The sequence below is a fragment of the Streptomyces sp. NPDC005706 genome (genome assembly GCF_040631045.1).
Lineage (GTDB): Bacteria > Actinomycetota > Actinomycetes > Streptomycetales > Streptomycetaceae > Streptomyces.
In genome coordinates, this window is the sequence record NZ_JBEXYS010000004.1 from 1 (window position 1) to 113,902 (window position 113,902).

97 protein-coding genes and 1 riboswitch (1 of these 98 cut by a window edge) are annotated in these 113,902 nt (G+C 72.7%); of the genes, 30 read left to right on the forward strand and 67 right to left on the reverse strand.

Features of this window, described 5'->3' with window-relative positions; genetic code table 11:
- Positions 1-431 precede the first annotated feature (431 nt).
- Entirely contained in the window at positions 432-881 is a 450-nt protein-coding gene (locus ABZ478_RS09065) for a PTS glucose transporter subunit IIA (RefSeq protein ID WP_359546768.1), read from the forward strand.
- A 76-nt stretch (positions 882-957) separates the two neighbouring features.
- Positions 958-2,628 (forward strand): phosphoenolpyruvate--protein phosphotransferase, encoded by a 1,671-nt coding sequence (gene ptsP, locus ABZ478_RS09070; protein WP_359546770.1) that lies wholly within the window; start codon positions 958-960, stop codon positions 2,626-2,628.
- Positions 2,629-2,698: 70 nt separating this feature from the next.
- Here ptsP and ABZ478_RS09075 read toward each other — a convergent pair whose 3' ends face one another.
- Both ABZ478_RS09075 and ABZ478_RS09080 read right to left on the reverse strand, forming a co-directional pair.
- The gene (locus ABZ478_RS09075) at positions 2,699-3,592 is read right to left on the reverse strand and encodes a hypothetical protein (RefSeq protein WP_359546772.1); all 894 of its coding nucleotides are present in this window, start codon (positions 3,590-3,592) and stop codon (positions 2,699-2,701) included.
- A 155-nt stretch (positions 3,593-3,747) separates the two neighbouring features.
- On the reverse strand, positions 3,748-5,715 hold the full coding sequence (locus ABZ478_RS09080; protein WP_359546774.1) for an acetoacetate--CoA ligase: 1,968 nt from the start codon (positions 5,713-5,715) through the stop codon (positions 3,748-3,750).
- Positions 5,716-5,929: 214 nt separating this feature from the next.
- On the opposite strand from ABZ478_RS09080, the gene ABZ478_RS09085 reads away from it, so the two are divergent.
- On the forward strand, positions 5,930-8,290 hold the full coding sequence (locus ABZ478_RS09085) for a glycoside hydrolase family 31 protein (protein WP_359546776.1): 2,361 nt from the start codon (positions 5,930-5,932) through the stop codon (positions 8,288-8,290).
- Positions 8,291-8,299: 9 nt separating this feature from the next.
- Here the strand turns inward: ABZ478_RS09085 and ABZ478_RS09090 are convergent, their stop codons facing one another.
- Positions 8,300-8,836, reverse strand: coding sequence for an NUDIX domain-containing protein (locus ABZ478_RS09090; protein ID WP_359546778.1), 537 nt, complete (start codon positions 8,834-8,836; stop codon positions 8,300-8,302).
- Between the two features lie 201 nt (positions 8,837-9,037).
- Between ABZ478_RS09090 and ABZ478_RS09095 the strand changes: the two genes are divergently transcribed.
- The 3 genes from ABZ478_RS09095 to glpK all read left to right on the forward strand — a co-directional run bounded on the left by ABZ478_RS09095 (position 9,038) and on the right by glpK (position 13,403).
- Positions 9,038-10,687, forward strand: a complete 1,650-nt coding sequence (locus ABZ478_RS09095) for a GGDEF domain-containing protein (RefSeq protein ID WP_359546780.1) — start codon at positions 9,038-9,040, stop codon at positions 10,685-10,687.
- A 364-nt stretch (positions 10,688-11,051) separates the two neighbouring features.
- Entirely contained in the window at positions 11,052-11,801 is a 750-nt protein-coding gene (locus ABZ478_RS09100; RefSeq protein WP_359546781.1) for an MIP/aquaporin family protein, read from the forward strand.
- An 81-nt stretch (positions 11,802-11,882) separates the two neighbouring features.
- Positions 11,883-13,403, forward strand: a complete 1,521-nt coding sequence (gene glpK / locus ABZ478_RS09105) for a glycerol kinase GlpK (RefSeq protein ID WP_358937385.1) — start codon at positions 11,883-11,885, stop codon at positions 13,401-13,403.
- Between the two features lie 128 nt (positions 13,404-13,531).
- Here glpK and ABZ478_RS09110 read toward each other — a convergent pair whose 3' ends face one another.
- Genes ABZ478_RS09110 through ABZ478_RS09130 form a run of 5 tightly spaced genes read right to left on the reverse strand, consistent with a single transcriptional unit; the run spans position 13,532 to position 21,451 of the window.
- Positions 13,532-14,137 carry an ATP/GTP-binding protein gene (locus ABZ478_RS09110; protein ID WP_358937387.1) on the reverse strand — a complete coding sequence of 202 codons (606 nt, stop codon included), beginning with the start codon at positions 14,135-14,137 and terminating at the stop codon, positions 13,532-13,534.
- Positions 14,118-17,756 (reverse strand): hydantoinase B/oxoprolinase family protein, encoded by a 3,639-nt coding sequence (locus ABZ478_RS09115; protein ID WP_359546783.1) that lies wholly within the window; start codon positions 17,754-17,756, stop codon positions 14,118-14,120. The genes ABZ478_RS09110 and ABZ478_RS09115 overlap by 20 nt, the downstream gene beginning before the upstream one ends.
- Before the next feature lie 24 nt (positions 17,757-17,780).
- Positions 17,781-18,176: a DUF742 domain-containing protein gene (locus ABZ478_RS09120; protein ID WP_358937391.1), complete on the reverse strand. Its 396-nt coding sequence runs from the start codon at positions 18,174-18,176 to the stop codon at positions 17,781-17,783.
- A 9-nt stretch (positions 18,177-18,185) separates the two neighbouring features.
- Complete coding sequence (locus ABZ478_RS09125) at positions 18,186-18,620, reverse strand: roadblock/LC7 domain-containing protein (protein ID WP_359546785.1); 435 nt, start codon at positions 18,618-18,620, stop codon at positions 18,186-18,188.
- Positions 18,617-21,451, reverse strand: a complete 2,835-nt coding sequence (locus ABZ478_RS09130) for a nitrate- and nitrite sensing domain-containing protein (protein WP_359546786.1) — start codon at positions 21,449-21,451, stop codon at positions 18,617-18,619. Before ABZ478_RS09130 ends, ABZ478_RS09125 begins: the two co-directional genes overlap by 4 nt.
- A gap of 400 nt (positions 21,452-21,851) precedes the next feature.
- Between ABZ478_RS09130 and ABZ478_RS09135 the strand changes: the two genes are divergently transcribed.
- Complete coding sequence (locus tag ABZ478_RS09135) at positions 21,852-22,400, forward strand: hypothetical protein (protein WP_359546788.1); 549 nt, start codon at positions 21,852-21,854, stop codon at positions 22,398-22,400.
- A gap of 61 nt (positions 22,401-22,461) precedes the next feature.
- Here the strand turns inward: ABZ478_RS09135 and ABZ478_RS09140 are convergent, their stop codons facing one another.
- The 4 genes from ABZ478_RS09140 to ABZ478_RS09155 form a co-directional block, all read right to left on the reverse strand.
- On the reverse strand, positions 22,462-27,123 hold the full coding sequence (locus ABZ478_RS09140) for a hypothetical protein (protein WP_359546790.1): 4,662 nt from the start codon (positions 27,121-27,123) through the stop codon (positions 22,462-22,464).
- Positions 27,124-27,160: 37 nt separating this feature from the next.
- Entirely contained in the window at positions 27,161-28,039 is an 879-nt protein-coding gene (locus tag ABZ478_RS09145; protein WP_359546791.1) for a hypothetical protein, read from the reverse strand.
- Between the two features lie 31 nt (positions 28,040-28,070).
- On the reverse strand, positions 28,071-29,597 hold the full coding sequence (locus tag ABZ478_RS09150) for a hypothetical protein (RefSeq protein WP_359546793.1): 1,527 nt from the start codon (positions 29,595-29,597) through the stop codon (positions 28,071-28,073).
- Between the two features lie 157 nt (positions 29,598-29,754).
- The gene (locus ABZ478_RS09155) at positions 29,755-30,456 is read right to left on the reverse strand and encodes a GntR family transcriptional regulator (RefSeq protein ID WP_359546794.1); all 702 of its coding nucleotides are present in this window, start codon (positions 30,454-30,456) and stop codon (positions 29,755-29,757) included.
- Positions 30,457-30,604: 148 nt separating this feature from the next.
- On the opposite strand from ABZ478_RS09155, the gene ABZ478_RS09160 reads away from it, so the two are divergent.
- The 5 genes from ABZ478_RS09160 to ABZ478_RS09180 all read left to right on the forward strand — a co-directional run bounded on the left by ABZ478_RS09160 (position 30,605) and on the right by ABZ478_RS09180 (position 35,126).
- Complete coding sequence (locus ABZ478_RS09160) at positions 30,605-31,924, forward strand: MFS transporter (RefSeq protein ID WP_359546796.1); 1,320 nt, start codon at positions 30,605-30,607, stop codon at positions 31,922-31,924.
- Positions 31,921-32,760 (forward strand): putative hydro-lyase, encoded by an 840-nt coding sequence (locus ABZ478_RS09165; protein ID WP_359546798.1) that lies wholly within the window; start codon positions 31,921-31,923, stop codon positions 32,758-32,760. Before ABZ478_RS09160 ends, ABZ478_RS09165 begins: the two co-directional genes overlap by 4 nt.
- Positions 32,761-32,834: 74 nt before the next feature.
- Positions 32,835-33,593, forward strand: a complete 759-nt coding sequence (locus tag ABZ478_RS09170; RefSeq protein ID WP_359546799.1) for a 5-oxoprolinase subunit PxpA — start codon at positions 32,835-32,837, stop codon at positions 33,591-33,593.
- Positions 33,594-33,598: 5 nt separating this feature from the next.
- Positions 33,599-34,216 (forward strand): allophanate hydrolase subunit 1, encoded by a 618-nt coding sequence (locus ABZ478_RS09175; RefSeq protein WP_359547494.1) that lies wholly within the window; start codon positions 33,599-33,601, stop codon positions 34,214-34,216.
- Between the two features lie 40 nt (positions 34,217-34,256).
- Positions 34,257-35,126 (forward strand): biotin-dependent carboxyltransferase family protein, encoded by an 870-nt coding sequence (locus ABZ478_RS09180; RefSeq protein ID WP_359546801.1) that lies wholly within the window; start codon positions 34,257-34,259, stop codon positions 35,124-35,126.
- On the opposite strand, the gene ABZ478_RS09185 is transcribed toward ABZ478_RS09180, so the two are convergent.
- The 5 genes from ABZ478_RS09185 to ABZ478_RS09205 form a co-directional block, all read right to left on the reverse strand.
- Entirely contained in the window at positions 35,027-35,995 is a 969-nt protein-coding gene (locus ABZ478_RS09185) for an SGNH/GDSL hydrolase family protein (RefSeq protein WP_359546803.1), read from the reverse strand. The genes ABZ478_RS09180 and ABZ478_RS09185 overlap by 100 nt on opposite strands.
- Positions 35,992-37,173, reverse strand: a complete 1,182-nt coding sequence (locus ABZ478_RS09190) for a glycosyltransferase (protein ID WP_359546805.1) — start codon at positions 37,171-37,173, stop codon at positions 35,992-35,994. The genes ABZ478_RS09185 and ABZ478_RS09190 overlap by 4 nt, the downstream gene beginning before the upstream one ends.
- The gene (locus ABZ478_RS09195; protein ID WP_359546806.1) at positions 37,170-38,300 is read right to left on the reverse strand and encodes a glycosyltransferase family 1 protein; all 1,131 of its coding nucleotides are present in this window, start codon (positions 38,298-38,300) and stop codon (positions 37,170-37,172) included. Before ABZ478_RS09195 ends, ABZ478_RS09190 begins: the two co-directional genes overlap by 4 nt.
- A 278-nt stretch (positions 38,301-38,578) precedes the next feature.
- Positions 38,579-39,997: a HEAT repeat domain-containing protein gene (locus ABZ478_RS09200; protein WP_359546808.1), complete on the reverse strand. Its 1,419-nt coding sequence runs from the start codon at positions 39,995-39,997 to the stop codon at positions 38,579-38,581.
- 301 nt (positions 39,998-40,298) lie between these two features.
- Entirely contained in the window at positions 40,299-40,691 is a 393-nt protein-coding gene (locus tag ABZ478_RS09205) for an ankyrin repeat domain-containing protein (protein ID WP_359546810.1), read from the reverse strand.
- Positions 40,692-40,955: 264 nt separating this feature from the next.
- On the opposite strand from ABZ478_RS09205, the gene ABZ478_RS09210 reads away from it, so the two are divergent.
- Positions 40,956-41,150: a hypothetical protein gene (locus tag ABZ478_RS09210; RefSeq protein WP_199209749.1), complete on the forward strand. Its 195-nt coding sequence runs from the start codon at positions 40,956-40,958 to the stop codon at positions 41,148-41,150.
- A gap of 41 nt (positions 41,151-41,191) precedes the next feature.
- Positions 41,192-42,775 carry a hypothetical protein gene (locus tag ABZ478_RS09215; RefSeq protein WP_359546812.1) on the forward strand — a complete coding sequence of 528 codons (1,584 nt, stop codon included), beginning with the start codon at positions 41,192-41,194 and terminating at the stop codon, positions 42,773-42,775.
- Positions 42,776-42,869: 94 nt separating this feature from the next.
- On the opposite strand, the gene ABZ478_RS09220 is transcribed toward ABZ478_RS09215, so the two are convergent.
- The gene (locus ABZ478_RS09220) at positions 42,870-44,375 is read right to left on the reverse strand and encodes a PLP-dependent aminotransferase family protein (RefSeq protein ID WP_359546813.1); all 1,506 of its coding nucleotides are present in this window, start codon (positions 44,373-44,375) and stop codon (positions 42,870-42,872) included.
- A gap of 102 nt (positions 44,376-44,477) precedes the next feature.
- Here ABZ478_RS09220 and ABZ478_RS09225 point away from each other — a divergent pair, with 102 nt between their 5' ends.
- The 4 genes from ABZ478_RS09225 to ABZ478_RS09240 all read left to right on the forward strand — a co-directional run bounded on the left by ABZ478_RS09225 (position 44,478) and on the right by ABZ478_RS09240 (position 47,939).
- The gene (locus tag ABZ478_RS09225; RefSeq protein ID WP_359546815.1) at positions 44,478-45,131 is read left to right on the forward strand and encodes a hypothetical protein; all 654 of its coding nucleotides are present in this window, start codon (positions 44,478-44,480) and stop codon (positions 45,129-45,131) included.
- A complete protein-coding gene (locus tag ABZ478_RS09230; RefSeq protein ID WP_359546817.1) occupies positions 45,128-45,904 on the forward strand; it encodes a glycerophosphodiester phosphodiesterase in 777 nt (258 codons plus the stop codon). The genes ABZ478_RS09225 and ABZ478_RS09230 overlap by 4 nt, the downstream gene beginning before the upstream one ends.
- Positions 45,905-45,962: 58 nt before the next feature.
- On the forward strand, positions 45,963-47,309 hold the full coding sequence (locus ABZ478_RS09235) for an MFS transporter (protein ID WP_359546819.1): 1,347 nt from the start codon (positions 45,963-45,965) through the stop codon (positions 47,307-47,309).
- 255 nt (positions 47,310-47,564) lie between these two features.
- Positions 47,565-47,939 carry an RNA polymerase-binding protein RbpA gene (locus tag ABZ478_RS09240; RefSeq protein WP_010046329.1) on the forward strand — a complete coding sequence of 125 codons (375 nt, stop codon included), beginning with the start codon at positions 47,565-47,567 and terminating at the stop codon, positions 47,937-47,939.
- Between the two features lie 110 nt (positions 47,940-48,049).
- Here the strand turns inward: ABZ478_RS09240 and fxsA are convergent, their stop codons facing one another.
- From fxsA to ABZ478_RS09260, 4 genes are all read right to left on the reverse strand, one after another.
- A complete protein-coding gene (gene fxsA, locus ABZ478_RS09245; RefSeq protein ID WP_359546821.1) occupies positions 48,050-48,601 on the reverse strand; it encodes an FxsA family membrane protein in 552 nt (183 codons plus the stop codon).
- 55 nt (positions 48,602-48,656) lie between these two features.
- Positions 48,657-49,475 (reverse strand): polyprenol monophosphomannose synthase, encoded by an 819-nt coding sequence (locus tag ABZ478_RS09250; RefSeq protein ID WP_359546823.1) that lies wholly within the window; start codon positions 49,473-49,475, stop codon positions 48,657-48,659.
- 534 nt (positions 49,476-50,009) lie between these two features.
- On the reverse strand, positions 50,010-51,614 hold the full coding sequence (locus tag ABZ478_RS09255) for an amidohydrolase (protein WP_359546825.1): 1,605 nt from the start codon (positions 51,612-51,614) through the stop codon (positions 50,010-50,012).
- A 52-nt stretch (positions 51,615-51,666) separates the two neighbouring features.
- A complete protein-coding gene (locus tag ABZ478_RS09260) occupies positions 51,667-52,107 on the reverse strand; it encodes an Lrp/AsnC family transcriptional regulator (protein WP_358937440.1) in 441 nt (146 codons plus the stop codon).
- A 290-nt stretch (positions 52,108-52,397) separates the two neighbouring features.
- On the opposite strand from ABZ478_RS09260, the gene ABZ478_RS09265 reads away from it, so the two are divergent.
- Both ABZ478_RS09265 and ABZ478_RS09270 read left to right on the forward strand, forming a co-directional pair.
- Positions 52,398-52,835, forward strand: a complete 438-nt coding sequence (locus ABZ478_RS09265; protein WP_359546827.1) for a hypothetical protein — start codon at positions 52,398-52,400, stop codon at positions 52,833-52,835.
- Positions 52,836-53,073: 238 nt separating this feature from the next.
- Complete coding sequence (locus tag ABZ478_RS09270) at positions 53,074-53,316, forward strand: hypothetical protein (RefSeq protein ID WP_358937444.1); 243 nt, start codon at positions 53,074-53,076, stop codon at positions 53,314-53,316.
- Here the strand turns inward: ABZ478_RS09270 and ABZ478_RS09275 are convergent.
- A complete protein-coding gene (locus ABZ478_RS09275; RefSeq protein WP_359546828.1) occupies positions 53,279-54,451 on the reverse strand; it encodes an acyl-CoA dehydrogenase in 1,173 nt (390 codons plus the stop codon). The two genes, ABZ478_RS09270 and ABZ478_RS09275, sit on opposite strands and share 38 nt — an antisense overlap.
- A 337-nt stretch (positions 54,452-54,788) precedes the next feature.
- Between ABZ478_RS09275 and ABZ478_RS09280 the strand changes: the two genes are divergently transcribed.
- A complete protein-coding gene (locus ABZ478_RS09280; protein ID WP_359546830.1) occupies positions 54,789-56,036 on the forward strand; it encodes a glycoside hydrolase family 18 protein in 1,248 nt (415 codons plus the stop codon).
- Positions 56,037-56,097: 61 nt separating this feature from the next.
- Here ABZ478_RS09280 and ABZ478_RS09285 read toward each other — a convergent pair whose 3' ends face one another.
- The 5 genes from ABZ478_RS09285 to ABZ478_RS09305 form a co-directional block, all read right to left on the reverse strand.
- Positions 56,098-56,757, reverse strand: coding sequence for a helix-turn-helix domain-containing protein (locus tag ABZ478_RS09285; RefSeq protein WP_358937450.1), 660 nt, complete (start codon positions 56,755-56,757; stop codon positions 56,098-56,100).
- 80 nt (positions 56,758-56,837) lie between these two features.
- Positions 56,838-56,978 (reverse strand): SCO1431 family membrane protein, encoded by a 141-nt coding sequence (locus ABZ478_RS09290; RefSeq protein WP_358937452.1) that lies wholly within the window; start codon positions 56,976-56,978, stop codon positions 56,838-56,840.
- 108 nt (positions 56,979-57,086) lie between these two features.
- A complete protein-coding gene (locus ABZ478_RS09295; protein WP_359546832.1) occupies positions 57,087-58,454 on the reverse strand; it encodes a peptidase C39 family protein in 1,368 nt (455 codons plus the stop codon).
- Positions 58,455-58,670: 216 nt separating this feature from the next.
- Positions 58,671-60,212 carry an amino acid permease gene (locus tag ABZ478_RS09300; protein WP_359546833.1) on the reverse strand — a complete coding sequence of 514 codons (1,542 nt, stop codon included), beginning with the start codon at positions 60,210-60,212 and terminating at the stop codon, positions 58,671-58,673.
- A 41-nt stretch (positions 60,213-60,253) separates the two neighbouring features.
- Positions 60,254-61,210 (reverse strand): hypothetical protein, encoded by a 957-nt coding sequence (locus ABZ478_RS09305; protein ID WP_359546834.1) that lies wholly within the window; start codon positions 61,208-61,210, stop codon positions 60,254-60,256.
- A 210-nt stretch (positions 61,211-61,420) separates the two neighbouring features.
- Here ABZ478_RS09305 and ABZ478_RS09310 point away from each other — a divergent pair, with 210 nt between their 5' ends.
- Complete coding sequence (locus ABZ478_RS09310) at positions 61,421-62,104, forward strand: hypothetical protein (protein ID WP_359546835.1); 684 nt, start codon at positions 61,421-61,423, stop codon at positions 62,102-62,104.
- A 431-nt stretch (positions 62,105-62,535) separates the two neighbouring features.
- The gene (locus tag ABZ478_RS09315; RefSeq protein WP_359546836.1) at positions 62,536-64,398 is read left to right on the forward strand and encodes an AAA family ATPase; all 1,863 of its coding nucleotides are present in this window, start codon (positions 62,536-62,538) and stop codon (positions 64,396-64,398) included.
- A gap of 98 nt (positions 64,399-64,496) precedes the next feature.
- Here the strand turns inward: ABZ478_RS09315 and ABZ478_RS09320 are convergent, their stop codons facing one another.
- The 10 genes from ABZ478_RS09320 to ABZ478_RS09365 all read right to left on the reverse strand — a co-directional run bounded on the left by ABZ478_RS09320 (position 64,497) and on the right by ABZ478_RS09365 (position 73,627).
- A complete protein-coding gene (locus ABZ478_RS09320; RefSeq protein WP_359546838.1) occupies positions 64,497-65,582 on the reverse strand; it encodes a hemolysin family protein in 1,086 nt (361 codons plus the stop codon).
- Complete coding sequence (locus ABZ478_RS09325; RefSeq protein ID WP_359546840.1) at positions 65,579-66,913, reverse strand: hemolysin family protein; 1,335 nt, start codon at positions 66,911-66,913, stop codon at positions 65,579-65,581. The genes ABZ478_RS09320 and ABZ478_RS09325 overlap by 4 nt, the downstream gene beginning before the upstream one ends.
- 204 nt (positions 66,914-67,117) lie before the next feature.
- Positions 67,118-67,570, reverse strand: coding sequence for a PH domain-containing protein (locus tag ABZ478_RS09330; protein WP_359546842.1), 453 nt, complete (start codon positions 67,568-67,570; stop codon positions 67,118-67,120).
- Positions 67,571-67,585: 15 nt separating this feature from the next.
- Entirely contained in the window at positions 67,586-68,434 is an 849-nt protein-coding gene (gene hisG / locus ABZ478_RS09335; protein ID WP_199209761.1) for an ATP phosphoribosyltransferase, read from the reverse strand.
- A gap of 54 nt (positions 68,435-68,488) precedes the next feature.
- Positions 68,489-68,761 (reverse strand): phosphoribosyl-ATP diphosphatase, encoded by a 273-nt coding sequence (locus ABZ478_RS09340; protein WP_019983911.1) that lies wholly within the window; start codon positions 68,759-68,761, stop codon positions 68,489-68,491.
- A gap of 34 nt (positions 68,762-68,795) precedes the next feature.
- Positions 68,796-69,281 (reverse strand): 6,7-dimethyl-8-ribityllumazine synthase, encoded by a 486-nt coding sequence (gene ribH, locus ABZ478_RS09345; RefSeq protein ID WP_359546844.1) that lies wholly within the window; start codon positions 69,279-69,281, stop codon positions 68,796-68,798.
- Positions 69,282-69,303: 22 nt separating this feature from the next.
- Entirely contained in the window at positions 69,304-70,617 is a 1,314-nt protein-coding gene (locus tag ABZ478_RS09350) for a bifunctional 3,4-dihydroxy-2-butanone-4-phosphate synthase/GTP cyclohydrolase II (protein WP_358937473.1), read from the reverse strand.
- Positions 70,614-71,255 (reverse strand): nicotinamide mononucleotide transporter family protein, encoded by a 642-nt coding sequence (locus tag ABZ478_RS09355; RefSeq protein ID WP_358937475.1) that lies wholly within the window; start codon positions 71,253-71,255, stop codon positions 70,614-70,616. The genes ABZ478_RS09350 and ABZ478_RS09355 overlap by 4 nt, the downstream gene beginning before the upstream one ends.
- The gene (locus ABZ478_RS09360; RefSeq protein ID WP_359546846.1) at positions 71,252-71,857 is read right to left on the reverse strand and encodes a riboflavin synthase; all 606 of its coding nucleotides are present in this window, start codon (positions 71,855-71,857) and stop codon (positions 71,252-71,254) included. The genes ABZ478_RS09355 and ABZ478_RS09360 overlap by 4 nt, the downstream gene beginning before the upstream one ends.
- A 156-nt stretch (positions 71,858-72,013) precedes the next feature.
- Positions 72,014-72,144, reverse strand: a riboswitch (FMN riboswitch).
- Between the two features lie 250 nt (positions 72,145-72,394).
- A complete protein-coding gene (locus ABZ478_RS09365) occupies positions 72,395-73,627 on the reverse strand; it encodes an ROK family transcriptional regulator (protein WP_359546848.1) in 1,233 nt (410 codons plus the stop codon).
- Between the two features lie 119 nt (positions 73,628-73,746).
- Between ABZ478_RS09365 and ABZ478_RS09370 the strand changes: the two genes are divergently transcribed.
- A complete protein-coding gene (locus ABZ478_RS09370) occupies positions 73,747-74,961 on the forward strand; it encodes an MFS transporter (RefSeq protein ID WP_359546850.1) in 1,215 nt (404 codons plus the stop codon).
- Here the strand turns inward: ABZ478_RS09370 and ABZ478_RS09375 are convergent.
- A complete protein-coding gene (locus ABZ478_RS09375; protein ID WP_359546852.1) occupies positions 74,921-75,379 on the reverse strand; it encodes a thioesterase family protein in 459 nt (152 codons plus the stop codon). The two genes, ABZ478_RS09370 and ABZ478_RS09375, sit on opposite strands and share 41 nt — an antisense overlap.
- 225 nt (positions 75,380-75,604) lie before the next feature.
- Between ABZ478_RS09375 and ABZ478_RS09380 the strand changes: the two genes are divergently transcribed.
- The 3 genes from ABZ478_RS09380 to ABZ478_RS09390 all read left to right on the forward strand — a co-directional run bounded on the left by ABZ478_RS09380 (position 75,605) and on the right by ABZ478_RS09390 (position 78,802).
- Positions 75,605-76,996, forward strand: coding sequence for a solute carrier family 23 protein (locus ABZ478_RS09380; protein ID WP_359546854.1), 1,392 nt, complete (start codon positions 75,605-75,607; stop codon positions 76,994-76,996).
- A gap of 91 nt (positions 76,997-77,087) precedes the next feature.
- Complete coding sequence (locus ABZ478_RS09385) at positions 77,088-77,834, forward strand: DUF5995 family protein (RefSeq protein WP_359546856.1); 747 nt, start codon at positions 77,088-77,090, stop codon at positions 77,832-77,834.
- Positions 77,835-77,872: 38 nt separating this feature from the next.
- The gene (locus tag ABZ478_RS09390; protein ID WP_359546858.1) at positions 77,873-78,802 is read left to right on the forward strand and encodes an LLM class F420-dependent oxidoreductase; all 930 of its coding nucleotides are present in this window, start codon (positions 77,873-77,875) and stop codon (positions 78,800-78,802) included.
- A 40-nt stretch (positions 78,803-78,842) separates the two neighbouring features.
- Here the strand turns inward: ABZ478_RS09390 and ABZ478_RS09395 are convergent, their stop codons facing one another.
- Together ABZ478_RS09395 and ABZ478_RS09400 are read right to left on the reverse strand one after the other, a co-directional pair.
- Complete coding sequence (locus tag ABZ478_RS09395) at positions 78,843-80,555, reverse strand: NAD(P)/FAD-dependent oxidoreductase (RefSeq protein WP_359546860.1); 1,713 nt, start codon at positions 80,553-80,555, stop codon at positions 78,843-78,845.
- 48 nt (positions 80,556-80,603) lie between these two features.
- A complete protein-coding gene (locus ABZ478_RS09400) occupies positions 80,604-81,392 on the reverse strand; it encodes a carbon-nitrogen hydrolase family protein (protein ID WP_359546862.1) in 789 nt (262 codons plus the stop codon).
- A 304-nt stretch (positions 81,393-81,696) separates the two neighbouring features.
- On the opposite strand from ABZ478_RS09400, the gene ABZ478_RS09405 reads away from it, so the two are divergent.
- The gene (locus ABZ478_RS09405) at positions 81,697-82,242 is read left to right on the forward strand and encodes a Repetin (protein WP_359546864.1); all 546 of its coding nucleotides are present in this window, start codon (positions 81,697-81,699) and stop codon (positions 82,240-82,242) included.
- On the opposite strand, the gene ABZ478_RS09410 is transcribed toward ABZ478_RS09405, so the two are convergent.
- The 12 genes from ABZ478_RS09410 to fmt all read right to left on the reverse strand — a co-directional run bounded on the left by ABZ478_RS09410 (position 82,239) and on the right by fmt (position 95,811).
- Positions 82,239-82,622, reverse strand: a complete 384-nt coding sequence (locus tag ABZ478_RS09410) for a DUF742 domain-containing protein (RefSeq protein ID WP_358937498.1) — start codon at positions 82,620-82,622, stop codon at positions 82,239-82,241. The genes ABZ478_RS09405 and ABZ478_RS09410 overlap by 4 nt on opposite strands.
- Before the next feature lie 7 nt (positions 82,623-82,629).
- On the reverse strand, positions 82,630-83,067 hold the full coding sequence (locus ABZ478_RS09415) for a roadblock/LC7 domain-containing protein (RefSeq protein ID WP_359546866.1): 438 nt from the start codon (positions 83,065-83,067) through the stop codon (positions 82,630-82,632).
- Complete coding sequence (locus ABZ478_RS09420) at positions 83,057-86,041, reverse strand: nitrate- and nitrite sensing domain-containing protein (RefSeq protein WP_359546867.1); 2,985 nt, start codon at positions 86,039-86,041, stop codon at positions 83,057-83,059. Before ABZ478_RS09420 ends, ABZ478_RS09415 begins: the two co-directional genes overlap by 11 nt.
- Positions 86,042-86,181: 140 nt before the next feature.
- The gene (locus tag ABZ478_RS09425) at positions 86,182-86,634 is read right to left on the reverse strand and encodes an Lrp/AsnC family transcriptional regulator (RefSeq protein ID WP_132894522.1); all 453 of its coding nucleotides are present in this window, start codon (positions 86,632-86,634) and stop codon (positions 86,182-86,184) included.
- Between the two features lie 27 nt (positions 86,635-86,661).
- Entirely contained in the window at positions 86,662-88,149 is a 1,488-nt protein-coding gene (locus ABZ478_RS09430) for an amino acid permease (protein WP_359546869.1), read from the reverse strand.
- A 417-nt stretch (positions 88,150-88,566) separates the two neighbouring features.
- On the reverse strand, positions 88,567-90,009 hold the full coding sequence (locus tag ABZ478_RS09435) for a GuaB1 family IMP dehydrogenase-related protein (RefSeq protein WP_359546871.1): 1,443 nt from the start codon (positions 90,007-90,009) through the stop codon (positions 88,567-88,569).
- A gap of 94 nt (positions 90,010-90,103) precedes the next feature.
- Positions 90,104-90,472, reverse strand: a complete 369-nt coding sequence (locus ABZ478_RS09440) for a barstar family protein (protein WP_359546873.1) — start codon at positions 90,470-90,472, stop codon at positions 90,104-90,106.
- A complete protein-coding gene (locus ABZ478_RS09445; protein ID WP_359546875.1) occupies positions 90,469-90,930 on the reverse strand; it encodes a ribonuclease domain-containing protein in 462 nt (153 codons plus the stop codon). Before ABZ478_RS09445 ends, ABZ478_RS09440 begins: the two co-directional genes overlap by 4 nt.
- A 499-nt stretch (positions 90,931-91,429) precedes the next feature.
- A complete protein-coding gene (locus tag ABZ478_RS09450; protein ID WP_359546877.1) occupies positions 91,430-92,473 on the reverse strand; it encodes a sugar-binding domain-containing protein in 1,044 nt (347 codons plus the stop codon).
- Positions 92,474-92,563: 90 nt separating this feature from the next.
- On the reverse strand, positions 92,564-93,250 hold the full coding sequence (rpe, locus tag ABZ478_RS09455) for a ribulose-phosphate 3-epimerase (RefSeq protein ID WP_359546879.1): 687 nt from the start codon (positions 93,248-93,250) through the stop codon (positions 92,564-92,566).
- Between the two features lie 129 nt (positions 93,251-93,379).
- Entirely contained in the window at positions 93,380-94,798 is a 1,419-nt protein-coding gene (locus tag ABZ478_RS09460; protein ID WP_359546881.1) for a transcription antitermination factor NusB, read from the reverse strand.
- A gap of 80 nt (positions 94,799-94,878) precedes the next feature.
- Complete coding sequence (gene fmt, locus ABZ478_RS09465) at positions 94,879-95,811, reverse strand: methionyl-tRNA formyltransferase (protein WP_359546882.1); 933 nt, start codon at positions 95,809-95,811, stop codon at positions 94,879-94,881.
- 272 nt (positions 95,812-96,083) lie between these two features.
- Between fmt and ABZ478_RS09470 the strand changes: the two genes are divergently transcribed.
- The gene (locus tag ABZ478_RS09470) at positions 96,084-96,626 is read left to right on the forward strand and encodes a hypothetical protein (RefSeq protein WP_359546884.1); all 543 of its coding nucleotides are present in this window, start codon (positions 96,084-96,086) and stop codon (positions 96,624-96,626) included.
- 96 nt (positions 96,627-96,722) lie between these two features.
- Here the strand turns inward: ABZ478_RS09470 and ABZ478_RS09475 are convergent, their stop codons facing one another.
- The 14 genes from ABZ478_RS09475 to pyrR all read right to left on the reverse strand — a co-directional run bounded on the left by ABZ478_RS09475 (position 96,723) and on the right by pyrR (position 113,405).
- Positions 96,723-98,870 carry a primosomal protein N' gene (locus ABZ478_RS09475; RefSeq protein WP_359546886.1) on the reverse strand — a complete coding sequence of 716 codons (2,148 nt, stop codon included), beginning with the start codon at positions 98,868-98,870 and terminating at the stop codon, positions 96,723-96,725.
- 156 nt (positions 98,871-99,026) lie between these two features.
- Positions 99,027-100,235, reverse strand: coding sequence for a methionine adenosyltransferase (gene metK, locus ABZ478_RS09480; protein WP_359546888.1), 1,209 nt, complete (start codon positions 100,233-100,235; stop codon positions 99,027-99,029).
- 295 nt (positions 100,236-100,530) lie between these two features.
- Positions 100,531-101,733: a bifunctional phosphopantothenoylcysteine decarboxylase/phosphopantothenate--cysteine ligase CoaBC gene (gene coaBC, locus ABZ478_RS09485; RefSeq protein ID WP_359547496.1), complete on the reverse strand. Its 1,203-nt coding sequence runs from the start codon at positions 101,731-101,733 to the stop codon at positions 100,531-100,533.
- 113 nt (positions 101,734-101,846) lie between these two features.
- Positions 101,847-102,119, reverse strand: a complete 273-nt coding sequence (gene rpoZ / locus ABZ478_RS09490) for a DNA-directed RNA polymerase subunit omega (RefSeq protein WP_005319902.1) — start codon at positions 102,117-102,119, stop codon at positions 101,847-101,849.
- Positions 102,120-102,193: 74 nt separating this feature from the next.
- Positions 102,194-102,787 carry a guanylate kinase gene (gene gmk, locus ABZ478_RS09495; RefSeq protein ID WP_359546890.1) on the reverse strand — a complete coding sequence of 198 codons (594 nt, stop codon included), beginning with the start codon at positions 102,785-102,787 and terminating at the stop codon, positions 102,194-102,196.
- Between the two features lie 60 nt (positions 102,788-102,847).
- On the reverse strand, positions 102,848-103,171 hold the full coding sequence (locus ABZ478_RS09500) for an integration host factor (protein WP_003977346.1): 324 nt from the start codon (positions 103,169-103,171) through the stop codon (positions 102,848-102,850).
- Between the two features lie 300 nt (positions 103,172-103,471).
- The gene (gene pyrF / locus ABZ478_RS09505; RefSeq protein ID WP_359546892.1) at positions 103,472-104,317 is read right to left on the reverse strand and encodes an orotidine-5'-phosphate decarboxylase; all 846 of its coding nucleotides are present in this window, start codon (positions 104,315-104,317) and stop codon (positions 103,472-103,474) included.
- A complete protein-coding gene (locus ABZ478_RS09510; protein WP_359546893.1) occupies positions 104,314-105,420 on the reverse strand; it encodes a quinone-dependent dihydroorotate dehydrogenase in 1,107 nt (368 codons plus the stop codon). The genes pyrF and ABZ478_RS09510 overlap by 4 nt, the downstream gene beginning before the upstream one ends.
- A gap of 51 nt (positions 105,421-105,471) precedes the next feature.
- The gene (gene carB, locus ABZ478_RS09515; RefSeq protein WP_359546895.1) at positions 105,472-108,780 is read right to left on the reverse strand and encodes a carbamoyl-phosphate synthase large subunit; all 3,309 of its coding nucleotides are present in this window, start codon (positions 108,778-108,780) and stop codon (positions 105,472-105,474) included.
- A complete protein-coding gene (carA, locus tag ABZ478_RS09520) occupies positions 108,773-109,915 on the reverse strand; it encodes a glutamine-hydrolyzing carbamoyl-phosphate synthase small subunit (RefSeq protein ID WP_359546897.1) in 1,143 nt (380 codons plus the stop codon). Before carA ends, carB begins: the two co-directional genes overlap by 8 nt.
- Entirely contained in the window at positions 109,912-110,472 is a 561-nt protein-coding gene (locus ABZ478_RS09525; protein WP_358938245.1) for a hypothetical protein, read from the reverse strand. The genes carA and ABZ478_RS09525 overlap by 4 nt, the downstream gene beginning before the upstream one ends.
- The gene (locus ABZ478_RS09530; protein WP_359546898.1) at positions 110,469-111,755 is read right to left on the reverse strand and encodes a dihydroorotase; all 1,287 of its coding nucleotides are present in this window, start codon (positions 111,753-111,755) and stop codon (positions 110,469-110,471) included. Before ABZ478_RS09530 ends, ABZ478_RS09525 begins: the two co-directional genes overlap by 4 nt.
- 5 nt (positions 111,756-111,760) lie before the next feature.
- Positions 111,761-112,741 (reverse strand): aspartate carbamoyltransferase catalytic subunit, encoded by a 981-nt coding sequence (locus ABZ478_RS09535; RefSeq protein WP_359546900.1) that lies wholly within the window; start codon positions 112,739-112,741, stop codon positions 111,761-111,763.
- Between the two features lie 91 nt (positions 112,742-112,832).
- A complete protein-coding gene (gene pyrR, locus ABZ478_RS09540; RefSeq protein ID WP_358938239.1) occupies positions 112,833-113,405 on the reverse strand; it encodes a bifunctional pyr operon transcriptional regulator/uracil phosphoribosyltransferase PyrR in 573 nt (190 codons plus the stop codon).
- 251 nt (positions 113,406-113,656) lie between these two features.
- On the opposite strand from pyrR, the gene bldD reads away from it, so the two are divergent.
- Positions 113,657-113,902 carry the 5' end (the start) of a transcriptional regulator BldD gene (gene bldD / locus ABZ478_RS09545; RefSeq protein ID WP_358938237.1) on the forward strand. It continues 258 nt past the right edge of the window, so the window shows 246 of its 504 coding nt (coding positions 1-246); it begins with the start codon at positions 113,657-113,659; its stop codon lies off the right edge, out of view.

The window sequence follows — 113,902 nt, forward strand, 5'->3', positions numbered from 1 at the left end:
CGGGGTATCAACTAATCTGGCGTTGATTTTTGGCACGCTGTTGAGTTCTCAAGGAACGGTCGCTTCCTTTGTACTCACCCTCTCGGGCTTTCCTCTGGGCGCTTCCCTTCGGTGTTCCAAACTCTATCAGTGTTTTTCCGACTCTCTGACCACCCTCCGCGGACATGCGGAAGGGATCCCGAGAGAGGATCTGACCAGTTTGGTTGCTGCCGGGCCGCGACACTTACGCGCCGCACCGCCCCAAGCAGGAGTACGAGGGTACACGGGGCCTCGAAGGCCATGCAAATCGACGGTGTTGGTGGTCTAGACCACTAGCTGGTAAGTTCCATACGGAACCGTCACTTCCTTTGGCATACGCTGCTGCTCAGCGCGCCGTTTACGGGACAGGCAGTGACGGCCCCACCTGCAGCTCCACTTCTGGGAGGCTTCCCATGACCACCGTGACGTCCCCTCTCGCCGGTCGGGCCATCGGACTGGCCGAAGTGCCGGATCCGGTCTTCTCCGGGGCCATGGTCGGCCCGGGTACCGCGATCGACCCCGTGCGTGAACCCTCCGAGGCCGTGGCGCCGGTGGACGGCGTCATCGTTTCCCTGCACCCGCACGCCTTCGTCGTGGTCGACGGAACCGGGCACGGTGTGCTGACCCACCTCGGCATCGACACCGTTCAGCTCAACGGCGAGGGCTTCGAACTGCTCGTCGGCAAGGGGGACACCGTGACGCGTGGACAGAGCATCGTGCGCTGGGACCCGGCCGCGGTCGAGGCGGCCGGCAAGTCCCCCGTGTGCCCCGTCGTAGCCCTCGAGGCCACCGCCGAGTCCCTCTCCGATCTGCGGGACAGTGGTGACGTGAAGGCCGGCGACAGCCTCTTCTCCTGGAACTGACGGCACGGCCGCCGTCCGGCGGCGTACAGGACGACCACCGCGGCGGCGGTCCCGCCGCACTATCGGAGACGGTGAGATGGAGACAACGCTGCGAGGCGTCGGCGTGAGCCACGGTGTGGCGATCGGCGAGGTTCGGCACATGGGGACGGCGGTGCTCGAGCCGCCTGCCAAGCAGATACCCGCGGACGAGGCGGGACGTGAGCAGGGACGGGCCCGCCAGGCGGTGGACGCCGTGGCGGCCGATCTGATGGCGCGCGGCAATCTGGCCGGCGGCGAGGCCCAGGCGGTGCTCGAGGCGCAGGCCATGATGGCCCAGGACCCCGAGCTGATGGCGGACGTCGAGCGACGGATCGCCGTCGGCAGTACGGCCGAGCGTGCCGTCTACGACGCGTTCGCCGCGTACCGCGAGCTGCTGGCAGGTGCCGGCGAGTACCTCGCCGGGCGCGTGGCCGACCTGGACGACGTGCGGAACCGGATCGTCGCCCGGCTCCTGGGTGTGCCGATGCCGGGTGTTCCGGACAGTGACAAGCCCTATGTGCTGGTGGCGCGCGATCTGGCGCCCGCGGACACGGCGCTGCTCGACCCCACTCTCGTCCTCGGTTTCGTGACCGAGGAGGGCGGGCCGACCAGTCACAGCGCCATCCTCGCCCGCGCCCTGGGTGTTCCGGCCGTCGTGGCGCTCCCGGGCGCCAAAGAACTGGCCGAGGGGACGGTGGTCGCCGTCGACGGCAGCACCGGTGACATCTTCGTGAATCCGAGCGCCGGGAAGAGGGCGGAGCTGGAGTCGGCGGCCGCCGAGCGCAAGGCCGCGCTGGCGGCTTCCACCGGCCCGGGTGCGACGGCCGACGGGCACAAGATGCCGCTGCTGGCCAACGTCGGCGGGCCCGCGGACGTGCCGGCCGCCGTGGAGGCCGGGGCCGAGGGTGTCGGTCTGTTCCGCACGGAGTTCCTGTTCCTGGACGACAGCGAGAACGCTCCGTCCGAGGACAAGCAGGTGGAGGCCTACCGGCAGGTGCTGGAGGCGTTCCCCGAGGGCCGTGTGGTGGTGCGGGTGCTGGACGCGGGCGCGGACAAGCCGCTCGAGTTCCTCACCCCGGCGGACGAGCCGAACCCGGCGCTTGGCGTGCGTGGTCTGCGGACCCTGCTCGACCACCCCGACGTCCTGCGCACCCAGCTCACCGCGCTGGCCAGGGCGGCGGAAGGGCTGCCGGTCTACCTCGAGGTCATGGCGCCCATGGTGGCGGACCGCGCGGATGCCAAGGCGTTCGCGGACGCCTGCCGCGAGGCGGGGCTGCGGGCGAAGTTCGGCGCCATGGTGGAGATCCCGTCCGCCGCGCTGCGGGCGCGTTCGATCCTTCAGGAGGTCGAGTTCCTCTCGCTGGGGACCAATGACCTCGCGCAGTACACCTTTGCCGCGGATCGCCAGGTCGGTGCGGTCTCCCGGCTCCAGGACCCGTGGCAGCCGGCGCTGCTCGACCTGGTGGCGCTGTCCGCCGAGGCGGCCAAGGCCGAGGGCAAGAGCTGCGGGGTGTGCGGCGAGGCCGCCTCCGATCCGCTGCTGGCCTGTGTGCTGACCGGTCTGGGTGTCACCTCCCTGTCCATGGGCGCGGCGTCGCTTCCCTACGTCCGGGCGACGCTGGCGAAGTACACGCTGGCCCAGTGTGAGCGGGCCGCCGCCGCCGCGCGGGCGGCGGACAGCGCCGCTGAGGCACGCGGCGCCGCGCAGGCGGTGCTGTCCGGGGAGTAGTCGGTCCCGGCTCGCACCGGATGGCCGGTTCAGGGGCGTCCCACCGTCGGGTGGGGCGCCCCTGGCGCGTTCAGTGGCGGTGCTCCGGTGGCGTGTCCTCCTGTCCGAGGTCGGGCGGTGCGCAGTAGTCGACGTCCGGTTCGGGGCTGATGATGTCGCCGGATTCGGCGTCCGTGCAGTAGGCGTCGAAGACCTCGGCGGCGCTGAGGGGTACGAGGTCGCCGCCGCGCAGTCGCCAGCCGTGCACGCGGTCGGCCGTGCCGGGAGAGCTGACACGCATGACCAGGCCGCCGTGGCTCTTGGTGGCGAGGCCGAGGGCGAGGACGCTGGTGAATTCGAGGGCTTCCGCCTCGTCGAGTTCGGTGGTGCCCGTGGTGCCCTGGTCGGCGTGGAGGACGGCCACGAGGGTTTCCGCCGGCGCCGAGACGCTGCAGACGAGGTGGCGGTCGCCGGGCGGGGCGGTGTCGAGGATGCGGACGACGAGGTCGGACGCACGGGTGAAGGCGGCGCGGCCGATGTCCTCGCCGCAGGTGGCGCAGGGGCCGAGGCGGGTCAGGAGGACGGTGGCGTACTCCCAGGTGGCCTGGCGTACGGCTTCGTCGACGAGGTCGGGCAGGAGTGTGGTGAGGGGACGGCCGTCGTAGGGGACGGTGGGGCCGGTGGCCGCCAGTTGTGCGGTGAACCGGGCACGGCTGGCGGACGCTTCCGGGTCGAGGCCGGTTTCCGCGCAGAACGCGGCGTAGTCCTCGGGATCGAACAGGGCCAGTGTCGTGTGTCCGCCCTGGGCCGCCCGGGTTTTCAGCAGGGCCTCCACCTGTTGCAGGTAGGTGGTGTGGTCGTCGAAGACGAAGCTGCGGTAGCGCCGCATGGCGCTGAAGTCGTGTTCGTCGGTGAGCAGGCCGATGGTGCCGGCGATCTCGCGGCGCAGGACGCGTCGCATCGTCTGCTGGTCGGTGAGCGCCATGTTTCCCCCAAGTGCGCGGTCGATCAATGCTCACTCACAGTAACCGGGGGCACTGACAACGGGCCGTGGCGGAGGCGTTCGGCCAGGGGGGTCGCGCGTCCGGCCCCGGACTCCGGCGCCGTGGCGGGCGGGTCCGAGGCCTTTCGCGGAGGCGGTCAGGCGCGCTTGCGGGCCAGTTCCTCGTAGAAGTCCAGCAGCGTGAGGTCGTCGATGGAGCCGGGGTTGACGGCCTTCTCCAGAGGGGTGCCCTGGAGGAGGCGCTTGACCGGGACCTCGATGCGCTTGCCGGTGAGGGTGTGCGGGATGCCGGGGACGGCGATGACCTCGTCGGGGACGTGGCGCGGCGAGAGCTGTTCGCGGATGGCCTGCTTGATGCGGTTCAGGAGCGCCTCGTCGAGGACGGCGCCCGGTGCCAGGTGCACGAAGAGCGGCATCCAGTAGCCCCCGTCGGGCTGCTCGATGCCGATGACGAGGGACTCCTTGATTTCGGGCAGCCGTTCGACCACTTCGTAGATGTCGGCCGAGCCCATGCGTACGCCCTGCCGGTTGAGGGTGGAGTCGGAGCGGCCGTGGATGATCACTGATCCGCGCGAGGTGAGGGTGATCCAGTCGCCGTGCCGCCAGACGCCCGGGTACGTGTCGAAGTAGCTGTCGTGGTAGCGGTTGCCGTCGGGGTCGTTCCAGAAGTGGATCGGCATGGACGGCATGGGGTTGGTGACGACCAGCTCGCCCACCTCGTCGACGAGGGGTTTGCCGCTCGGGTCCCAGGACCGCAGGTCGGTGCCCAGGCCGGGCGCCTGGAGTTCGCCGGTGTACACGGGCAGGGTCGGTACGGCTCCGGCGAAGCAGGAGCAGACGTCCGTGCCACCGCTGACGGAGGCGATCCACAGGTCGTCGCGGACTTCGTCGTGCAGCCAGCGGAACCCGTCCGGCGGCAGCGGCGAGCCGGTGGTGGCGACGCACTGGACGCGGGAGAGGTCGAAGTCGCGGGACGGGTGCACGCCCGCTTTGCGGCAGGCCATGACGTAGGCGGCGGAGGTGCCGTAGAGGGTGGCTCCGGTGCGCTCCGCGACGCGCCACTGGGCGCCGGTGTCCGGATAGCCGGGGCTGCCGTCGTACAGGACGATCGTCGTGCCCGTGAGCAGGCCGGAGACGAGGAAGTTCCACATCATCCAGCCGGTCGAGGTGTACCAGAAGAAGCGGTCCTCGGGGCCGAGGTCGCAGTGCAGGCCGAGCTGTTTGAGGTGCTCCACCAGGATGCCGCCCTGGGACTGCACGATGGCCTTGGGCAGGCCGGTGGTCCCGGAGGAGTACAGGACCCACAGCGGATGGCCGAACGGCACCTGTTCGAAGACCGGCTCGGTGTCGGCGGCCGTCAGTGCCGACCACTCCAGGGCGCCCTCGGGTGCTTCGGTGCCGAGGAGCGGGATGTGGACGACGGCGCGCAGGGTGGGCAGCTCCCGGCGCAGTTCGGCGACGGTCTCGCGGCGGTCGTGCTCCTTGCCGCCGTAGCGGTAGCCGTCGACGGTGAACAGGACGACGGGTTCGACCTGCTGGAAGCGGTCGAGGACGCTGCGGGCGCCGAAGTCGGGGGCGCAGGAGGTCCACACGGCGCCCACGGCGGCCGTGGCCAGGAGGGCGACCACGGCCTCGGGGATGTTCGGGAGGTATCCGCTGACCCGGTCACCGGGGCGGACGCCGAGGGCGCGGAGTTCGGCGGCGAGGGAGCCGACCTGGCGGCGCAGCTCGGCCCAGGTCACCGGGAGCGGTTCATGGGTCTCGTCGACGTACAGGAGCGCCGGCTCGTCGGGGCGTGCGGCCGCGGCGCGCAGGGCGTGCTCGGCGTAGTTGAGGGTGGCTCCGGGGAACCACTCGGCGCCGGGCATCGAGCGGTCGCCGAGCACGCGTGTGCAGGGGGTCGAGAATCTGACGTCGAACCAGTCGGTGACGGCTTTCCAGAACGTGTCCAGCCGCTCCACGGACCACTGGTGCAGTGCGGGATAGCCGCCTTCGGCCGGGGCGCCGTGGTGTTCGGCGGCCCATGCCTGGAACTCGGTGATGCGTGCCTGGGCGATCCGCTCGGGATCGGGCTGCCAGAGCGGCTGGGGGTTCGCTGTCGACATGGGGCGGCTCCCGGGCTGTGCGCGTCGTGTGCGTCGGTCCGCGCACGGGCTGGGGTGTGCGCGTGACGCGGCTGACAGGGACGATGCCATGTGATCGACTTCTGCACCAGGGTGGGCCCCACATAGTCCGTGTCGTGAAGATGTGGCCCGGGCACGGGTGAACGGCAGTTGAACGACACGCGCGCGTGGGGCCGTCAGTGGCAGGGTGAGCAGCATGGACGGTCGTGACCTGGTGCGTTCGATGAGTGTTGGCGGTTCGGGGCGGGCGGCTCAGGGGTTGCGTACGGTGCGGGCGGCGTGGCGCAGACGGCGGATCGACGCCGCCGGCCTGCCCGCGCGAGGGGCCGAGCGGGCGCGGGTCCCGGGGCGGGTGCGGGACGCGGAGCCGGGGCCTGGGGGCGGTCTGATCCGGTTCAGCCGGTCCGAACTGCGGATCACCGTGGCGGTGAGCGGGGCCGTGTTCTGGGGCTGGGATGGGGCGGGGCCGGAGCCGTCGTACGCGCTCGCCGGGGCGTGTCCGGATCCTGATCCGCGAGCCGTGCTGGAGCCGGACAAGGACGGCGGCTGGCGGGTGGTGGCCGAGCGGGTGACGGTCGTCGTCTCACGGCACGGGGCGCTGCAGGTGTGCACGCCGGGTGGAGTGGTGCTGCGGCGGGAGATGCCGCCGCGGTGGTGGGAGCCGGCCGGAGGGGGCGCGGCGCGGTGGATGCAGCGGTCCGAGGTGGCGGCGGACGCCCGGTTCTTCGGTCTGGGCGGGCGCGCGGGCGGCCCGCGGCTGCGCGACGGCACCTACCGGCTGTGGAACACCGATCCGGGCCGTGCGTTCGGCCCGGGGGACGATCCGCTGTACGTGACCATGCCGGTGCAGTTGGTGGTCGCGGACGCCGCGACCCATCTGATGTTCCACGACACCTCGTGGGACGGCACGGTGAGCCTGCGGGAGGGCGAGGAGGGTGCCGGGTCCGGACACGACCGGCCGGGTCGCTGTGAGCTGCGCATGGACGGGGGGCCGCTGCGCTGCTGGGTGATGGTGGGCACGCCCGCGCGCGTGCTGCTCACCTGGGCGTCGCTGACCGGGGCGCCCGCGCTGCCGCCCGCGTGGGCGCTCGGCCACCAGCACGCGCGGTGGGGCTTCGGCGGTGAGCAGGAGGTGCGCCGGATCGTCGCGGGATACCAGGAGCGCGATCTGCCGCTGGACGCCGTGCACCTGGACATCGACCACTACGACGGCCACCAGGTGTTCACCGTCGACCAGGAGCGCTTCCCGAAGCTGCCGGTGCTCGCGGAGGAGCTGCGCCGGGACGGTGTCAGGCTGGTGTCGATCGTCGACCCCGCGGTGAAGGCCGTGCCGGGCGATGCCGTGTACGACAGCGGTTCGGCCCTGGACGCGTTCGTGCGGGACGGTGCGGGGCGGACGGTCCGGGGCGAGGTGTGGGCCGGCGAGTCGGTCTTCCCTGACTTCACGCACGCGGGGGTGCGCAAGTGGTGGGGCGGGCTGTACGAGGAGCGGCTGGGGCAGGGCTTCGCGGGGTTCTGGCACGACATGAACGAGCCGACGTCGTTCAGCGCCTTCGGCGAGACGACGCTGCCGCGTTCGGCGCGGCACGCCGTCGAGGGACGCGGTGGCGACCATCGCGAGGCGCACAACGTGTACGCCCTCTGCATGGCCAGGGCGGCCTACGAGGGGCTGCGCGAGCTGTCGCCCAAGGAGCGCCCGTTCCTGTTCTCCCGGTCGGGCTGGGCCGGCATGCAGCGCTACGGCGGTACCTGGTCCGGGGACGTGGCGACGGGCTGGCCGGGGCTGCGGGCCTCGCTGTCGCTGGTGCTGGGGCTGGGTCTGTGCGGGGTGCCCTACTCGGGGCCGGACGTGGGCGGCTTCGACGGCAGTCCGTCGCCTGAGCTGTATCTGCGCTGGTTCCAGCTCGGCGCGTACCTGCCACTGTTCCGGACGCACGCCGGTCTGCGCGCGGGGCGCAGGGAGCCGTGGGAGTTCGGTGCCGAGGTGCTGGCGCACGCGCGCGTGGCACTGCTCGAACGCCGGCGTCTGCTGCCGTACTTCGTGACGCTGGCGCACCTGGCGCGGCGCACCGGCGCGCCCTATGTGCGGCCGCTGTGGTGGGGGGCGCCCGAGGACCGCGCGCTGCGCGGCTGTGAGGACGCGTTCCTGCTCGGGGACCAGTTGCTGGTGGCGCCGGTTCTCGATCCCGGTACCGGGCGGCGTGCGGTGCTGCTGCCGCGGGGCCGCTGGTACGACACGGTGACGGAGGAGGCGTACGAGGGGCCGGGGCGGGTCTTTCTGGACGCGCCGCTGTCGCGGATCCCGGTGCTCGCGCGCGCGGGAGCGGTCGTTCCCGTCCGGGGCGAGGACGGCGGACTGGAACTGGAGGTGTGGGCGCCCGCCCGGGGGCGGGCCGGGGGCGGGCTGGTCGTCCAGGACGCGGGCGACGGCTGGGACGAACCGGAGATCGAGCGGTATGCGGCCCGCCGGCAGGGTCGGCGGGTGGTGGTGACGTGGGAGCGGGAGGACGGCGCGGCGGAGCCGCCCCACCCGGTGCGGGTACGGGGACTGGGCTGAGCGGGCGGCTCAGATGTAGCGGCCCTCGAACCAGCCCCGTACGGCGAGGGTGTGCAGCGGGAAGGCGAGTTCCTCGGGTCGGCGCAGCAGGTGCCAGCCCTCGGTCTCGTTCGTGGCGCCGGACGGCGGGAGTCCTTCGGCGGGACGTTCGGGCAGGAGTCCGAACAGCAGCAGGTGCCCGTCGGGTGAGCTCATGGCGTCCACGAGGCGGACGTCACGGGCGGCGGCGTCGATGCCCGTCTCCTCCTTGAGCTCGCGCACGACGGCCTGTTTCCAGTCCTCCCGGTCGTCGATGTAGCCACCGGGCAGAGCCGTGCCTCCGCGCGCCGGGGCGACGGTCCGGGTGATGACGACCAGGGCCGTGCCGCTGGTGTCGTAGACGGGCTGGAGCGCGACGGCGACCGGGAGCGGGTTGCGGTAGGCGACGGTGCCGCAGGAGGGGCAGGTGCGCGGCCAGCCCGTCATGCCCTCTCCGTAGGGCGCTCCGCAGCTGGAACAGTGGGATCCAGGCGCGGAGTTGGCGGTTGAATGCTGATTTTCGGACACGCGCGGACTGTATCCGATCAGAGGAAGGACTTCTTCCGGCACTGACGAACAGGGTGCCGACGTGGGGCGAGGGAGCCCGGCCGGCACGTTCGGGTGTGCTCCCACCGGGCGCCCCTCCACGCTCCGTGATCACCCGGGAATGCTGCGTGAACGTCTCATGAACTGGGCCTGGGCGGATTCCGGCGGCGCCATCATGCTCCCGTGCACTCCTGGACGGATACTCTCCGCTTCGCCTTCCAGCCGGTGGTCAATCTGAGGACAGGCGCGGTCACCGCACTGGAGGTACTCGCCCGCCCGGAGACCGGCGACGTCCTGGCCGAGGCCCGCCGGGACCCCGAACTCGACGGCAGGCTGGCCGTGCTGGCGCTCCGCGCGGCGTCCCGCAAGGAGACGCTGCTGCCGCTGCACCTCAACGTGTTCGCCGCGACCCTGGCCGACCTCGGCGGTCTCGCCCGCCTGCACGACGCCGTCCGCGCGGTGGGGCGGATGCCCTGGGAGGTGACTCTCGACATCGTGCCACCCTGCACCCATGTGCCGCAGCGGGCGCTGCTGGAAGCGGTGGGCGCGCTGCGTGAGCAGGGGTTCCGGATCAGCGCGGACGGTATCGGAGACGGGGACGTGCCTCTGCGGCTGCTCACCGACCTCTCCCCCGACCTGGTCAAGCTGGACGCCTCGCTGCTGGCCCGGCCGGCCGCCGTGCGGGCGATGCGGACACTGTGCGAGCAACTGGGCGCCCTGGTGGCGGTCGAGGGCGTGGAGACCGAACTGCAGTGCGCGGCCGCGCTGTCGGCCGGTGCACAGCTCGCCCAGGGCGAGCTGTTCGCACCGCCGGCCCGCATTCCGGTGGCGGACGTGTACGTTCCGCCCCACTCCCCCACGGCCCTCACCCAGCCCCGGCCGGGCCCGCCGGTACGGGAGTTCGTGCGTCCCGCCGCCGTTCTGCCGGTGACCGCTTCGGCAGGGCAGGTCCGGGCACTGCTGACCGGTTCACCGGAGGTTTCCGGGGTGCTGCTCGTGGACCAGGCCGGGGTACCCGTCCGTTCGGTGCACCGGTCGCGCTTCCTGCTGTCGATGTCCGGCCGGTACGGGCACGCCCTGTACGCGGACCGGCCCGCGCACAAGCTGAGCGACGCGCCGCGCGCGGTCGGTGTGGACGCCACCGCCTGGGAGGTGCTGGACGTCGTGGCGATCGGCGGCAGCGACCGCACCTCGGACGATGTGGCCGTCGTCGACCACCGGGGCCGGTGCGTGGGCGTGGTACGGCTCGCGGACCTCGTTCGGGCGCTGGCCGAGACGCGGGTGGAGGAGGCGGCGGGCCTGAACCCGCTGACCCGGCTGCCCGGTTCGGACGCGATCACGGGTGAGGTGGACCGGCGTATCGCCGAGGGACGGGCGTTCGCGCTCAGCTGGCTGGACATCGACCACTTCAAGCAGGTCAACGACGGTGCCGGTTTCGCGGCGGGCGACGAGCTGATCCGCTCGGTGGGCCGGGCACTGCAGGAGGCCGCGGCGGGGCACGCGCGCGTGGGCCACATCGGCGGGGACGACTTCCTGGTGCTGTCCGAGGAGGAGGCGCTCGAGCCACTGGCCACCGCCGTGCTCGACGCTCTCTGGTCGGCGGGCGGCCGCCTGGTCACGCTGTCCCTCTCGACCGTGGTGTGCTCGCCCGGGAGCGTGTTCGACCACCGGCAGGCCGCCGCGCATCTCGCCCCGCTGAAGAAGGCCGCGAAGGCCCTCCCCGGTACGAGTTGGGTGCTCGCGCGGGCGGGACTGCCCGGACAGGAGATCCGGCGCGGCCGTGGGGCGGCATCGGCCCGGGCGGGCTGCGCGTCGGCCGAGCCGCTCGGGTGAATTACCCGGCCGTACACGGCGGTTCGAGCCCCCACCTGCGGGAAGGGCGCGGTGGGAGTCCCCGCCCGGGCAACCGCTGTCATCGTTGCCGTCGGCGACCTTGACGGCCTCCCGGTGCCGGTGAACACTTCCCGGTGTCAGCCGACATCGCCATACATTCATGGCGTATTCAGGCACTGCGCCACGGGTCTTTTCCCTGCCCACCGGCCTGCCTCTGAGGGCGATACGGCTGCGACGGCACGCTCGTCACGGACGCCGGGCGGGGCGCGGGGCCCTCCCTGCCTTCGGCTGAAGTCGCCAAAGGAACCGTTCCTGCACGGAAGGCCGGGGCTGTTCGCCCCAGGCCGGCGTCAAGGGAGCCGCCATGAGCAACGGAGACATATTCGTCGGCGAAGTCATCGGTACCGCGATCCTGATCCTGTTCGGTGCGGGTGTCTGCGCCGCCGTCACCCTCAGATACTCCAAGGCCCGCGCCGCCGGTTGGGTGGTCATCGCGTTCGGCTGGGGATTCGGCGTGCTCGCGGGCGCCTACACCGCCGCGCCCCTGTCGGGCGGGCACCTCAATCCCGCGGTCACCATCGGCATCGCCGTGGACACCGGCGAGTGGGACAAGGTCTGGGTCTATCTGCTGGGCCAGATCGTCGGCGCGATGCTCGGTGCCGTCCTCGCCTACCTGGTGTATCTAGCGCAGTTCCAGGCCAATGTCCGCAAGGAGGGCACGACGGAGGGAACCGCCGACGAACCGGTGCCGACACTGGGCATCTTCTCGACCATCCCGGAGATCAGGAATCCGGTCGCCAACCTCGTCACCGAGATCATCGCGACGATGTCGCTCGTGCTGCCCGTCCTCGCCTTCGGGCTCACCAAGGGACTCGGCGAGTCCGGCACGACGGTGCTGATCGTCTCACTGCTCGTCGTCGGTATCGGGCTGTCCCTCGGCGGCCCCACCGGCTACGCCATCAACCCGGCCCGCGACCTCGGCCCGCGCATCGTGCACACGTTCCTGCCGATCCCGAACAAGGGCACGTCCGACTGGGGTTACTCCTGGATCCCGGTCGTCGGCCCGCTGATCGGCGGCGCGCTCGCGGGCCTCGTCTACAACATCGCCTTCTGACCGGGCGACCCGAGCGCCTACCGCGCGGACCCGGCCACGAAGCCCGATCCAGCGACCCGACCCAGCGACCCAGGGACAGCCATGACGGACACCGCCGAGAAGTACGTCGCCGCCATCGACCAGGGCACCACGTCCAGCCGCTGCATCATCTTCGACCACGGTGGCGCGATCGTCGCCGTGGACCAGCGCGAGCACCGCCAGATCTTCCCCAAACCGGGCTGGGTGGAGCACGACGCCACCGAGATCTGGTCCAAGGTGCAGGCCGTGGTGGCCGGGGCGCTGGCCAAGGCCGGGCTGCGCGCCGACCGGCTCAGCGCGCTCGGCATCACCAACCAGCGGGAGACCACGGTCCTGTGGGACCGCGCCACGGGCAAGCCCGTGCACAACGCGATCGTCTGGCAGGACACCCGTACCGCCGCCCTCTGCCGTGAACTGGGCGGCACCGACGGGCAGGACCGCTTCCGGGAGCCGACTGGGCTCCCGCTGGCCAGCTACTTCTCCGGCCCGAAGGCGGCCTGGCTGCTGGACAACGTGCCCGGCCTCAGGGAGCGCGCCGAGCGCGGTGAGATCGCCTTCGGCACCATCGACTCATGGCTGATCTGGAACCTCACCGGCGGCCCGGACGGCGGCCGGCACGTCACCGACGTCACGAACGCCGGCCGCACCATGCTGATGAACCTGAACACGCTCCAGTGGGACCCGGCCATCCTCTCCGCGATGAACGTGCCCGAGGCGGTCCTGCCGGAGATCAGGTCGTCCGCCGAGGTGTACGGCACCGCCGTCGGACCGCTCGCCGGAGTCCCCGTGGCCTCGGCGCTCGGCGACCAGCAGGCGGCCGTGTTCGGGCAGGCCTGCTACGACGTCGGCACCGCGAAGAACACCTACGGCACCGGCAGCTTCCTGCTCCTCAACACCGGTGACCGGCCGGTGGCGTCCAAGAGCGGCCTGCTGACGACGATGGGCTACAAGATCGGCGGGGAGGCGCCGGTGTACTGCCTGGAGGGGTCCATAGCGATAACGGGCGCGCTGGTCCAGTGGTTCCGCGACCAGCTCGGCATCATCCGCGACGCCGACGAGATCGAGACCCTGGCGGCGAGCGTGGCGGACAACGGCGGCGCCTACATCGTGCCCGCGTTCTCCGGACTGTTCGCGCCCTACTGGCGCTCCGACGCGCGCGGCGTCGTCACCGGCCTGACCCGGTACGTCACCAAGGCGCACCTCGCGCGCGCGGTGCTGGAGGCGACGAGCTGGCAGACGCGGGAGGTCGTGGACGCCATGTACCAGGACTCCGGGGTACGGATCACGACCCTGAAGGTCGACGGCGGCATGACGAAGAACAACCTGCTCATGCAGCACCAGGCCGATGTGCTCGGCGTTCCGGTGATCCGGCCGCGGGTGTCCGAGACCACCTGCCTGGGAGCCGCCTACGCTGCCGGTCTGGCGACGGGCGTGTGGAACGACCTCGACGAGCTGAAGTCGCACTGGCAACGGGACGCCGAGTGGACTCCCGCGATGGAGGCACCGGTACGCGACCGTGAGTACCGCAACTGGCGCAGGGCGGTGGAGAAGAGCTTCGGCTGGCTCGAGGAGGACGACGTGTAGGGGCGAGGGTATCCGGCACGCGCGCGTGCGAGATGCGTGAATCCCTCACGCGCGCGGCGGGTGTCCGCGGGGACCGCGGCCCGTACCCCTGTCGGTGGGGGTACGGGCCGTGCCGCGGGCCGAGGGGATCAGGTGGTAAGGGCCCGGCGACGGTCGGCCGCGTACTCCATGGCGTGCTGGACGACGCCGATGAGCACCTCCTTCACGGACTCACGGTCACGTGCGTCGCACAGCACGACCGGCACCCCCTCGTCCAGGTCGAGGGCCTGCCGTACGGATTCCGCGGGGTAACGGTCCGCCCCTTCGAAGCAGTTGACGCCGACGACGAAGGGGATCGAGCGCCGTTCGAAGTAGTCGACGGCGGCGAAGCAGTCCTCCAGGCGGCGCGTGTCCGCAAGGACCACGGCACCGAGCGCGCCCTCGGACAGCTCGTCCCACATGAACCAGAAGCGTTCCTGCCCGGGTGTCCCGAACAGGTAGAGCACGAGGTCCTCGCGCAGGGTGATGCGGCCGAAGTCCATGGCCACGGTGGTCGTGTGCTTCCCCTCCACGCCGCTGGTGTCGTCGACCGGACGCCCGGCCTCGGTGAGCAGTTCCTCGGTACGCAGCGGCCTGATCTCGCTGACCGCGCCGACGAGTGTCGTCTTGCCCACGCCGAAGCCGCCGGCCACCAGGATCTTGAGGGTGACGGGCTCGACCGGGGGCTTGCCGCGTTCAGAACGCCCGAAGATCATCCGTCTCTTCTCCTGCTTGATCGTGTTCGGGTGACGGTCGGCCGTAGCCGCCGCCACCGGGGGTTTCGATGACGAGAACGTCGCCGGGACCCACGTCCGCCGAGCCGCTCCCGCCGAGATCGGTGACCGTGCCGTCGGCCCGTTCCACCCGGTTGGCGCCGAGCGCGCCGGGTTCCCCGCCGGCCATGCCGTACGGGGGCACGCGGCGGTGCTGCGAGAGCGTGGAGACGGTCATGGGCTCCAGGAAGCGGATCCGGCGTACGGCACCGTCGCCGCCGCGCCGGCGCCCCGGGCCGCCGCTGCCCCGCCGGACGGTGAACTCCTCGAGCCGGACGGGGAGCCGCCACTCCAGCACTTCGGGGTCGGTGAGCCGCGAGTTGGTCATGTGGGTCTGCACGACGTCGGCGCCGGGGAAGCCGTCGCCGGCGCCGGATCCGGAGGCGACGGTCTCGTAGTACTGGTGGCGTTCGTTGCCGAAGGTGACGTTGTTCATGGTCCCGGAGCCCTCGGCCTGCACACCGAGCGCGGCGTAGAGGGCACCGGTGACGGCCTGGGATGTCTCCACGTTGCCCGCGACGACGGCGGCGGGCGGCTCGGGGGCGAGCATCGAGCCGGGCGGTACGACGATGTCCAGCGGGCGCAGACAGCCGTCGTTGAGCGGGATCTCGTCGGCGACCAGGGTGCGGAAGACGTACAGGACGGCCGCGTCGACCACTGAGGAGGGGGCGTTGAAGTTGGTGGCGAGCTGGGCGGAGGTGCCGGTGAAATCGATGGTCGCGCGCCGCTCGGCGCGGTCGACGCGCACACGGACGCGGATGACGGCGCCGGAGTCCGTCTCGTAGGCGTACTCCCCGTCCTCCAGGACGTCGATGACCCGGCGGACCGCCTCCTCCGCGTTGTCCTGGACGTGCCGCATGTAGACCTGGACGACGTCGAGGCCGAACTCCTCGATCATGCGCCGGACCTCGTCGACGCCCTTGCGGTTGGCGGCGATCTGCGCGCGGAGATCGGCGAGGTTGGTGCGGACGTTGCGGGAGGGATGGGGAGCCTCGGTGAGGAGACGGCGGGTCTCCTCCTCGCGGAAGCGGCCGTCCTGGGCGAGCAGCCAGTTGTCGAAGAGGACGCCCTCCTCGTCGATGGTCCGGCTGTGCGCGGGCATGGAGCCCGGGGCGATGCCGCCGATCTCGGCGTGGTGGCCGCGGGAGGCGACGTAGAAGAGGATCTCCGGCTCACTCCGCGTGACCGTGGTGCCCTCGGTGTCGAAGACCGGGGTGATCACGGTGACGTCGGGCAGGTGGGTGCCGCCGTGGTAGGGGTCGTTGACGGCGTAGGTGTCGCCGGGGCGCATCGAGGTGCGGCGGCGGCGGATGACCTCCTTGACGCTGGTGCCCATGGAGCCCAGGTGGACGGGGATGTGGGGCGCGTTGGCCACCAGGTTCCCGAGGGGGTCGAACAGGGCGCAGGAGAAGTCCAGCCGCTCTTTGATGTTGACGGACTGGGCCGTGGACTCCAGTCGGGCGCCCATCTGTTCGGCGATCGACATGAAGAGGTTGTTGAAGACCTCGAGCAGAACGGGGTCGACTTTCGTGTCGAGTTCGGAACTCTCCGTAATCGCCGTGCGTTCCATGACCAGATGCCCGTCGTGTCCGGCCGCGGCCCGCCAGCCGTCGTCGACGACGGTCGTCGCGCCGGACTCGGTGATGATCGCGGGTCCGGTGACGGTCTCGCCGGGAGGAAGTGCCTCCCGGCGGTGGAGGGGTACGTCGTGCCAGGCGCCGCCGGTGTGCAGCCGGACGGTCCGCGGTGCGGCGCGGTGGCCCTCGTAAGGGGCGAGGGCGGAGAGATCCGGGGGTGCGGTGATGCCGGTGGCTTCGACGGAGAGCGCTTCGACGACGATCGGGCGGTCCAGGGTGAAGGAGTACGTGGCGCGATGACGTTCTTCGAAGGCGTGCGTCATGGTGCCGGGTTCGGTCAGCTCGACGGTGAGGGCGGTGTCGGTGCCGTCGTAGCGGAGCTGGGCGCGGCGGGTGACCTCGATGCGGTCCTCCGGGACGTCCTCGGCGCGCAGTTCGGCGCGGGCGGCGCCCTCCAGGGCGTCGGCCGTCTCGCGGACGCCTGGCATCGAGGCCGCTTCCAGGGGTGCCTCGACGGACTGTTCGCGCATGGCCGTGGTGTCGGCGAGGCCGATGCCGAGCGCGGAGAGCACACCGGCCAGGGGGGGTACGAGGACGGTGCGGATGCCCAGGGAGTCGGCCACCCGGCACGCGTGCTGGCCGCCCGCTCCCCCGAAGGTGGTCAGGGCGTAGCGGGTGACGTCGTGTCCCTTCTGCACGGAGATCCGTTTCACGGCGTTGGCGATGTTGGCGACGGCGATCCGCAGGTAGCCCTCGGCGACCTGCTCGGGCGTGCGGTCGTCGCCGGTCCGCTCGCGGATCTCGTGTGCGAGGGCGGTGAAGCGGTCGTGGACGACGGCGGCGTCCAGGGGCTGGTCGCCGTCCGGGCCGAACACGGCGGGGAAGTGGGCGGGAGGGATGCGGCCGAGCATCACGTTGGCGTCGGTGACGGTGAGCGGGCCGCCGGCGCGGTAGCAGGCGGGCCCGGGGGCGGCGCCGGCCGAGTCGGGGCCGACCCGGTAGCGGGAGCCGTCGAAGTGGAGCACGGAGCCGCCGCCTGCGGCGACGGTGTGGATGTCGAGCATGGGGGCGCGCAGCCGGACGCCGGCGATCTGGCTGGTGAAGACGCGTTCGTACGCGCCGGCGAAGTGCGAGACGTCGGTGGAGGTGCCGCCCATGTCGAAGCCGATGACGCGGTCGAAGCCGGCCCGCTGCGACAAGCGGGCCATGCCCACGATGCCGCCGGCCGGTCCGGAGAGGACGGCGTCCTTGCCGCGGAACTGTCCGGCCTCGGTGAGCCCGCCGTTGGACTGCATGAACATCAGCCGCACACCGTGCAGTTCGTCGGCGACGTGCCGTACGTAGCGGCGCAGCACCGGGGACAGGTAGGCGTCGACGACGGCGGTGTCACCGCGCGGGACGAGCTTCATCAGCGGGCTGGTCTCACTGGACAGCGAGATCTGCGGGAATCCGGTGCGCGCGGCGAGGTCTCCGATGGCGCGTTCGTGGGCCGGGTGCAGATGGCTGTGCAGGCAGACGACGGCCACCGCGCGGATTCCGTCGGCGTAGGCCTGCCGCAGGGGCCCCGCGAGCGCGTCGAGGTCGGGCGCGCGCAGCACGGTTCCGTCGGCGGCGATGCGTTCGTCGGCCTCGACGACCCGCTCGTACAGCAGCCCGGGCAGCCGGATGTGGCGGGCGAAGATGGCGGGGCGGTTCTGGTAGGCGATCCGAAGGGCGTCGCGGAAACCGCGGGTGATCACCAGCAGGGTGCGCTCGCCCTTGCGTTCCAGCAGTGCGTTGGTGGCGACGGTGGTGCCCATGCGCACGGCGTCGACGGGCTCCGGGGAGTCGCGCAGCAGTTCCCGGACGCCCGCGACCGCCGCGTCGGCGTACCGTTCGGGGTTGTCGGACAGCAGCTTGTGCGTGAGCAGCCGGCCGTCCGGACGGCGCGCGACGATGTCGGTGAAGGTGCCGCCTCGGTCGACCCAGAACTGCCAGCCAGTCACGTCGTCACTCCGCTTCCGCGCCCGTCACAGCGCCCGGAGGCCGTTGATCACGTCGCGCAGAATACTCTCGTCCGGCAGCTCGGCCGGGGGCACCGGACGCGTCACATGGATGAGTTCCGCCTGCACGAGGTCCCCGATCAGGACGCGCACCACGCCGATGGGCAGGTTCAGTTCCGCGGCGATCTCGGCGACGGACTGCGGTGCCTCGGCGCAGAGCCCGACGATCTCCACGTGCTCGGGAGCGAGCGTCGGGTCCGTCTCCGGGTCCTGCGCGCCCGGCTCGGTGACGACCACCGCGATCAGGTCGAGGCGGTGCTGGCCCGCACTCGTGGTGCGGCCGCGCGTCATGGCGTACGGGCGGACGACCGGTCCGGCCTCGTCGTCGAACCAGTGGCTGCTTCCCTGACCGTCTCCGCTCATGTCATCCCACTACCCGTCTGCGGGCAGATCGGTGCGCGGTGCGGTGATCAGATGCACGCCGACCCGCTTGACCAGCAGTGTCATCTCGTAGGCGACCTGCCCGACGTCGGAGTCGGCGTCGGAGAGGACGGCGAGGCAGCTGCCGTCCCCGGCGGCGGTGACGAACAGGAAGGCGTCGTCGAGTTCGACCACGGTCTGGCGGACGCTGCCCGCCTCGAAGTGGCGGCCTACGCCCTTTGCGAGGCTGTGGAAGCCGGAGGCGACCGCGGCCAGGTGTTCGCTGTCCTCCCGGGTCAGGTCCTTGGACACCCCCGTGGGCAGGCCGTCGCCGGAGAGCACGACGGCCTTGCGGATGCTGGCGACCCGGTCGACGAGGTCGTCGAGGAGCCAGTTCAGCTCGCCCTTGTTCGGCTCCGTGTGGCCGGTGGCCTTCGGTGCGGTCATCGACCGTCCCCCTTAGTCGTTCCTTGTGCTGTGCCGTTGCGTGTGTCGTCGCCCGAGGCGTTCTCCTCACGGCCGCGCTGCCAGCCGCGCTGCAGCGAGGCCATCCGGTCGCGGACCTCGTCGGCGTCGCGGTCGGCCTGCTCCGCGGCGCGCTCGGGGCGCCGTGCGGGTTCCTGCTTCAGCTGCGGGGCGAGACTGGCCTGCCGTACGCGCCGGGGCAGCGGCCCGGCACCGGACGCGGGCTCGGGGGCCGGACCGTCCGCGGCCGGGGTGCCCTCGCCGGGGCCACGGCCGGAAGCGGCCAGCGGAGACCGGGCCCGCCGGGGCAGCGCCGGGATCTCGGGGGTCTGTTCCGCGCCGTCGCCCGGGGGAACCGTGGGCTCGTCCGCGCGCCCGGGCGCAGCGGGCGTCCACCGGGCCGCCGTGCCGCGCCGGCGGGCGGGCAGCGGGGCCGGTCCCACGGTGTCGGTGCGGCGCGGGCCGGGCGCGGGCTGGTCGTCGGGGTCGCCGCGCCGGGCGCGCTGTTCGACGACCGGCCGGCCGTGCGAGCTGACCAGCTTGGGCGTCTGGCGCCGCGGCAGCGGTACGGGGCCACCGGTGCGGCCGGTGTCCGGGCTGCCGGCGATCCGCGGAGGGACCGGCTGATGCGGCTCGTCGGACAGTGCGATCCGCCGCTCGTCGGGCTGGTCGCGGGTGCGGCGGGAGCGGAACAGGCCGCCGCGCTCGCTCTCCTCGTCCGTCAGCGCACCCGGGAAGTCACCGATGGCGTCCAGGTCCACCGGCGCCTCCAGCTCGACCGGCCCGTCCAGCAGGGAGGTCGGCAGGCCGGGGAGCTGTGCGGGAGCCTTGGGCCAGGCGGGGCCGAGGCCCACGGCCCGTCCGGTCTCCTTCGCCGGCCGGTCGCGGTCGAGGCGGAAGCCGATGCCGTTGGTGTCCGGGACGTCGTCGGACAGCAGCAGGTCGGGGATGAAGACGACGGCGGTGGTGCCGCCGTAGGGGGACGGTTGCAGGGAGACCCGCACGTTCTGGCGCTGGGCCAGGCGGCTGACCACGAACAGGCCGAGCCGGTCGGTGTCCGAGAGCTCGAACTCGGGTGTCTCGGCGAGCCGGAGGTTGGCGTCCAGCAGGGCCTCGGCGGTCATGCCGAGACCCCGGTCGTGGATCTCCAGGGTGAAGCCGTTGGCGACCCGTTCGCCGAGGACCTGGACGGCGGTGTGCGGCGGCGAGAAGACCGTGGCGTTCTCGAGGAGTTCGGCCACCAGGTGCGTGACGTCGGCGACGGCCGGCCCGGTGACGGCGACCCGCGGCAGGCGCCGGACCTCGATGCGCTCGTAGTCCTCCACCTCGGCGACCGCGGCCCGGACGATGTCCATGAGCTGGACGGGGCGGCGCCACTGCCGCGAGGGTGCCGCGCCGGAGAGGATCACCAGGCCCTCGGCGTGCCGGCGCATGCGGGTGGTGAGGTGGTCCAGCCGGAAGAGGTCGGCGAGTTCGTCGGTGTCCTCGGTCCTGCGCTCCATGGTGTCGAGCAGGGTGAGCTGCTTGTGCAGCAGGACCTGGCTGCGGCGGGCGAGGTTGACGAACACCTCGGAGACGCCGGACCGCAGTTCGGACTGTTTCACCGCGGCCTCGACGGCGGCGCGCTGGAGGGTGTTGAGGGCCTGGCCGACCTCACCGATCTCGTTCTTGTCGTACTCCAGCCGTGGCACCTCGGTCTCCACGTCGACCCGCTCACCGGCGGAGAGGCGGCGCATCACGCTGGGCAGCCGCACGCCGGACGCCTCGTGCGCCTCCAGGCGCAGCTTGCGCAGGTCCCGCACGAGGCTGCGGCCGACGCGCACGGACAGGACGACGGACAGGAGGAGGGCGACCAGGCCGAGGACGCCCGCGACGGCCGCCTGCACGATGACGCCGACCGCGACGGGCCGCATCCGGTCCTGATAACGGTCGCCGGCCTGGTCGTCGAGGGTGCCGAGTTCGTCGAGGACGCTCGCCGCGGTGGAGTCCCAGCTCCGGGCGGTGACGCCGTGCGGGGTTGCCGGACCGGTGCCTGTGACGGACTGCTCGGCCGCCAGCAGCGGGGCGGTGATGGCGTTCTCCCAGAAGCGCTCGTACCGGTCGCGTTCCGCGGCGGGGAGCAGCGGCAGGCTGATGTCGTAGAGCAGGTCGCGCTGGGCGACGAGGTCGGAGATGTCGCGGGTCTCGTCGCGGGAGACCTTGCCCACCACCAGCGCGGAGCCGAGCAGCGCGTCCTCGCGGGAGAGGAGTTCGCGGGCGCGGGTGAGGTTGACGAGGGCTCGGGCCTGCTCGTTCATCTCGACGCTGTCGATGCCGTCGAGGGAGGCCAGCAGGGTGTAGCAGGGGTCGATGAGACGGTTGTAGCGGTCGAAGGCCTGGGCGCGGCTGACCGTGCGCGCCTCGACGCCGCGGCGCAGGGAGTCGAGGCCGTCGAAGGCGTCCAGGACCGTGGTCAGACGCTCGCTGTCGTCCCCGTCCATGCCGTCGAGGACGTCACGGTTTTGGGCGTGCTCGCGGATCTCGGTGAGGTAGCGGTCGGTCGCGGTGCGGGTGCGGTGAAGCGCCGAGAGTGCGTCGGCCGCGCGCGGGTCGGCGAGGTAGACGAGGGTCTGGCGGCGTTCCTGCTGCAGGCCGCGGGCGGCATCCTCGGTGGGATAGCCGATGTCCTGCACGATGTCGGACACGCTGAACAGCCGGGCGACCTCACGACCCGTGAGTACCGTGGCGAAGCCCCAGACGGCGGTCAGGGACACCAGCGGCACGAGAAGCAGCGCCACGATCTTCCGGCGGATCGACTTCCCGCGAAAGCGCATGGCCTCCCCCAGCTCGACCCCCGCCGGTCGGGGGTACACATGTGCGTCAACAAACGGCGCGAGCCTACTACCGCCGCACAGATAACTCGAAGACGCGTGTGGCGTGCGAACTTCCGCACCGACGGCGAGAGATGGCGAGTTGTCAGGGCATTGCGGGACTTTGCGCCCGGGGTACGGGGGCGCGCGACTCGAGCGGCCGGAGCAGTACGGACAATTGGTTGGCTGGATTTTTTCGCCGATGGGAATCTTCGCGGCTCGTCACTCGTCTTTCCTCATGGGAAATGGGGGCGGAATCGGACGCAGGAGCCGCATCCCGCATCCCGGCGGCGTAAAAGTGCGCAAGCCGGGCAGCCACTGGGAGTCGGCGTCTTCGGACATCGGGGCAAGGGGCCTGCCGGCGGTGGGGAGTGACACGGTGATGGGCACGGCGGAGCGGGGCGGAGCGACCGTGGAGAGCGTGGCGGAGCGCTCGTCGGTGCGGCGGCACCTGGAAGCACCGGATCGCGACATTCCGGCGCATGAGCGCGCCGGGGAGTCCATTGGCGAATTCCGGCAGCGGGAGCGGCAGTTGTGGGTCGAGGAGCCCGCGCGGCGGCGCCGGATGCCCGACCCGGTGCGTACGGCGGCGGTGCGGGCGGTCCTGATCGCCTCCGTGACGCTGATCCAGGCCATGGTGGCGTTCCTGTGCACGATGGCCGGGTCCTGGCTGGCCTTCCCGATGGTGATCAGCAGTGTGGTCAGCACGATCGTCGCCACCTGGGGCGTGGCCGACGTCTGGGTGACCCGTCAGGTGTGGAACCAGCGGTACGGCGTCGTCTCCGAGCCGAGCAGCACGGCCCGGGCGCTGCGCCGTGAGCGTCGGGGCCGTCGGCGTCAGGACCGGGCCACCCTTCGGGAGCAGGCGCGGATACGCCGGCGGGGCGGCACCGGGCAACTGTCGCACTCCTGACGGAGCAGGCCGGACGGGAGGGCCGGCGGGGCCGGCCCTCGGCCGGGCCCCGCACGCGCGATCAGGGGTTCGCGGAGGCCGGTCGTTTGAACATGCGGGTCGCCGTGATCTCGCTGTGCACCGCCTCTCCGGCCTGCGGCTGCTGCGGCAGACCGGGCCGGAGGTGCTCCTCGACGCTAATGTACTTCAGGCCCGCCCTGAGGTCGGCGTCGTTGCGGAGCCGGATGACGAGTGGGAACTCGGCCAGTGCGGTCGTGTCGAACAGGCCGGTGGTGTACAGCAGTTGCACACCCAGCGCGTCGGACACCGCCCGCTGGAGTTCGAGCAGGTAGGTGGCGTTCGCGCGGCCGATCGGGTTGTCGAGGAACAGCGTTCCCGCGTGCCGGTGCTTGTCACGGCCCCGGTCGTTGGAGCGCAGGGCGGCCATCGTGCAGTACAGGGCGATGGCGGCGGTGAGCAGCTGTCCGCCGGAGAACACGTCGCCCATCTGGCCGACGGGAACGCGTTCGGCGCGCAGCACGGCGTCCGGCTTGAGGATCTCCACGGCCACGCCCTTCGGCTGCAGCGCGGCCGCGACTCCGCGCAGCAGCAGCGACATGCCGTCGCGCCGCAGGTCGGAGTTCTTCTTCACGGCCGCGCGCGTGGCCTCGTCGATGACCTCGCCGAGCCGTTCGGTGAGCGTCGCCTGGTCGGGCTCCTCGAAACGGATACGCAGGAACTCCTGCCCGGACCACTCACCGAGCCCTTCCGGGAGACGGGAGAGCCGCTGGGCGGAACGCAGGGTGGCGAGGGCGGACTCGACCAGCCCCCGGAGCCGGTCGACGATCGAGTCCCGGTTGCGCTCCAACTGGGCCAGTTCGTCGGTGAGGACACGCAGGCGGGGCGCGAAGGCGGCCGCCCACTTCTGGGCGTGCTCGGGCAGCGCGGAGGCGGGCAGCTCACGGATCTGCTGCCGGGCGGGGGTGCGTACCTGCTCGTACCGCGTGGAGTTGGCGTGCCGCACGAGCACGTCGCTCGCCTCGCGCACGGCCGCCTCGGCGGCGGACAGGTCGGCGGCGCAGCCGCGCAGGGAGCGGCGGGCCTCGGCGGCCGAGTGCCGGGCCTCCTCCAGAATGCCTGCGTAGGGCTCCGGCTCCTCCTGCTCCTCGTCGGCGGTGTGCTCACGCAGCAGGTCGCGCAGCATGGCGGCGATCTCGTCGAAGCCGCTGGCGGCGTCCTCGGCGGCCCGGTGGGTCTCCAGCAGCTCGGCGTGCGCGTCCCGGGCCTCGGCCAGCGCCTCGGTGCGGGCGGCGAGTTCGGCCATGGCGGTGCGCAGCAAGGCCTGAGCATGCTCGGCGTCGCGCGGGGTGAGTTCCCCGGACAGCTCGGTGTGCGCCTCGCCGTCCTCGGGGGCGTGTCGTTCGGTCTCGCCGCGCAGCCGGCCGAGCTGCTCGCTCGCGGTGGACATACGGGTCTCCAGGAGCTGCACCAGCTCCTCCGCGCGCGCGGCGGCCGCCTGCCGGGAGGGGCCGTCGGAGCCGTCCGGTGACTGGAGCAGCTGCTCGGCGCGGGTGCGGACCTTGTTGCTGAGGCGGTCGAGTTCGGCCCGGGCGGCGCTCTCGTCGCTCTCCGCGCGGGCCTGCTCGGCCCGGAGGTCGGCACCGACGCCGACCTTCTCGTACACCTGGGAGGCGGCTCGGTAGGCCTCGCGCAGGGCGGGCAGGGAGGTCTTCGGCGCGTCGGCGTCCGCCGCCGGCAGGTCGTCGGGGGCGCCCGCGATCTCGGAGCGCTCGGCGCGCAGCGCACGCGCGGTGCGGCGGGCGTCGTCGGCGGCCCGCTGGGCGGCGCGGCGGTCCTCGTCGGCGGCGCGGGCGCGTTCCAGGCAGGCCTGGGCGCGGGCCTCCGACTCGGCGGCCTCGTCGGCGAGTTCGCGGAGCCTGACCTGCCAGCCGGCGCGCTCGCGCAGCCGGAAGGCGAGTCCGGCGAGGGCGTCGGCGGCGCGCCTGGCCCGCTGCGCGGCCTCCTGCCTTTCGTCGCGGACTTGCGTGGCCTCGGCGGCGGTCTCGTCGGCCTCCGCGCGCACGGTGCGCGCCTCGGCGAGCTCGGCCTCGCTCTCCTCGGCGAACGCGCGCGCCTCCTGGGCCGCCTCGCCCAGCTCGGTGAGCCGTCCGGCCGGACAGCCGGTGCGCCAGGAGGCGAGGCGGGCCGCCAGCTCGCGGTCCCGGCCGAGCCGGGCGGCGAGCGCGCGGATCTCGTCGTCGCGCTCGGCGGCACGCGCGCGCAGGGCCTGCCGCTCCTCGTCCGCCGCGTGCTCGTCGTGCATGGCGGGGTTGGGCGGCACCAGGAAGACGTCGCCGGGGGCGGTGCCGGGCGCCGGGGCATGAGCCAGCAGGGCCGCTGCCGTGCCGACCGCCACGGCGGAGCGGGGCAGCAGGGCGGCGTCGCCGAGCGCCTCGCGGGCACGCGCGTGCGTGTCGGGGTCGGTGATGATCACACCGTCGACCAGTTCGGGGCGGGCGGCGAGCACGCGCGTGTGGTCGGCGGGGTCGACGGCCTGCGCGAGGTAGCGCCATCCGGGCAGCGCGGGGATGCCGTGCTCGCCGAGGAACTCGACGGTGGCCAGCACGTCGGGTCCGGGCGGCAGCAACCCGCCGTCGCCCAGGGCACCGAGGATGCGGGCGTCGTCGGCGGCGGCCGTGCGCAGGTCGAACAGGTGCCGTTCGGCGGTCGCCACGGCGTCGTCGAGGAGTTCGCGCAACTCGTCGGCGAAACGGTCGAGTTCCTCGGGACCCAACGGGCCCTCGGCGCGCGAACGGGTGGCTGCCGCGGGGTCGCCCGCCCGCATCGACGGGTCGGCAACCCCGCTCCTGGGCGCCGGCACCCCGGGCCGGGCCGCCCCGGCCGGCAGGCTCAGCAGCTCTGCGAGCCGGTCCTCGGCGGCAAGGGTCTCGGCGAGGCGCCGCTCGGCGTCGTGGGCGCGTTCGGCCGCGGTCGCGGCGTCCGCCGCGCGGGCCGCCGTCAGCTCGGCGCGCGCCTCGGCGGAGGCCGCCTCGCGGGCGTGCTCGGTGGCCTTGCGGGCGGCCTCACGGGCCGCGTCCCAGGCGGCGACGGCGGTCTTCTCGGCGTCGCTCGCGGCGAGCGCGGCGCGGGCCGGGTCGGCGTCCGGCGCGCTGTCGTCGAGCCAGCCCGCGCGCACCGCCTCGGCCGTCTCCTGCTCGACCTCGGTGAGGCGCTGGCGCAGGTGCCCGGCCTCGCTGCGGGCGCGCTGGCTTTCGGTGGCGGCGGCGGTGGAGTCGCGGTAGCCGCTCTCACCGGCCTCCTGGAGGGCCGCCGAGCGCTCCTCCCCCTCGTTGGCGAGGGTTTCGGCGCTCTCGGCGGCCGCGTGCAGGGCCCTGACGAGATCCACGGCGGCCTTGGCGCGGGCGGCGAGCGCGGGGGCCGCGTCCCGCTCGGCCTCCTGGATGGCGGCGGACACGCGCGTGACCCGGTCGGCGGCGGCGCGGTGCCGCAGCACGACCTCGGCGGCCTGCCAGGCGGAGTGAAGGGTGCGTGCGTCGGCCAGCTCGCGCTTCTGCGCGGCGGCGGCCTTCTCGGCGGCGGCGAGCGCCAGGGACGCGTGCCGGTAGGCGAGTTCGGCGGCGATGAGCGAGCTGCGCTCGCGCGCCCCCTCGGAGTGCGTGACGGCGTAGGCGGCGGCGGTGACGCGCTGCGCCAGGTCGGCGGCGCGCACCCGCTCCCGCACGGCCCGCGCGGACAGCCGCCGGGCCAGGGTGCGGGTGCGGCGTTCGGCGCCGGAGTGGACGTCACGTGCGCGGGAGCGCGTCTCGGCGGCCTCGACGATCCGCCCGAGCAGGTCGACGGAGCCCGCGGTGAAGTCCCGCTCCGCGATCAGTTCGGCCCGGCGGCCGAGCTTGTTGCCGAAGCCGCTGACCAGGTCGGCGAGGCCGTCGGTGTCGCGGGTGTCGGTGACCGCGCGCAGCAGCAGGTCGGTGAAGTCGGAGTCCTTCTTGACCGCGAAGAGACCCGCCGCCTCGCCCTCGTCGGCGTTCATCTCCCGCTGGTAGCGGAAGAGTTCGGGGTCGAGGCTGAGGTCGCCGAGGTGCTCGATCCAGCGGTCGTGGATCTCCTCCCAGTGAACCTCCAGGTGGGGGTAGGCCTTGCCGGCCTCGGTGAGGGCGTCGCGGAAGCCCTTCATGGTGCGGCGGCGGCCCTGGGCGCCCGAGCTGCCCTCGACGCGCGGCCGTACCGCGGTGGACTCGGCGACGGGCAGGTTGTCCAGGCTGAGGCCGGGGCCGGGCCGGAAGGAGTACCAGGCCTCGGCGAACTTCCGGGGGTCGGTGGAGACCTGGCGGCCGCGCCACTCGCTGACCTTGCCGACGACGACGCACTCGCCGGTCTGCACGTGCTGCCACTCCAGCGCCACGTGCCCGCAGTCGTCGGCGAGCAGGAACTTGCGCAGCACGCCGGAGCTGGCGCCGCCGAGGGTGTTGCGGTGTCCGGGCAGCATCACCGAGAAGATCAGCTTGAGCAGGACGGACTTGCCGCCGCCGTTCTCCAGGAAGAGCACGCCCGCGGGCGCGGGCCGGCGCGGCGGGCCGGACGGCTCCTCCGCGAAGAACTCCGCCTGCCTGGGCGCGGGGTCGGGCACGGGCCCGCCCACTCCCCGCAGGTCGAGCACGGTGTCGGCGTAGCGCGCACCGGCCGGCCCGATGGAGTAGAGGCGGACCCGGGACAGCTCGTACATGGCGGACTCTCGTAAGTCTGGTCAGGAATGCGGTGGATCAGGAGTGGAACGGCAGCCCGGCGTCGGCCACCAGGTCCAGGTCGTCGGTGTCCTCTGCGGCGAGCAGGCTGGCCGAGCCGTCGGTGACCGGGACGACGCCCAGCTCCAGCAGCTCGGCCATCGCGGCGGCGCCGGCCAGGTCGCGGACCTGGAGCTGGTAGCGCGCGGTGGTGCGGTAGGTGCCGCCGTGGTCGTCCCCGGTGCGCTGCAGGAAGCCGGAGTCGGTGAGGAAGGCCGCGGCCTTGGCGACGATGCCCGTGGTCGAGGCGGCCGGCCGGCGCGCGTCCTTGGTAGCACCGGTCGCGCTGCGCCGGGCCCAGATCCGCCAGGCCGCCTCGAGGCCGGGCGCGTCGGTGGCCGGGTCGGTGTTCTCGCCGCGTTCCTCGGCCCGTTCCTCCAGCCGGCGGCATGCCTGCCGTACGAAGGCGTCGACGCCGTTGACGGTGATCCGGCCGATGTAGGAGTCGTCGGCCAGGTCCTCCGGGCGCGGGAACGCCAGCGCGGCGACGGCCAGGTGGGCCAGCCCGTGCAGGAAGCGGTCCCCGGAGTCGGCGGCGGTGCGACGCGCGTAGTCGCCCATGCGGACGGCGAACACCGAGTCCTCGGCGGCCGTCACGGCCATCCCCGCGCGCGGGGACACCTCGAGCACGATCAGGCCGAGGCCGGCGGCGACGGCGTCCGCGAGCCGCGCGAACGCCGGTTCCTCGCGGTAGCGGCGCAGCAGATCGGTGTACTCCTGGTCGCGTGCGGGCTGCAGTTTGGGCTGCAGCCCGAAGGCGACGAGCCGCGCCGCGTCGGCGGCGTCGGCGGGGGTGACGGCGGCAGACGCCGACGGGGCCGGGGCCTCCGTGTCACTCCACTCGACGTGCTCGGTCACGGTCTGGGCTCCTTGTCGCGGTCTCGCTCACTCATGCTGCTTCCGTCCGGTCGGCGGCCATTCCCGCCGCGTCCAGCAGCGCCGTTCCGACGATCAGGTCGGCCCCGCCGAACTCGGGGTCGTCCAGCTCGGTCCCGTCGTCGACGGCGAACAGCAGCTTCTGCTCGCCCTGCCGGTAGGCGGTGCCGACCGCGGGGCTGGCCGCGTGCACGGCCAGCAGCGCGACCAGGTAGGGCAGTTCGGGGTCCTGTCCGCGTGCCTCGGCGAGCAGTCCGGACAGCCTGCGCGGGGCGTCCGCCGGCAGATCCAGCAGTTCCATGGCGGCGGCGAGCTGTTCCTCGCTGAACCGGCTGTCGTCCGGGGTCGCGATCAGGTCGGGCTCGGGCATCTCCGCGCCCAGGTGCTCCCGTTCCACCGGCGGCGTCAGCAGGATGTCCACGAGGTCGCCGACCCGCACCGCCACCGGGGTGCGCAGCCCGGTGGCGCTGGCGAAGAAGGCGTCCGTGACGCGGACCGCCCGCTCCAGCGGCAGCACAAGCGCGGGCGCGAGGAGGTGGCCGTACAGGTCGGTCCCGGAGGTGGACGCCGCCGGGGCGAACGCCTGTCTGTCCTGTTCGGCGCGGAACAGCGGGCCCGCCTCCAGCAGCCGGGACTGCAGCTGGGTGTGCCGGCGGATGCAGTCCTTGACGATGTCCACCAGCTCGGCCGCGCGGCGCTTGTTCCCGGGGTCCTCGGTCTCGTCGCGGGCCTTGCGGATGTTGGTGAGGATCGCGTTCTCGTGCCGGTAGCGGTCGGCCACGTGGTCGAGTGCCTCGGCGATCATGTCGGGCACGGCGTTGAGCCAGTCGACCGCGCGGACGTTGCGCCGGGTGGCCTCCAGGGCGCGGCGCAGGGTCTCCGAGTACTGCACGGTGCGGTAGCGGGCCTGCTCGGCGGCGAGCTGGGCGTCGGCGAGACGGCCCCGGTTGATCAGTACCTCGAGCTTTACCTCGGCGGCGATCTGCGCGCTGGTGACGTCGGTGTCCAGGGCGCCGACGAGAACGTTGACCGCTTCGTCGGTCGTGCGCAGGTAGACCGTGCCGCCGGGGCCGGGGACCTCTTCGATCAGCTTGAAGTCGTAGTCACGGCGGACGTAGGTGCCGTCGGGCGCGAACGTGCCGTACACCGCGCGGAAGCCGCGGTCCACGCTGCCGACGTTGATCAGGTTCTCCAGGACCCAGCGGGCCACGCGCTCGTGCTCGGCGGGGGGCCGGTGCGGGGCCTGGGCGGCGATGCGCGGGACGAGCCGGGCCACGATCTGCTCGTGGTCGGCGCCCGTGTCGAAGTCCATGTTCAGTGTGACCAGGTCGATGGCGGCCAGGGCCACCTCGGCCATGCCGTACACGGAGTACTCACCGGCCAGGCTGGACTTGCGCGCGTCGAGGTCGTGCAGCGGTGCCGTGCAGGCGAGCGCGCGCAGCCGCCGCGCCAGCCCCTCGTCGGCGGCCGGGCCCGGTGCCGGGCGCGGCCCCGCGCTGAGCTGGGGCGGAACGCTGTCCGTCGATGCAGGCGAAGTCACGGTGCACAGACTAGGTCCTCGGTCTGACAACGACCCAAACGACGCAGAAGCGACGGCCGTCACAGACGCTCGACAGGCGCCGGGAGCCGGCCCCGCGGGCACGGTGAGTGATCTCGGCCGGCGCCCGGCACGAGAAGGACTCGACGCGCACCGGGTGTCAGGAGGAGGTGTCCTCGCCGACCCGGCGCCGGTACACCTCCACGACCCGTTCCAGCGAGTCGGCGAGGTAGGTGCTCAGCAGCCGCTCGGCCTCGCGCCGGTCCCCGGCCTGCAGGGCCTGCAGGATCTGTCGGTTGCGGGCGAGGTACGGCTCGTGCAGCCGGCGCGGGTGGTCGACGACGTGGAAGGCGAGCCTCAGCTCGGCGAAGACGCTGCGCATCAGCTCGTCGGTGCGTTCGCTGCCGGCCAGCGCCACCAGTTCGCGGTGGAAGTGGATGTTGGCCGTGCCCAGCGCTTTCCAGTCGTTCTCGTGGGTGGCGACCTGCCCCTCGGTGACGGCCGCGGCCAGTCCGTCGAGCGCGTACGGCGGCTCACCGAGGCCGCGGACGACGGCGCACTCGACCAGGGCGCGGATGCGGTAGATGTCCTGGACGTCCTCCACGGTCAGGACCCGGACGAAGACACCGCGGTTGAGTTCGTGGACGAGCAGACGCTCATGGGTGAGCAGCCGGAACGCCTCGCGCAGGGTGTTGCGGGAGACCCCGAGCGCGCCGCCGATGGCGTCCTCGGACAGGCGGGTGCCCGGCGGGAAATAGCCCTCGGCGACCCGGCTGCGGAGGATGTCGGAGACCCGTTCGGCGGTGCTGGTGCGCCCGAGGAGGGCACGGTCGTCGGCCAGTCCCGTCAGCTGCTCTGCCATGCCCGGAATTCAATCGCAGTCGGGGGAACGGGACAACAGGGGTATTGAAGGATCGTTGAACGATCCTCTACGGTGCTCGGCACGGCACAACTTCCGCACGGCATCGCCCAGTTCACCGCACCCTCCGTCCCCTCTCTGCGAGGTGCCCATGAGCGCGACCCCTCCGCCCCGGTCCGCGACACCGGACCAGCGACCGGCAACAGGTGAACGCACCGCCGACGACGGCGCGTTCGGCTGGCTGCGGGCTCTCGGCCCGCGCGGCCGCCAGGCGTTCGCCGGAGCTTTCGGCGGATATGCCCTGGATTCCTACGACTACTTCACGCTGCCGCTGAGCATGGTGGCGCTCGCGGCGTACTTCGGCCTGGACAGCGGCCAGACCGGCCTGTTCACCACCGTCACTCTGGTGGTCTCCGCGGTCGGCGGTGCCGTGGCGGGGGTGGTCGCGGACCGGGTGGGCCGGGTCCGGGCGCTGATGATCACGGTGATCACGTACGCCGTCTTCACCGTGGCCTGCGGCTTCGCGCCCAACTACGAGACGCTGCTGGTCTTCCGCGCCCTGCAAGGTCTCGGTTTCGGCGGCGAGTGGGCGGTCGGCGCCATCCTGGTCGCCGAGTACGCGAGCGCCAGGCACCGGGGCCGTACCCTCGGCGCCGTCCAGAGCTCCTGGGCGGTCGGCTGGGCGCTGGCGGCGGTCGCCTACACGCTGGTCTTCTCCTTCGCCGGTGACGACCTGGCCTGGCGGATCATGTTCTGGACCGGCGCGCTGCCCGCGCTGCTCGTGGTGTGGCTGCGGCGCCGGGTGCACGACGCGCCCGAGGCGACCGTGGCCCGCGAACAGAGCCCGCGGCGCGGCTCGTTCACGGCGATCTTCCGGCCGGCCACGGACGGCGATCCGGGTCTGCTGCGCACGACGGTCTTCGCGAGCCTGCTGTCCACGGGCGTGCAGGGCGGCTACTACACGCTGGCGACCTGGGTGCCGACGTACCTCAAGAGCGAGCGCGGCCTGTCCGTGGTGGGCACCGGCGGTTATCTGACCTTCCTGATCTCGGGGGCCTTCCTCGGCTACCTGGCCGGCGGCTACCTCACCGACCGGCTCGGCCGGCGACGCAACATCTGGCTGTTCGCGCTGCTCTCGGCGGTCTGCGTGCTGGCCTACGCCAACATCCCGCACGGCGCCGACACGCTGCTGCTGGTGCTCGGTTTCCCGCTCGGCTTCTGCATGTCGGCCATCTTCAGCGGCTTCGGTTCCTACCTGAGCGAGCTGTACCCGACGGCGGTGCGCGGCACCGGTCAGGGCTTCACGTACAACACCGGCCGCGCGGTGGGCGCGGTCTTCCCGACCCTGGTGGGCTTCCTGGCCGACAGCTGGGGCGTGGGCGGCGCGCTGGTCTTCGGCGCGGTCGGCTACGGCCTGGCGGCGCTCGCCCTGCTCGGACTGCCTGAGACGCGCGGGAAGGAGCTGGCATGACGCGGGTGGACCGTACCTCCGACCGGCCCGTGGCCCTCGTCGACGAGCACGCGCACGCGTGGAGCCCGCAGACCGCGCGGACCCGTTTCCGGGAGGGTCTCTCCGGACCGACGGCGGGCGTGGCGGCCGGGCACGCCCAGGCCAACCTGATCGCGGTGCCGGCCGACTGGGCCTACGACATGCTGCTGTTCTGCCAGCGCAACCCAAAGCCCTGTCCCGTGCTGGACGTCACGGACGCGGGTTCCGCCACGACCGTGCTCGCCCCGGGCGCGGATCTGCGCACCGACCTGCCGCGCTACCGGGTGTGGCGGGACGGCGAACTGGCCGAGGAGCCGACGGACGCGCGCGCGTACTGGCGGGACGACCTGGTGTCGTTCCTGCTGGGCTGCAGCTTCACCTTCGAGTGGGCGCTGGCCGGGGCGGGCGTCCCGATCCGGCACGTGGAACAGGGCCGCAACGTGCCGATGTACGTGACCGGCAGGCAGTGCCGCCCGGCGGGCCGGCTGCGCGGGCCGATGGTGGTGTCCATGCGCCCGGTGCCGCCGCGGCACCTGCGCACCGCGATCCGGGAGAGCGGCCTGCTGCCGGCCGTGCACGGCGGACCGGTGCACTGCGGCGATCCCGCGGCCCTCGGCATCGAGGACCTCGGCCGGCCCGACTTCGGTGACCCGGTGGACGCCGCGCCCGACGACATCCCGGTGTTCTGGGCGTGCGGGGTGACCCCACAGGCGGCGGTGATGGCGTCCCGGCCGCCGTTCGCCATCACCCACGCACCGGGCCAGATGTTCCTGACCGACGTGCGGGATGAGCAGTACCGCGTGGCCGGCGTCGACTGACACGAGCGAGCGGCACACCCGGCACGACAGCCCGGACGACACCCGACACGAGGACCGGAAAGACACGAGGGACCATGACCGCGATCGATCTGAACGCCGACCTGGGCGAGGGCTTCGGCCGCTGGCGGCTGACCGACGACGAGCGACTGCTGTCCGTCGTCACCAGCGCCAACGTGGCCTGCGGTTTCCACGCCGGCGACGCGGCCACCATGCGCCGGGTGTGCGAGCTGGCCGCCGCGCGCGGGGTGACGATCGGCGCGCAGGTCTCCTACCGGGACCTCGCCGGGTTCGGGCGGCGCGCGATGGACGTGCCGCCCGCCGAGCTGGCGGCCGAAGTGGCCTACCAGATCGGTGCCCTGGAGGTGTTCGCCCGGGCGGCGGGCGCGCGCGTGGCGTACGTCAAGCCGCACGGCGCGCTCTACAACCGGGTGGTGCACGACGAGGACCAGGCCGCGGCGGTCGTCGACGGCGTGCTGCTGGCCGATGCCTCGCTGCCGGTTCTGGGCCTGCCCGGCTCGCGGTTGCTGGAGCTGGCCGGGAAGGCGGGCCTGCCCGCCGTCACGGAGGCGTTCGCCGACCGCGCCTACACCGACGCGGGCACGCTGCTGCCGCGCGACCGGGACGGCGCCGTGGTGAGCGATCCGGAGACCGTCGTGGAACGCTCGGTGGATCTCGCGCTCTCCGGCTCGGTGGTCGCGCACTCCGGCGCGCGAATCCAGGTGCGCGCCCGCTCGCTGTGCCTGCACGGTGACACGGCCGGCGCGGTGGATCTGGCCCGCCGGGTGCGCGAGCGGCTGGAGGCTGCGGGCGTCCGGGTGGAGGCCTTCGCATGAGCCGCGTGACGGCACTCCCCGTCGGTGACGACGCCCTGCTGGTGGAGGTCGCCTCCGGCGCGCAGGCGCGGGCCCTGCACGCGGAGTTGCTGCTGCGCCGCGCGGAGGGTTCGCTGACCGTCCGCGAGATCGTCCCGGCGGCCCGTACGGTCCTGCTCGACGGCCTCGCCGACCCGGCCCGCCTGGCATCCGAACTGGCCTCCTCCGAAGCGCCCGCCTCTCCCCCGCACACGGGCGAGCCGGTCCGACTCCCCGTGCGCTACGACGGCCCGGACCTCGCCGAGGTCGCCGCCCACTGGCGGGTGCCCGTGAGCGAGGTCGCCCGGATCCACGCGGACACCGAGTTCACGGTGGCCTTCTGCGGGTTCGCGCCCGGTTTCGGCTACCTCACCGGGCTGCCCGCCCGCTACGACGTCCCGCGCCGGGCCACTCCGCGCACGGCGGTACCGGCCGGTGCCGTGGCGCTGGCGGGGCCGTACACGGGTGTCTACCCGCGCTCCTCGCCGGGCGGCTGGCAGCTGATCGGCACCACGGAGGCGGTGCTGTGGGACCACGCGCGCGTACCGGCCGCGTTGCTCTCACCGGGCACACGGGTGCGCTTCATACCGGTGGGGGACGCGTGAGGGCGTACGCACGCGTGTGCGCGGTGACCGGGGAGGGCACGTGAGCGACCGTGCGCTCGTCGTGGTGCGGGCCGGGGCCCTGACCACGGTGCAGGACCGCGGACGCCCCGGTCACGCCCACCTCGGCGTGCCCCGCTCCGGAGCGCTCGATCCGCGCGCGGCGGCTCTCGTCAACCGGCTGGCCGGCAATCCGGTGGACGCGGCGGTCCTGGAGACGACGGTCAACGGCTGTGCGCTGCGCCCGCGTTCGACGGTGACCGTCGCGGTCGGGGGCGCCCCGTGCCCGGTCACGGTGAGCGGCCGGCCGGCCGCCTGGGGTGCCCCGGTCGCCGTGCCCGCCGGTGAGCTGCTGGAGGTGGGCACGGCCGTGGCCGGTCTGCGCGCCTATGTGGCCGTGGCCGGCGGCATCGCCGTGGAGCCGGTCCTCGGCAGCCGCTCCCGCGACCTGCTGTCCGGCCTCGGTCCCGCGCCCCTCACGGACGGCGCGGTGCTGCCGCTGGGCGCCCCGGCCGGCCCTCCCGCGCGCGTGGACGCCGCCCCCCAGCCGGGGCCGCCGGCCGAACTGGTGCTCCGGGTGACGACGGGCCCGCGCGACGGCTGGTTCACCGCGGGCGCGCTGCGGACGCTGACCACGCGCTCATACCGGGTCTCCCCGGCGAGCAACCGCATCGGCCTGCGCACCGAGGGACCCGCCCTGGAGCGGGCCCTCGGCGGGGAACTCCCCAGCGAGGGCATGGTGCTCGGCGCGGTCCAGGTCCCGCCGGACGGCCGCCCGGTGGTGTTCCTGGCCGACCATCCGACCACCGGGGGCTATCCGGTGATCGCCGTGGTGCGCGCGGCCGACCTCCCGGCGGCCGCGCAGGCCGTCCCGGGCACCCCGGTGCGCTTCGTGGCGGTACGGCGCCGCTGATCCACGGCGCCGGTCCGGCCGTCCTCGCCACGCCGGGCCGCGGGCAGGGCGGCCAGTGCCTGTGACACCGCGGCGGACGCGCGCAGGTCGAGGCGGTCGGCGGTGCCTCGCGCGCGGTGCCGCGCCTCGTCCGCCGCCAGCCGCAGCAGTTGGGGCAGCAGGTCGGTGCAGCGCCGGGCCACCCAGCCGGTCCCGGCGGTGGCGAGCCACCGCAGGCTCGCCGCACGGGTCGGAGCGGGGAACTCCGGTTCGGTGGACGGCGGTGTGCCGGTGGCGAGGCCCGCCGCCGCCAGCACGGCGTGGAAACGGACGGCGAGCTGCCGGTGGCCGCGCTCGCCCGGGTGCAGCCGGTCCGCGCTCCACAGGGCGCGGTCGGTGAGCCAGGCACCCTCCGAGGCGTGCAGGTGGACCGCCCCGTACCGGTCGGAGAGCGCGTGCACGATGGTGTTGACCGCCCGCTGCCTGCGGGCCAGTGGGCGGGCCAGTGCGCCCGGGAGCCCCAGCATCGCACCGGGATCGGGCAGGCAGGCGGTGAGCAGCGTGGCACCTTGGCCGGTGAACGCCGCGTACACCTGGTCGAGCCGGACGGCCACGGCGTCGACGTCGAAGGTGTGGCGCAGCGTGTCGTTGACGCCGACGACCACGGAGACCAGGTCCGGACGCAGCGCGAGCCCCGCCGGGGTCTGCGACTCGCGCACGTCCCGCGTCCGCGCTCCGCCGACGGCCAGGTTGGTGAACTCCGTCCGGCCGGGGTCCTGCGTGAGGGCGGGGGCCAGCAGGGCGGCCCAGCCCCGCCAGGCCTCCCCGAGCGGGTCGCCCACGCCCTCCGTCAGCGAGTCGCCCAGCGCCACGAAGCGGACAGCTCTCATGCCGCGCCCTCCCGGGTGGCGGGACGGGCCGGAGCGTCCGCACTCCCGATCACCTCCGCGTCGTGCGCGGCGAGGAACGCCTCCACCGCCGCGCCCCAGCCGAAGCACTCGGCACGCGCGCGTGCCGCCTCCCTCCGCTCGGGCTCGGAGCGCGACAGCAGCAGTTCCACGGCGTCCGCGAAGGCGTCACCCCGGTCGGCCGCCGCCACTCCCGCGGACCCGAGCACTTCGGGCAGCGCCGAGGACGCGCTCGCCACCACGGGCGTCCCGCACGCCATGGCCTCCAGCGCCGCCAGCCCGAAGGTCTCGGCGGGTCCGGGCGCGAGGCACACGTCGGCGGACGCCTGGAGCGTGCCGAGGTCCGCCCGGTCCGCGACGTGGCCCAGGAAGGCCACCGGCAGTCCGCGTTCGCGCGCGCGATGCTCCAGCCGCCCCCTCAGCGGTCCGTCCCCGGCCACCACCAGCACCGCCCGCCGGCCCCGCCGCAGCAGGGCCTCCAGGGCGTCCAGGGCGGTTCCGGGCCGCTTCTCCACGGACAGCCGTGAGCACATGACGAGCAGCGCCTCGTCACCGCGCGCGTGAAGAGCCCGCAGCCCGGGGTCCCGCAGGACGGGGTGCCGCTCGGTCAGGTCGACGCCGAGCGGGGCGCGTACGACGTTGCGCGCGCCGATGCGTACGAACTCGCGCTCGGCGAACTCCGTGGTGCACACCACGCGCGCGTAGACGTGCGCGGTGCGGGTGTTGAGGGCGTCGGCGGTCCGCCGGGCGAGGTGTTCCGGCAGGCCCCAGGTCCGCAGCACGCCGTCGGCGGTCTCGTGGGAGACCATGACGGCGGGTACGCGCGCGCGGCGCGCCCAGCGGCCGGTCCAGCGCAGGGTGGTGCGGTCGGACACCTCCAGGCGGTCCGGGGCCAGTCGCTCCAGGAGTGCGGCCAGGCGCCGTCTGTCGGCCAGGACGCGGTAGCCGCCCGTGCCGGGCAGCACGGGTCCGGGCAGGGTGATGACCCGGCCCTGTTCCGTGTCGCGGTCGGAGTGCCGTTCGCCCGGCACCACCAGCACCGGTTCGTGGCCCGCTGCCCGGAAGCCCTTGCCCAGTTCCCGCAGGGCGGTGCGCAGGCCGCCGGAGGCCGGGGTGACGAAGTTGGCGAGCCGGACGATGCGCAGGGGTGTGCCGGTCATGCCGCCACCGCCGTCTTCCGTGCGGCGAGCACGTCCTCGTAGTGCCCGATCAACCGGTCGCCGACGGCGGCCCAGGTGCGTCCCTCGACCGTCGCCCGGCCGGCGGCCCCGTACGCGGCCCGCAGCCCCGCGTCGGCGGCCAGGGTGCGCACCGCCTCCTGTACGGCGGCCGCGTCGCGCGGGGGGACGAGCAGGCCGGTACGCCCGTGGGCGACCAGGTCGAGCGGCCCGCCGGCGGCGGGGGCCACCACGGGCACGCCGCTGGCCATGGCCTCCTGGACGGTCTGGCAGAACGTCTCGAAGGGGCCGGTGTGAGCGAACAGGTCCAGCGAGGCGAAGATCCGGGCGAGGTCGTCACCGGTGCGCCGGCCCAGGAAGACCGCGCCCGGCAGGGCCGCGGTCAGGTGGGCGCGGCTGGGTCCGTCGCCGACCACCACGACCCGAACGCCCTCCAGCCCGCAGACACCGGACAGGAGGTCGACCTGCTTCTCGGGGGCGAGCCTGCCGATGTAGCCGACGATCACCTCGCCGTTCGGAGCGAGTTCACGGCGCAGCGCCTCGTTGCGCTGGTCCGGCCGGAAACGGACGGTGTCCACACCGCGCGGCCACAGCCGGACCCGGGGCACGTCGTGTGCCTCGAGGTCGCGCAGGGCTGCGCTGGACGGGGCGAGGGTGCGGTCGGCGGCGGTGTGCACGGAGCGGATCCGGCGCCAGGCGGCCGCCTCACCGGCCCCCATGTAGGTACGGGCGTATCCGGCCAGATCGGTCTGGTAGACGGCGACGGCGGGTATGCCGAGCCGGGCGGCGGCCGCCATGCCCCGGACGCCGAGGACGAAGGGGCCGGCCAGGTGGACCAGGTCGGCCCGGTGCCCGGTGAGCGCGGCGGCGAGCCGCCGGCTGGGCAGCGCCACCCGGACCTGCGGGTAGCCGGGCAGGGGGAGGGAGGGGACACGGACGACGGGGCAGGGTTCCGCCAGGGCGTCGGCCCTGGTACCGGGTGCGGTGGCCGGAGCGACGACGAGCGGATGGTGACCGCGGTCCACGAGGTGGCGGGCGGTCTGGAGCGCGCAGTGGGCGACGCCGTTCACGTCGGGGGGAAAGGATTCGGTCACGATGACGACACGCATACCGGTGTTGTCGCCGTACTGGACGTGGCCGTGTCAACGTCGATCTTTCCGGCCGGGGAACGTCCCATGAGCGTTGGACCGCACACCCGCGCGGGTCGGGCGGCCGCCATGCCCGCCTGCCCCGCGGGTCACCCGGTGTTCACACGCGGGCGGATTCCCCGCCCGCGCGGCGTGCACACGACGACGGCCGACGGGGGCACGCCGGGCGCGTCCCCCGCAGGCCCGGCCGGTGCCTGCCGGGCCCCTGACGCCGGCAGGGCCCGGGCGGAAGGATCCGGTCACATGGTCTGCGCGTCCGGTCCGAAGCGGCTGCGGACCGCCGTCTGCACCTCGTCCTCCTCGGCCGGGTCGGCGGCGAGGCGGCGGAGCCTCTCGACGACGCGGATGTCGCCGGTCTCGGCGTGCCGGGCGGCGATCTCCCTGGTGGTCTCCTCGCAGTCCCACAGGCACTCGACGGCGAAGCCGGTGGCGAAGGAGGGGTCGGTGGCGGCGAGGGCGCGGGCGGCGCGGCCCCGCAGATGGGAGGAGGCCGTCTCGCGGTAGATGTGGCGCAGCACCGGGGCCGCGCAGGCGATGCCGAGGCGTCCGGTGCCGTCGACCAGGGTCCACAGCGTGGCCGCGTCGGGCCCCTCACCGCGCACGGCCTCGCGCAGGGCGCCAAGGACGAGGTCGCTGTCCTGGGCCCCGCCGCGGCAGGCGAGCATGCGGCCGGCGGCGGCCCCGAGGACGTCGGGACGCTGGGCCCAGCCGCGGGCGCGCTGGACGGCGGCGATACTGCGCATCCGTTCGAAGGCGTCGACGGCGGCCTCAACGACGACCGAGGTTCCGTCGGCGACCGCGGCCTCGATCAGGCCGAGGGCTTCGGGGTCGTCGCTGTCGGCCAGGTAGCGCAGCGCCGTGCAACGGGCTCCGTCCGTGCCGGTCCGGGCGGCCCGGAGGATCTCCGGCCGGTCGTCCGGACCTGCCACGGCGACCAGGCAGCGGGCGGCAGGCACATGGAGGGCGGCGCCGCGTTCGATGCCCTGCTGGGCCCACTCGAAGACGGCTCGCACGCTCCAGCCCGGACGTGGCCCGGTGGGACGCATCTGGCGCTGCCAGCGGTCGAAACAGCCGGTCTCCTGGGCGGCACGCACGCGCGTGGCGATCGACGCGCGCGGATCCTCGGCCCACAGCCGCCAGGGCCTCGGCTCGAAGGCGTCGCGGACGGCTGCCGCCAGTTCGGCCTCGCCCTCCGGGTCGGTGGCGAAGCGGGCCAGGACCGGGGCGGCGAGGGCGCGCAGGCCCGCGTCGTCGTCCCGGAGTGCCAGCTCGTCCAGGGCCCAGGCCCAGTTGGAGCCGTGGGCGGCGTACCTGCGCAGCAGCTCGAGCGCGTCGCGCCTGCCGTAGGAGGCGAGGTGCCCGAGCACGGCCAGGGCGAGGCCGGTACGGGACTCCTCGGAGTCGAGGACGTCCTCGGCGCCGAAGAGGTGCGCTTCGACGGCGTCCAGTTCGCCGTTCAGGTCGAGAAAGAGCCGGGCGTAGTAGAGGGAGCGGTTCTCCACCTGCCAGTCGTGGCGGGGATCGCGCAGCACACAGTGGTTCAGGGCCGCGAGCGCCTCGGCGCGCGGGGCGGTGAGCGCGTGCAGCGTGCCGTCGCCGCGGCCCCGCTGGAGCAGGCCGAGCAGCGTACCGCTGGGCGCTATGACCGGATCGAACATGGGAAACAGCCTCACATCAAGCGTCGACGCAACCGGGAAACACGCATTACCTGGCCGCGTGACACAACGTCGGAGCGCCCGCCGTCTCTTGCTTGCTGTAGACCATCTCTCTCTGCCTCTCGTCGGTGGCCCATGCGGACCGCGTCACGGTCCGCGCGGTGCGGCGACACCTGCCCAGCCATCGCGACCGTGAACCACGTCGTCATGATGACCCGGCGCTGTGAGCTGCCGCGACCGTATTTCCGGCGGCCTTGTACCGCCTCCCCCGTTGTGTGTGTCGTGCCTGGTCAGAACGGCCGCTTCAGTGCGCGCCGAACAGCTCCAGGAGTTCCGCCTTGCCGAACATGCGCGCCGTGTCGACGGCCGAGGGGGTCCCCGCGACCGGGTCGGCGCCGCCCTCCAGAAGGGCTCGGATCACTTCCGTCTCACCCTTGAACACTGCTCCCGCGAGCGGGGTCTGGCCCCGGTCGTTGATCCGGTCGGCCTCGGCGCCCCGGGCGAGCAGGGCGCGCACCGCGTCGGCGTGACCGTGGTAGGCGGCGAGCATCACCAGGGAGTCGCCGCGGTCGTTGGTGAGGTTGGCGGGCACGCCGGCGTCGACATACGCCACGAGCTCGTCCGCCCGCCCCTGCCGGGCCAGATCGAAGATCTTGGTCGCCAGCTCCACGACCTCGGGGTCGGGAACGTCACTCATCGACGTGACCGCCTCTCGTTGCAACCGTTCAGGTGAATCGCAAGGGTACTGGCTCGCGCCTCACATGACCGGAAGTGCCCGAGGTAAAGATCGCCCCAGACCCCGGCGGACGCGAGCGCCCTGTTCAAGCGACCCGTCGACGGCTCCACCAGTCGAGGGAAAAGCACCGAAATTCACCCAGTTGCACCTTTTGTAGTATAGATACATCCTGTGATCCTGGAAGTACTCACGGTGACTGTCCCCCTCGACACCAGGAGGTCTCAAATGATCCTCTCCATGTCCGGCGTCGTCCTGCTCGGCATCGTCGTCTTCCTCTTCTTCCGCAAGGACGGGCTCAAGGGCTCGCACGCCTGCGTCTCGGCCCTGTTCGGTTTCTATCTCTCCAGCACGGCCATCGCCCCCAGCATCAAGGCAGGCGGCGAGAGTCTGGCGAGCCTGCTGGGAGGCATCAAGTTCTGACGCCCGAACACCCCGCCCGTACGCACCAACAGGAGACAGCAGTGGCCCGGCGCCCTCTTCCCCGCATTCTGAGCAAAGACAGCGCGCAGATCGCCCGGACGCAGATCGCCCGGAGCCGGGAGCTGGCCCGGACGGCGGCCGACAGCGCCACCGACGTCCTCCACCCGCTGATCACGATCTCGCGCGGGCTGCGCCGGCTGGCCTCGGCCGGGCGGCGCAGGTGGGCCGAGACCCCCAAGGACAAGCGCGGGCCGCTGCTGTTCCTGGCGGCCTCCGTGGTCCTGGTCGTGGCGCTGATGCCGTACGGACCGCTGCTCGCCGTCATCACCGTGATGGCGGCGGCGGCCCGGCAGGGCCGCGACCGCACCCCGCCGGTGCCCGAAGGGCCCGACGAGACACAGGCCGAGCGCCTCCGGTCGCTCTACGAGGCCCTCGTGCCGTACTTCTCCACCGCCGAGGACCCGGCACCGCTGTACGCGCACGGCGGGGAGTGGGCGAAGGCCTTCGAGGCACACGAGTTCGACGACGGAGCGCGCGTCGCCCACCTCGTCATCCGCTATCCCGCGTACTTCCCGGACGGCGAGGCCGCGGCCCGCGCGCGGATCGAGCATCTGCTCGCCGCGAAGGCCGGGCGGGGCCGCGAGTACCACTTCGGCTGGGACGAGGAGGGCAACCGGCTCACGGTGTCCGTCCTCGCGCCACTCCCCGCCGGCGTCGCCGCCCAGCGGTTCGTCACCTCACCCGGCGAGACGGTCCTCGGGTTCACCGACCCGAGCGAGGTCCAGCGCACGCTGCCGCTCTCCTACGAAGAGGAGCAGCGGGACGTGCCGCCGGTCGTCTGGCGCACCGGCATCCGCTCCACCGAGCCGCACCTGCTGGCCATGGGCCATCCCGGCAGCGGTACCTCGACCCTGCTGCGCTCGATCGCCCTGCAGGCCCTCCAGTACGGCGACGTGCTCGTCGTCGACGGCGGCGGCACCGGTGAGTACGCGTGCCTGATCGGCCGGGACGGCGTACTGGCCGTGGAGTGCGCGCCGGCCGGGGCGCTGGCCAGCCTGGAGTGGGCCGCGCAGGAGACCGAGCGGCGGCTCACCGCCGTCAACCGCGCCCGGCAGGCGGGCGACCCGCCGCCCGAGGACACCAGGCGACCGCTGTGGATCCTGCTGGACCGGCCGACCGTCTTCACCCACCTCGCGGAGGCGGACCACCGCAGGGATCCGCAGACCTTCCTTCAGGTGCCGCTGCGGCACGGGCGGGCCGCGAACGTGACCGTGGTGGTCGCCGAGCAGTTCGACAGCGCGGAGTCGCTGAGCGAGGCGGTACGGCAGCACACGCGCGCGCGTGTCGTGCTGGGGCCCGCGTCGCCGCAGCAGGTGGAGTCGGTGCTGGGGATGCCGCCGCACACGAGTCCGCCGGCCCAGGTGCCGCCGGGGCGCGGGTACGCGCGGCTGGGGACGGGGCCGGTGCACCGGCTCCAGGTGCCGGCGACGCCGGATCCTTACGACGACGCGACGAGCGATACGGACCGGCAGGCGGTGATGGCGTTGCTGCCGCCTCGCACCACGCCCGCGGACGCGGAGGGGGTCGAGGCGGAGCCGGCGGTGGTCGCCGCCGAAAGCTCGTGAGGCCCCCGGGCCTTTGACGCGGGAACCTTTGACGCACGGGCCTTCGGGGCACGGGTGCGTGCGCGCGGTCGGGGACGGCACGGGCGGGTGTTCACTACGCCACGAAGGTCCTGGGGGACTCCGCGTCGACCGTCGCGCCCGTCCTCACCAGACGGGATGCGGCCGCCAGGCGGGCCGCCGCTTCGTCCGCCACGGCTCCGCCCACCGTGAACGGAAGGCGTACGTAGCCCTCGAAGGCGCCGTCGACGCCGAAACGGGGCCCCGAGGGGACCCGGACGCCGACCCGCTCCCCCACCTCGGCCAGCCTCGATCCGGAGAGGCCGCCCGCGCGGACCCACAGGGTCAGGCCTCCCTTCGGGACCTCGAACTCCCAGTCCGGAAGTTCCCGGCGCAGCGCGGCCACCAGGGCGTCGCGGTTCTCGCGGGCCTGCGCCCGGCGCAGCGCCACGGCCTGTTCCCAGCCGCCGGTGCTGAAGAGCCAGTTCACCGCCAGCTGTTCCAGCACGGGGGTGCCGAGATCGGCGTACGCGCGCGCGGCGACCAGGCTGCGGATCACGTCCGGGGCCGCGCGCACCCAGCCGATGCGCATGCCCGCCCAGAAGGCCTTGCTGGCCGAGCCGACCGTGATGACGGTGGATCCGGCCGGATCGAAGCCGCAGACCGGGCGCGGCATCCCGGCGTCGTACTCCTCGTCGAGCCACAGCTCGGTCATCGTCTCGTCGGCGACGAGGACGGTGCCCGCCGAGCGGGCCGCGTCCACCAGCCGGCGCCGCTGGTCCTCGTCGGCGAGCGCGCCGGTCGGGTTGTGGAAGTCGGCGACGACGTAGGCGAGCCGGGGCGCGGCCTCCCGCAGGACCTGCCGCCAGCGGTCCATGTCCCATCCGGTCAGCCCCTCGGCCATGGCGACCGGCACGAGCCGCGCGCCCGCCTCCCGCATGAGCTGGAGGATGTTGGCGTACGACGGCGACTCGACGGCGATGCGCTCGCCGCGGCCCGCGAAGAGATGGCAGATCGCGTCCATGGCGCCCATCGCACCGGTCGTCACCATGATCTGCTCGGGCATGGTGGGGATCCCGCGCGCTGTGTAGCGCTCGGCGATCATCGAGCGCAGGGCGGGCAGCCCGGCCGGGTAGTCGCCGTGCGTGTGGGCGTAGGGCGGCAGTTCCTCCAGAGCGCCCTGGACCGCACGGGTGAGCCAGGGTTCCGGGGCCGGGAGTGAGGCACAGCCCAGATCGATGACGGAGCCGAGCGCCTCGGGCGGCAGGGGTTCCAGGCCGCGCGCGGGCAGCGGGTTGCCGGCCGGCACGGCCGTCCAGCTGCCGGCTCCGCGCCGGGACTCGAGGAAGCCCTCGGCGCGCAGCGCCTCGTAGGCGGCGGCGACCGTGGTCCGGCTGACGGTGAGGGCGAGGGCGAGTTCACGCTCGGCGGGGAGGCGGGCGGCCACGGGGACCCGGCCCTCGAGGACCAGCAGCCGGATGCCGTCGGCCAGGGCGCGGTAGGCGGGCGGGCGGCGGCTGCCGGGGCCCGCCGGGCGGTCCTGCTGCGACGTCAGCAGCCGGGCGAGCTGTGTGGCGCCCACCGCAGAGGTCCAATGCGCCATGCCGATCAGTCCACCTTCCCCGGATTGGCCATGGATGGGATGTCCTCCCGAGCTACAGAGTGACATGCGTCGGTCCACCGCCACCACCCAGGGGGGTATGTCGTGTCCACCTCCGGCCGTCTCGGACGACGGCTGATCCAGTTGTACGCGGGCCTCGCGCTGTACGGCGCGAGTTCGGCACTGCTCGTGGCCGCGGGACTGGGCCTCGAACCCTGGAACGTGCTGCACCAGGGGCTCGCCGAGCTCACCGGGCTGACCATCGGCGTGGTGTCGATCGCCGTGGGGGCGGTGGTGCTGCTGCTGTGGATCCCGCTGCGCCAGCGGCCCGGCCTCGGCACGGTCTCCAACGTCTTCGTGGTCGGCCTCGCCATGGACGGCACCCTCGCTCTCCTGCCGGACGTGCACGCTCTCGCCGTGCGCGTCCCGCTGCTGGTGGCGGGCATCGTGCTCAACGGCGCGGCGACCGGCCTGTACATCGCGGCGAGCTTCGGCCCGGGCCCGCGCGACGGGCTGATGACGGGGCTGCACCGGCGCACCGGCCGCTCGATCCGGCTGATGCGGACGGTGGTCGAGGTCACCGTGGTGGTCACCGGGTTCGCCCTGGGTGGCACCATCGGGATCGGGACCGTGCTCTACGCGGTGTCCATCGGCCCGCTGGCACAGCTCTTCCTGAAGGTGTTCGCCGCCCCGCCGGCACCGGGCGGCAGCACCGTCGTTGCCGCGGTGACACCCGATGGGGCGATACTGCGTCCGTGACCCTCACGACCCCGCCCCTGCGCCACCCGTACCTGGACCATCCGGGCCCGATCGCCTTCGCCCACCGGGGCGGGGCGGCCGACGGACTGGAGAACACCGTGGCCCAGTTCCGGCGCGCCGTCGAGCTGGGCTACCGGTACATCGAGACCGATGTGCACGCGACGGCGGACGGCAGGCTCGTCGCCTTCCACGACGCGACGCTGGACCGGGTCACCGACGGCGCGGGCCGCATCGCCGACCTGCCGTGGCAGGACGTACGGCACGCGCGCGTGGCGGGGAGCGAGCCGGTGCCGCTCTTCGAGGAGCTGCTGGAGACCTTCCCCGAGGCCCGCTGGAACGTGGACGTCAAGGCGGAACCGGCGCTGCGGCCCCTGCTGAAGCTGATCGAGCGCACGGACGCCTGGGACCGGGTGTGCGTGGGCTCGTTCTCCGAGGCCCGGGTGCTGCGGGCGCAGCGGCTGGCCGGGCCGCGCCTGGCCACCTCGTTCGGCACGCGGGGAGTGCTCAGCCTGCGGCTGCGCTCCTGGGGGCTGCCGGCCGCGGTGCGCCGGTCGGCAGTGGCCGCCCAGGTGCCCGAGGCCCAGTCGGGCGTCCCGGTGGTGGACCACCGCTTCGTGCGCGCCGCCCACGCGCGCGGGCTGCAGGTGCACGTGTGGACCGTCAACGAGCCGGAGCGGATGCACCGGCTCCTGGACCTCGGCGTCGATGGCATCATGACCGATCACATCGACACGTTGCGCAAGGTCATGGAGGACCGCGGCGTCTGGGTCTGAGCGGCCCGGCACCCGCATCCCGGCCTTCGCACGGCACGGCGGGGAAGCGAGGGCACGGGTGGGCACCGACACCGTGCGGGCGGGGACGGCCGGCGAAGCCGCGGGCCGGCGGCGCGAGCAGCGCGGCTGGTACTTCTACGACTGGGCGTGCTCGGTCTATTCGACCAGCGTCCTGACCGTGTTCCTCGGTCCGTACCTGACCTCGGTCGCCAGGACCGCGGCCGACGCCGACGGCTATGTGCACCCCCTGGGCATCCCGGTCCGGGCGGGCTCCTTCTTCGCCTACTCGGTGTCCCTGTCGGTGATCCTCGCCGTCGTGGTGATGCCCCTGGTGGGCAGCGCGGCGGACCGCACGGGCCGCAAGAAGCCGCTGCTCGGGGCGGCGGCGTACACCGGGGCGGCGGCCACCACGGGCATGTTCTTCCTGGACGGCGACCGGTACCTGCTCGGCGGAGCGCTCCTGGTCGTGGCCAACGCGGCGCAGTCGGTCGCGATGATGCTCTACAACTCCTACCTGCCGCAGATCGCGCCGCCCGGGGAGCGCGACGCGGTCTCCTCCCGCGGCTGGGCGTTCGGCTACGCGGCCGGGTCCCTGGTGCTGGTCGCGAATCTCGTCCTGTACTCGGCGCACGCCTCCTTCGGCCTGACGGAGACGGCCGCCGTACGCGTCTGCCTGGCCTCGGCCGGACTGTGGTGGGGCGTCTTCACCCTCGTACCGCTGCGGCGGCTGCGCGACCGGCACACGCGCGTGGAGGGCGCCGCCGCACCCGGTCCGCGGCAGCTCGCCGCGACGCTCCGGGACATGCGCCGGCATCCGCTGACGCTGGCCTTCCTGCTTGCCTACCTGGTCTACAACGACGGCATCCAGACGGTGATCTCCCAAGCCTCCGTCTACGGCTCGGAGGAACTCGGGCTCGGGCAGTCCACGCTGATCACGGCGGTGCTGCTGGTTCAGGTGCTGGCGGTGGCGGGGGCGCTCGCGATGGGGCGGCTTGCGCGGCGCCACGGGGCCAAGCGGACCATCCTCGGGTCACTGGTCGCCTGGACGGTCACGCTGGCGGCCGGCTACTTCCTGCCCGCCGGGGCGCCGGTGTGGTTCTTCGTCCTGGCCGCCGGGATCGGGCTGGTGCTCGGCGGCAGCCAGGCGCTGTCCCGGTCGCTCTTCTCCCATCTGGTGCCGGCCGGCAAGGAGGCGGAGTACTTCTCCGCGTACGAGATGAGCGACCGCGGGATGAGCTGGCTCGGCCCGCTGCTGTTCGGTGTGACCTACCAGCTCACCGGGAGCTACCGCTCGGCGATCGTCTCGCTGGTGGCCTTCTTCGTCATCGGGTTCGCGCTGCTCGCCCGGGTGCCGGTGCGGCGTGCGATCGAGGATGCGGGCAACACGATTCCGGACACGATTTAGCACTCGACACGAAAGGGCGGTAGTGTACGCGTTTGGCCTGCCAGGCGTACCGTTACTGCGCGTCAAAGATGCCGAAACGCTGGGTGACATCTGCTAGCAGATGTGACAAACCGGGCGCCTGTGGGTAGAACAAGGGGCGGCTACGACGGCGACGCATGACCCGGAACGGGAATCTTTACCGCCGACCGGACGTTGACCGGATGACGACGACAGCGACACCTGTCCTGTGGGCGACAAGCCCGGGAGGCACGATTCATGAGTGAGCGAGCTCTTCGCGGTACGCGCCTCGTAGTGACCAGCTACGAGACGGACCGCGGTATCGACCTGGCTCCGCGCCAGGCCGTGGAGTACGCATGCGAGAAGGGGCACCGGTTCGAGATGCCCTTCTCGGTCGAGGCGGAGATCCCGCCGGAGTGGGAGTGCAAGGTCTGCGGGGCCCAGGCACTCCTGGTGGACGGCGACGGCCCTGAAGAGAAGAAGGCCAAGCCCGCGCGTACCCACTGGGACATGCTGATGGAGCGGCGCACCCGTGAGGAACTCGAAGAGGTCCTCGAGGAGCGCCTGGCGGTTCTGCGCTCGGGGGCGATGAACATCGCGATTCACCCCAGGGACAGCCGCAAGAGCGCCTGACGCGAGAACACACGAGAAACCGCGGGCGCCGTACGTGATCCACGTACGGCGCCCGCGGTTTTTTCGTGCTGTCCCGGAACAACCGCGCCGAGCGGCCTGCCCGAGAGGCCTCAGCGGGTCAGCGGGGGGCGCTGCTCGCTGGGCTCGGGGGTGTCCTGCCTGATGACCTCGCCCTGCACCACCTTGCCGTCGGGGCGGTGCATGCGGGCCTGCTGGAAGGCGTCGCCCAGGCTGCCCGGGGCGGCACGGCGGAACCTGCGGTCGAGGGTGCGCTCGGTCCAGCGGCTCACGGCCTTCTGGACCGGCGGGAGCAACAGGAGCAGTCCGGCCACGTCGGACACCAGGCCCGGGATCATCAGCAGCAGACCGCCGAGCATCAGCAGCCCGTTGCCGCCGCCGCGGGCCGGCGAACCGCCTCGCTGCAGTGCTTCGTTGAGGTTCTGGAAGGCGCGGCGCCCCGCCCTCTTGATGATCACCGAGCCGACGACCACGCCCGCCACCAGGAGCAGGAACACGGTGGGGCCGCCGGCCACGCCCGCGACCCGGGTCAGCAGCCAGATCTCCAGCACCAGCCACACGGCGAGCCCCAGCGGCAGATACCTGCGCAGCCGGGATCGGCGGGGCCGGGCGGCGGAAGGAGAGGTGGGAACGCCAGTCGTCATGCTCCCAGTGTGCCTGGCCGCGGCTCAGCGCGGGATAAGCGGGGCGGCGGGACGGTCAGCGGGTGCCGTGCGGCCGGGTCCGGTCCTGCCCGGCCTTGCCGGTGACCTTGCCGACGCGGTCCCCGACACCCCAGGCGGTGACCCGCCACAGCGCCTCGACCACGATGTTGCGGCTCATCTTGGAGTCGCCGAGTTCGCGCTCCACGAAGGTGATGGGCACCTCGACCACGTGGTAGCCGGCCTTCACCGCGCGCCGGGCCAGGTCGACCTGGAAGCAGTAGCCCTGCGAGGCGACGTCGTCCAGGCCCAGGCCCTCGAGGGTCTCGCGGCGGAATGCGCGGTAGCCGCCGGTGATGTCGCGCAGCGGCAGGTCCAGGGCGAGGCGGGAGTAGAGGCTGCCGCCCCGGGAGATGAACTCGCGGGACTTGGGCCAGTTCACCACCCGGCCGCCGGGCACCCAGCGTGAGCCGAGCACCAGGTCGGCGCCCTTGAGCGCGGTGAGCAGCCGGGGCAGTTCCTCGGGCTGGTGGGAGCCGTCGGCGTCCATCTCGACCAGCACGCCGTAGCCGTGTTCCATGCCCCAGCGGAAGCCCGCCAGGTAGGCGGCGCCCAGGCCCTCCTTGCCCTTGCGGTGCAGCACCTGGACGTGGTCGTCATCGGCGGCCAGTTCGTCGGCCAGTTTGCCGGTGCCGTCGGGGCTGTTGTCGTCCGCCACCAGTACGTGCGCCTCGGGGACGGCCTTGCGTACCCGGCCGACGATGGACTTGATGTTCTCCGCCTCGTTGTAGGTCGGGATGATCACCAAGGCCGTGCCGAGCGGACCGAACTGCCTCCCCTGGGCCTTGGCCGCGAGGGTCCCGTCGCCGTCGTTCACTGCTGCCCCTTCATGTCGTACGCAGGCGTCCACCATAGTGGCCGCGGTCTGCGATGACGCGACGGCACGGTCGTACGGTGGTGTTGTTTCCTCAAGCGTGGGGTAAGAATGTGCTTTTCGGCATCCGCGTTCCACTGCGGATGGGGGCCCGGCGCCCTTCGGGCCGACCTGGGACCCGCTGGCTGCGGGTCGACCGAAAGCCGTTGTCTACTGAGCAACCGGGCCCCACCCGGGTCACACCTTGCCGACCGGCCGGAGCGTTCCCCCGTCGGCGCGGGCGCTGAGCCTGGCTGCCAGTGGCGGTGCCCGGTGCGGCACACCGTCCCTGACCCAGCGGCGCTGCGACGAGTGCGCGAACACTCCACGGTCGGGCGTCCGGTGGTGGACTCCGCCGAACCTACCGGCCCCCGGCCGCCGACTGTCAACAGCCGCCTGACCTGCACGGACGTACCGCCTTGTGCGGCGAACCCGGAGGATGCGCAGGTAGGGCGAGGCTGCGGCGCCCCGTGAGCGCCGTCGCGCCACCCCCGGAGATCACTCGCCCGGCCGTACGAACACCGTCCGCCCGCCGACCACGGTGCGCAGGCAGCGGGGCAGCTCGCCACCGGGGCTCAGATCGGGCAGGCCGGGGGTGCCGGAGCGCGGGTCGGTGGACCAGCGGGCCACCCGGTCGTCGGGGGCCTGGACGACCAGCTCACCGGTGTGCCAGACGGCGTAGTCGGCGGGCGCGCCGGGCACCAGGACGCCGGCGTCGTCGCGGCCGATGGCCCGCCAGCCGCCACGGGTGTGGGCGGTGAACGCGGCCCGGACGGACACCCGGTGCTCGGGCGTGTGGTGGAACGCGGCGGCACGGACCGTGCCCCAGGGGTCGAGCGGTGTGACCGGGCTGTCGGAGCCGAACGCCAGGGGGACCCCGGCCCGCAGCAGCGCGGCGAACGGATTGAGGGCGCGGGCCCGCTCGGCGCCCAGACGGCGGGTGTACATGCCGTCCTCGCCGCCCCAGAGCGCGTCGAAGGCCGGCTGTACCGAGGCGATCAGGCCCAGCTCGGCGAAGGCGGCCACCGCCTCGGGCGTGAGCATCTCGGCGTGCTCGACGCGGTGCCGGGCCGCGCGGACCCGGGCGAGGCCCGCCTTCTCGGCGGCCGCGCGCACGCCCTCCACGACCGCGGTGACGGCCGCGTCGCCGATGGCGTGGAAGCCCGCCTGGAGCCCCGTCTCGGTGCAGGCGACGACATGGGCGGCGACGGCGTCGGCGTCCAGGTAGGCGGTACCGGCGTGCCCGGCGTCGGCGTACGGCTGGTGCAGACAGGCGGTGTGCGAGCCGAGGGCGCCGTCCACGAAGAGGTCACCGGCGGCGCCGAGCGCGCCCAGCTCGCGGGCCCTGTCGACGTTCTGCTCGGCCCAGTAGCCGATCACGCGCGGCCCGGGCACCTCGGCCGCGAGCCGCAGCAGGGCGGTGAAGTCGTCCTCGGAGGAGATCTGCGGGCCACCGCACTCGTGCACCGAGCCGATGCCGAGGGAGGCGGCGTGGGCGAGGGCGGTGCGCTGCGCCTCGGCGCGCTGAGCCGGTGTGACGGCGGAGAGGGCGGTCTCGCGCACGGCGTGGTGGGCGTCGGCGGTGAGCGGCGCGTCCTCGCGGGTGACGGCGCCGGGAACCAGGTCCAGCAGGGCGGTGGTGACGACCGCCGAGTGCACGTCGATGCGGGAGAGGTAGAGCGGGCGGCCGCCGGTGGCGGTGTCGAGTTCCGCGCGTGTCGGCGGCCGGCCGCCGGGCCAGCGGGCGGCGTCCCAGCCGTGGCCGAGCAGGACCCGGTCGCCGGGCCGGGCGGCGGCGAAGTCGCGGACCAGGGTGAGGGCCGCCTCCAGGGAAGGCGCGTCGGACAGGTCGAGGCCGGTCAGCGCGAGGCCGGTGGCGGTGGTGTGCACATGGGCGTCGGTGAAGGCGGGGGTGACCAGGGCGCCGTCAAGGTCGACCACCTCGTCCACGCCGTCGGCGAAGGCGTCGGCGGCGCCCTCGGAGCCGACCCAGGCGACCTGGCCCCGCTCCACCACCATGGCGGTGGCGAAGGGGTCGGCGGGGCTGTGGACCTCTCCGCGGCGCAGGAGGACGGTCTTGGGGTCGGCGGACTGCTCACTCATGCCCCACAGTCTCTCGCGCGCGTGGGGCACGCGCGGCACCGGGGCGGACGGTTCAGATCCTCGGGGGGCGCGCCTCGTACGGGGTGGACAGCACGACGGTGGTGCGCGTGGAGACCCCGGCCAGGCCGCGCAGCCGGGCGAGCAGCTCCTCCAGTTCGTGCGGGGTGGACACACGCACCTTGAGGATGTAGTTCTCGTCGCCGGCGACGCTGTGGCAGGCCTCGATCTCGGGGACGCCGGCGAGGCGGTCCGCGATGTCGTCGGGCGCGCTGGGGTCGAACGGTTTCACCGAGATGAAAGCGGTCATCGGCAGCCCGACGGCCTCGGGGTCGACGACCGCGGCGTAGCCACGGATGACGCCACGCTGTTCGAGCCGGCGCACCCGCTGGTGCACGGCCGACGTGGACAGGCCCGTGGCCTTGCCCAGGTCTGTGTAGCTCATCCGCCCGTCCTTGACGAGCAGCTGCACGATCTGACGATCCAGCTCCTCCATGGCGCCAAAACCTACAGTGCGCGTGATCTCCTCGGATACCTGGGCAACGCTGGTCATGCCCGGTTTGCGAGGTGCGCGGAGGCCGGGGCCGAGTCGGCGGGGTGCGATACGGGCGGACGACGGGGGACAAAAGCGCCGCACCGGACGTCCGCACGGGGCATGTGACGAAGACCACAGCGGACGGGCATCCTCCGTGATGTTCTCGTGATTACCCCCCGGACGTGGCGGGAAGTGCTTGCTGTGGTCGAGGCCGCAGTGCCTTCACGGCCCAGCCTTAGGGGGAGAATCCCATGCAGAGTGTCAAGCGCCCTGGTCGATCCGCGTCCAAGCGGCAGCAGCCGGTCGTCGAACCCGAGCCGGAGGGCGTCGAACCAGACGCCGACCTGGCCGACGAACTCGACGCCTACGACACCTTCGAGATGTACCGGGTGCTCTGCCCGGACTGCGCGCAGCCGATCGCGCTGCTGGCGGACGAGGAGTTCCTGCCGGAGCACGCGCTGTGCGCCTCGCCGTGGAACCCGTTCGGCCTGACGGTCTGCGCGGGCACGGGCCGCGCCGCGACCGAGGCCCGCCCCGCGGACGAGTCCTTCGCCCCGCAGGAGCAGGACACCGCCCTGCTGCTCACGCTCCCCCAGGGTCTGAACTGGCGGACGCAGCCCTTCTCGCACGTCGGGGGCCCGGGCTCGCGCCCGATGCGCGTGCAGTCGATGGGCCGCCAGGCGGCCTGAGCCGCCTCACCTTTCACGGACACGTCGTCCCGCACCGCGGCCGCGCGAGCCGCCGCGGCGCGGGACGGGCACGTCCGGAAGCGGGACGGACACGTCCGGAATCAGCCTCTGCGGAGCGAGCGCCCGCAGGGTCCGCCGGCACGGCGGTTCCAGCGGCGCACGGAAGCGGACGCCGGTGAACTGAAGCTCGATTCCACCGGGCGGTGACCCGCCCGGCCCACGCCGCGTTCTTCCGGGCATGACCGCCTTGCACACGGCCACCGGGCGTCAGCGCCGGATCTTCGTACCCCGCCCCGCAGGACCGGTGGCGCCGTCCGCGCCGCAGGACCCGCCCATCTACCGCGCTCTCATGCGCACCTGGGCCGACGGAGGCCGCACCCTGCCGGGCCGCCACGATCCGGAGTGGATCAGGCTGGCGGCCCCGACGGTGCGCAGCGGCGAGTTCAGCGACCCTCCGGCCCTGCCACGTGACGGGCGATGACCATCCGCTGGATCTGGTTGGTGCCCTCGACGATCTGCAGGACCTTGGCCTCGCGCATGTAGCGCTCGGCCGGGAAGTCGGCGGTGTAGCCGTAGCCGCCGAGTATCTGCACGGCGTCCGTGGTGACCTTCATGGCCGTGTCGGTGCAGTGCAGCTTGGCCATGGCGGCCTGCTTGGCGAACGGCCTGCCCGCGTCGCGCAGCCGGGCCGCGGCGAGGTAGAGCGCCCGGCCGGCCTCGATCTGGGTGGCCATGTCGGCGATCATGAAGCGCAGGCCCTGGAAGTCGCCGATGCTCCGTCCGAACTGCCGGCGCTCGGCGGCGTAGGCGACCGCCTCGTCCAGCGCCGCCTGGGCCAGGCCGATGGCGCAGGCCGCGATGCCGAGCCGGCCCGAGTCGAGGGCGGACAGGGCGATGGCGAAGCCCTGCCCCTCCTCACCGAGGCGCCGGCTGTCGGGCACCCGGACGCCGTCGAGGTGGACCTGGGCGGTCGGGCTGCCCTTCATGCCCATCTTCTTCTCGGGCACCGCGCCGCTCAGCCCCTCGGCGTCGCCGGGCACCAGGAAGGCGGTGATCCCGCGCGGTCCGGGCTCCCCGGTGCGGGCCATCACGGTGTAGAAGTCGGCGATGCCGCCGTGTGTGATCCAGGCCTTCGTGCCGGTGATCACCCAGTCGTCGCCCTCACGCACGGCCTTGGTACGCAGGGAGGCCGCGTCGGAGCCGGAGGACGGCTCGGAGAGGCAGTAGGCGCCCAGCAGGCCGCCGCCGAGCATGGCGGGCAGGTGCTCGACCTGCTGCTGCTTGGTGCCGTAGGCGGCGAGCCCATAGGAGGCGAGGGTGTGCACGCTGACGCCCAGGCCGACGGTCAGGCGGGCCGCGGCCAGTTCCTCCAGGACCTGGAGGTAGACCTCGTAGGGCTGGTCACCGCCGCCGTACTCGGAGTCGTACGGCAGGCCCAGCAGGCCCGTTTCCGAGAGCAGGGTGAAGACCTCGCGCGGGAAGTGCCCGGCGTCCTCCTCCTCGGCGGCCTTCGGCGCGATCTCGCGCTGCGCCAGCTCACGGACGAGCGCGAGCAGATCCCTCGCCTCTTCCGTCGGCAGTAGACGCTCCACCGGCTGCGGGTCGCGGTCGGACATGGCGTCGGTCTCCTCCCTGTTCGGGCACACGGGGCGGATGTGCGCCTTGGGTGGGGCGGCTCCGCCTGGTCGTTCCGGTTCCGGCCGAGGCACCCGCTTCCGGGTCTCGGAAGCTGCTGACCAGCGGCTGTGTGCCGTGAGTATGCCCGATCAGCGACCTCCCGTCACCAGTTAACGACCGCTTACTCCAAGAATCCAGCCGAAGCGTTACCCGCCCCCGGGATTGGTCCGAACCATTGACCTATTGGTCTAGTCCTCCTACTGTGCATGACCAACGCTTTACCGCGTTCATGCCAATCGGCGCGCGTTCCCCTCTCCCCCACGAGGAGCCACCCCGATGCACACTCCCCACCGCCCCCGCGCCCGGTTCCGGGCGCTCGTCGCCGCCGCGTGTTCCGCCGTTCTCGGCGCCGGGCTCCTGGCCGGCGCGGGCACCGCGACCGCCGCCGCCCCGGCCGCTCCGGCGGCACCCCAGGTCAAGGCCGGTTCCAAGGTCGTCGGCTACTTCACCGAATGGGGCACCTACGACCGCAAGTACTTCGTCAAGAACATCGAGACCTCGGGCTCCGCGGCCAGGCTCACCCACATCAACTACGCCTTCGGCAACGTCACCGGCGGCAAGTGCGCGATGGGCGACTCGTACGCGGCCACCGACCGCGCCTACACCGCCGCCGAGTCCGTAGACGGCGTGGCCGACACCTGGGACCAGCCGCTGCGCGGCAACTTCAACCAGTTGCTCAAGCTGAAGAAGAAGCACCCGGGCCTGAAGGTGCTGTGGTCGTTCGGCGGCTGGACCTGGTCGAGCGGATTCGGCGAGGCCGCGAAGAACCCGGCCGCCTTCGCCCAGTCCTGCTACGACCTGGTGAAGAACTCCAAGTGGGCGGGCGTCTTCGACGGCGTCGACATCGACTGGGAGTACCCGAACGCCTGCGGCAACACCTGTGACACCAGCGGCCGGGAGGCCTTCAAGAACGTCATGGCCGCCCTGCGGTCGAAGTTCGGCTCCGGCAGCCTGGTCACCGCGGCGATCACCGCGGACGCCACCAGCGGCGGCAAGATCGACGCGGCGAACTACGCGGGCGCGGCGCAGTACGTCGACTGGTACAACCCGATGACCTACGACTACTTCGGCGCCTGGGACGCGGCCGGCCCGACCGCCCCGCACTCCCCGCTGAACTCCTACCAGGGCATTCCGAAGGCCGGCTTCCACACCTCGGCGACCATCGCCAAGCTCAGGGGCCTCGGCGTCCCGGCCTCGAAGCTGCTGCTCGGCATCGGCTTCTACGGCCGCGGCTGGACCGGCGTCACCCAGGCGGCGCCGGGCGGTACCGCGACCGGCCCGGCGGCGGGCACGTACGAGCAGGGCATCGAGGACTACAAGGTGCTGAAGACCAAGTGCCCGGCCACCGGCACCGTGGGCGGCACGGCCTACGCCAAGTGCGGCGGCAACTGGTGGAGTTACGACACCCCGGCGACCATCGGCACGAAGATGGCGTACAAGAAGCAGCAGGGACTCGGCGGCACGTTCCTCTGGGAGCTGAGCGGCGACACCGCGAACGGTGAGCTGATCAAGGCGATCAACTAGCTTCCGGGCAATCGGCGTCCGGGCGTGGAGCGGAGGAGCGCGAGCCTCCGCTCCACGCCCGCTACGCGTCGCGGCGCGCGGGCGGCGGCGCCGGGTGGGTCGGGTCCAGTTCCTCGATGGCGCGCAGCGCCCCGCCGAGGGTCTTCACCAGCAGGTCGCGCATGGTGTCCCGGGGCAGTTCGGGGCGGTCGATCCAGTCGAGGGTGGCACCCTCCACGCTGCACACCCAGGAGAGCAGCCCCATGCGGGCCAGCGGCGCGATGTCCCGGCGGCCGTAGGCCCCTTCGGCGATCGTGGCGACGATGGCCTCGCGGACGCCGTCCCGGATGGCGTGCACCTCGGTGTCGAAGCCGACCCCGCCGCTGACGATGGTGCGGTAGGCGGCCTGGTGGTGCTCGGCGAAGCGCAGATAGGTGTCGATGGTGCGGTGGACGCGGTCCACGGCGGGCAGTTCGAGGCCGCTCGCGGCGAAGTCGACCAGGTCGGCGACGGAGGCGTGGATGATCGCCAGGTAGTAGCCGCGCTTGGACTGGAAGTAGTAGTAGATCAGCCCCTTGGCGACGTGCGCCTGCCGGGCGATGTCGTCCATGGACAGCGCGTCGTAGGACGTGTCGGCGAACAACTTTCGTCCGATGGCGATGAGTTCGGCGCGACGCGCCTCGGAACGCTCGGTGCCGCGCGCCCGGGGACGGACGGCGGCACGCTGTGGACGCATATTCACTTTCGACCCTGGTCTAGGAGGTCGGCGGGACAGTCCGCAGTATGTCAGAACATGCCGGCCCGGCGCGGGGCCGGGCCGGTTCAGAGCAGACCGAGCCGGGTCACCAGCATCGCGACCACGACGACCAGCACCCAGCCCATGATGTGCTCGAGGATCTCCGGGCCGTCTTCCTCAGGGCCTCCGGTGCCGACGCGGGTGGCGGTGGCCGGGTGTGCGGTCATGGTGTTCTCACAGAGGTCGGACGTACGAAGTGGAATCCCCCCACCCGTTTGTCCACCTTGCCACCCGCGACGGCGTTCGCGGCGGAGACGTTGCTCACACGGCCCGGATCAGCACACCCCCACCGCGGCGAGCGCCTTGCGCTGACGCGCGGTCGGGTGGGCCGGGAAGTAGAGGTAGCAGACCCCGCCCGTGCCGCTTCTGACCTTGCCGTTCGCGTCGTACCGCTTGGTCCTGAGCCAGATGTTCTCGAACTCCCGCCGCAGGTACACCCGCCGTACCGCCTCGTCGCTCGGCGAGGCCGGGTCGTTGGCGATCACGTCGCCGTCGGCCGTGAAGCCGACCACGGTCATGAGGTGCCCCGACGTGCCGTATCCGGCGCCGGTCAGCTCGGTCTTGAGGAAGGACTGGGACGTTATGGCCGGGATGCCGGCCGCGACCAGGGTCTCCAGGTCGCTGAGCGAGGCGAGCCGGGTGACCACTCCCTGGATGCCGTCGAACGTGGCCGCGTAGGCGGCGTTGAACGGCCAGTTGCCGCAGCCCTCGTACTGGTTGTCGTACGTGTACCGGGCGGCGTGGTCCACCTGCGGGTCGGCGTAGGACGGGTCGACCCAGGACAGCTGCTCGGGGGTGAGACGGCCGCCCCAGTACTCGATGATCATCTGCGAGGAGGTGGGGCTGCACCAGGCCTCGCCGCCGCTGTCGTACTCCGGGTACTGGCCCTTGTGGATCTCCTGCGAGTAGCGCGGGACCGCCAGTTCCCCGGAGAGGGCGGGGGCGGAGGCGGGCACGGTGAAGCGGTCGGGGATGTCGGAGCCCATGGCGCCGAGCCGCCAGACGGTCGGGGTGAGGCGCGTGCCGGGCGTGCGGTACAGGGTGAGGCGCAGCCGGTAGGAGTCCAGGCGCAGCCCGGTGCTCGCGTCGTCGATGGAGAAGGTGTCGGTCCAGATCGTGCTCTTGCCGTCGGTCTGGTCGTCCACCGAGGTGCGCTTGATGTCCTGGTCGCCGGCGGCCCAGCGGCCCATGACGTACCAGGGGGTGTCCGTGCCGTCGGAGTAGGTGCCGCGCAGCTCGACCTGGAGCCAGGTGCCCTCGGGGGTGTGCGCGTTCCAGGAGGCGATGACCTCGGTCGCGGGCACGGCGAGCCGGTGGACCGGGGAGGTCCAGGTCGCGTACTCCCAGGTGGCCGTACGGCCGGTGTGCGGGTCGGTGTAGTCGGTGCTGCCCGCTGCGGCCCCGATCTCGGCGCCGGGGCGGCGGCCCGGTACGGCCCGGACGCCCTCCGCGCCGCCGCGGCGCCAGTCGCGGTACGAGGTCCAGGCGTGGTAGTCGACGGGGCGGCCCGGCGCGGCGGCGGTGCCGGTGCCGGCGGGCGCCGACGCGGTGGCCGCGGCCGCGGGCATGGTTCCCGAGGCGACCGCGGCGACCACCGCGGCGGCGAGAACGGTTCTGCGGGAGGGCTGCTGGGCTCTGCTCATGGGCGCGGGACCCCCAGGTGTCCGGGTCGGGGCTGGTGCGGTTGGTGCGCCAACTATGAACGGAGACGGCATGCCCCTGCCAGCACTTCCGCCGTATGGCGCGCCACCAATATTGGTCTAGAACAGTGATGGGACCTGCGAGGGTGTGCCGCGAAGTGTGCCGCGGCCCCGGCGCGGGCGGTCCGCCGTGCGCCGGGGCCGTGCCGTTCGGCAGGGTCAGATGAGGTCCATCGCGGCGACCTCGTCGGGGCGGCCGTAGCTGACCGGTCCCTGGAAGCGGCGGCGGGCGGTGGCGAACCACCAGACCGTGGCCACGAGCAGGACCACGGCCAGGGCGATCGGGGCGTAGTTGAAGGAGTCGGCGGTGATGGGCGAGGCCTGCGGCAGCATGAACAGCACGCTGCTGAGCAGGATCCAGGTCACCGCGATCCAGCCGATCGGCTTGCCCCAGCGGCCCAGGTGCCAGGGGCCGGGCTGGAACTCGTCGCCGAGCCGCAGCCGCAGGAAGACGGGCACGGCGTAGGCGAGGAACAGCCCGACCACGTTGACGCTCACGATGGCGGTGAACGCCGTGTGCGACCACCAGCCCGGGATCACCAGGGCGAGCGAGCAGCCCACCGCGAGCCAGACCGCCTTGACCGGTGTCCGGGTGCGTGCGGAGACCGTGTGCCACCAGCGGGAGCCGGGCATGGCGCCGTCCCGGGAGAAGGCGAAGATCTGCCGGGTGTTGCTGGTGAGGTTGGCCAGACCGCAGAAGAGCATGGCGCCGATGACGATGAGCAGCATCACCTTGGCGGCGCCGAGGCCGAGGCCGTCGATGAGAATCTGGACGGGCGGCGCGGCCGAACCGGCCACCTTGCCGTAGTCGCTAATGCTGTAGACCAGCGCGAGCATCAGGATCAGACCGGTGATCGCCGAATAGCCGATGGCACGGGTGATGCCCTTGGGCGCGTTGACCGTCGCCTGGACCGTTTCCTCGGACATGTGGAAGCTGCCGTCGAAGCCGGTGAAGGTCCAGCTGGTGACCAGCAGACCGAGCATGCCGCCGTAAAGTCCGTTCGTGAAGCCGGTGTTGTTCTCGAAATGCGTCACGAAGGACGCGGACTGATGATGGTCGGGCATCACGATGAGTGCGGTCACGATCACCACGAGTCCGATCAGCAGCCACCACACGGAAATACGGTTCAGTACGGCGACGAGCTGGACCGTGAAGGTGTTGGCGAGCCCCTGCAGCACGATGATCACTGCCGTGATCAGCACCGTCTGGTGCGCGGTCGGCCGGTACGAGGACCACTGCAGGGCGACGAAGGCCTGGATGAACGTGGCCGCCGCGTAGCCGGTGGCGGCGGTGCCGCCGATCTGGCCCACGAAGTTCAGCCAGCCGGTGAACCAGGACCAGGCGCCCTTGCGCCGCTTGGCGAGTTTGCCCGCCGAGAAATACAGCGCGCCACTCGTCGGATACGCCGACGCGACCTCCGCCATCGCCGCGCCGATGAACAGCACCATGACGGAGACGCCGATCCAGCCGAACACGAGAATACGGGGGCCACCCGCGTTCATACCGAATCCGAAGGACGAGAAAATACCCGAGAGGATATTGATGATGGTGAAGGAGATCGCGAAATTGTCGAACGCCTTGAAGCGCCGGGTGAGTTTCCGCGGATAACCCATCGCGTGCAGGGTCGCGTCGTCGTCGAGCACGACCGCGTCCTCTCCCCCGCGGGCGTTGGCCCGTGGAGCCGATATCCGTTCCGACACAGATCGACCTTTCTCTTGGTGGGGGGCGGAGCAGGTACGGATCAGGCGGCTCCCGGGACGGGCAGACCGCAGCCGCGCCGTGCCCGGGAGAGCTGTTCGGCGGGCTCGCCGAAGGCGCTCCAGGGCATGCGCGAGGCGTACGGGCCCATCGCTGTGAAGACCGCCCGGGCCTCGAACCCGCACTGGGCCATGACCAGCGCGTGCGCGAGGTAGGCCAGGTCGAGCACCGGGGTGAAGCGGTAGCCGGCCACCGCGGGCAGCCAGTTGTGGTAGACCGCGAGTGCGGTGGAGCGCCACTGGGGCTGCTCCCAGACCCGGTCGGCGAGCAGCTGGGTGGGGTTGTAGCTCTCGACCAGGGCGACCAGCGGCAGCAGCCGGAGCGCGGAGTCCGCGGGCGCGCGCTGGCTGAGGAAGGCGGCCACGTCCCAGGCCGCGTTGACCGAACCGCCGTAGCGGGTGAAGAAGCAGGACAGGAAGCGGTGGTGACCCTCGCGGTGCCACGGGTCGAGGGACAGGACGTGCGCGAACAGCCGCCACGGGCCGGGCGGGGCGGTGAGCAGCCCCTGCGGGGCGGGATCCCGCAACCGGTGCAGCCGGGCCATGGTGAGCTTCGCGACCCAGGGGGTGGGGTCGCCGGGGGCCAGCGCGGCGGCCCGGTCGCAGGCGGTGAGCGCTATCCGCTCCAGTGCCTCGGCCCGTTCGTCACGCGCGTCGGCGGCGCGCATCGCGCGCTGCACGGCCACCCGGGCCCACAGCAGCGCCGCCTCGGGCGTCGGCTCCTCGTCCAGCCAGCGTTCGACGAGGTCGGTGCCGGCCGCCTCGGAGGCCAGCACGAGCGAGCGGTGGGCGCGCAGGGCGAAGTCGGAACGCGTCTCGGCGAGGGCTTCGCCCGCGCTTCGATATCGGCCGGCGCGCACATCGACGCATACGCGCGCCAGGACACGGTCGTCGGCCGCCGGATGCCACACATACTGCCCTTCGAATAACTCCGCGGCCATGTTCTCCTGTCCGTCCCCGTTACGATGCGCCGCACTCGTGCAGGAGCACCTTACTCAGCAGTCGGCGCGCCTGGAACGCCGAATTTCACATATCGGTCAACGGATTTGGATGCTTAATCTGTTTGATTGACCGGTGGCCGGCCAGTGGTTCAAGAAGTGACGTTTTCTTGCCCTCCGGACTCCGGGCGCCGACGCACCGGCACGGGCACTATGGGCCACTACTACACTGTTTCCGGAAAACACCCCACACCGCATCACACCTCGGGAATCGCCATTCACGACCTCGCCGCCCGGCTGCGCGGCCTGCCCCCCTCGCTGGGGCCGGTCCGCCTGATCGCCGTCGACGGGCACGCGGGGTCCGGGAAGTCCACCTTCGCCGGGCGGCTGGCCGCCGCGCTGGGCGGGGCACCGGTGCTGCACCTCGACGACATCGCCAGCCACGAGCGGCTCTTCGACTGGACCGAGCGGCTGACCGCCCAGGTGCTCGGCCCGCTGGCCCGGGGCGAGAGCGCGCACTACACCCCCTACGACTGGAGCGCCCGGGCGTTCGGCCCGCCGCGGCCGCTGCCGCCCGCGCCCGTGGTCGTCATCGAAGGCGTCGGCGCCGGCCGCCGGGCGCTGCGGCCGTATCTCGCGCGGCTGCTGTGGATGGAACTGCCGCGCGAGGAGTCCTGGGCGCGTGGCCGGCTGCGGGACGGGGAGGCACAGCGCGAGTTCTGGTCCGGGTGGACCGAGGCGGAGCACGCGCACTTCGCCGCCGACCCCTCGCGCCCCCATGCGGACCTCCTGGTGCGGCAGACACCGCAGGGGTACGAGGTGCTGACGGGACCGGCGGGCACCCTTGGAACGGACCAGGGCGTCACTCACCGTGATGGACCGTCCGCGGTGCGGTGAGCGCGCCAAGACCCCTGCGGGGGAACTTCTTTGCGTGCTCCGAGTCCGCTTGACCCGGGAGCCGTGCAGGTCTTACGTTTCCAATGTGCGGCCATTCGGAGCCGCCCGCAGACGCGAAGCCCCCGGTTGTTCCCCCGTGATCGGGGGCTTCGTTCTGCCTGCGGACCGTCTTTCCGGCCCTCCAGCGCGCCGAAACGCTCACCCTGGGTCACCATTGCGTGTGCGCCCCGTCTGCTCCCACCTCGCCGAACGGGCTGTGCGGCACCCTTCGGCACGCGGTCGTACCCCAGGTACGATGCCCTCGGTGCGGCCTTCGAGCGACTGCCTCGCGCACCTGCAACTCCGGTCCGCGGCACAGCGGTTCGTCCGCGGCGGCCGCCGGGCGACTGCCCGGCGGTGAACCAACGGGGGCACGGTCTGTGGGGGACGGGATGGACTTCGGCACGCAGGGCCCCGAGGCCCCGGCCGACCTCGCCTGGCTGCGAGGTGTGGACGCCTACACGATGGGCGCCTATCCCCAGGCGGAGGAGGAGTTCCGCGCGGCGGTCCGGATGGACCCGGGGATGGCGGACGCCTGGCTCGGACTGCACGCGCTGCGGGTCGACACGACCACCGCGCTGCTGCGGATGTGCCGGCACCGGGAGCGCTTCGGGGAGCAGCGAGCCCGGCACCGCCGCACGCTCAACTCCTGGTACTGGCTCGGCTGGTGGGTGCAGCCGGTGCTGGAGAGCCCGCGGGATCTGCTGCTCGCGCACGCCTCGCACTGGCTCGACGGCCGGCACGTGCCCGAGCTGGACCGGGCGCTCGCCGGGCTGCCCCCGGTGGACACCGACCCGCAGGTCCGCTTCCTGCACGCCTGCCGCGCCTACCTGGTCAAGGACTGGGACCAGCTGGTGCGGCACACCGACCCGCTGCTCGACGACACCCTGCTCGGCATCGAGGCCGGCCTGTTCGGCGGCATGGCCCGGGTCCGCCTGGAGATGTACGGCCAGGCCGAGCCGCTGCTCGCGGCGGCCCTGATGCGCTGCCGCAGCGAGCAGCCGCAGCGCAAGGAGCTGCGGTACTGGCTGGCGCGGGCGCACGAGGGCACCGGGCGCAGCGCCGCCGCGCTCCCCCTGTACCGGGCGGTGCACCGGATCGACCCGGCCTTCATGGACACCTCGGCCCGGCTGGCCGCGATCGCCGAGGGCGACGGGTACGACGATCCGGCCGACCTCGCGGCGATCACCCTGACCGGTGCCGGGGCGGACGCCATGGACGGGCCGGACACGCTCGATCCGCTCTTCGGCACGGAGGGCCGCGATCTGCGGCTGACGGAGCCGGATCTGCCGGGCGGGCCGCTGCCGTCGGTCTCCGATCCGTTGGTGCGCGTGAAGAGCGGGGTGCCCTCCTCCGTCCTGCCGGCCGGGCCGACCGATCCCGCGTTACTCGAGGAGGCGCTCGCCGAGCTGGAGCGGATGGTGGGGCTCGAGCCGGTCAAGCGCCAGGTCAAGGCGTTGTCCGCGCAGTTGAACATGGCGCGGCTGCGGGCCGGGCAGGGGCTGCCGGTGCAGCCGCCGAAGCGGCACTTCGTGTTCTCCGGACCGTCGGGGACGGGGAAGACCACGGTCGCGCGGATCCTCGGGCGGGTGTTCTACGCACTGGGCCTGCTCGGCGGCGACCATCTGGTGGAGGCGCAGCGGGCCGATCTGGTCGGGGAGTACCTGGGGCAGACGGCCGTGAAGGCCAACGAGCTGATCGACTCCGCGATCGGCGGGGTGCTGTTCGTGGACGAGGCGTACTCGCTGTCCAACTCGGGCTACGGCAAGGGGGACGCGTACGGCGACGAGGCGCTGCAGGTCCTGCTGAAGCGGGCCGAGGACAACCGGGACCACCTGGTGGTGATCCTGGCCGGCTACCCGGAGGGCATGGACCGGCTGCTCACCGCGAACCCCGGGCTCTCTTCCCGTTTCACCTCGCGGGTCGACTTCCCCTCCTACCGGCCGCTGGAGCTCACCGAGATCGGCAAGGTGCTCGCGGCGGAGAACGGGGACCGCTGGGACGAGGAGGCGCTGGAGGAGCTGCGGTCCATCGCCGGGCACGTGGTCGATCAGGGGTGGATCGACGAGCTGGGGAACGGGCGGTTCCTGCGGACGCTGTACGAGAAGAGCTGTGCGTACCGGGATCTGCGGTTGTCGGGGTATCCCGGGGCGCTGTCCCGGGGGGACCTCGCGACGCTGCGGCTGCCGGACCTGATGCAGGCGTACGGGGAGGTTCTTTCCGGGCGGGGCCCGCAGGATCCGTCCGCTCCGTAGGCGCCGGGGACGGGCGTCGGCCGGGGGCGTTCGCACGGCCGTGAGCGGACCGCCCACCCGGCCGAGCGGCCGGATGGGCGGTGCTGCGGGACCTGTGGTCAGGCCATGGCCTGTTCCGGGTTCTCGGTCGCTCTGGGTTCGGTGAGCTTTATGTCCGGGAGTCCGCGGTGCGCCGGGTCGCGGACCTCGCCGACCAGGAGCTCCAGGGCGTCCTCCAGGGCCACGAGGCCCAGGACCCGGCCCGAGGCGTCCGCGACCTGGGCCAGGTGGGTGGCCGCCCGGCGCATGACGGTCAGGGCGTCGTCGAGCGGGAGTTCCGAGCGGAGCGTGGTCATGGGGCGCCACACGTGCTGCGGGACGGCACGGTCGGAGTCCTCCAGGTCCAGGACGTCCTTCACATGGACGTACCCCATGAAGGGGCCCTTGTCCGCGGCCGCGACCGGGAAGCGGGAGTAGCCCGTGCGGGCCGTCAGCCGGACGATCTCGCCCGGGGTGACCGACGGCGACACCGTGATCAGGGACTCGCGCCGCAGCAGGACGTCCGTCACCGGGCGGGAGCCCAGTTCCAGCGCGTCCTCGAGGCGCTCCTGCTCCTCGGGGTCCAGCAGGCCCGCCTGGCCGGAGTCCTCCAGCAGACGGTTGAGCTGCTCGCTGGTGACGACGGCCTCGACCTCGTCCTTGGGCTCGACCCGGAAGAGCCGCAGGATGCCCCGGGCGCAGGCGCCGAGGGCCACCGTGATGGGCCGGCACACCCGGGCGAAGGCGACCAGCCCCGGGCTCAGCCACAGCGCGGCCTTCTCGGGGGCCGCCATCGCGAGGTTCTTCGGCACCATCTCGCCGATGACGAGGTGGAAGAAGACCACCGCGGCGAGGGCGATGACGTAGCCGAGCGGGTGGATCACGCCGTCGGGCAGGTGGATCCACTCGAAGACCGGCTCCAGCAGCTGCGCGACGGTGGGCTCGGCGACCGCGCCGAGGGTCAGCGAGCAGACGGTGATGCCGAACTGGGCGGCGGCCATCATCTGCGGCAGCCGCTCCAGGCCGTACAGCACCTGGCGGGCCCGGGCCGTGCCCAGTGGTTCGATCTGGCTGCGGCGGACGGAGACGAGCGCGAACTCGGCGCCGACGAAGAAGCCGTTGGCGAGCACGAGCAGCGCGGCGAAGGCCAGTTGGAGGACGCTCATCGCACGGCCTCCATGACGTTCACGGCCGGGGTCGTGCGGACCAGACGCACCCGTTCGGCGCGGTAATGGCCCACCTGGCGCACGGAGAGCCGCCAGCCGGGCAGTTCGGCCCGGTCCCCGGGGGCCGGGATACGGCCGAGCAGGTCGGCGACGAGACCGGCGACGGTCTCGTACGGCCCCTCGGGCACGACGAGGCCTATGCGCTTCAGGACGTCGACCCGGCAGCCGCCGTCCGCGTCCCAGGCGGGCCGGCCGTCCTCCGGCGGGGCGGGGGCCAGCTCGGGCACGTCCTTGGCGTCGTGCTCGTCCCGGACCTCGCCGACGAGTTCCTCGACGATGTCCTCCAGGGTGACCACGCCGGCCGTGCCGCCGTACTCGTCCACGACGACCGCGATGGGCTGCTCGCTGCGCAGTCGGGCGAGGAGGGGCTGGACGGGCAGCGTCTCGGGTACGAGCAGTGCCCTGCGCGCGATACGGCCGACCGGGGTACGCAGCCGGTCGTTCACGGGGACCGCGAGCGCGTCCTTGAGGTGGGCCATGCCGACCACGTCGTCGATCTTCTCCCGGTAGACGGGGAAGCGGGAAAGCCCGGTGGCCCGGGTCAGGTTGACCACGTCCTCGGCGGTGGCCGAGTCCTGCAGGGCGCTGACCTTGACCCGGGGGGTCATGACGTGCTGCGCGGTCAGCTCGCCCAGGGACAGCGTGCGTACGAACAGGTCGGCCGTGTCCTGTTCCAGGGCTCCGGCCTGTGCGGAGTGCCGGGCCAGGGAGACCAGTTCGCCCGGGGTGCGGGCGGAGGCCAGCTCGTCGGCGGGCTCGACGCCGAGGGCGCGCACCAGCCGGTTGGCGACCGTGTTCAGCACGGAGATGACCGGCCGGAACAGGCGGGAGAAGAGGTGCTGGGGGCCCGCGACGAAGCGCGCGACCTGAAGGGGCCGCGACACCGCCCAGTTCTTGGGCACGAGTTCGCCGATCACCATCTGGATCGCGGAGGCCAGCAGCATGCCGGTGACCACGGCCACACCGGAGACGGCGCCCCGGGGGATGCCGATCGCGGTGAACGGGCCGCGCAGCAGCGCGGCCAGGGCCGGTTCGGCGAGCATGCCGACGACCAGGGAGGTGATGGTGATGCCGAGCTGGGTGCCGGAGAGCTGGAAGGAGAGTTCCTTCAGCGACTCCACGACCGTGCCGGCGCGCTTGTCGCCGTCGGCGGCGGCCTGCTCGGCGTCCGGGCGTTCGACCGTCACCAGGCCGAACTCGGCCGCGACGAAGAAGCCGTTGGCCAGGATCAGCAGGAAGGCCGCTGCGAGGAGCAGCAGGGGGGTGGTCATGATGCCGCCGCCTCCATGTGGGGGGAGGGGGCGGCGCAGGTACTACAGGACGATCCGTCCATCGCCGGAGGGGGTCACTCCTCGGGTAGCAGGAACCCCTGTGCACCGGGCGCGGCACCACAGGGGTGGAGGCGCGACGAAAAACGCCTCCACCTCCAGATTAATCAAGACACGGCCCGGTGTGGCAGGGCGAACGTCACCGATTCATCCCTGATCTTCCCCGGCCGGGGCCGCCGAGCGGGCCTCGGCGAGCGCCCGGAGCGCCCGCGCGTCGGCGATGGCACGCTGCTTGGCGAGGCCCGGCTGGATGCCGAGCGCGGGCAGGCTGGTGCCGTCGCTGAGGTTGAGGAACACCCAGGGATCGCCCGGACGGAGGTTCACCTGAAGGATTTCCGCCCAGGCCAGGCGCCGTTTGCTCGCGATGTTGACCACGGTGACGCCGGATTCCTCGGCGACCACCTTGACCCGGGCGAGCTGGGCGAGCGCCCAGAAGATGAGCGCTCCGGTGACGAAGAAGCTGGCCCGCTCGCCCGGACCGAGGTCCAGCAGCAGGGCGACACCCGAGATGACCAGGAAGATCGCCACGCCGGCGGTGAGCAGGATCACCCGCGTGTGGCCCGGCCGGAAGGTCACGGGGAGGGCGGGAAGCTCGGACATCTGTTCGCGTACCTCTTACAGGCGGCAGGCGTGGATGGCGGTGGTCAGGATGGCCCGGGCGCCGATCTCGTAGAGGTCGTCCATGATCCGCTGCGCCTCCTTGGCGGGGACCATGGCGCGGACGGCGACCCAGCCCTCGTTGTGCAGCGGGGAGACGGTCGGCGACTCCAGGCCGGGGGTGAGCGCGACGGCCTTCTCCAGCTGCTCCACGCGGCAGTCGTAGTCCATCATCACGTACGTCCGGGCGACCAGGACGCCCTGGAGGCGGCGCAGGAACTGCTGGACCTTGGGCTCCTCGCCGTCGGCGCCGGTGCGGCGGATGACGACGGCCTCGGACTTCATGATGGGCTCGCCGAAGACCTCCAGGCCCGCGTTGCGCAGGCTGGTACCGGTCTCGACGACGTCGGCGATGACCTCGGCGACGCCCAGCTCGATCGCGGTCTCGACGGCGCCGTCCAGGTGGACGACCGAGGCGTCGACGCCGCTGTCGGCGAGGTGCCCGGCGACGATGCCCTCGTACGAGGTGGCGACGGTGCGGCCCTTGAGGTCCGCGACGCCCGTCGCGGTGCCGGGCTTGGCGGCGAAGCGGAACGTGGAGCGGGCGAACCCGAGCGGCAGGATCTCCTCGGCGTCGGCGCCGGAGTCGACCAGCAGGTCGCGGCCGGTGATGCCGATGTCGAGCCGGCCGGAGGAGACGTAGATCGCGATGTCACGGGGGCGGAGGTAGAAGAACTCGACCTCGTTCACCGGGTCGACGATCCGCAGCTCCTTGGACTCCCGGCGCTGCTGGTAGCCGGCCTCATGCAGCATGTCCGCCGCAGGGCCGGACAGGGAACCCTTGTTGGGGACGGCGATGCGCAGCATGAGGTCGGCTTCCTTTGCGTTGGGTCAGACGGGGGAATCGTGAGCCGGAGCGGCTCAGAGGTGGGCGTAGACGTCGTCCAGGGAGATGCCGCGGGCGACCATCATCACCTGGACGTGGTACAGCAGCTGCGAGATCTCCTCGGCGGCCGCCTCCTTGCCCTCGTACTCGGCGGCCATCCACACCTCGGCGGCCTCCTCGACGACCTTCTTGCCGATGGCATGGACCCCCTTGCCGACCAGTTCCGCGGTGCGGGAAGTGGCGGGATCGCCTTGGGCTGCCTTGTGCTGGAGCTCGGTGAAGAGCTCCTCGAAAGTCTTCTTGGACATGGTGGTGCCCACCCTACGCGGTGCGGGCGACTCCTCAGTGCCAGGGTTCGGATACCGAACGGAGCGTGGCCGCGGTGGCGACGGCGGCGGTGACCGCCTCATGGCCCTTGTCCTCGCTGGAGCCCTCGATGCCGGCCCGGTCCAGGGCCTGTTCCTCGGTGTCGCAGGTGAGCACGCCGAAGCCGACGGGGACGCCGGTCTCCACGGAGACCTGGGTGAGGCCCTGGGCGACCCCCTGGCACACATAGTCGAAGTGGGGGGTTCCGCCGCGGATCACGACGCCGAGGGCGACCACGGCGTCGTAGCCGCGGCCCGCGAGGACCTTGGCGGCGACCGGGAGCTCGAAGCTGCCGGGGACCCTGATCAGGGTCGGCTCGTCGATCCCCAGCTCACGCAGGGCGCGCAGGGCGCCGTTCACCAGACCGTCCATCACCTTCTCGTGCCACTGGGCCGCGATGACGGCGGCCCTGAGGTCGCTCGCGCCCCGTACGGACAGCTCCGGTGCACCCTTGCCGCTCACATCTCTCCTCAGTGCTGTTCGCTTACTGGTTACCGCAGGTGGACGCGGGCGCGGCCGCGGCGGCGGCCACGGCCGGGGTGTCCAGCCAGGGCAGATCGTGCCCCATCCGGTCCCGCTTGGTGCGCAGGTACCGGAGGTTGTGCTCGCCCGCCTGGACGGGCATCGGCTCGCGGCCGGTGACCTTCAGGCCGTGGCGCAGCAACGCGTCGGTCTTGTCGGGGTTGTTGGTCATCAGGCGGACGCCGCGCACGCCGAGGTCGGCGAGGATCCGCGCGCCGGCGCCGTAGTCGCGGGCGTCGGCGGGCAGGCCGAGTTCGAGGTTGGCGTCGAGGGTGTCGCGGCCCTGCTCCTGCAGTTGGTAGGCGCGCAGTTTGGACAGCAGGCCGATGCCGCGCCCCTCGTGTCCGCGCAGGTAGACCACGACGCCCCGGCCCTCGGCCTGGATGCGCTCCAGGGCGGCGTCGAGCTGGGGGCCGCAGTCGCAGCGCAGGGAGGCGAAGACGTCGCCGGTGAGGCATTCGGAGTGGACGCGGACCAGGACGTCCTCGCCGTCGCCGATCTCGCCGTGGACGAGGGCGACGTGCTCGACGCCGTCGACGGTGGAGCGGTAGCCGTAGGCGGTGAAGGTGCCGTGGCGGGTGGGCAGACGGGTCTCGGCCTCGCGGCGGACGGTGGGCTCGCTGCCGCGGCGGTAGGCGATCAGGTCCTCGATGGAGATGATCGTCAGGCCGTGCTTGCGGGCGAACGGGATCAGTTCGGGCAGCCGCAGCATCCGGCCGTCCTCGCCGGCGATCTCCACGATGGCGCCGGCCGGGCGCAGGCCCGCGAGCCGGGCGAGGTCCACGGCGGCCTCGGTGTGGCCGTTGCGGGTGAGCACGCCGCCGGGCCTGGCGCGCAGCGGGAAGACATGGCCGGGGCGGACCAGGTCGGTGGGCTCGGCGGTGCCGCTCGCCAGCAGCTGGAGCGTGGTGGCGCGGTCGGCGGCCGAGATGCCGGTGCTGACGCCGTGCGCGGCGGAGGCGTCCACGGAGACGGTGAAGGCGGTCTTCATCGACTCGGTGTTGTCCTCGACCATCTGCGGCAGTCGCAGCCGGTCCAGTTCGGTGCCCTCCATGGGGGCGCAGATCAGGCCCCGGCACTCGCTCATCATGAAGGCGACGATCTCGGGGGTGGCCTTCTCGGCGGCGATGACGAGGTCGCCCTCGTTCTCCCGGTCCTCGTCGTCGACGACGACGACCGGGCGGCCCGCCGCGATGTCGGCGATGGCCTGCTCGACGGGGTCGAGCCCGAAGTCCTCGATGCGTTCGGTGCTGTGGAGCCAAGGTGCCGAGGTCATGCCGGCGCTCCTTCCAGAACGGGCCGCGCGTCCTTGCGGGAGCGCAGCCACCAGTCGCGCATGCCCCACAGGACGAGCGCGCCGTAGATGACGTAGACGAAGCCGGAGAAGGCGTAGCCGTTGGCGAAGTTGAGGGGCACGCCGACGAGGTCGACGAGCAGCCAGGCGATCCAGAACTCGACCATGCCCTTGGCCTGGGCGTACATGGCGACGATGGTGCCGACGAAGATGTAGGCGTCGGGCCAGGGGTCCCAGGAGAGGGACGGGTAGGCCTTGAACAGCAGGGCGACGGCGACGGTGCCGGCGGCCGCGGCGGCGAGCATCGCCGCCCGCTCGGTCCAGCTCGCGAACCGCGGGACGATGTGGCCGTCGGGTGCGCGGTCCTTGCGGCGCTGCCACTGCCACCAGCCGTACAGCGCGACGACCATGACGACGGCCTGCTTGCCGGCGCTGCCGGCCAGGTGGCCGTAGAAGGCCCCGAAGAGGACCAGGCCGGACAGGAACTGCACGGGCCAGGTCCACAGCGAGCGGCGCCAGCCGAGGGCCAGGGTGATGAGGCCGAGGATGTTCCCGGTCATGTCGGACCAGATGATGTGCTGGCCGAAGAGCGTGAAGGCCTCGGAGTTCATCCAGTTCACTTGCCGTCCCCCTGTCCGGCCGCGAGCAGCCGCTCCACGTACTTGGCGATGACGTCGACCTCGAGGTTGACCGGGTCGCCGGACTGCTTGTGGCCGAGCGTGGTCAGGGCGAGGGTGGTCGGGATGAGGCTCACCGTGAAGTGGTCGGGGCCGGCGTCGACGACGGTGAGGCTGATGCCGTCGACGGTGATGGAGCCCTTCTCCACGACATAGCGGGCGAGGTCCGCGGGCAGCGAGATCTTCACGATCTCCCAGTTGTCGGACGGCTTGCGCTCCAGGACCTGCCCGGTGCCGTCCACGTGCCCCTGCACGATGTGCCCGCCGAGGCGCGCGCCCACCGCGGTGGGGCGCTCGAGGTTGACCCGGGAGCCGACACCGAGCGCGCCCAGGCTGGAGCGGTTCAGCGTCTCGGCCATGACGTCGGCGGTGAACTCGTCGCCCTCGTGGTCGACGACGGTGAGACAGACCCCGTTCACGGCGATGGAGTCGCCATGCTGCGCGCCCTCGGTCACGATGGGGCCGCGGAGCCGGAAACGGGAGGCGTCGCCGAGATTCTCGACGGCGGTGACCTCACCCAGCTCTTCGACGATTCCGGTGAACACTTCCCGGGTCCTCCTGCCTCATGGGGCACGGACTCCGGGGCCTGTCGAAGACGACAGAATGAACGGGAAGACAGCTCCGGGACGACGCCGAACAGGGACCCGTCCGCATACGGACGAGCCCAGATACGGCGACGCGCATGAGAGCATGCCCGCCCGCCGCGCACTGCCTCCCATCCGGACTTTAACCGTCGGTCCAGGAATTTCACCTGGTCAACCGGCCGCTGGAAGCGACCGGGTCGCGGACTGTAACCGCCGGTTCGGACTTTCACCGACCCCGGAGTGCGCTGCTTCTGGTACAGGGCCAGTGTGCCACGGCCGGTAGGGGTCCATGCGGGTGAATGGTGTGGAGTGACTCACAGGCCGCTCCCCGAGCTCCCTGGCGATATTGGTCCGGACCATTGACCGCACTGGTCTAGTCCTTTTAGGGTGCGGGCGGGCCCGGCGGCGGTGACGACGGCCCTTGCCCGCCGCCGGGCCGCCCAACCCCCGCGAGGCGGGCGGCAACCGCCGACAGGCCTGGAGGCCGTGTCCGCGACGTCACGCCCGCGTCGCGACGCCCGGCAGGTCCGGGGCGAACAGCTCGTCCTGGGCCCGGTCCCGGGCCGTCAGCAGGGCGCCGCGCAGGACAGCGGCGCCACCGAGGCGGCCGGCCCGGACCTCGGTGACCAGCGGCGACAACCGGCGGAGCCGCTCGCCGACACGCTCGGCGAGCACCGCTCCCCCGGCCTGCCCGATCTCCCCGCCGAGGACGACGCAGCCCGGGTCGAGGATGGAGACCACGGAGGCGGCGCCGATGGCGATCCGGTCGGCGAGGGCGTCGAGGAAGCGCTCGGCGGGGCCGGTCCCGGCCCTTCCCCCGGGCGGCTCCGTCACCCGCGCCACGGCCTCGCGCACCACCACCGCCACGCCCGGCCCGTCCGCCCGCTCCGCCCCCGGCAGACCGTGCTCCCCCGCCAGCCGGGCGATCGCCGCCGCTCCGGCCAGGGAGTGGAAGCCGCCGTCGCAGTCCGTCGCCGACGGCAGGGTCACCGTGCCCGGGACCGGCAGGAAGCCGATCTCGCCCGTGCCGCCGGAGGCACCGCGGCGCAGGGTGCCCTCCAGGACGACCGCGGCGCCGACGCCATGGCCGAGCCAGAGCAGGACGAAGGTGTCCCGGTCACGGGCGGCGCCCTCGCGCTGCTCGGCCAGGGCGGCCAGATTGGTCTCGTTCTCCACGGTCACCCGGGCCCCGGGCAGCCGTTCCTGGAGGGCCGCGGCGAGCCGGCGGTGCCAGGCAGGCAGTCCGCCGGAGTCGCGGAGGTCGCCGGTGGCGGGGTCGACGAGACCCGGCGCCCCGATTCCGACGGTGTGAAGCCGCCGGCCACCGGCCTCCTTGACCGTCCGCTCCACCACCGTCACCGCCTGCTCCACGGCCGGCCCGGTCCCGGTGTCACCGCCGATGGGCACCGAACCCTCGGCCAGCACGCGGCCCACGAGATCGGAGACCAGCACGAAGACACCCTCGGTGCGCACATCGAGCGCGGCCAGGTGGGCGCGGTCGGCGACTATGCCGTACAGCCGGGCGTTCGGGCCGCGGCGCTGCTCGCCGGACTCCCCCACCACCGTGATCAGACCGGAGGCGCTGAGCCGCTCGACGAGGTCGGCGACCGTGGGCCGGGACAGTCCGGTGAGCTGCTTCAACTGCCCTGCCGTCAGCGGGCCTTCCCGTTGCAGCAGACGCAGGGCGAGCCGGTCGTTGATGGCCCGGGCGGTGCTCGGTGATGCGGGCATGACGGGCATCCTCCCAGACGGGCGCGGCCGGGCTGTCCACTATCTATCAGGCAGGGTCCCTGATAGTTTACGGCGATGCGGCGACGGCGCCGCGGGCAATCCCGGGGAGGGGCTGGAACATGGGTGACGTGAGCCATGCGCATGACGAGGTGAGACGCGCCCGGTACGCCGTGGCGGCCGTGTTCGCCGTGCACGGCGCCGTGACCGGTTCCTTCGCCACCCGGGTGCCCTGGGTGCAGGAGCATGCCTCCCTGAGCGCGGGACAGCTCGGCTTCGCCCTGGCGTTCACGGCGTTCGGCGCCTCGTGCGCGATGCCGCTGGCGGGCCGGATCAGCCACTCCTTCGGCAGCCGCACGGCACTGCGCGGGCTGCTCGCGCTGTGGACGCTGTCGCTGATCCTGCCGGCTCTCGCGCCGAACATGTACACGCTGTGCCTGGCGATGTTCGCCTACGGCGCGAGCGCGGGCATGGCCGACGTCGCGATGAACGCCCTGGGTGTCGAGGTGGAGCGGCTGCTCGGCAAGTCGATCATGTCGGGTCTGCACGGCATGTGGAGCGCGGGCGCCCTGATCGGCTCGGCGGCCGGCACGCTCGCCGCGCACCTGGGCGCCGACGCGCGCGTGCACTTCGCGCTGGCCTCGGCCGTCCTCACCGTGCTCGGCCTGGTGGTCTGCTCGGGGGTGCTGGACGTGCAGCCCGCCGAGGACGAGGAGCCGCCGCCGCGGTTCGCGCTGCCGCCCCGCTCGGCGCTGCTGATCGGTACGGTCGGGTTCTGCGCGGTGTTCGCGGAGGGGGCGAGCCTGGACTGGTCGGCGGTGTTCCTGCGGCACCGGCTGGACAGCTCGGCCGGGGTCGCGGCCGCCTGCACGACCGGGTTCATGCTGACCATGGCGGTGGCCCGGATCGCCGGGGACGCGGTGGTGAACCGCTTCGGAGCGGTCCGCACCGTGCGGGCCGGCGGTGTGCTGGCCGGGCTCGGCGGCCTGCTGATCGTCCTCGCCGGGCATCCGGCGCTGGCGATGACCGGGTTCGCGCTGATGGGGCTCGGCATCGCGGTCGTCGTACCGCTGTGCTTCGCGGCGGCCGGGCACGCCGGCCCGAACCCCAGTCAGGCCATCGCGGGCGTGGCGACCATCACGTACACCTCGGGGCTGGTCGCGCCCAGCCTGATCGGCGGGGTGGCGCAGGCGACCAGCCTGATGGTCTCGTTCTGCGTGGTGACGGTGCTGGCCTGCGGTCTCGCGGTGTTCGCCGGTGTGCTGCGCACCGCCGAGCGCGGCGGCCGCACCGAGGTCAGTCCGCGGGTCGCAGAAGTTCCCGGCCCACGGCCCTGAAGGCGTCGCTCCACGGCGCGGGGCGCAGCGTCGTCGCGTCCAGCCGGACCAGGACCCGGGTGCCGCGCGCGTAGGTCTGCGCGCCGTCGGCCGAGCAGAAGCGGAAACCGTAGGTGAGGCCCGTGGTGCCGAGCCGCTCCAGCCAGAGGTGGACGGCGTAGGTGCCCGGGCGGGTCACCGGTGCCTCGTAGCCGATGCTCAGTTCGCGGACGGCGTTGCAGGCGTCGCCGGCGGCGTGCCAGTCGCCGTCGAAGCGGACGCCGTGCTCGTTCCACAGCTCGGTCCAGGCGCGCTCGACCATCAGCGGGTAGCGGGCGTTGTGGAGCAGACCGAGGGCGTCCAGGTCGTCGAAGTGGACGGTGACGGGGATCAGCCGGCCGTGGGCGACGGCGGGGGCGATCGGGGCTTCGGCGGTCACGGAGGTGCTCCTGGGCGGTGAGACGGTGACGACGCGGACGGCACGGACGGCACGGACGGCACGGACCACTCCATACTAAGCGACCGCTCAGAAAGGCCGTCCCGTCACCGCAGGTCAGCCCCCTGAACGCGGTCCATGTGCGGGGCCGGGTGCACGGGAAGCCGCCAGGTACCCCCGACAATGGTCTGGAACAGTCTTCACGTACAGAGAAAGCGAAACCCCACCATGGACCTCGGCGTGCGCTGGAAGCTGCACGGTGACGGGCGCACGCCCGCACCCGGAGCGGTGGTACGCCCCGACGAAAGGCTCTCCTGGCCGCGCACGGTGGGCCTGGGCGCCCAGCACGTCGTGGCGATGTTCGGAGCCTCCTTCGTGGCCCCCGTGCTCATGGGCCTGAACCCCAACCTGGCGATCATGATGTCGGGCGTGGCGACCGTGATCTTCCTGCTCGCCACCCGGGGCCGGGTCCCGAGCTACCTGGGCTGCTCCCTCTCCTTCGTCGGCGTGGCCGCGGTCATCCGGGCACAGGGCGGCACGAGCGCCACCGTGACCGGCGCGGTCCTGGTGGTCGCCGCCGTGCTGTTCCTGGTGGGCCTCGCGGTGCAGCGCTTCGGCGCGCGGATCATCCACGCCGCCATGCCGCCGATCGTCACCGGCGCGGTCGTGATGCTGATCGGCTTCAACCTGGCTCCGGTGACCGCGTCGACGTACTGGCCGCAGGACCAGTGGACGGCCCTGCTGGTGATGCTGTTCACCGGACTGGCGGTCGTCTGTCTGCGCGGTTTCTGGTCCCGGATCGCGATCTTCCTGGGACTGGTCTTCGGATACGGGATCTCCTGGGCCTTCGACCGCGTCTTCGGGAAGATCCACTCGGCGGACGCGAGCGGCAAGCTGACCGACCACTGGCGGCTGGACCTCTCCGGCGTCTCCAAGGCCGACTGGATCGGCCTGCCGTCCTTCCACGGACCCTCGTTCCAGTGGTCGGCGATCCTGGTCGCCCTGCCGGTCGTCATCGCGCTGATCGCGGAGAACGCGGGGCACGTCAAGGCGGTCGGGGAGATGACCGGCGATCCGCTGGACGACAAGCTCGGCACGGCGATCTCCGCGGACGGCGTCGGCTCGATGCTGTCGACGGCCGTGGGCGGCCCGCCCACCACCACGTACTCCGAGAACATCGGCGTGATGGCCGCGACCCGCGTCTACTCCACCGCCGCCTACTGGGCCGCGGCCTGCTTCGCCCTGCTCTTCGGCGTCTGCCCGAAGTTCGGCGCGGTCGTCGCCGCGATCCCGGGCGGGGTGCTCGGCGGCATCACCGTCATCCTCTACGGCATGATCGGCCTGCTCGGCGCGCAGATCTGGATCAACGCCAAGGTCGACCTGCGCAACCCGCTGAACCTGGTGCCGGCCGCCGCGGGCATCATCATCGGCGTCGGCAACGTCACCATGAAGTTCACCGACACCTTCTCGCTCAGCGGCATCGCGCTCGGCACCCTGGTCGTCATCACCGGCTACCACGCGCTGCGCGCCTTCGCGCCCGCCCATCTCAAGACGCAGGAGCCGCTGCTGGACGAGGGCACGTCCACCTACGACGAGAACGGTCAGCGCGCCGAGCCGTAGGCGGGCCTCCGCCCGCTCCGCGTTCCCCCGTTCCGGGGAAGCACCGGGCCGGTCGGCACGCGGGCCGGCCCGGTGCTGCGACCCTTCCCCCATGGCGCAGCCGGAACACCTCACCGCTCCCGTCGACGCCGTCCTGGCCCGGATGCGCGCCCTCGACGCGGAGCTGCCCGAGCGGGACGGGGTGGCCGTGTTCAACCGCGTCTACCTCGCCGTCACCGAGGAGGTCGGCCGGCGCCTGGACGCCGGGGTGTTCGCGGACCGGCGGGCGGCGGCCACGCTGGACGTACGGTTCGCCGAGCGGTACCTGGCGGCGGTCGACAGCGCGGACCGGGACCGCCGTCCGCCCGCCTGCTGGCGGCCCCTGTTCCAGTTCCGCCGCCACCCCGGGGTACGGCCGCTGCAGTTCGCGCTCGCGGGCATCAACGCGCACATCGGGCACGACCTGGCGCTCGCCGTGGTGGACGCCTGCCGCGCGCTCGGCTGCGAACCGGCCGATCTGGAGGACGAGTTCGACCGCGTGGGCGACCTCCTCGCCTCGCTGGAGGAACGCATCCGCGAGGATCTGATGCCGGGTCCCGACCTGCTCCAGCTCGCCGACCCGATCACCCATCTGCTGGGTTCCTGGAGCCTGGAGCGGGCGCGGGACGCGACCTGGGCGGCGGCCCGGGCGCTGTGGGCGCTGCGCCGCTGCGGGGACCTCGCCGGGGAGTTCACCGAACGGCTGGACGCGGCGGTCGGCTTCGCGGGGCGGATGCTGCTGACTCCGTGCGGCGACCGACCCGGGGCGTTCCGGCCAACCTCCGCCGGGTCGCCTGGAACTCCTCGGCGATCTCTGTAGGTTGAACCCGAGACCGACCGCGAAGGAGTTCACGCCACATGGCTACCCGGCTGGGCCTCGGCCTCCCGCAGAACCGGCAGTACGACCTCGGCAGGGACGTGCCCGACGTGGCACGGACGGCGGAGCGGATCGGATACGACAGCCTCTGGGTGTACGAGCGCGCCCTGTTCCCGGAACCCGCCGGCCAGGGCCTGTACGGCATTCCGGGGCTCCCCTGGCCCGACTCCTACCGCGGCGTCGCCGAGCCGCTGGTCACCCTGACCCTCGCCGCGGCCGCCACCGAACGCGTAGAGCTCGGCTCCAGCGTGCTGGTCGCGCCGCTGCACCTGCCCTTCCAGCTCGCCAGGTCCCTCGCCACGCTGGACGCGGCGAGCGGGGGCCGGGTGCTCGCCGGATTCGGCACCGGCTGGTCCCACGACGAGTACGCGGCGGCGGGCGTCCGGCCCTTCGAGGAGCGCGGGCAGGTGCTGGACGAGCTGATCGACGTGTGCCGGGCGGTGTGGGGCCCGGACCCGGTGGTGCACGAGGGCCGCGTCTCCCGGATCTCCTCGGCGGTGGTCGGCCCCAAGCCGGCCCGGCCGATCCCGATCCTGCTCGCGGCGAGCGGCAGGCGCGCGCAGCGGCGTCTGGTGGACCACGCCGACGGCTGGCTCCCGGTGGGCATGGGCGTCGAGCAGATCGCCGCCCAGTGGGCCGAGTTGCAGGACCTGGCCGCCGAGCGCGGCCGCAAGGAGCCGATCCGGACCGTGCTGCGGGTCAACGCGGTGTACTCGGCCAAGCCCCACGAGGGCGACGGCCGGCGGCCGTTCCAGGGTGACGCCGGCCAGATCGCCGAGGACCTGGCCCGGCACGCCGAGATCGGCCTGGACGAGATCCTCGTCGACCTGCAGAGCACTCCGCGCGACGCCCAGGAACTCAAGGACGTCGCCGCCGAGGTGTTCGAGAAGGCGCGGGCGGCCGGAGTCTGAGTCCGGCCGCCCGCGCCTCGGTCTCTTCCCTCGGCCCCGGTCAGTCCTCGGGCAGCTCCACCGGGGCGATCTCGTCGTAGACGTCGCCGGGGCCCGGGTTGGTCGGGTCGGTCTCGCCGCCGAAGTGGCGCATGACGCCCCAGACCGCGTTCAGCGCGGTCTGGATCGCGCCCTCGGCCCAGCCGGCCGTCCAGGAGATGTCGTCACCGGCGAGGAAGATGCCCCGCTTGTCCTCGGGCAGCCGGTCCTGCATGAAGTGCGTGAACAGGCGCCGCTGGTAGCGGTAGTGGCCGGGCAGGTTGGCCTTGAACGCGCCCATGAAGTAGGGCTCGTTCTCCCAGGAGACGGTCACCGGGTTGCCGATGATGTGCTTCCTGATGTCGACCTTCGGGTAGATCTCGCCGAGCGACTTCAGCATGACCTCCATCCGCTCGTTCGCGGACAGCGGCAGCCACTTCAGGCTGTCGTCGCACCAGGTGTACGACAGGCAGATCACGGCCGGCTTGTCCGGGCCGTCGTCGAGCAGGTAGGTGCCGCGGGTCATCCGGTCGGTGAGCGTCATCGACATGACGTCCCGGCCGGTCGGGTTGCCCTCGTCGTCGACGGCCTTGTCGAGCCAGAACGGCCTGTCCACGGGCACGAAGAGCTTGCTGGACTCCATGTAGTGGGTGCGCTCGATGGCGGTCCAGTGGTCGATCGGGAACAGCGAGTCGTCGCAGGCGATCTTGGACAGCAGCATCCAGGACTGGGCGGTGAAGATCGCCGCCTGGTACGTGCGGATGTCGCCGTTCGCGTCCGTCACGGTGATCCGGTTGCCCGAGGTGCGGTGCAGCCGGGTCACGGCGGGGCGGGGCTCGCCGTCCACGTGCAGCGACTTCAGCGAGGTGCCGTACGGCCAGTGGACGATCTTCTCCGGCTCGCGCTCCCACAGCCGGAGCGGAAGCTGCTGGGAGCCGCCGACGATGCCGCGGTGGTGGTCGTCGGCCTCGGTGTAGACGACGCGCAGGATCTCCAGGATGGAGTTCGGGAAGTCGGTGTCCCAGCCACCGGTGCCGAAGCCGACCTGGCCGAAGATCTCGCGGTGCCGGAAGGACTTGAAGGCCTCGGAGTCGCAGAGGAAGCCGTAGAAGGTCTGGTTGTCGAGCTTCTCGACCAGCCGGGCCCAGATCTCGCGGATGCGCGGCACGTCCCGCTCGCGCAGCGCGCGGTTCATGTCGGAGAAGTCGGCGCCCTCCTCCAGGCACTTGTTCCAGGCGTCGGCGACGTCCCGGTACACCTGGGGCAGGTCGTCGACGGTCTCGGCGTAGTGCGACTCGCCCTTGAGGTCCACGACGGTGGACGGGGTGGCCTCGGCGAGCGGGTTCGGGAACGGCCTGGTCTCGAGGTCCACCAGGTCGATGTAGTGCTGCAGCGCGGTGGAGGACGGCGGGAAGCGCATCGCGCCCATCTCGGCGGTCAGCGACTCGTCGCAGCCCTCGAAGCCGATCGTGCGCAGCCTGCCGCCGAGTTGGTCGGCCTCGTAGACGACGGGCTTGAGGCCCATCTTCATCAGCTCGTAGGCGGCCACCACACCGGACAGACCGCCGCCGATGACGGCGACCTCGGTGCCGTGCTCGGTCGCCGGGACCTGGCCCAGGCCCGCCGGGTGCGCGAGGAAGTCGTCGTAGGCGTAGGGGAAGTCCGGCCCGAACATGGTGATCGGCGGCTGCTGCTCGTCTGCGTGCTCGACGGCGTTGGGCACGGTGGACGTCATGGGGTACGGACTCCTTGCGCGGGGGTGGTTCTGGGGGAAGCTCTGGGGTCAGACGAGGGACCGGTACAGACCGGGGCGGCGGTCCTTCAGGTACGGGTTGGCCTCGCGGGAGGCGGCCAGGAAGCCCGGGTCGGCGTCGGCGAGGACCAGTTGCTCCTCGCGGCCGGCGCGGGTGCGGGCGACGCCGTCGGGGCCGGCCAGGACGGACAGGCCCACGAACTCGAACTCCCCCTCGTGGCCCGCCCGGTTGACGTACGCCACGTACATCTGGTTCTCCCAGGCCCGCACCGGCACCAGGGACTCGGCGACGAACTGGAAGGGGTGCATCTGCGCCGTCGGCACGACGAGGAGGTCGGTGCCGGCCAGGGCGTGCGCCCGTACGTTCTCCGGGAACTCGACGTCGTAGCAGATCATCAGGCCCACGGTCAGCCCGTTCAGCTCGGCCTGGACGACCGGCTGCTCGCCGGGCGTGAAGTGGTCCCGCTCGAAGCAGCCGAAGAGGTGGGTCTTGCGGTAGTTCGCGAGCCGGGTGCCGTCGGCGGAGATCAGCTGGGCGGAGTTGTACACGGTCCCGCCGTCGCGCTCGGGGTAGCCGTAGGCGATCGCGAGCGCGTGCCGGCCGGCGATCTCGGCGATCGCTTCCGCGGAGTCGCCGTCGGCGGGCTCGGCGAGACGGGCGATGCCGTCGCCGATCGCGTACCCGGTGAGGAACATCTCCGGCGCGGCCAGCAGCGCGGCGCCCCCGGCGGCGGCCCGGCCCGCGGCCTCGTCGAGGACCTTGAGGTTCTCGGCGATCGAGCCGGGGCGGCCGGAGCTCTGGAGCAGGGCGGTGCGCATGCGTGTCCTCACCGGGAAGGAGGTCGGGGGGCCAGTTAGAAGGTACGGTCGGCGCGCTCGGCCGGACAAGAAGGAGCCGTTGCGCGCCGGTACGCGGTTCGTTGCGTGGCAAGCGGGTCCGACGGCGATTCGTTGCGCGCCCCGCGGGGGAGCCCTCGTACGCCCTGGGACACAGGTCACGGCGGTGTCCGCCCGCCGGACGGGGGAGGCCGGACGCCGCCTCGGGAGCGATGTGCGCGAGGGCGCGCCGCCGCGAGAGTGGTGGGCGTCCGGTTCACACGTCCGGTCTGCGGAAAGGACCGTCATGCAGCGTCGTACGAGGATCGCCGCCGTCACCGCCGCCCTGCTGATCACCGCCGGGGTGGCCGGATCGGCGACGGCCTCCGGTCAGGGGCCGGGGCGGCACCACCGCCACGAGGCCGCCGCACTCACCGGCACGGCCAAGCTGTACCGGTCGGCCGGGGACGACATCACCTTCTCCTTCGACGCGCACCTCGCGGCGAAGGACACGAAGAACCCGGCGAAGGCCACCGGCACCTTCCGGTTCAGTCACTACCTGCACGGCAAGGGCGCCTGGGCCAGGGCGAGGGTCGACTGTCTGGTCACCGGCGGAAAGGTCGCCGTCGTCTCCGGGGTGATCACCGACTCGGACCTGCCGGGTGCCAAGGGCACGCGGGTCGGCGTCACCGTCCACGATCTCGGCGGGCACGACCGGCTGGGTTACAGCTGGGCGGCGACGAAGGACATCGGGCCGAAGAACCTGCCCAGGTGCGTCTCGTCGGCGCCGTTCGAGAAGGTGCGGCAGGGCACGGGCGACTTCCACGTCGTGCCGTGGCGGCCCGCGCTCTAGAGCCGGCGCAGCCGCTCCACGATCTCCCTGAGCAGTTCCGGATCGGCGGCGGGGCCGGTGACGGGGTGGCGGCCCGGCTCGTCGATCCGGACCAGGCCGGCCTCGGCCAGGTCGCCGAGCAGGACACGGACGACGGTCAGCGGCAGGTCGGCGTCCGCCGCCAGCTCGGCCACGGGGCGCGGGCCCCGCCGGACCAGTTCGAGCAGGGCCGCCGGGGCATGGTCGAGCACCGGCGGGACCGCGCCGTCCGGCTCCGCCGCGGTGACCCGGGACATCAGGTCGACGGTGTGCCGGTCCGAGGGGCGGGTGCGGCCCCGGGTCACGGTGTAGGGGCGGACCATCGACCCGGTCTCGTCCTCGTACCAGTGCTCGTCGCTCACCGCGGGGTCAGGGGGCCGAGCGGGTGGCGGCGTCCAGGTGGCGGCCGAGGCGGCGGACCAGCAGGGCCATCTCGTGGGCGAGCTGTCCGACGTCGGTGCCCGACTCGCTCAGCACGGCGAGCCGGCTGCCGTGGCCGGCCGGGGTGACGAAGAGGTAGGCGTCCTCCAGCATGACCATCGTCTGCCGCACCTCGCCCGCCTCGAACCGTTCCCCCACGGAGCGGGCCAGCCCGTGGAAGCCGGAGCAGACGGCGGCCAGGTGCTCCATGTCCCGGCCCGGCATGCCCTCCGAGCAGCTCAGGGCCAGGCCGTCGGCGGTGAGCAGCACGGCCTGGCGGACATGGTCGGTGCGGGCCACCAGGTCGTCCAGCAGCCAGCCGAGACCGGTGCCGGGGGCACCGGCCGGCGTGGCCGGGGTCGCGGGGGTCTGGTCGTCACCGTGCATCGTCGGTGTCCGTCCCTTCGTCGGCGTGGGTGTGCGCTGCGTCCGGTTCACGGGTGGCCGCCGCGTCCGGTTCACGGGTGGCCGCGGGCAGTCCCCTGCGGCCACGGTCCAGACCGCGCTGGAAGGCACCGAAGATCGCCCGCATCTCTTCGGCATCGACCTCACGCACCGGGCCGCGGCCTTGCGGCTGAGGCTCGTCCCGCAACTCCCGGACGAGGGAGGCCTGACGGGTCCGGGTGGGGAGGGCGGGGGTGCCTTGCGGCGTGGGAGGGGCGGGGAGCTGGGCGGAGGCTGGGGCGTCCGGGGTGGGGGCAGCGAGGGCGCCGTACGGCTCGGAGGCCGGCGACGGGGTGGTCCGCCTCCGGAACGGCAGCTCGGGGGCGGGGGTGCCGTGCGGCACGGGGGCAGCGGGGAGCTGATCGGGTGCGGGGGCACCCTGCGGCTCGGGGGTGGGGGTGCCGTGCGGCGCCGGGGTGGCGGGGAGCTGGGCGGAGGCTGGGGCGTCCGGGGTGGGGGCAGCGAGGGCGCCGTACGGCTCGGAGGCCGGCGACGGGGTGGTCCGCCTCCGGAACGGCAGCTCGGGGGCGGGGGTGCCGTGCGGTGCGGGGGCGCCCTGCGGCTCTGGGGTGGGGGTGCCGTGCGGCGCGGGGGCGGTGAGGGCGGGGTCGGCCGCGGGCGAGCCCTGCGGCACGGGGGCCGGCCGGGGGGTGCTCCGCGTCCGGGACGGCAGCACGGGGGCCGCGGCGCCCCGCGGTCCCTGGGCGAGGGTGCCGTGCGACGCGAGCGCGTCGGGGTCGGGGTCGGGGTGGGCCGTGGGCGCCCCCTGCGGCTCGGGGGCGGCATGGGGCGCGGGAGCAGCGGGTGCGGCCTGGGGTGCGGGCGCCGGCGCGGGGGTGCTCCGCGTCCGGGACGGCAGTTCCGGTGCCGGGGCCGCACCGGACTGCGGTGTCAGTACCGCGGCCGCACCGGACTGCGGTGCCGGTGTCGGGGACGTGCCGGAGGGCGGTTCCGGTGCCGGGGTCGCGGCGGGTGTGCGTGGGTGCTGTGCCCGCGTCTCCGCCGGTTCCGCGTCCGCCAGTACCGCCGGAGGCAGCAGCACCACCGCCGTCGTACCCCCGTAGGGCGAATCCCTGAGGCTCACCTCGATGCCGTGCCGGGCGGCGAGGCGGCCGACGACGTACAGGCCGAGGCGGTCGTGCCGGGTGGGGTCGAAGGCGTCGGGGTCGGTGAGGGTGCGGTGCGCCTCGGCGCGCTGCTCCGCGTCGAGGCCGAGCCCGCGGTCGTCGATCTCCAGCACGAACCCGCCACCGACCCGCCCGGGCCGCAGCGTGACCTGGGTGTGCGGCGGTGAGAAGACCGCCGCGTTCTCCAGCAGCTCGGCGAGGAGGTGCACTACGTCGGCGACCGCTTCGGCCGCGATGCCCACCTCGGGCATCGGCGGTACCACCACGCGCGTGTAGTCCTCGATCTCGCTCACCGCCGACGCGACCACGTCGGCCACGGGCACGGGCCGGCGCCAGCGGCGGCCGGGCGCCGCGCCGGAGAGGATGATCAGGCTCTCCGCGTGCCGGCGCATCCGGGTGGTCAGGTGATCGATGCGGAACAGCTGGCGCAGGACCTCCGGGTCGTCGGTCCGCCGCTCCAGCGTGTCGACGAGCTTGAGCTGGCGGTGCACCAGTGCCTGGTTGCGCCGCGCGATGGTGAGCAGCACCGCGAAAAGACCCCGGCGCAGGCCGGCCTGTCTGACGGCGGCCTCCACGGCGGCCAGGCGCGCGGTGTTGAAGGACCGGCCGACCTGGCCGATCTCGTCGTCGCGGACCTCGTCGGCGGCGAGCGGGGGCGCCTCGGCGAGCGCGTCCACCTCCTCACCCGCGCTCAACCGCCGCATGACATCGGGGAGTTGCCGCACGCTGAGGACGTCGGCCGCGTCCCGGAGCGTCTCCAGACGGCGGGAGACGCGCCGCGCTCCGCGCACCGCGAGCCACAGTGACAGCGCCACGGCGGCCAGCCCGGCCGCTCCGACGACGGCGGCCTTCGTCAGCTCGTGGTAGGCGAAGGCCCGGCCGCGCGCGGCGGAGTTCTCGGCGGAGCGGGTGCACAGCAGCATGTAGCGCTTGACGGCCCGGTCGGTGGCCGACCGCCAGGTGTCCGCCGCGACGGCCCGCCCCGCCCCCGCGGCGCCGGCCCGCAGCAGCGCGTCCTCGCCGCGCACCAGCGCGCGGTGCGGCTCGGCGCGCCGGAATTCCTCGAACAGGCGCCGCGAGTCGGCGGGCAGGTCCGGTACGTACGTCCGCTCGAAGACCCGCCGGTCCTCGACGGCCGCGGTCAGGGTGGCGTACTGCCGGTCGGTCAACGTGCCCGCCGCCCGCGCCCCGGCGACCAGGGCGTCCTCCCGGGACACGAACTCCCGCACCCGCACCAGCTCGATGACGACCTGCGACTCCCGGGCGAGCTGCCCGGCCTGGAGGGCGGTGAGCGTGGACTGGACGTCGAAGCCGGGCTCGACGAGCCCGCCGTACTCCTCGACCGCCCGGTCCCAGGTGACCCGCCGGGTCAGTACGCGTTCGCGCAGGCCCTCCAGCTTCCCGGTGGCCGCGACCATGGCGTCCACGGCCTGCCGCTGCCGGCCGGTGAGCCGGCCACGGTCGCCGTCGCGGACCGCCCGCCGCATGGCCTCGACGGCCCGGTCGGTGCGGCGCTGCTGTCCGAGCAGGTCGCCGGCGACGGCCGCGTCGAGGCCGGCGCCCAGGTAGGCCGCGGACATCCGGCGTTCGATCTGGATCTGACCCACCGCGGTGTCCACCGGAGTCCCGAAGTCCTCGTACACCCCCTGGAGGCGGACGAGCGCGCGCAGTTCGGCGGTGACGGACACCATGGTGAAGCTCCACAGGCCCATCAGCGCGACGGCCGGGGCCAGGGCGAGCGCCACGATCCGTGTGCGGACGGTGGTGGGACGGCCGACGGGCCAGCGCATGGGTTACCTGCCGGTGTTACCAGTCAGTAGAAAGTCCGGCACAACCTACGGGATGGCCATCAGGACCGCAATGGTGACCTGCGGTAACCCGGGTCACCTCCGGGAGCTCCCCGGGATGGCCGCCCATGCGAAGCGGGGACCTAGCCCGGAGCCCCCGAGGAGAAGCGGCGCAGCAGCGGTGACAGCACCAGCACCGACTTGGTCCGCTCCACGAACGGCTCGCCGGCGATGCGCTCCAGGACCCGCTCGAAGTGGCGCATGTCGGAGGCGAAGACCTGGACGACCGCGTCCGCGTCGCCCGTGACGGTCGACGCGGCCACGACCTCCTGGTAGCGCTCCAGGCCCCGCTGGATGGTCTCCGGCGAGGTGTTGCGCCGGCAGTAGATCTCGACGAACCCCTCGGTCTCCCAGCCGAGCGCCGCCGGGTCCACCCGGACGGTGAACCCGGTGATGGCTCCGGTGGCCCGCAGCCGGTCCACGCGCCGTTTGACGGCGGGTGCGGACAGGCCGACGAGCTGCCCGATGTCCGCGTAGGAGCGGCGTGCGTCCTCGGCGAGGGCGTGCACGATGCGTTCGTCGAGATCGTTCAGCACGGGGGGTGGTTCATTTCTCCGGTTCGGTCACTTCTCCGTCGCCACCGCGACGTCCTCGGCGGTCGCGAGACGGGAACGGCGGTAGCCGTACCCGAAGTAGAACACGAGCCCGACCGCCATCCAGACACCAAAGACCACCCAGGTGACGGCGGACAGGCTCCCCATCATCCAGACGCAGAAGGCGAAGCCCAGCGCGGGCAGCACCGGCGACAGCGGGACGCGGAAGGTGCGCGGCATGTCCGGGCGGGTCCGGCGCAGCACCACCACGGCCACGTTGACCAGAGCGAAGGCGAACAGCGTGCCGATGCTGGTGGCGTCGGCCAGTTGGCCAAGCGGGACGGCGGCGGCGAGGACGCCGCAGAACAGCGACACGATCACCGTGTTGGCTCGGGGCGCGCCGGTCTTCGGGTGCACCCTGGCGAAGACCTTCGGCACCAGTCCGTCGCGGGACATGGCGAAGAGGATGCGGGTCTGGCCGTAGAGCACGGTCAGGACGACGCTCGCGATGGCGATGACGGCGCAGAAGGCCAGCAGGGTGGCCCAGAAGTCCTGCCCGGTGACGTCCCTCATGATCTGGGCGAGCGCGGCCTCGGAGTCGTTGAACCTCCGCCAGGGCCGCGCGCCGACGGCGACTGCCGCGACCAGCACGTACAGGGTGGTCACGATGACGAGGGACAGCATGATCGCGCGCGGCAGGTCCCGCTGGGCGTTCTTGGCCTCCTCACCGGCGGTGGAGGCGGCGTCGAAGCCGATGTACGAGAAGAACAGCGTGGCGCCGGCCGCGCTGACGCCCGCCATGCCGAGCGGCATGAAGTGGGCGTAGTTGCCGGACTTGAAGCCCATGAAGCCGATGGCGCAGAACAGGATCAGCGCGGCGATCTTCACGCACACCATGATCGTGTTGGCGCGCGCGGACTCCTTGGCGCCGCCGAGCAGGAAGGCCATCGCGAGGAGCACGACGATCAGGGCGGGCAGGTTGAAGACGCCGCCGTCGCCGGGCGGGGCGGACAGGGCGTCCGGGATGGTGACGCCGATGGTGCCGTCGAGCAGTTCGTTGAGGTACTCGCCCCAGCCGACGGCGACGGCGGCGACCGAGACGCCGTACTCCAGGAGCAGGCACCAGCCGCAGACCCAGGCGATCAGTTCGCCCATGGTTGCGTATGCGTACGAGTACGAGGAACCGGAGACCGGGATGGTGCCCGCCAGCTCGGCGTAGGACAGGGCCGAGAACAGCGCGGTGAGCCCGGCGATCACGAAGGAGAGGGTGACGGCCGGACCCGCCTTGGGTACGGCCTCACCGAGGACGACGAAGATGCCGGTGCCGAGGGTGGCGCCGATGCTGATCATGGTCAGCTGCCACAGCCCGAGGGACCGCCGCAGCGTCCCTCCCTCGCCCTGGCCGCCCTCCGCGACCAGGCGTTCCACTGGCTTGCGACGCATGAGGCGCGCGGCGACGCCCGGGGACGCGGGGGCGGCCGTTCTCTGGTCTTGCGGGGGTGCGCCTTGCTCGAGCACGCCTGGCTCCTTATCGCTGCCGGTCTGGACGGACGAGGACCGGCGGAAGCCCCTCGGGGCAGGAACCCGCCGAGCGGAGTCCCCGCCACGCCACCTACAGCGCAGCACCCTATGAGGCGCGGCTTCGCGGGCGTAATGCAGCAAGGTTGCGCATACCCGCATGATCATTGCGTTGATCGGGACCGGGTGCCCTTTTGTTGCGCCCGGACCGCGAACCGTTGCGCGGCGGCCCCGCAGGTCCCTTTTCTCACGCTTCCTCCGGCTCCCCCGGTCCGGCCGGGCGCGGAAGGTTCGCACCCGGCCGGTGCGTTCGCCGCGGACCTGCCCGCGGGCACGCCGACGGCCCCCGTCCGTCCCGGGAGCGGGATCGGCGGGGGCCGTACGGAAGGCGTGGTGGGGCCGGTTCCGGCAGGCGTGTCAGTTCCAGCTGGCGTGCAGCGGCTTGCCCTCGGCGTAGCCGGCGGCGCTCTGGATGCCGACGACGGCCTTCTCGGCGAACTCCTCCAGGGAGCCGGCGCCGGCGTAGGTGCAGGAGGAGCGGACGCCCGCGATGATCGAGTCGACCAGGTCCTCGACGCCCGGGCGGGCCGGGTCGAGGAACATGCGGGAGGTGGAGATGCCCTCCTCGAACAGTGTCTTGCGGGCGCGGTCGTAGGCGGACTCCTCCGAGGTGCGGTTGCGCACCGCGCGCGCGGAGGCCATGCCGAACGACTCCTTGTAGAGGCGCCCGTTCGCGTCCTGCTGGAGGTCGCCCGGGGACTCGTAGGTGCCGGCGAACCAGGAGCCGACCATCACGTTGGACGCGCCGGCCGCGAGGGCCATGGCCACGTCGCGCGGGTGCCGGACGCCGCCGTCGGCCCACACGTGCTTGCCGTACTTCCTCGCCTCGGCGGCGCACTCCAGGACCGCGGAGAACTGCGGCCGGCCCACGCCGGTCATCATCCGGGTCGTGCACATGGCACCGGGGCCGACACCGACCTTGATGATGTCCGCACCGGCGTCGATCAGGTCCTTGACGCCCTCGGCGGAGACGATGTTGCCCGCCGCGATCGGCACCTGCGGGTCGAGGGCGCGCACCAGCTTGATCGCGCTGATCATCGACTCCTGGTGGCCGTGCGCGGTGTCGATGACGAGCGTGTCCACGCCCGCGTCGAGGAGCTGCTTGGCCTTGCCGGCCACATCGCCGTTGATGCCGACGGCGGCGGCGACGCGCAGCCGGCCCTTCGCGTCCACGGCCGGGGTGTACAGCGTGGCCCGCAGCGCGCCCTTGCGGGTCAGGATGCCGGCGAGCCGCCCGTCCTTGTCCACGGCCGGGGCGTAGCGGCGGTTGTGCGTGTCGAGGGTGTTGAAGGCCTCGCGCGGGTCGATGTCGGCGTCCAGCAGCAGCAGGTCCTTGGACATGACCACTTCGAGCTGGGTGAAGCGGTCGACGCCGCTGAGGTCCGCGTCGGTGACGACGCCGACCGGCCGCTGCTCCTCGTCGACGACCACACCGGCGTTGTGCGCGCGCTTGGGCAGCAGGGCCAGGGCGTCGGCGACGGTCTGGTGCGGGGCCAGCACGATCGGGGTGTCCAGGACCAGGTGGCGGCTCTTGACCCAGGAGACGACGTCGGTGACCACGTCGATCGGGATGTCCTGCGGGATGACCACGAGGCCGCCGCGCCGGGCGACCGTCTCGGCCATGCGGCGGCCGGCGATGGCGGTCATGTTGGCGACGACGAGCGGGATGGTGGTACCCGTGCCGTCCGGCGAGCCGAGGTCCACGCCCTGACGCGAGCCCACCGCGGAGCGGCTCGGCACCATGAACACGTCGTCGTACGTCAGGTCGTACGCGGGCTGGATGTCATTGAGGAAACGCACGTGCCGCACATCCCAGTCGATCAGAGGTGACCCCCCGACGGGTGCGCCAGGGGGAAAAGAGCACGTACTTCATTGTCCCATGGCGGCCGCCCCGTCACGCCCCCACAGAACCTCCAGGCCCGTCGGAAGGGGTCCGGGAGGATCCTCCAAGCGCGAGGGCGACGGTCAGCGCCGGCATGACGCGCATGGCGTGCGAGAACACCTCCTGGGCGGTCTCCCACTCCTCCGGCCGTGCCTCCGCGTACGCCTGCCAGTCCCGGACGACGAGGAGCAGCCCCCGCCCCCCGGCCTCCTCGGGCCAGACGGACAGGTCGGACAGGGAGTCGGCCAGCGCGTCCCAGTTGCGGCCGAACCAGCCGGGCAGCGCCAGGGCCCGGGCGGTGCGGTCCATCAGGCCCGCCTTGTCCGTGACCCCGTCGAGGTCGAGGGCGACCACGAGCCGGCCCGTCAGGTCTTCGGTCATCTCAGCACCGCCCGGAACGAGTTGTAGTGATCATCGGTGTAGTAGATCTCCCCGTCCCGCCCGGTGACCAGCCGTCGCGCCCCGCGGTCCGGTGAACCCGGAGTGGGCACCGTGTACTCGTGGTAGTGACCGCGCGGCTGTTTCGGCAGATGTCCCTCGAAGTTCCCGAACACGACCCCGTCCCTGGCGTACGGGTAGGGGCCGCCCCTGTCGATGAGGGCGAGGGTCCTGCGCGCCTCGGCCGGCAGCCGCGACTCCTGGACGGTGTCCATGCCCCGGGCCCATTCCGGGGCGGACGCGCGCGTGTCCGCCGGCGCGGCTCCGCCGGTGCCCGAGCATCCGGTCAGCAGGACCGCCAGCGCCAGCAGCGCCCCCGCGAGCACGGCGGGAACGCACCGCGCCCCGGCGCGGAGGACGGGCCTCGGGGACGTGTGAGGGACGAACCGCGGCAGCAGCATGCCGCCGATGCTGTCACGGCCGTCCCATCGCGTCCGCACCACGACCCGCCGACGGGGCCGGCCGGTGCGCGGCAGCGCCTGGGCACCGTCGAACGCGCCCGGTTCCGTCGGCGCGCCGACAGGACGCGTCAGGGCCCGTCGGGGGGCGCTCGGGCCCGTCGGGATGCGTCAGCGCCCCCTGAGGTCCCTCAGCGCCCGTCGAAGTCCGTCAGCGCCCGTCGAGATCGTCAGGGCCCGGCTGACGTCCGCCAGCGCCCGTCGGCGTCGGCGTCGGGTCCGCCAATGCCCGGACAGGGCGCGTCAGTGCCCGTGGGCGTCCTTCCGGGCCCGTGGCGTCGGGGCCCGTCAGGGTCCGTCCGCGCCAGTGCCCGAACAGGGCGCGTCAGTGCCCGTCGGGGTCCTTCCGGGCCCATCGGGGTCCCTCCGGACCCGAGGGGGTCCTTCCGAGCCCGACGGCCTCGGGGTTCCGTCAGGGCCCCTAGGACCCGGAAGGGGCCCGTCAGTGCCCGTCCGGGTCCGCGCGGCCGAGCGTGGGCTTCGGCGCCGGGCCGGCCGTCATCAGGTAGTCGGCGGCCGAGGTGTCCGTGACCAGGCTGGTGACCAGCCCGGAGCGCAGCACCGCGTCGATCGCGGACGCCTTGCGCTGCCCGCCGGCGATCGCCACGACCTCCGGGATGCGGCGGAGCTGGTCAGCCTTGACCGTGATGCACCGCTCCCCCAGGTCCCGCCCGATCCGGCGCCCCTCGGCGTCGAACAGGTGGGCGGCCATCTCGGCGGCGACACCGAGCGAGGCGTAGTGCGCGCGCTCCTCGTCGCTGAGCATGTCGTGCACCGTCGAGATACCGGGCTCCCAGGAACCGATGGAGACACAGGCGACCGTGACCTTGTCGAAGTACTCGAAGGCCCGGGCGATACCCGTCTGGTTGCGCAGCGCGGCCGCGGTGGCCGCGTCCGGCAGCAGCATCGGCGCGTAGATGGGGTGGGCGTCGCCGCCCGACACCTGGGCGGCACGGCGCACGGCCTCCACCGAGCCGCGCTCGGAGGTCCCGGCGTCGTACACGCCCGTCAGCTGCACCACCGTGCACGGCGGCAGCCGGTCGAGCGCGGCCGCCATGTGAATGGTGGAGCGGCCCCAGGCCAGCCCGAGCACATCCCCCTCGTTGACGAGCTCGCCGAGCAGATCGGCGGCCACCTCGCCGAGGTTCTCGGGGTCGGGGGTCTCCTCGGCCTCGGCCGGGGACTCGACCACCACGGCGTGCCTCAGGCCGTAGCGGGCGCGGAGCGCGTCGGAGCGCTCGGCGTCCAGCTCGGCCGGCACACGGATCTCGATACGCACGAGATCCCGTTCGAGGGCCGTCTCCAGGACCCGGGCCACTTTGAAGCGGCTGACGCCGAACTCCTCCGCGATCTGGATCTTGGATTTGCCCTCGAGGTAGAAGCGGCGGGCCATGGCCGCCGCCTGCACCAGCTCAGCGGGTCCCATCCGCATGGCTGACCGGCCCGCCGACATACCCGACACGGCGATCTCCTCACTGCTGTTCACACTCTGGATTCGCCGTTCATCCTTGCAGATCCGGCGCGGCTGCTCCGCCCACATGGGCGGCGTTCACTCAAGCGTTCACGTAGCCGTGGCTCAGTGGCCGCATGCCCAGGACGCCTCGGCGCTAACGGAATCCGCCTGGGCGCGCAGCGCCCGCACCGCCTCCGCCGGGTCTTCGGCCCCGTACACGGCCGAGCCGGCCACGAAGACGTCCGCGCCCGCGTCCGCGCACCGCTCGATGGTCGAGGCCGAGACACCGCCGTCGACCTGCAGCCAGAGCTGGAGGCCGTGCTTGCCGATCAGCTCCCGGGTGCGGCGGATCTTCGGGAGCATGATGTCGAGGAAGGCCTGCCCGCCGAAGCCCGGTTCGACCGTCATGATCAGCAGCATGTCGAGTTCGGGCAGCAGATCCTCGTACGGCTCGATCGGCGTAGCGGGCTTCAGCGCCATGGAGGCGCGGGCGCCCTTGGCGCGGATCTCCCGGGCGAGCCGCACCGGCGCGGCGGCCGCCTCGACGTGGAAGGTGACCGACGAGGCCCCGGCCTCGACGTACCGCGGCGCCCAGCGATCGGGGTCCTCGATCATCAGATGGCAGTCCAGCGGGGTGCCCGTGGCACGGGCGAGGGACTCCACGACCGGCACGCCGAGCGTGAGGTTCGGGACGAAATGGTTGTCCATGACGTCGACATGGAGCCAGTCGGCTCCCTCGACCGCCTTGGCCTCGTCCGCAAGGCGGGCGAAGTCGGCGGACAGAATGCTGGGGTTGATCTGCGCGGCCATGACCCAAGCCTGCCATGCCGCCACGCCGGCCTGTAACGGCGGTCCGTGGAGGGGGTGCCCCGGCCACGGGCGGGTACCGGCCGGACGCGCGGTTCCCCGCGCGTCCGGGGGGGACGACGCCGGCCGGTGTCAGCCGGTGCGGCGGATCAGGGCCAGGTACATCGCGTCGGTGCCGTGCAGGTGCGGCCAGAGCTGTACGTCGGGTCCCTCGCCGAGCGCCGGGACGCCGGGCAGCAGGGGGCGGGCGTCGATCAGCTCGGTGTCCGGGCGCCTCTTGAGCACGTCGGTGACGACCGCCCGGGTCTCGGCGAGATGCGGTGAGCAGGTGGCGTAGCCGACCACTCCACCGACCCGTACCGAGTCCAGTGCGGTGCGGAGCAGGGCGCGCTGGAGCGGCCCGAAGGTGTCCAGGTCCTCCGGGCGGCGGCGCCACCGTGCCTCGGGGCGCCGGCGCAGGGCGCCGAGCCCGGTGCAGGGCACGTCCATCAGGACCCGGTCGAAGGAGCCGGCCCGCCACGGCGGCCGGGTCCCGTCGGCGGTGACGACCTGGTACGGGCCCGGGTTGCCCTGGAGGGCCCTGGCCACCAGTCCCGCCCGGTGCGGCTGCTTCTCGGCGGCCAGCAGCGCGGCCCCGCGTTCGGCGGCGAGGGCGGCCAGCAGGGCGGCCTTGCCGCCGGGACCGGCGCAGCCGTCGAGCCACGTGGTGTCGGGGCCGTCGAGCGGAGCGTTCGCGAGCGCCAGGGCGACCAGCTGGCTGCCCTCGTCCTGTACTCCGGCCCGCCCCTCGTGCACGGCCGGCACCGCGCCCGGCTCGCCGCCCTCGGCCAGCCGCACGGCGTACGGCGACCAGCGGCCCGGCACGGCGGCGTCCTCGCGCAGCAGTTCCTCGGTGTTGGCCCGGCCCGGCCGCGCGACGAGCGTGACCTCGGGCCGCTCGTTGTCGGCCGCCAGCAGTTCCTCGATGCCGGCCCGGCCGCCGCCGAGGGAGTCCCACAGCGCGGAGACGACCCAGCGGGGGTGCGAGTGCACGACGGCGAGATGGTCCTCGGGATCCTCGTCGTAAGGGGGAGCGACCTTCTCGATCCAGCCGTCGAGATCGTTCTGGGCCACCTTCCTCAGCACCGCGTTGACGAACTTGGCGCGCCCGTCCCCGAGCACCACCCGCGCCAGCTCCACGGAGGCGGACACGGCGGCGTGGGTCGGGATCCGGGTCCCGAGGAGCTGGTGCACGCCCAGGCTGAGCACGTCGAGCACCGGCGGGTCGACCTCGCGCAGCGGCCGGTCGACGCAGGCGGCGATGACAGCGTCGTAGGTGCCCTGCCGGCGCAGCGTCCCGTACACCAACTCCGTGGCGAGCGCGGCGTCCCGCGTCTCGAAGCCGCCCTTCTCGCGGGCCTTGCGCAGCAGCGGCGGCAGCACCAGGTTGGCGTACGCGTCCCGTTCGTCCACCGCGCGCAGCGCGTCGAAGGCCAGGATGCGGACGGGGTCCTTCTGGGGACGGCGGTAGGGCTTGGCGGGCCTGCGCGGCCGCTGGGACTGCTCGCTCACGAAAAAGGTGCTCCGGATGTGAAGAAGGGAGTGCGGTTCCCAGCGTACGTCGCCGCGGCCGGGCCCCCGCCGCTCGGGGCTCAGCCCCCGAGCGTCTCCCCCTCCGTGATGCGCGCCCCGCGCGCCCAGTCGGCGGCCCGCATCGGCTTCTTGCCCTGCGCCTGCACCCACAGCAGCTCGACGGCGTACGAGCCGGTGCCCACGTGCACGCTGTTCTTGCCTGCCGCGAGCTGTCCCGGGGCGAGGCCGGTGCGCTCGGGCACGGGCGTGACCTGGACGAGCTTGAGCCGCTCGCCGCGGAACGTGGTCCAGGCGCCGGGCGCGGGCGTGCAGCCGCGCACCACCCGGTCGACGCGGAGCGCCGGCGCCGCCCAGTCCACCTGGGCGTCCTCGACGGTGATCTTGGGTGCGAGGGTGATGCCCTCGGCCGGCTGCGGCACCGCCTTCAGGGTGCCGTCCGCGATGCCGTCCATGGTCGCGGCCAGCAGACCGGCGCCGGCGAAGGCGAGCCGGGTGAGCAGGTCGCCGCTGGTGTCGGTGGGCCGGACCTGCTCGGTGACGGTGCCGTACACCGGCCCCGAGTCGAGCCCCTCCTCGATGAGGAAGGTGGAGGCCCCGGTGATCTCGTCGCCCGCCATGAGGGCGTGCTGCACGGGTGCGGCCCCGCGCCAGGCGGGCAGCAGGGAGAAGTGCAGATTGACCCAGCCGTGCGCCGGGACGTCCAGGGCGACCCTGGGCAGCAGGGCGCCGTAGGCGACCACGGGGCAGCAGTCCGGGGCGATCTCCCGCAGCCGCTCCAGGAACTCGGGGTCGCGCGGCTTGACCGGCTTCAGCACCTCGATCCCGGCCTCCGCCGCCCGTTCGGCCACGGGGGACGCGACCAGCCTGCGTCCCCGCCCGGCCGGCGCGTCGGGCCGTGTGACGACGGCGGCCACCTCGTGCCGCCCGGAGGCGAGGAGAGCGTCCAGGGCGGGAACGGCGACCTCGGGGGTACCGGCGAAGACGAGCTTCATGGGCGGGATCGGGCCTCTCGGGCGGGGGTTGGACGGGCGGCGCACCAGTCTATGGCCCGGCCCGGCCCTACGCCCCACCTGCCATGGACGCGCGGGCGACCGCGGTGACCGGGCCGAGCGGTGGTGCGCGGGTGACGGGCGGCGTACGCATATGCCCGTACGCCCCCACCCCGTGACCAGCGGAGCGTCCACGCGTTGTCAAGAGAGAGTTGACCGCATCGGGCCGCGCCAGCGGCCCAGTTCCTTTCAACGCCGGTTCGAGAGGCTTGTTCATGGCCGACCACGCAACCCACGACGCCCAGGCCCGGGCCAGCCTGCACTTGCTGGTGCGGGACATCGAGCGGGTCCGCCGGCAGGTGGACGCGCTGCGCACGCTCACCGCCCAGTTGGGCAACGTCTACCGTCCGCGCCGTTCCGGCCCGTCCACGGGGTTCGTCGTCTACGGACGAGCCCCCGCCCCCACGGTCCGCCTCGCCCAGGAGCTCCGGGACAGCGTCGAGACGCTGGTCACCGCAGCCGTGGACTTCGACCGCTCGCTCGGCTTCTCCTGGGACGCGGTGGGCTCGGCCCTCGGCGTCACCAAGCAGGCGGTGCACCGCCGTTACGGCGCCCGCCGGGCCGCCACGCAGGCGGCCGCCGAGAACGAGCGGGCCACGGAGCCGTCCGGCACCCGCACGCTCGACGTGGACTCCCCCCTGCCCGCGGTGCCGACGGTGCCCGCGGCCCGTTCGATGCCGACGCAGCCGACCGCGGGCAGCCCGACGCTCCGCGACGACGCCCGGCCGACGGCCTTTCCGGGCCCGCGCAACGGCTGAGCGCACCGCCCGGCCCGACCTCATCCTGCCCTCCCGGAGACACCGGGAGGGCAGACGCATGCCCCGCGCGCGGCGCGGGGCACGTCCGGTGGGCTCTCAGCCGATGTCCGGGGGATCGATCCGCACCCGCACCGGTTCCTCGCTCCCCCGCGCCATCCGCGCCGCCTGAGCCGTCTTCAGGGCGGTGGCCAGCGCGGCCCCGCTGCCCGGGGGCACCCGCACCAGCGCCCGTTCCCAGTGCTCACCGGGTGGCGGCGCACCGGGCCTGCGCGGCCGGCCGGGCAGGGTGGGGGGCACCGGCACCGGGCCCAGCACCTCGGCGTCCGCGGGCAGTCCGACGGTGCCGAGGAACTCGGCGACGGCCTCGGCCGTCCCGGACACGGCCGCCATCCGGGACACCGGAGGGAAGCCCAGCTCGGCCCGCTCGGCCAGCTCCCGCACCGCGTGGCCCACCGGGTCCCAGCGCACCAGCGCCTGCACGGGACGCAGGGTCGGCTCGGCCACCACGACCACGGTCCCCCGCTCGCCCTGCGGCCGGACGAGCGCCCCGGCGGCGATCCACCGCCGCAGCGCCTCCTCACCGGCCCGCAGGTCGGGCCGCCCGAGCATGGCCCAGCCGTCCAGCAGCAGGGCCGCCGCGTAGCCGCCGTCGGCGACGGGCTCGGCCCCCGGCGTGCTCACCACCAGCGCGGGCGTGTCCGGCACCGTGTCCAGCACATGCTCGCGCCCCGATGTGCGCACCGGTACGGCGGGGAAGGCCCGCCCCAGCTCCTCGGCGGTCCGCCGCGCCCCCACGACCTGGGCCCGCAGGCGGAAGCTCCCGCACTCCGGGCAGTGCCAGGCATTCTCCTCGCGCCCGCACCAGCCGCACCTCAGCACACCGGCGTCCTGGGCCTCCAGCGGGCCCGCGCAGTGCCGGCACCGGGCGGGCGCCCTGCACTGCGCACAGGCCATGCGCGGCACGTAGCCGCGCCGGGGCACCTGCACCAGCACCGGGCCGTGCCGCAGCCCCTCGCGGACCGCCTGCCAGGCGAGCGTGGGCAGCCGGGCGGCGCGGGCGGCCTCGTCGCGGGCGAGATCCTGGTCCCCGACCGTGCGCACGAGGGGGGCGGCCGCCCGTACCTGCTCCCGGCCGGCGACCAGCGGCCGCGCCCAGCCGCTCTCGACGAGCTGGGCCGCCTCGACCGTGCAGCTCCAGCCGCCCAGCAGAAAGGCGCACTTGTCGAGTGTGGCGCGCAGCAGCAGCACATCCCGGGCATGCGGCTGCGGGGCGTGCTGCTCGCTGTGGCTGCCGTCGCCGTCGTCCCAGACGGCGACGAGCCCGAGATCCCGCACGGGCGCGAACATCGCCGCCCGGGTGCCGACGACCGCGCGCACCGACCCGCGCCGCACCGCGAGCCACTGCGCGTACCGCTTCTCGGGGCCGGCGTCGGCGGTGAGCAGCGCATGCCGGCCCTCGCCGAGCAGCGCGGTCAGCGCGGCGTCCACCCGGGCGGCGGCCCGCCCGTCCGGTACGACGACGAGCGCGCCGCGTCCCGAGGCGAGCGTGGCGGCGACGGCCCGGGCCAGCTCCTCGCTCCACAGCGGGCCCGGCAGGGCGTTCCACACGGCTCGCGGGGCGGCGCCGGCGGCCAGCGACCGGAGGAAGGCGTCCCCCTGCTCGTACCGCGTCCATGATCCCGGCTCCGGCGCCGGCGGCGCGGGCAGCGGGTCGGGCGACGGGCGCCGCTCGGCCCGCGCGCTGCGCGGCGGCACGGCCAGCTGAAGCACATCGGCGAGGCTCCCCGCGTACCGGTCGGCGACGGCCCGCGCGAGCCCCAGCAGCTCGTCGCTGAGCACGGGCTCGGGCGAGACCACCTGGGCGAGGGCGGCCAGCGGCCCGGAGTAGTCGGACTCGGCCCGCCGCTCGACGATGAAGCCGCCGATCAGCCCGCCGCCCTCGCGGCGCCCGTCGCGCACGCGCCCCCGCCCGGCCCCGAACCGCACCCGCACCCTGACCCCGGGCTGCGCCTCGGCGTCCAGTTCCTCGGGTACCGCGTAGTCGAAGTACCGGTCGAGGTGCAGTACGCCCTTGTCGACGAGCACCCGTGCCACGGGCAGCTCTCCGGCCAGCGCGGCGCCCCGCCAGGTCCGCGGTTTGGCCCGGGGCACCTTGGCCCCCCGCAGGCTCTCCCGGATGAGCGCGAGCTGCTCCGGCGGCGCCCCCTCGGCCCCGCCGCCCCCCGAACCGTTCTCGCTGCTCACGCTTGCATTCTTACCAAACGCCACCGACAACCGGCGCCCCGAGCGGATCCCGCCGGGGGCGGAGGGCCTGGACGGGACGGTGCGGGAGCTCCGGACACACGCCGAGGCCCGGCCCCCGAAGGGAGACCGGGCCTCGGCGGGACGACCGGGACGGGACTACAGGCCCGCGGCCTGGCGCAGGGCGTCCACGCGGTCCGTGCGCTCCCAGGTGAAGTCGGGCAGCTCGCGGCCGAAGTGACCGTACGCGGCGGTCTGGGCGTAGATCGGGCGGAGCAGGTCGAGGTCGCGGATGATGGCGGCCGGGCGGAGGTCGAAGACCTGGTCGATCGCCTTCTCGATCTTCTCGTGGTCGATCTTGGCGGTGCCGAAGGTCTCCACGAACAGACCCACCGGCTCGGCCTTGCCGATGGCGTAGGCGACCTGGACCTCGCAGCGGGAGGCCAGGCCCGCCGCCACGACGTTCTTGGCGACCCAGCGCATGGCGTAGGCGGCGGAGCGGTCGACCTTGGACGGGTCCTTGCCGGAGAAGGCGCCGCCGCCGTGGCGGGCCATGCCGCCGTAGGTGTCGATGATGATCTTGCGGCCGGTCAGGCCGGCGTCGCCCATGGGGCCGCCGATCTCGAACCGGCCGGTCGGGTTGACCAGCAGCCGGTAGCCCTCGGTGTCCAGCTTGATGCCGTCCTCGAGCAGTGCCTTCAGCTCGGGCTCGACGACGAACTCGCGGATGTCGGGAGCGAGCAGCGACTCGAGGTCGATGTCCGAGGCGTGCTGGGAGGAGACCACGACCGTGTCGAGGCGGACGGCCTTGTCGCCGTCGTACTCGATGGTGACCTGCGTCTTGCCGTCGGGGCGCAGGTAGGGGATGGTGCCGTTCTTGCGGACCTCGGAGAGCCGCTTCGACAGGCGGTGCGCCAGGAAGACCGGCAGCGGCATCAGCGTCGGGGTCTCGTCCGAGGCGTAGCCGAACATCAGGCCCTGGTCGCCGGCGCCCTGCTTGTCGAGCTCGTCCTCGTCGCCCTCGACCCGGGACTCGTAGGCCGTGTCGACGCCCTGCGCGATGTCCGGGGACTGCGCGCCGATCGACACCGAGACGCCGCAGGAGGCTCCGTCGAAGCCCTTCTTCGAGGAGTCGTAACCGATCTCGAGGATCTTGTTGCGGACCAGGGTCGCGATGTCCGCGTAGGCCTTGGTCGTCACCTCGCCGGCCACGTGGACCAGGCCGGTGGTGATCAGCGTCTCGACGGCGACGCGCGAGGAGGGGTCCTCGCGCAGCAGCGCGTCGAGGATGGTGTCGCTGATCTGGTCAGCGATCTTGTCGGGGTGACCCTCGGTCACGGACTCCGAGGTGAACAGGCGACGGGACACAACGCTCCCTGGGGTTGCAGCGGCTGCTGGCTGATCATTGGCAGATGACGCGGGGGGCTGCACCCGACGTCGTCCGAGAACAGTTTATCGGTCGCACTCGGCCGCCGGCCCACGTGTCTCGCCACTCGGGAGTGCTGTGACCTGCGGCACGGGCATTCTGCACAATGCCGAGCGGCCTTGGCCAGGGCCGCCACGCGACATTGTGCGGCGGAAAAGCGACGTCGCGCGCCCGGATCAAAACGGCCCGGACGGCCGAACCGGGCCGCGCCCGGACGGCGCAACGGCGACGGCCGGGTCAGCGCAGACGGGTGGCCACCAGGTCCCAGACGATGTCCGCGAGGGCGTCCTTGGGACCGTGCGGCACGGGGGTCTCGCTGCCGTCGGCGCCCAGCACCACGGCCTCGTTCTCCTCGGAGCCGAACGTCTTGCGCTCCCCCACCTCGTTGACGACGAGGAGGTCGCAGCCCTTGCGGGCGAGCTTGGCGCGGCCGTTGGCGAGCACGTCGTCGGTCTCCGCGGCGAAGCCGACGACGACCTGCGCGGGCCGGGCGCGCTCGGCCGAGATCTCGGCGAGGATGTCCGGATTTCGCACCAGGGTGATGGGGGCGGGCTCCTGGCCGTCCTTCTTCTTGATCTTCCCGGCCGCGTAGACGGCGGGGCGGAAGTCGGCGACGGCGGCGGCCATGACCACGGCGTCGGCGTCGGCCGCGGCCTTCAGGACGGCCTCGCGCAGCTGGACGGCGGTGCCCACGGGGACGACGTCGACGCCGGCCGGGTCGGGCAGCCCGGCGTTGGCGGCGATCAGCGTGACCCGGGCGCCGCGGGCGGCGGCCGTACGGGCGAGGGCGTAGCCCTGCTTGCCGGAGGATCGGTTGCCCAGGAAGCGGACCGGGTCGAGGGGCTCGCGGGTGCCGCCGGCCGAGACCACGACGTGCCGTCCCTCGAGATCGGGCGCCTGGGCGCCCCGGGCCAGGACCCTGCGGCACACCTCGAAGATCTCCACCGGGTCGGGCAGCCGGCCCTTTCCGGTGTCGACTCCGGTGAGGCGGCCCACCGCGGGCTCGATGACGACGGCGCCGCGGCGGCGCAGCGTCGCCACGTTCTCCTGGGTGGCGGGGTGCTCCCACATCTCCGTGTGCATGGCCGGCGCGAAGACGACCGGGCAGCGGGCGGTGAGGAGGGTGTTGGTCAGCAGGTCGTCCGCGAGGCCGTGGGCGGCCTTGGCGAGCATGTCGGCGGTGGCCGGGGCCACCACGACCAGGTCGGCGTGCTGGCCGATGCGGACGTGCGGCACCTCGTCGACGTGGTCCCAGACCTCCGTGGAGACCGGCTTGCCGGAGAGGGCGGACCAGGTGGCCGCGCCGACGAAGTGCAGCGCGGAGGCCGTGGGCACCACGCGCACATCGTGGCCCGACTCCGTGAACCTCCTCAGCAGCTCACAGGCCTTGTAGGCGGCGATGCCGCCACTGACCCCCAGAACGACCCTCGGCTTGTCCACCATCTCTCCCGGGTTCGGCAACGTACGGGTCCATCACACACCACAGGCCCGGCAGCGTGACTGCCGGGCCTGTGGATAAGTCAACCGCGATCTGAAAGTACTACCGCGCGGTGCTACTGGGCGGGGCCCTCGATGGCCTCGGAGGTCAGCAGACCGGCGTTGATCTCACGCAGGGCGATCGACAGCGGCTTCTCGTGGACGTGGGTGTCGACGAGCGGACCGACGTACTCGAGCAGGCCCTCGCCGAGCTGCGAGTAGTACGCGTTGATCTGGCGGGCCCGCTTGGCCGCGTAGATCACGAGGCTGTACTTCGAGTCGGTTGCCTCGAGCAGCTCGTCGATCGGCGGGTTGATGATGCCCTCGGGCGCGGTGATGGAAGAGGACACGCTCTACCTTCCGATGGATGGGAAAGAATCAGTCGGTGGGACCGGCCCGGGTGCATCTGGATGCGGCGGCACGATCACACAACGTCCATCAAGGCTAGCAGCTCGCGGGCCACGTCCTCGACGGAGGTGTTGACGAGGGTCTCGTCGAACTCGGGCTCGGCCGCCAGCTCGGTCTTCGCCGCGTCCAGGCGGCGCTCGATGACCTCGGGCGGCTCGGTCCCCCGGCCGGTCAGCCTGCGCACCAGCTCCTCCCAGGAGGGCGGGGCCAGGAACACCAGCTGGGCGTCGGTCATGGACTCGCGGACCTGCCGGGCGCCCTGGAGGTCGATCTCCAGCAGCACGGGCTCACCCTTCTCCAGCCGCTCCTGCACGGCCGTGCGGGGCGTGCCGTAGCGGTTGCCGGCGAACTCGGCCCACTCCAGCAGCTCGCCGTTGGCGATCAGCTTGTCCATCTCGTCGTCGGTGACGAAGAAGTAGTGGACTCCGTGCTGCTCGCCGGGGCGCGGCTTGCGGGTGGTCGCGGACACCGAGAGCCAGACCTCGGGATGTTTCTTGCGCATATGAGCGACGACCGTGCTCTTGCCGACCCCGGAGGGGCCGGAGAGCACGGTCAGCCGCGGACGTGCGTCCGGGGGCACGGGGGTCGTCCCCCGGGGTGTTACAGCCATGCAGCGATTATTCCAGCAATCCCGGTGTGCCCGGGACTCCCGGTCCGGCGGGGGCCGGACTCAGGAGCCGGTGCTGCCGAACTCACGCTCCAGGGAGGCGATCTGGTTGGAGCCGAGACCGCGCACGCGACGGCTCTCGGAGATGCCCAGACGCTCCATGATCTGCTTGGCGCGGACCTTGCCCACGCCCGGCAGGGACTCGAGCAGGGCGGAGACCTTCATCTTGCCGATGACGTCGTTCTCCTGGCCCTGCTTGATGACCTCGTGCAGGGAGGCGCCGGAGTGCTTGAGTCGATTCTTGACCTCGGCCCGCTCCCGGCGAGCCGCGGCGGCCTTTTCGAGCGCGGCTGCGCGCTGTTCAGGGGTAAGGGGCGGAAGAGCCACGCCTACGTCACCTCGGATGTCGAACTGTCGGATACGGACCGGTGAGGAACCTAGTCGCCCCACACCTGGGGAGCCACGAGCAACACGCTGCCCGTTCTCCCCCACTACCTGCGGAGGCGCGGGAGGTGCCCCCACTGCTCGGAGACTAGCGGTCAAGTCCGCCGGAGTCAGCGAGAACAGCGGAAAAGTACAGGTCAGCCGCCGTCAGGCCGGATATTTCAGACATACTGCCCTTGATTTGAGGATGTATTCACACTCAAGCCGCCCGCTCGCCGCGCACCGAAACGCCTTCCCGGCAGCTCAGCCGCCCGCGACGGCGGTCCGGATCTCCGCCGCGAAGCGCTCCGTGGCCGAGCGCAGGGCTCCGACGTCGGGACCCTGGCGCAGCACTCCCCGGCTGACGTTCGGCACCACGTTGCCCACCGCCTGCCCGAAGACCCGGGGGAGGTCGGCCGCCGTCGCCCCCTGCGCCCCGACGCCGGGCGCCAGGAGCGGGCCGTTGATACCGAGGTCGTAGCAGGACAGGTCGCCCACCGTGGCGCCCACGACGGCGCCGAACGAGCCCAGCGGCTCCTCGCCGACGTTCTCGGCGGCCAGATGGGCCAGCATGGTCGCGCCCACGTCGCGCCCGTCGGCGCGGACCGCGTGCTGGACCTCCGGGCCCTCCGGGTTCGAGGTCAGCGCCAGCACGAAGAGCCCGGTGCCGCTCTCCCTCGCCAGCGCGACGGCCGGACTGAGCGAGCCGTATCCGAGGTAGGGCGAGACGGTCAGCGCGTCGGAGAACAGCGGGGAGTCCTTGTGCAGGTAGGCCTCGGCGTATCCGGCCATGGTCGAGCCGATGTCGCCGCGCTTGGCGTCCATCACGACCAGGGTGCCGGCCGCGCGCGCCTCCTGGACCGTCCGCTCCAGCACGGCGACGCCGCGCGAGCCGAACCGCTCGAAGAACGCGCTCTGCGGCTTCATGACCGCGACCCGGTCGGCCACCGCCTCGACGACCGTGCGGCTGAACCGCTCCAGACCGGCCACGTCGTCGGCGAGGCCCCACTCGGCGAGCAGGGAGGCGTGCGGGTCGATGCCGACGCACAGCGGGCCCCGCTCGTCCATCGCCCGGCGCAGGCGCGCGCCGAAGGGTTCCAGAACCGTCATGCGTCGTTCCTCACGTCGGCGCCGACCGCGTCGGCGAGGGTGGTGTACGGGCTGTTCCGCAGGCGCGCGGCCAGGCCCTTGTGGATCGCGCGGGACCAGAACGGGCCCTCGTAGACGAAGGCGCTGTACCCCTGCACCAGCGTGGCGCCGGCCAGGATGCGCCGCCAGGCGTCCTCGGCGGTCTCCACGCCCCCGACGCCCACCAGTGTGATCCGGTCGCCCACGCGCGCGTACAGGCGGCGCAGCACCTCCAGGGAGCGCGCCTTCAGCGGCGCGCCGGAGAGGCCGCCGGTCTCCTTCACCAGCGAGGGCGCGGAGGTCAGGCCGAGGCCTTCGCGCGCGATGGTGGTGTTGGTGGCGATGATGCCGTCCAGGCCGAGCTCCACCGCCAGGTCGGCGACGGCGTCGACGTCCTCGTCCGCGAGGTCGGGGGCGATCTTCACCAGCAGCGGGACGTGCCGGTCCGGGACCGCGCGGTCGGCGGCCTCGCGCACCGCGCGGAGCAGGGGGCGCAGCGCCTCGGTCGCCTGGAGGTTGCGCAGGCCGGGCGTGTTCGGGGAGGAAACGTTGACGACCAGGTAGTCGGCGTGGGGCGCGAGGCGCTCGGCCGACTTCACGTAATCGCCGGCGGCCTCCTCCTCGGGGACGACCTTGGTCTTGCCGATGTTGACGCCGACCACGGTCCGGAACACCGGCTCGCGGGCGGCGAGGCGGGCCGCGACGGCCAGCGAGCCGTCGTTGTTGAAGCCCATGCGGTTGATCAGCGCGCGGTCGGCCACGAGCCGGAACAGCCGCTTCCTGGGGTTGCCGGGCTGCGGTTCACCGGTGACCGTGCCGATCTCGACGTGGTCGAAGCCCAGCATGGACATGCCGTCGATGGCTACGGCGTTCTTGTCGAAGCCGGCGGCGAGCCCGAAGGGGCCGTGCATGCGCAGCCCGAAGGCCTCCGTGCGCAGTTCCTTGTGGCGGGGCGCGAGGGCGGCCGCCACGAACGTGCGGAGCACGGGGACGCGGGCGGCCAGGCGGATCCAGCGGAAGGCCAGGTGGTGGGCCGTCTCGGGGTCCATCCGTTTGAAGACGAGGTTGAAGAAGATCTTGTACATGGTGTCCTCATGAAGAGGGGGACACCGTTTCCGGTGTCCCCCTCGGGGCTGCTAGTCGCGGGCCGCGGTCAGGTGTTCCGCGTGTTCCTGGAGCGAGCGGACGCCCACGTCGCCGTGGTTGAGGGCGTCGATGCCCTGGACGGCCGCCGCGAGCGCCTGGACGGTCGTCAGACACGGCACGGAGCGGGCCACCGCCGCGGTGCGGATGTCGTAGCCGTCGAGGCGGCCGCCGGTGCCGTACGGGGTGTTGACGATGAGGTCGACCTCGCCGTCGTGGATGAGCTGGACGATGGTCCGCTCACCGTTCGGGCCGGTGCCCTCGGACTGCTTGCGCACGACCGTGGCGTTGATGCCGTTGCGCCTGAGCACCTCGGCGGTGCCGGAGGTGGCGAGCAGCTCGAAGCCGTGCGCGACCAGCTCGCGCGCCGGGAAGATCATCGAGCGCTTGTCCCGGTTGGCGACCGAGATGAACGCGCGGCCCTTGGTGGGCAGCGGCCCGTAGGCGCCGGCCTGGGACTTGGCGTACGCCGTGCCGAAGACCGAGTCGATGCCCATGACCTCGCCGGTGGAGCGCATCTCCGGGCCGAGGACGGTGTCGACGCCGCGGCCCTGGATGTCGCGGAAGCGCGACCACGGCATCACGGCCTCCTTGACGGAGATCGGCGCGTCCAGCGGCAGCTCGCCGCCGTCGCCGTTCGCCGGGAGCAGGCCCTCGGCGCGCAGCTCGGCGACGGTCGCGCCCAGCGAGATCCGGGCGGCGGCCTTGGCCAGCGGCACCGCGGTCGCCTTGGAGGTGAACGGCACCGTACGGGAGGCGCGCGGGTTGGCCTCCAGGACGTAGAGGATGTCGCCCGCCATCGCGAACTGGATGTTGATCAGGCCGCGCACGCCGACGCCCTTGGCGATCGCCTCGGTGGAGGCGCGCAGCCGCTTGATGTCGAAGCCGCCGAGGGTGATCGGGGGCAGGGCGCACGCCGAGTCGCCGGAGTGGATGCCGGCCTCCTCGATGTGCTCCATCACGCCGCCGAGGTACAGCTCCTCGCCGTCGTAGAGCGCGTCGACGTCGATCTCGATGGCGTCGTCCAGGAAGCGGTCGACGAGGACCGGCCGGGAGGGGCTGATCTCGGTCGACTCGGCGATGTAGGAGGCCAGGCGGGTCTCGTCGTAGACGATCTCCATGCCGCGGCCGCCGAGGACGTACGAGGGCCGGACCAGGACCGGGTAGCCGATCTCGTCGGCGATGGCCTTGGCCTCCTCGAAGGTGGTGGCCGTGCCGTGCTTCGGGGCGGGCAGGCCGGCCTCCGCGAGGACCCGGCCGAAGGCGCCGCGGTCCTCGGCGGCGTGGATCGCCTCGGGTGAGGTGCCCACGATCGGCACGCCGTTGTCCTTCAGGGCCTGCGACAGGCCGAGCGGGGTCTGGCCGCCGAGCTGCACGATCACGCCCGCGACCGGGCCGGCCTGCTGCTCCGCGTGGACGATCTCCAGCACGTCCTCCAGCGTGAGCGGCTCGAAGTACAGCCGGTCGGAGGTGTCGTAGTCGGTGGAGACGGTCTCCGGGTTGCAGTTGACCATCACGGTCTCGTACCCGGCGTCGGACAGCGCGAAGGAGGCGTGGACGCAGGAGTAGTCGAACTCGATGCCCTGGCCGATGCGGTTCGGGCCGGAGCCCAGGATGATCACCGCGGGCTTCTCGCGGGTCGCGACCTCGGACTCCTCGTCGTAGGAGGAGTAGAAGTACGGGGTCCGCGCTGCGAACTCGGCGGCACAGGTGTCGACCGTCTTGTAGACCGGGCGGACGCCGAGGGCGTGCCGGACCTCGCGGACGACGTCCTCGCGCAGCCCGCGGATCTCGGCGATCTGCTGGTCGGAGAAGCCGTGGCGCTTGGCCTCGGCGAGCAGGTCGCCGGTCAGCTCGGGCGACTCGGCCAGTTCGTCCGCGATCTCCTTGATCAGGAAGAGCTGGTCGACGAACCAGGGGTCGATCTTCGTGTACTCGAAGATCTCCTCGGGCGTGGCGCCCGCGCGGATTGCCTGCATGACGGTGTTGATCCGGCCGTCGGTGGGGCGCACGGCCTCGCGGAGCAGCGTCTCCTTGTCGCCGGGCTCGCCGGTGAAGGCGAACTGACTGCCCTTCTTCTCCAGCGAGCGCAGCGCCTTCTGGAAGGCCTCGGGGAAGTTGCGGCCGATGGCCATGGCCTCGCCGACCGACTTCATGGTGGTGGTCAGCGTGGAGTCGGCCTGCGGGAACTTCTCGAAGGCGAACCGCGGGGCCTTGACGACCACGTAGTCGAGCGTGGGCTCGAAGGAGGCCGGGGTCTCCCGCGTGATGTCGTTCGGGATCTCGTCGAGCGTGTAGCCGACGGCCAGCTTGGCGGCGATCTTGGCGATGGGGAAGCCGGTCGCCTTGGAGGCGAGCGCCGAGGATCGCGAGACGCGCGGGTTCATCTCGATGACGATGACCCGGCCGTCCTCGGGGTTCACCGCGAACTGGATGTTGCAGCCGCCGGTGTCGACGCCGACCTCGCGGATGATCGCGATGCCGACGTCGCGCAGCACCTGGTACTCGCGGTCGGTCAGCGTCATCGCCGGCGCGACGGTGATCGAGTCGCCGGTGTGCACACCCATCGGGTCGAAGTTCTCGATGGAGCAGACGACCACGACGTTGTCGTGCTTGTCGCGCATCAGCTCCAGCTCGTACTCCTTCCAGCCGAGGATGGACTCCTCCAGGAGCACCTCGGTGGTCGGGGAGAGCGTGAGGCCCTGGCCGGCGATGCGGCGCAGCTCCTCCTCGTCGTGCGCGAAGCCGGAGCCGGCGCCGCCCATGGTGAAGGAGGGGCGGACGACGACCGGGTAGCCGCCGAGGGTCTCGACGCCCTTGAGGACGTCGTCCATGGAGTGGCAGATGACCGAGCGGGCGGACTCGCCGTGGCCGGTCTTCCTGCGGACCTCCTCCACGACGCCCTTGAACAGGTCGCGGTCCTCGCCCTTGTGGATCGCCTCGGGCTTGGCGCCGATCAGCTCGACGCCGTACTTCTCCAGGACGCCGTTGTCGTGCAGCGCGATGGCGGTGTTGAGGGCCGTCTGGCCGCCCAGGGTGGGCAGGAGAGCGTCCGGGCGCTCCTTGGCGATGATCTTCTCGACGAACTCGGGGGTGATCGGCTCGACGTAGGTGGCGTCGGCGATCTCCGGGTCGGTCATGATCGTCGCCGGGTTGGAGTTGACGAGGACCACGCGCAGGCCCTCGGCCTTGAGCACCCGGCAGGCCTGGGTGCCGGAGTAGTCGAACTCGGCGGCCTGGCCGATGACGATCGGGCCGGAGCCGATGACCAGGACGGACTGGATATCGGTGCGCTTAGGCACGCTGGCCCTCCATCAGGGATACGAAGCGGTCGAAGAGGTAGGCGGCGTCGTGCGGGCCGGCTGCCGCTTCGGGGTGGTACTGGACGGAGAAGGCCGGCTGGTCGAGCAGCTGCAGCCCCTCCACCACGTCGTCGTTCAGGCAGACGTGCGAGACCTCGGCGCGGCCGAACTCGGTCTCGCTGACCTTGTCGAGCGGGGCGTCCACCGCGAAGCCGTGGTTGTGCGCGGTGACCTCGACCTTGCCGGTCGTACGGTCCTGGACCGGCTGGTTGATGCCCCGGTGGCCGTACTTCAGCTTGTAGGTGCCGAAGCCGAGGGCGCGGCCGAGGATCTGGTTGCCGAAGCAGATGCCGAACAGCGGCGTGCGGCGCTCCAGGACGGCGGACATCAGCGCGACCGGGCCGTCCGCGGTGGCCGGGTCGCCGGGGCCGTTGGAGAAGAAGACACCGTCGGGCTCGACGGCGTAGACCTCGTCGGGCGTGGCGGTGGCCGGCAGCACGTGCACCTCGATGCCGCGCTCGGCCATGCGGTGCGGGGTCATGCCCTTGATACCGAGGTCGATGGCGGCGACGGTGAAGCGCTTCTCGCCGACCGCCGGGACGACGTACGCCTCCTTGGTGGCGACCTCCTCGTAGAGGCTCGCGCCCTTCATGTGCGGCTGTGCCTGCACGCGCGCCAGGAGCTCGGACTCGGGGGCGATCGCCTCGCCGGAGAAGATGCCCGCGCGCATCGAGCCGCGCTCGCGCAGGTGGCGGGTGAGCGCGCGGGTGTCGATCCCGGAGATGCCGACCACGCCCTGTGCGACCAGCTCGTCGTCCAGGGAGCGCTTGGCACGCCAGTTGGACGGCACGCGCGCGGGGTCGCGCACGACGTACCCGGAGACCCAGATGCGCCGGGACTCGTCGTCCTCGTCGTTCCAGCCGGTGTTGCCGATCTGCGGGGCGGTCGCGACGACGATCTGGCGGTCGTACGACGGGTCGGTGAGGGTTTCCTGGTAGCCGGTCATACCGGTGGAGAACACGGCCTCGCCGAAGGTCTCCCCCACGGCCCCGTAGGCGCGGCCGCGGAAGGTGCGGCCGTCCTCCAGGACGAGTACGGCGGGAGTCTTCGCGGCTCCCCTGGTGGAGGTCGTCATCGTGCGCCTTCCGTGTCGTTGATCATCTTGTTCAGGGTGTCGGCCCACTCGGTGTGCTCGGCCGCGTGGTCGGAGCGGAAGCCGGAGTCGATCAGCTTGTCGCCGAGGGCCCAGGTCACCACCAGCAGTCCGCCCTCGGTGAGGACCTTGCCGGCGATGCCCTTGTCGAGCCGGGCGCCGCGCAGCGCGGCCGTGGGGACGAAGAAGTCGTTCGCTCCGGGGCGCTCGACCTCCAGGCCCGCGTCGGTCAGGGTGAGCTCGGCCCGGCTGCGGGTGCCGAGGCCGTGGGCCACGATGCGGTCCAGCCACTGCCCGGCGGTCGTGGAGCCGTGGTAGCGGCCGCTCATGCTCAGTCTCACCGGGCCGGTCTCGTCCGGCGCGCTGGGCGGGGCGGGCAGGTCCCCCTGGAGGGTGCCGCGCCATTTCCAGCCCTCGCGCATCAGCCAGTAGATGAGCGCGACGAAGAGGGCGAGTCCGACGAGCCAGCCGATGCGGGCGCCCCAGTCGGTGACCTCGGCCGACTTCTTCGCCTCGGCCAGCAGGATTACAGGTGTCACGTGAGCTTCCCGTCGACGAGCGTGGCCTTGCCCCGCAGCCACGTGTGCGTCACACGGCCCGGCAGCTCGCGTCCCTCGTACGGGGTGTTGCGGCTGCGCGAGGCGAAGCCCGCGGGGTCCACCTGGCCACGGTATGCCGTGTCGACGAGGGCGAGGTTGGCGGGCTCACCAGCCGAGACGGGGCGTCCGTGTCCGGTGGCCCGTCCGATCTGCGCGGGCCTGACGGACATCCGGTCGGCGACGCCGGCCCAGTCCAGCAGGCCCGTGTCGACCATCGTCTCCTGGACCACCGACAGCGCGGTCTCCAGGCCCACCATGCCCATGGCGGCGGCGGCCCACTCGCAGTCCTTGTCCTCGTGCGGGTGCGGGGCGTGGTCGGTGGCGACGATGTCGATCGTGCCGTCGGCGAGGGCCTCGCGCAGGGCGTGCACGTCCCGCTCGGTGCGCAGCGGCGGGTTGACCTTGTAGACGGGGTTGTACGAGCGCACCAGTTCGTCGGTGAGCAGGAGGTGGTGCGGGGTGACCTCGGCGGTGACGTCGATGCCGCGGGACTTGGCCCAGCGGACGATCTCCACGGACCCGGCGGTCGACAGGTGGCAGATGTGCACGCGGGAGCCCACGTGCTCGGCGAGCAGCACGTCCCGCGCGATGATCGACTCCTCGGCGACGGCCGGCCAGCCGCCCAGGCCCAGTTCGGCGGAGACGACGCCCTCGTTCATCTGGGCGCCCTCGGTGAGGCGCGGCTCCTGCGCGTGCTGGGCGACGACGCCGCCGAAGGCCTTCACGTACTCCAGCGCCCGGCGCATGATCACGGCGTCGTCCACGCACTTGCCGTCGTCGGAGAAGACGGTGACGCCGGCGGCGGACTCGTGCATCGCGCCCAGTTCGGCGAGCTTCCTGCCCTCCAGGCCGACGGTGACGGCGCCGATGGGCTGGACGTCGCAGTAGCCGTGCTCCCTGCCGAGCCGGTACACCTGCTCGACGACGCCCGCGGTGTCGGCGACCGGGAAGGTGTTGGCCATGGCGAAGACGGCCGTGAAGCCGCCGCTCGCCGCCGCGCGGGTACCGGTCAGCACGGTCTCGGAGTCCTCGCGGCCCGGCTCGCGCAGATGGGTGTGCAGGTCGACCAGGCCGGGGAGCAGCACCTTGCCGGCGGCCTCGACCACCTCCGCCCCCTCGGCTTCGAGGCCCTGGCCCACCGCCGCGATCGTCTCGCCGTCGATCAGCACGTCCTGCGGCTCGCCGCCGAGCACCTTCGCACCACGGATCAGGATCTTGCTCATGGTTCTTACTTCTCCTCGGTGGTGCGGGCTTGGGTGAGGGCGGGCTCGTTGCCGCCGAGCAGCAGGTACAGCACGGCCATCCGGATGGAGACGCCGTTGGCGACCTGCTCGACGACGGTGCAGCGGTCGGAGTCGGCGACCTCGGCGGTGATCTCCATGCCGCGGACCATCGGGCCGGGGTGCATCACGATGGCGTGCTCGGGCATCTTCGCCATGCGCTCGCCGTTGAGGCCGTAGCGCCGCGAGTACTCGCGCTCGGTGGGGAAGAAGGCGGCGTTCATGCGCTCGCGCTGGACCCGCAGCATCATCACCGCGTCGGACTTCACCAGCGTGCTGTCGAGGTCGTACGAGACCTCGCAGGGCCAGTTCCCGACGCCGACCGGCACGAGGGTGGGCGGGGCGACCAGGGTGACCTCGGCGCCGAGGGTGTGCAGCAGGTCGACGTTGGAGCGGGCGACCCGGCTGTGCAGGACGTCGCCGACGACGGTGATCCGCTTGCCGCTCAGGTCCTGGCCCAGGCCGGCGTCCCGGCCGACCAGGCGGCGGCGCATGGTGAACGCGTCCAGCAGGGCCTGGGTGGGGTGCTGGTGGGTGCCGTCGCCGGCGTTGACCACGGCGGCGTCGATCCAGCCGGAGGTGGCCAGACGGTAGGGGGCTCCGGAGGCGCCGTGCCGGATGACGACGGCGTCGACGCCCATCGCCTCCAGGGTCTGGGCGGTGTCCTTCAGGGACTCGCCCTTGGACACCGACGACCCCTTGGCGGAGAAGTTGATGACGTCCGCGGACAGCCGCTTCTCGGCGGCCTCGAAGGAGATCCGGGTGCGGGTGGAGTCCTCGAAGAAGAGGTTGACGATCGTGCGGCCGCGCAGGGTCGGCAGTTTCTTGATCGGCCGGTCGGCGACCCGGGCCATCTCCTCGGCGGTGTCGAGGATCAGGACGGCGTCGTCGCGGGTGAGGTCGGCGGCCGAGATGAGATGACGCTGCATCTGTCAGGCTCCGTAAGGCAGTTCATTCGGGGAGATTCGGGGCAGACCGGTGCGTGTACGGGCGCGCCGGGGCGGCCGTACGCCGGGCCGGCTACTGGTCGGCCGGCTTCACGCCGAGCAGCACGGTGTCGCGACCGTCCTCCTCGGCGAGCTGGACCTTGACCGTCTCCCGCAGCGACGTGGGGAGGTTCTTGCCGACGTAGTCGGCGCGGATGGGCAGTTCGCGGTGGCCCCGGTCGACCAGGACCGCGAGCTGCACCGCGCGGGGGCGCCCGATGTCGTTCAGGGCGTCGAGGGCGGCGCGGATGGTGCGGCCGGAGAAGAGCACGTCGTCGACGAGGACGACCAGCTTGCCGTCGATGCCGTCACCGGGGATCTCGGTGCGGGCCAGCGCGCGCGGCGGGTGCATGCGCAGGTCGTCGCGGTACATGGTGATGTCGAGCGAGCCGACGGGGACCTTGCGGTCGGTGATCTCCGCCAGCTTGGCGGCGAGCCGCTGGGCGAGGAAGACCCCCCGGGTCGGGATACCCAGGAGCACCACGTCGTCGGCGCCCTTGGCGCGTTCGACGATCTCGTGGGCGATGCGGGTCAGAACGCGTGCGATGTCGGGGCCCTCGAGCACGGGCCGCGCATCGGACGCGGAGGGGCTGGCGTGCGTGTCCATACGAAACGGACCTCCTTCTCCGCCTCACGGGACGGACCTTAAAGGACGTCGGATTTGCGCCATCCACCGTAGCAGGTCCGCGGGAGTCCTCGATCACCCGTACGGCGTAACCGGCCGCCACCGGAACGGAAGAGTCGGGGTGGACCATTCGGCTTGACGCACAAGAGTCACGCTGCGTAACCTCACAGTGAGTTACCAGCCGCGCGGCGGAAATCACAGCCGACCGCGTCGACACAGTGCCGGGGAGCTATATGTCCAGCGAATACGCCAAACAGCTCGGGGCCAAGCTCCGGGCCATCCGCACCCAGCAGGGCCTTTCCCTCCACGGTGTCGAGGAGAAGTCCCAGGGTCGCTGGAAGGCCGTGGTGGTCGGTTCCTACGAGCGCGGTGACCGTGCCGTGACCGTGCAGCGCCTGGCCGAGCTGGCCGATTTCTACGGCGTCCCCGTGCAGGAGCTGCTGCCGGGCACCACGCCGGGCGGCGCCGCCGAGCCGCCG

What these genes read in the sequence shown, in the direction of transcription:
- ABZ478_RS09085 (WP_359546776.1), top strand. Translation starts at nt 5,930, where the DNA reads ATGGACGGTCGTGACCTGGTGCGTTCGATGAGTGTTGGCGGTTCGGGG.
- ABZ478_RS09080 (WP_359546774.1), bottom strand. Translation starts at nt 5,715, where the DNA reads ATGTCGACAGCGAACCCCCAGCCGCTCTGGCAGCCCGATCCCGAGCGG.
- gmk (WP_359546890.1), bottom strand. Translation starts at nt 102,787, where the DNA reads ATGGCTGTAACACCCCGGGGGACGACCCCCGTGCCCCCGGACGCACGT.
- ABZ478_RS09120 (WP_358937391.1), bottom strand. Translation starts at nt 18,176, where the DNA reads ATGAGCGGAGACGGTCAGGGAAGCAGCCACTGGTTCGACGACGAGGCC.
- ABZ478_RS09270 (WP_358937444.1), top strand. Translation starts at nt 53,074, where the DNA reads ATGACCGCCTTGCACACGGCCACCGGGCGTCAGCGCCGGATCTTCGTA.
- ABZ478_RS09200 (WP_359546808.1), bottom strand. Translation starts at nt 39,997, where the DNA reads ATGTTCGATCCGGTCATAGCGCCCAGCGGTACGCTGCTCGGCCTGCTC.
- ABZ478_RS09255 (WP_359546825.1), bottom strand. Translation starts at nt 51,614, where the DNA reads ATGAGTGAGCAGTCCGCCGACCCCAAGACCGTCCTCCTGCGCCGCGGA.
- ABZ478_RS09290 (WP_358937452.1), bottom strand. Translation starts at nt 56,978, where the DNA reads ATGACCGCACACCCGGCCACCGCCACCCGCGTCGGCACCGGAGGCCCT.
- ABZ478_RS09125 (WP_359546785.1), bottom strand. Translation starts at nt 18,620, where the DNA reads ATGACCGCACCGAAGGCCACCGGCCACACGGAGCCGAACAAGGGCGAG.
- hisG (WP_199209761.1), bottom strand. Translation starts at nt 68,434, where the DNA reads ATGCTGCGCATCGCCGTCCCCAACAAGGGTTCCCTGTCCGGCCCTGCG.
- ABZ478_RS09260 (WP_358937440.1), bottom strand. Translation starts at nt 52,107, where the DNA reads ATGGAGGAGCTGGATCGTCAGATCGTGCAGCTGCTCGTCAAGGACGGG.
- ABZ478_RS09405 (WP_359546864.1), top strand. Translation starts at nt 81,697, where the DNA reads ATGCAGCGTCGTACGAGGATCGCCGCCGTCACCGCCGCCCTGCTGATC.
- ABZ478_RS09390 (WP_359546858.1), top strand. Translation starts at nt 77,873, where the DNA reads ATGGCTACCCGGCTGGGCCTCGGCCTCCCGCAGAACCGGCAGTACGAC.
- ABZ478_RS09100 (WP_359546781.1), top strand. Translation starts at nt 11,052, where the DNA reads ATGAGCAACGGAGACATATTCGTCGGCGAAGTCATCGGTACCGCGATC.
- ABZ478_RS09190 (WP_359546805.1), bottom strand. Translation starts at nt 37,173, where the DNA reads ATGACCGGCACACCCCTGCGCATCGTCCGGCTCGCCAACTTCGTCACC.
- ABZ478_RS09185 (WP_359546803.1), bottom strand. Translation starts at nt 35,995, where the DNA reads ATGAGAGCTGTCCGCTTCGTGGCGCTGGGCGACTCGCTGACGGAGGGC.
- ABZ478_RS09265 (WP_359546827.1), top strand. Translation starts at nt 52,398, where the DNA reads ATGCAGAGTGTCAAGCGCCCTGGTCGATCCGCGTCCAAGCGGCAGCAG.
- carA (WP_359546897.1), bottom strand. Translation starts at nt 109,915, where the DNA reads ATGACGACCTCCACCAGGGGAGCCGCGAAGACTCCCGCCGTACTCGTC.
- ABZ478_RS09320 (WP_359546838.1), bottom strand. Translation starts at nt 65,582, where the DNA reads ATGAGCGTCCTCCAACTGGCCTTCGCCGCGCTGCTCGTGCTCGCCAAC.
- ABZ478_RS09395 (WP_359546860.1), bottom strand. Translation starts at nt 80,555, where the DNA reads ATGACGTCCACCGTGCCCAACGCCGTCGAGCACGCAGACGAGCAGCAG.
- ABZ478_RS09470 (WP_359546884.1), top strand. Translation starts at nt 96,084, where the DNA reads ATGGCCGACCACGCAACCCACGACGCCCAGGCCCGGGCCAGCCTGCAC.
- ABZ478_RS09280 (WP_359546830.1), top strand. Translation starts at nt 54,789, where the DNA reads ATGCACACTCCCCACCGCCCCCGCGCCCGGTTCCGGGCGCTCGTCGCC.
- ABZ478_RS09160 (WP_359546796.1), top strand. Translation starts at nt 30,605, where the DNA reads ATGAGCGCGACCCCTCCGCCCCGGTCCGCGACACCGGACCAGCGACCG.
- ABZ478_RS09170 (WP_359546799.1), top strand. Translation starts at nt 32,835, where the DNA reads ATGACCGCGATCGATCTGAACGCCGACCTGGGCGAGGGCTTCGGCCGC.
- ABZ478_RS09330 (WP_359546842.1), bottom strand. Translation starts at nt 67,570, where the DNA reads ATGTCCGAGCTTCCCGCCCTCCCCGTGACCTTCCGGCCGGGCCACACG.
- ABZ478_RS09220 (WP_359546813.1), bottom strand. Translation starts at nt 44,375, where the DNA reads ATGGCGCATTGGACCTCTGCGGTGGGCGCCACACAGCTCGCCCGGCTG.
- ABZ478_RS09530 (WP_359546898.1), bottom strand. Translation starts at nt 111,755, where the DNA reads ATGAGCAAGATCCTGATCCGTGGTGCGAAGGTGCTCGGCGGCGAGCCG.
- ABZ478_RS09350 (WP_358937473.1), bottom strand. Translation starts at nt 70,617, where the DNA reads ATGACCTCGGCACCTTGGCTCCACAGCACCGAACGCATCGAGGACTTC.
- ABZ478_RS09065 (WP_359546768.1), top strand. Translation starts at nt 432, where the DNA reads ATGACCACCGTGACGTCCCCTCTCGCCGGTCGGGCCATCGGACTGGCC.
- ABZ478_RS09165 (WP_359546798.1), top strand. Translation starts at nt 31,921, where the DNA reads ATGACGCGGGTGGACCGTACCTCCGACCGGCCCGTGGCCCTCGTCGAC.
- ABZ478_RS09205 (WP_359546810.1), bottom strand. Translation starts at nt 40,691, where the DNA reads ATGAGTGACGTTCCCGACCCCGAGGTCGTGGAGCTGGCGACCAAGATC.
- fxsA (WP_359546821.1), bottom strand. Translation starts at nt 48,601, where the DNA reads ATGACGACTGGCGTTCCCACCTCTCCTTCCGCCGCCCGGCCCCGCCGA.
- ABZ478_RS09295 (WP_359546832.1), bottom strand. Translation starts at nt 58,454, where the DNA reads ATGAGCAGAGCCCAGCAGCCCTCCCGCAGAACCGTTCTCGCCGCCGCG.
- ABZ478_RS09535 (WP_359546900.1), bottom strand. Translation starts at nt 112,741, where the DNA reads ATGCAGCGTCATCTCATCTCGGCCGCCGACCTCACCCGCGACGACGCC.
- ABZ478_RS09440 (WP_359546873.1), bottom strand. Translation starts at nt 90,472, where the DNA reads ATGACCGAAGACCTGACGGGCCGGCTCGTGGTCGCCCTCGACCTCGAC.
- ABZ478_RS09275 (WP_359546828.1), bottom strand. Translation starts at nt 54,451, where the DNA reads ATGTCCGACCGCGACCCGCAGCCGGTGGAGCGTCTACTGCCGACGGAA.
- ABZ478_RS09195 (WP_359546806.1), bottom strand. Translation starts at nt 38,300, where the DNA reads ATGCGTGTCGTCATCGTGACCGAATCCTTTCCCCCCGACGTGAACGGC.
- ABZ478_RS09365 (WP_359546848.1), bottom strand. Translation starts at nt 73,627, where the DNA reads ATGCCCGCATCACCGAGCACCGCCCGGGCCATCAACGACCGGCTCGCC.
- ABZ478_RS09315 (WP_359546836.1), top strand. Translation starts at nt 62,536, where the DNA reads ATGGACTTCGGCACGCAGGGCCCCGAGGCCCCGGCCGACCTCGCCTGG.
- ABZ478_RS09445 (WP_359546875.1), bottom strand. Translation starts at nt 90,930, where the DNA reads ATGCTGCTGCCGCGGTTCGTCCCTCACACGTCCCCGAGGCCCGTCCTC.
- ABZ478_RS09385 (WP_359546856.1), top strand. Translation starts at nt 77,088, where the DNA reads ATGGCGCAGCCGGAACACCTCACCGCTCCCGTCGACGCCGTCCTGGCC.
- ABZ478_RS09510 (WP_359546893.1), bottom strand. Translation starts at nt 105,420, where the DNA reads ATGTACAAGATCTTCTTCAACCTCGTCTTCAAACGGATGGACCCCGAG.
- rpe (WP_359546879.1), bottom strand. Translation starts at nt 93,250, where the DNA reads ATGGCCGCGCAGATCAACCCCAGCATTCTGTCCGCCGACTTCGCCCGC.
- fmt (WP_359546882.1), bottom strand. Translation starts at nt 95,811, where the DNA reads ATGAAGCTCGTCTTCGCCGGTACCCCCGAGGTCGCCGTTCCCGCCCTG.
- pyrR (WP_358938239.1), bottom strand. Translation starts at nt 113,405, where the DNA reads ATGGACACGCACGCCAGCCCCTCCGCGTCCGATGCGCGGCCCGTGCTC.
- ABZ478_RS09370 (WP_359546850.1), top strand. Translation starts at nt 73,747, where the DNA reads ATGGGTGACGTGAGCCATGCGCATGACGAGGTGAGACGCGCCCGGTAC.
- ABZ478_RS09310 (WP_359546835.1), top strand. Translation starts at nt 61,421, where the DNA reads ATGGGCCACTACTACACTGTTTCCGGAAAACACCCCACACCGCATCAC.
- ABZ478_RS09240 (WP_010046329.1), top strand. Translation starts at nt 47,565, where the DNA reads ATGAGTGAGCGAGCTCTTCGCGGTACGCGCCTCGTAGTGACCAGCTAC.
- ABZ478_RS09140 (WP_359546790.1), bottom strand. Translation starts at nt 27,123, where the DNA reads ATGTACGAGCTGTCCCGGGTCCGCCTCTACTCCATCGGGCCGGCCGGT.
- pyrF (WP_359546892.1), bottom strand. Translation starts at nt 104,317, where the DNA reads ATGACGGTTCTGGAACCCTTCGGCGCGCGCCTGCGCCGGGCGATGGAC.
- ABZ478_RS09155 (WP_359546794.1), bottom strand. Translation starts at nt 30,456, where the DNA reads ATGGCAGAGCAGCTGACGGGACTGGCCGACGACCGTGCCCTCCTCGGG.
- ABZ478_RS09400 (WP_359546862.1), bottom strand. Translation starts at nt 81,392, where the DNA reads ATGCGCACCGCCCTGCTCCAGAGCTCCGGCCGCCCCGGCTCGATCGCC.
- ABZ478_RS09210 (WP_199209749.1), top strand. Translation starts at nt 40,956, where the DNA reads ATGATCCTCTCCATGTCCGGCGTCGTCCTGCTCGGCATCGTCGTCTTC.
- ABZ478_RS09305 (WP_359546834.1), bottom strand. Translation starts at nt 61,210, where the DNA reads ATGGCCGCGGAGTTATTCGAAGGGCAGTATGTGTGGCATCCGGCGGCC.
- ABZ478_RS09340 (WP_019983911.1), bottom strand. Translation starts at nt 68,761, where the DNA reads ATGTCCAAGAAGACTTTCGAGGAGCTCTTCACCGAGCTCCAGCACAAG.
- ABZ478_RS09130 (WP_359546786.1), bottom strand. Translation starts at nt 21,451, where the DNA reads ATGCGCTTTCGCGGGAAGTCGATCCGCCGGAAGATCGTGGCGCTGCTT.
- ABZ478_RS09420 (WP_359546867.1), bottom strand. Translation starts at nt 86,041, where the DNA reads ATGCGCTGGCCCGTCGGCCGTCCCACCACCGTCCGCACACGGATCGTG.
- ABZ478_RS09110 (WP_358937387.1), bottom strand. Translation starts at nt 14,137, where the DNA reads ATGATCTTCGGGCGTTCTGAACGCGGCAAGCCCCCGGTCGAGCCCGTC.
- ABZ478_RS09415 (WP_359546866.1), bottom strand. Translation starts at nt 83,067, where the DNA reads ATGCACGGTGACGACCAGACCCCCGCGACCCCGGCCACGCCGGCCGGT.
- ABZ478_RS09075 (WP_359546772.1), bottom strand. Translation starts at nt 3,592, where the DNA reads ATGGCGCTCACCGACCAGCAGACGATGCGACGCGTCCTGCGCCGCGAG.
- ABZ478_RS09325 (WP_359546840.1), bottom strand. Translation starts at nt 66,913, where the DNA reads ATGACCACCCCCCTGCTGCTCCTCGCAGCGGCCTTCCTGCTGATCCTG.
- glpK (WP_358937385.1), top strand. Translation starts at nt 11,883, where the DNA reads ATGACGGACACCGCCGAGAAGTACGTCGCCGCCATCGACCAGGGCACC.
- ptsP (WP_359546770.1), top strand. Translation starts at nt 958, where the DNA reads ATGGAGACAACGCTGCGAGGCGTCGGCGTGAGCCACGGTGTGGCGATC.
- ABZ478_RS09380 (WP_359546854.1), top strand. Translation starts at nt 75,605, where the DNA reads ATGGACCTCGGCGTGCGCTGGAAGCTGCACGGTGACGGGCGCACGCCC.